General features: G+C 70.8%; 105 protein-coding genes (2 of these 105 only partly in view). 60 read left to right on the top strand and 45 right to left on the bottom strand.

The genetic code is table 11. The features are described from left to right. Together ACR3IO_RS10095 and ACR3IO_RS10090 are read right to left on the bottom strand one after the other, a co-directional pair. On the bottom strand, window positions 1–243 hold the beginning of the coding sequence (locus ACR3IO_RS10095; protein ID WP_434071061.1) for an alpha/beta hydrolase fold domain-containing protein. The gene continues 639 nt to the left of window position 1, outside the view; 243 of the gene's 882 nt are visible here — the first part of the coding sequence; it begins with the start codon at window positions 241–243; its stop codon lies off the left edge, out of view. A 40-nt stretch (window positions 244–283) separates the two neighbouring features. Next, window positions 284–1612, bottom strand: a complete 1329-nt coding sequence (locus ACR3IO_RS10090; RefSeq protein ID WP_434071060.1) for an Nramp family divalent metal transporter — start codon at window positions 1610–1612, stop codon at window positions 284–286. A gap of 202 nt (window positions 1613–1814) precedes the next feature. On the opposite strand from ACR3IO_RS10090, the gene ACR3IO_RS10085 reads away from it, so the two are divergent. From ACR3IO_RS10085 to corA, 3 genes are all read left to right on the top strand, one after another. Next, the gene (locus ACR3IO_RS10085; protein WP_434071059.1) at window positions 1815–2126 is read left to right on the top strand and encodes a hypothetical protein; all 312 of its coding nucleotides are present in this window, start codon (window positions 1815–1817) and stop codon (window positions 2124–2126) included. A gap of 96 nt (window positions 2127–2222) precedes the next feature. Continuing rightward, window positions 2223–2885, top strand: coding sequence for a TrmH family RNA methyltransferase (locus ACR3IO_RS10080; protein ID WP_434071058.1), 663 nt, complete (start codon window positions 2223–2225; stop codon window positions 2883–2885). Window positions 2886–2918: 33 nt separating this feature from the next. After that, a complete protein-coding gene (gene corA / locus ACR3IO_RS10075; protein WP_434071057.1) occupies window positions 2919–3935 on the top strand; it encodes a magnesium/cobalt transporter CorA in 1017 nt (338 codons plus the stop codon). On the opposite strand, the gene ACR3IO_RS10070 is transcribed toward corA, so the two are convergent. Continuing rightward, on the bottom strand, window positions 3902–4654 hold the full coding sequence (locus ACR3IO_RS10070; RefSeq protein ID WP_434071056.1) for a TetR/AcrR family transcriptional regulator: 753 nt from the start codon (window positions 4652–4654) through the stop codon (window positions 3902–3904). The two genes, corA and ACR3IO_RS10070, sit on opposite strands and share 34 nt — an antisense overlap. A gap of 134 nt (window positions 4655–4788) precedes the next feature. Here ACR3IO_RS10070 and ACR3IO_RS10065 point away from each other — a divergent pair, with 134 nt between their 5' ends. From ACR3IO_RS10065 to ACR3IO_RS10055, 3 genes are all read left to right on the top strand, one after another. Then, window positions 4789–6327 carry an MFS transporter gene (locus tag ACR3IO_RS10065; protein ID WP_434071055.1) on the top strand — a complete coding sequence of 513 codons (1539 nt, stop codon included), beginning with the start codon at window positions 4789–4791 and terminating at the stop codon, window positions 6325–6327. A 117-nt stretch (window positions 6328–6444) separates the two neighbouring features. Continuing rightward, window positions 6445–6813, top strand: coding sequence for a nuclear transport factor 2 family protein (locus tag ACR3IO_RS10060; RefSeq protein ID WP_434071054.1), 369 nt, complete (start codon window positions 6445–6447; stop codon window positions 6811–6813). Between the two features lie 43 nt (window positions 6814–6856). Next, window positions 6857–9178: an arylsulfatase gene (locus ACR3IO_RS10055; protein ID WP_434071053.1), complete on the top strand. Its 2322-nt coding sequence runs from the start codon at window positions 6857–6859 to the stop codon at window positions 9176–9178. 66 nt (window positions 9179–9244) lie between these two features. Here ACR3IO_RS10055 and ACR3IO_RS10050 read toward each other — a convergent pair whose 3' ends face one another. From ACR3IO_RS10050 to cls, 4 genes are all read right to left on the bottom strand, one after another. Next, window positions 9245–11188, bottom strand: a complete 1944-nt coding sequence (locus tag ACR3IO_RS10050; protein ID WP_434071052.1) for a YhgE/Pip family protein — start codon at window positions 11186–11188, stop codon at window positions 9245–9247. Beyond that, on the bottom strand, window positions 11185–11856 hold the full coding sequence (locus ACR3IO_RS10045; RefSeq protein WP_434071051.1) for a hypothetical protein: 672 nt from the start codon (window positions 11854–11856) through the stop codon (window positions 11185–11187). Before ACR3IO_RS10045 ends, ACR3IO_RS10050 begins: the two co-directional genes overlap by 4 nt. After that, window positions 11853–12557: a TetR/AcrR family transcriptional regulator gene (locus ACR3IO_RS10040; RefSeq protein ID WP_434071050.1), complete on the bottom strand. Its 705-nt coding sequence runs from the start codon at window positions 12555–12557 to the stop codon at window positions 11853–11855. The genes ACR3IO_RS10045 and ACR3IO_RS10040 overlap by 4 nt, the downstream gene beginning before the upstream one ends. A 73-nt stretch (window positions 12558–12630) precedes the next feature. Further along, window positions 12631–14133: a cardiolipin synthase gene (gene cls / locus ACR3IO_RS10035; protein WP_434071049.1), complete on the bottom strand. Its 1503-nt coding sequence runs from the start codon at window positions 14131–14133 to the stop codon at window positions 12631–12633. A 231-nt stretch (window positions 14134–14364) separates the two neighbouring features. Between cls and ACR3IO_RS10030 the strand changes: the two genes are divergently transcribed. Then, window positions 14365–14706, top strand: coding sequence for a hypothetical protein (locus tag ACR3IO_RS10030; protein WP_434071048.1), 342 nt, complete (start codon window positions 14365–14367; stop codon window positions 14704–14706). A 99-nt stretch (window positions 14707–14805) separates the two neighbouring features. On the opposite strand, the gene argG is transcribed toward ACR3IO_RS10030, so the two are convergent. Continuing rightward, window positions 14806–16233, bottom strand: a complete 1428-nt coding sequence (argG, locus tag ACR3IO_RS10025; protein WP_434071047.1) for an argininosuccinate synthase — start codon at window positions 16231–16233, stop codon at window positions 14806–14808. 94 nt (window positions 16234–16327) lie between these two features. On the opposite strand from argG, the gene ACR3IO_RS10020 reads away from it, so the two are divergent. From ACR3IO_RS10020 to ACR3IO_RS10010, 3 genes are all read left to right on the top strand, one after another. Then, window positions 16328–16870: a DUF3151 family protein gene (locus tag ACR3IO_RS10020; protein ID WP_434071046.1), complete on the top strand. Its 543-nt coding sequence runs from the start codon at window positions 16328–16330 to the stop codon at window positions 16868–16870. Window position 16871: 1 nt separating this feature from the next. Then, window positions 16872–18158: an adenylosuccinate synthase gene (locus tag ACR3IO_RS10015; protein WP_434071045.1), complete on the top strand. Its 1287-nt coding sequence runs from the start codon at window positions 16872–16874 to the stop codon at window positions 18156–18158. Between the two features lie 150 nt (window positions 18159–18308). Then, window positions 18309–29351 carry a DUF5979 domain-containing protein gene (locus ACR3IO_RS10010; protein WP_434071044.1) on the top strand — a complete coding sequence of 3681 codons (11043 nt, stop codon included), beginning with the start codon at window positions 18309–18311 and terminating at the stop codon, window positions 29349–29351. A 72-nt stretch (window positions 29352–29423) separates the two neighbouring features. Here the strand turns inward: ACR3IO_RS10010 and ACR3IO_RS10005 are convergent, their stop codons facing one another. Next, a complete protein-coding gene (locus ACR3IO_RS10005; RefSeq protein WP_434071043.1) occupies window positions 29424–29642 on the bottom strand; it encodes a hypothetical protein in 219 nt (72 codons plus the stop codon). A 127-nt stretch (window positions 29643–29769) separates the two neighbouring features. Here ACR3IO_RS10005 and ACR3IO_RS10000 point away from each other — a divergent pair, with 127 nt between their 5' ends. Next, a complete protein-coding gene (locus ACR3IO_RS10000; protein WP_434071042.1) occupies window positions 29770–30411 on the top strand; it encodes a GNAT family N-acetyltransferase in 642 nt (213 codons plus the stop codon). Window positions 30412–30423: 12 nt separating this feature from the next. On the opposite strand, the gene ACR3IO_RS09995 is transcribed toward ACR3IO_RS10000, so the two are convergent. The 8 genes from ACR3IO_RS09995 to ACR3IO_RS09960 all read right to left on the bottom strand — a co-directional run bounded on the left by ACR3IO_RS09995 (window position 30424) and on the right by ACR3IO_RS09960 (window position 39560). Next, entirely contained in the window at window positions 30424–31164 is a 741-nt protein-coding gene (locus tag ACR3IO_RS09995) for a TSUP family transporter (protein WP_434071041.1), read from the bottom strand. A 9-nt stretch (window positions 31165–31173) separates the two neighbouring features. Further along, window positions 31174–32685 (bottom strand): cation acetate symporter, encoded by a 1512-nt coding sequence (locus ACR3IO_RS09990; protein ID WP_434071040.1) that lies wholly within the window; start codon window positions 32683–32685, stop codon window positions 31174–31176. Then, a complete protein-coding gene (locus ACR3IO_RS09985) occupies window positions 32682–33188 on the bottom strand; it encodes a heavy metal transporter (RefSeq protein WP_434071039.1) in 507 nt (168 codons plus the stop codon). The genes ACR3IO_RS09990 and ACR3IO_RS09985 overlap by 4 nt, the downstream gene beginning before the upstream one ends. Continuing rightward, window positions 33185–33931 (bottom strand): LytR/AlgR family response regulator transcription factor, encoded by a 747-nt coding sequence (locus tag ACR3IO_RS09980; RefSeq protein ID WP_434071038.1) that lies wholly within the window; start codon window positions 33929–33931, stop codon window positions 33185–33187. Before ACR3IO_RS09980 ends, ACR3IO_RS09985 begins: the two co-directional genes overlap by 4 nt. After that, window positions 33928–35154 carry a sensor histidine kinase gene (locus ACR3IO_RS09975; RefSeq protein WP_434071037.1) on the bottom strand — a complete coding sequence of 409 codons (1227 nt, stop codon included), beginning with the start codon at window positions 35152–35154 and terminating at the stop codon, window positions 33928–33930. The genes ACR3IO_RS09980 and ACR3IO_RS09975 overlap by 4 nt, the downstream gene beginning before the upstream one ends. Window positions 35155–35221: 67 nt before the next feature. Beyond that, the gene (locus ACR3IO_RS09970; protein WP_434071036.1) at window positions 35222–36262 is read right to left on the bottom strand and encodes a LacI family DNA-binding transcriptional regulator; all 1041 of its coding nucleotides are present in this window, start codon (window positions 36260–36262) and stop codon (window positions 35222–35224) included. Between the two features lie 53 nt (window positions 36263–36315). Next, window positions 36316–38454 carry an alpha-galactosidase gene (locus ACR3IO_RS09965; protein ID WP_434071035.1) on the bottom strand — a complete coding sequence of 713 codons (2139 nt, stop codon included), beginning with the start codon at window positions 38452–38454 and terminating at the stop codon, window positions 36316–36318. 83 nt (window positions 38455–38537) lie between these two features. Further along, window positions 38538–39560 (bottom strand): LacI family DNA-binding transcriptional regulator, encoded by a 1023-nt coding sequence (locus tag ACR3IO_RS09960; protein WP_434071034.1) that lies wholly within the window; start codon window positions 39558–39560, stop codon window positions 38538–38540. A gap of 291 nt (window positions 39561–39851) precedes the next feature. Between ACR3IO_RS09960 and ACR3IO_RS09955 the strand changes: the two genes are divergently transcribed. The 8 genes from ACR3IO_RS09955 to ACR3IO_RS09920 all read left to right on the top strand — a co-directional run bounded on the left by ACR3IO_RS09955 (window position 39852) and on the right by ACR3IO_RS09920 (window position 49845). Next, window positions 39852–41165, top strand: coding sequence for an ABC transporter substrate-binding protein (locus ACR3IO_RS09955; protein ID WP_434071033.1), 1314 nt, complete (start codon window positions 39852–39854; stop codon window positions 41163–41165). Window positions 41166–41179: 14 nt separating this feature from the next. Next, window positions 41180–42148 (top strand): carbohydrate ABC transporter permease, encoded by a 969-nt coding sequence (locus tag ACR3IO_RS09950; RefSeq protein ID WP_434071032.1) that lies wholly within the window; start codon window positions 41180–41182, stop codon window positions 42146–42148. After that, window positions 42145–43074, top strand: coding sequence for a carbohydrate ABC transporter permease (locus ACR3IO_RS09945; RefSeq protein ID WP_434071031.1), 930 nt, complete (start codon window positions 42145–42147; stop codon window positions 43072–43074). The genes ACR3IO_RS09950 and ACR3IO_RS09945 overlap by 4 nt, the downstream gene beginning before the upstream one ends. Continuing rightward, window positions 43071–45623, top strand: a complete 2553-nt coding sequence (locus tag ACR3IO_RS09940; RefSeq protein ID WP_434071030.1) for a glycoside hydrolase family 2 protein — start codon at window positions 43071–43073, stop codon at window positions 45621–45623. The genes ACR3IO_RS09945 and ACR3IO_RS09940 overlap by 4 nt, the downstream gene beginning before the upstream one ends. Then, window positions 45620–46630: a glycoside hydrolase family 113 gene (locus tag ACR3IO_RS09935; RefSeq protein WP_434071029.1), complete on the top strand. Its 1011-nt coding sequence runs from the start codon at window positions 45620–45622 to the stop codon at window positions 46628–46630. Before ACR3IO_RS09940 ends, ACR3IO_RS09935 begins: the two co-directional genes overlap by 4 nt. A gap of 70 nt (window positions 46631–46700) precedes the next feature. After that, window positions 46701–47624 (top strand): N-acetylglucosamine kinase, encoded by a 924-nt coding sequence (locus ACR3IO_RS09930; protein ID WP_434071028.1) that lies wholly within the window; start codon window positions 46701–46703, stop codon window positions 47622–47624. Window positions 47625–47845: 221 nt separating this feature from the next. Continuing rightward, entirely contained in the window at window positions 47846–48217 is a 372-nt protein-coding gene (locus tag ACR3IO_RS09925) for a DUF485 domain-containing protein (RefSeq protein WP_434071027.1), read from the top strand. After that, window positions 48214–49845, top strand: coding sequence for a solute symporter family protein (locus ACR3IO_RS09920; RefSeq protein WP_434071026.1), 1632 nt, complete (start codon window positions 48214–48216; stop codon window positions 49843–49845). Before ACR3IO_RS09925 ends, ACR3IO_RS09920 begins: the two co-directional genes overlap by 4 nt. A gap of 193 nt (window positions 49846–50038) precedes the next feature. On the opposite strand, the gene lpdA is transcribed toward ACR3IO_RS09920, so the two are convergent. Genes lpdA through ACR3IO_RS09905 form a run of 3 tightly spaced genes read right to left on the bottom strand, consistent with a single transcriptional unit; the run spans window position 50039 to window position 52602 of the window. Continuing rightward, window positions 50039–51439 carry a dihydrolipoyl dehydrogenase gene (gene lpdA, locus ACR3IO_RS09915; protein WP_434071025.1) on the bottom strand — a complete coding sequence of 467 codons (1401 nt, stop codon included), beginning with the start codon at window positions 51437–51439 and terminating at the stop codon, window positions 50039–50041. Window positions 51440–51470: 31 nt separating this feature from the next. Continuing rightward, window positions 51471–52109, bottom strand: a complete 639-nt coding sequence (locus tag ACR3IO_RS09910; protein ID WP_434071024.1) for an isochorismatase family protein — start codon at window positions 52107–52109, stop codon at window positions 51471–51473. Window positions 52110–52161: 52 nt separating this feature from the next. Continuing rightward, a complete protein-coding gene (locus tag ACR3IO_RS09905) occupies window positions 52162–52602 on the bottom strand; it encodes a MarR family winged helix-turn-helix transcriptional regulator (protein ID WP_434071023.1) in 441 nt (146 codons plus the stop codon). Window positions 52603–52783: 181 nt separating this feature from the next. On the opposite strand from ACR3IO_RS09905, the gene ACR3IO_RS09900 reads away from it, so the two are divergent. Then, window positions 52784–52990 carry a dodecin family protein gene (locus ACR3IO_RS09900; RefSeq protein ID WP_434071022.1) on the top strand — a complete coding sequence of 69 codons (207 nt, stop codon included), beginning with the start codon at window positions 52784–52786 and terminating at the stop codon, window positions 52988–52990. A gap of 96 nt (window positions 52991–53086) precedes the next feature. Here ACR3IO_RS09900 and ACR3IO_RS09895 read toward each other — a convergent pair whose 3' ends face one another. After that, window positions 53087–53953 carry a carbohydrate kinase family protein gene (locus ACR3IO_RS09895; protein ID WP_434071021.1) on the bottom strand — a complete coding sequence of 289 codons (867 nt, stop codon included), beginning with the start codon at window positions 53951–53953 and terminating at the stop codon, window positions 53087–53089. 250 nt (window positions 53954–54203) lie between these two features. Here ACR3IO_RS09895 and ACR3IO_RS09890 point away from each other — a divergent pair, with 250 nt between their 5' ends. Next, window positions 54204–55118 carry a DMT family transporter gene (locus ACR3IO_RS09890; RefSeq protein WP_434071178.1) on the top strand — a complete coding sequence of 305 codons (915 nt, stop codon included), beginning with the start codon at window positions 54204–54206 and terminating at the stop codon, window positions 55116–55118. 104 nt (window positions 55119–55222) lie between these two features. Then, window positions 55223–55447 carry a hypothetical protein gene (locus ACR3IO_RS09885; RefSeq protein ID WP_434071020.1) on the top strand — a complete coding sequence of 75 codons (225 nt, stop codon included), beginning with the start codon at window positions 55223–55225 and terminating at the stop codon, window positions 55445–55447. Between the two features lie 25 nt (window positions 55448–55472). Here ACR3IO_RS09885 and ACR3IO_RS09880 read toward each other — a convergent pair whose 3' ends face one another. Both ACR3IO_RS09880 and ACR3IO_RS09875 read right to left on the bottom strand, forming a co-directional pair. After that, window positions 55473–55769, bottom strand: coding sequence for a Dabb family protein (locus tag ACR3IO_RS09880; RefSeq protein WP_434071019.1), 297 nt, complete (start codon window positions 55767–55769; stop codon window positions 55473–55475). A 38-nt stretch (window positions 55770–55807) separates the two neighbouring features. After that, entirely contained in the window at window positions 55808–57109 is a 1302-nt protein-coding gene (locus ACR3IO_RS09875; protein ID WP_434071018.1) for a cation:proton antiporter, read from the bottom strand. Window positions 57110–57301: 192 nt separating this feature from the next. On the opposite strand from ACR3IO_RS09875, the gene ACR3IO_RS09870 reads away from it, so the two are divergent. From ACR3IO_RS09870 to ACR3IO_RS09830, 9 genes are all read left to right on the top strand, one after another. Then, a complete protein-coding gene (locus ACR3IO_RS09870) occupies window positions 57302–57661 on the top strand; it encodes a GntR family transcriptional regulator (RefSeq protein WP_434071017.1) in 360 nt (119 codons plus the stop codon). Next, window positions 57658–58563, top strand: a complete 906-nt coding sequence (locus ACR3IO_RS09865) for an ABC transporter ATP-binding protein (protein WP_434071016.1) — start codon at window positions 57658–57660, stop codon at window positions 58561–58563. The genes ACR3IO_RS09870 and ACR3IO_RS09865 overlap by 4 nt, the downstream gene beginning before the upstream one ends. Next, a complete protein-coding gene (locus tag ACR3IO_RS09860; RefSeq protein ID WP_434071015.1) occupies window positions 58560–59330 on the top strand; it encodes a hypothetical protein in 771 nt (256 codons plus the stop codon). Before ACR3IO_RS09865 ends, ACR3IO_RS09860 begins: the two co-directional genes overlap by 4 nt. Before the next feature lie 216 nt (window positions 59331–59546). Beyond that, window positions 59547–60914: a lytic polysaccharide monooxygenase gene (locus ACR3IO_RS09855; RefSeq protein ID WP_434071014.1), complete on the top strand. Its 1368-nt coding sequence runs from the start codon at window positions 59547–59549 to the stop codon at window positions 60912–60914. A gap of 163 nt (window positions 60915–61077) precedes the next feature. Beyond that, a complete protein-coding gene (locus ACR3IO_RS09850) occupies window positions 61078–61794 on the top strand; it encodes an ABC transporter ATP-binding protein (protein ID WP_434071013.1) in 717 nt (238 codons plus the stop codon). After that, entirely contained in the window at window positions 61791–63116 is a 1326-nt protein-coding gene (locus ACR3IO_RS09845; protein WP_434071012.1) for an FtsX-like permease family protein, read from the top strand. The genes ACR3IO_RS09850 and ACR3IO_RS09845 overlap by 4 nt, the downstream gene beginning before the upstream one ends. Before the next feature lie 37 nt (window positions 63117–63153). Continuing rightward, window positions 63154–63492, top strand: coding sequence for a chorismate mutase (locus ACR3IO_RS09840; protein ID WP_434071011.1), 339 nt, complete (start codon window positions 63154–63156; stop codon window positions 63490–63492). Then, a complete protein-coding gene (locus tag ACR3IO_RS09835; RefSeq protein ID WP_434071010.1) occupies window positions 63489–64409 on the top strand; it encodes an SDR family NAD(P)-dependent oxidoreductase in 921 nt (306 codons plus the stop codon). The genes ACR3IO_RS09840 and ACR3IO_RS09835 overlap by 4 nt, the downstream gene beginning before the upstream one ends. Next, a complete protein-coding gene (locus ACR3IO_RS09830) occupies window positions 64406–64606 on the top strand; it encodes a hypothetical protein (RefSeq protein WP_434071009.1) in 201 nt (66 codons plus the stop codon). Before ACR3IO_RS09835 ends, ACR3IO_RS09830 begins: the two co-directional genes overlap by 4 nt. Here ACR3IO_RS09830 and ACR3IO_RS09825 read toward each other — a convergent pair. Further along, complete coding sequence (locus ACR3IO_RS09825) at window positions 64593–65873, bottom strand: alpha-D-ribose 1-methylphosphonate 5-triphosphate diphosphatase (RefSeq protein WP_434071008.1); 1281 nt, start codon at window positions 65871–65873, stop codon at window positions 64593–64595. The two genes, ACR3IO_RS09830 and ACR3IO_RS09825, sit on opposite strands and share 14 nt — an antisense overlap. Next, window positions 65870–66601, bottom strand: a complete 732-nt coding sequence (locus ACR3IO_RS09820) for a GntR family transcriptional regulator (RefSeq protein WP_434071007.1) — start codon at window positions 66599–66601, stop codon at window positions 65870–65872. The genes ACR3IO_RS09825 and ACR3IO_RS09820 overlap by 4 nt, the downstream gene beginning before the upstream one ends. A gap of 249 nt (window positions 66602–66850) precedes the next feature. On the opposite strand from ACR3IO_RS09820, the gene ACR3IO_RS09815 reads away from it, so the two are divergent. The 11 genes from ACR3IO_RS09815 (at window position 66851) to ACR3IO_RS09765 (ending at window position 78385) form a co-directional block, all read left to right on the top strand. Next, window positions 66851–67780: a phosphate/phosphite/phosphonate ABC transporter substrate-binding protein gene (locus ACR3IO_RS09815; protein ID WP_434071006.1), complete on the top strand. Its 930-nt coding sequence runs from the start codon at window positions 66851–66853 to the stop codon at window positions 67778–67780. A gap of 83 nt (window positions 67781–67863) precedes the next feature. Next, window positions 67864–68688: a phosphonate ABC transporter ATP-binding protein gene (phnC, locus tag ACR3IO_RS09810; protein WP_434071005.1), complete on the top strand. Its 825-nt coding sequence runs from the start codon at window positions 67864–67866 to the stop codon at window positions 68686–68688. Further along, window positions 68688–70481: a phosphonate ABC transporter, permease protein PhnE gene (phnE, locus tag ACR3IO_RS09805; RefSeq protein WP_434071004.1), complete on the top strand. Its 1794-nt coding sequence runs from the start codon at window positions 68688–68690 to the stop codon at window positions 70479–70481. Before phnC ends, phnE begins: the two co-directional genes overlap by 1 nt. Next, window positions 70478–71638 carry a TIGR03364 family FAD-dependent oxidoreductase gene (locus ACR3IO_RS09800; protein WP_434071003.1) on the top strand — a complete coding sequence of 387 codons (1161 nt, stop codon included), beginning with the start codon at window positions 70478–70480 and terminating at the stop codon, window positions 71636–71638. The genes phnE and ACR3IO_RS09800 overlap by 4 nt, the downstream gene beginning before the upstream one ends. Continuing rightward, complete coding sequence (locus tag ACR3IO_RS09795; protein ID WP_434071002.1) at window positions 71635–72546, top strand: phosphonatase-like hydrolase; 912 nt, start codon at window positions 71635–71637, stop codon at window positions 72544–72546. The genes ACR3IO_RS09800 and ACR3IO_RS09795 overlap by 4 nt, the downstream gene beginning before the upstream one ends. A 6-nt stretch (window positions 72547–72552) precedes the next feature. Then, entirely contained in the window at window positions 72553–73725 is a 1173-nt protein-coding gene (locus tag ACR3IO_RS09790; RefSeq protein WP_434071001.1) for an alcohol dehydrogenase catalytic domain-containing protein, read from the top strand. Window positions 73726–73765: 40 nt separating this feature from the next. Continuing rightward, a complete protein-coding gene (locus ACR3IO_RS09785) occupies window positions 73766–74398 on the top strand; it encodes a hypothetical protein (RefSeq protein ID WP_434071000.1) in 633 nt (210 codons plus the stop codon). Between the two features lie 75 nt (window positions 74399–74473). Continuing rightward, window positions 74474–74893: a pilus assembly protein CpaE gene (locus tag ACR3IO_RS09780; RefSeq protein ID WP_434070999.1), complete on the top strand. Its 420-nt coding sequence runs from the start codon at window positions 74474–74476 to the stop codon at window positions 74891–74893. A gap of 326 nt (window positions 74894–75219) precedes the next feature. Next, complete coding sequence (locus ACR3IO_RS09775; protein WP_434070998.1) at window positions 75220–75981, top strand: lysostaphin resistance A-like protein; 762 nt, start codon at window positions 75220–75222, stop codon at window positions 75979–75981. A 430-nt stretch (window positions 75982–76411) separates the two neighbouring features. Beyond that, entirely contained in the window at window positions 76412–77401 is a 990-nt protein-coding gene (locus tag ACR3IO_RS09770) for an NAD(P)-dependent alcohol dehydrogenase (protein WP_434070997.1), read from the top strand. 366 nt (window positions 77402–77767) lie between these two features. Further along, the gene (locus ACR3IO_RS09765) at window positions 77768–78385 is read left to right on the top strand and encodes a hypothetical protein (RefSeq protein WP_434070996.1); all 618 of its coding nucleotides are present in this window, start codon (window positions 77768–77770) and stop codon (window positions 78383–78385) included. Window positions 78386–78526: 141 nt separating this feature from the next. Here ACR3IO_RS09765 and ACR3IO_RS09760 read toward each other — a convergent pair whose 3' ends face one another. From ACR3IO_RS09760 to ACR3IO_RS09750, 3 genes are all read right to left on the bottom strand, one after another. Next, complete coding sequence (locus ACR3IO_RS09760) at window positions 78527–79006, bottom strand: hypothetical protein (RefSeq protein WP_434070995.1); 480 nt, start codon at window positions 79004–79006, stop codon at window positions 78527–78529. Between the two features lie 63 nt (window positions 79007–79069). Then, on the bottom strand, window positions 79070–79336 hold the full coding sequence (locus ACR3IO_RS09755; protein ID WP_434070994.1) for a Txe/YoeB family addiction module toxin: 267 nt from the start codon (window positions 79334–79336) through the stop codon (window positions 79070–79072). Further along, a complete protein-coding gene (locus ACR3IO_RS09750) occupies window positions 79333–79581 on the bottom strand; it encodes a type II toxin-antitoxin system Phd/YefM family antitoxin (protein WP_434070993.1) in 249 nt (82 codons plus the stop codon). The genes ACR3IO_RS09755 and ACR3IO_RS09750 overlap by 4 nt, the downstream gene beginning before the upstream one ends. Before the next feature lie 203 nt (window positions 79582–79784). On the opposite strand from ACR3IO_RS09750, the gene ACR3IO_RS09745 reads away from it, so the two are divergent. Together ACR3IO_RS09745 and ACR3IO_RS09740 are read left to right on the top strand one after the other, a co-directional pair. Further along, entirely contained in the window at window positions 79785–80012 is a 228-nt protein-coding gene (locus ACR3IO_RS09745; protein WP_434070992.1) for a YkvA family protein, read from the top strand. Between the two features lie 208 nt (window positions 80013–80220). Further along, on the top strand, window positions 80221–80484 hold the full coding sequence (locus ACR3IO_RS09740; protein ID WP_434070991.1) for a hypothetical protein: 264 nt from the start codon (window positions 80221–80223) through the stop codon (window positions 80482–80484). Window positions 80485–80535: 51 nt separating this feature from the next. Here ACR3IO_RS09740 and ACR3IO_RS09735 read toward each other — a convergent pair whose 3' ends face one another. Continuing rightward, window positions 80536–81081: an OsmC family protein gene (locus ACR3IO_RS09735; protein ID WP_434070990.1), complete on the bottom strand. Its 546-nt coding sequence runs from the start codon at window positions 81079–81081 to the stop codon at window positions 80536–80538. A gap of 110 nt (window positions 81082–81191) precedes the next feature. Then, window positions 81192–81449: a hypothetical protein gene (locus ACR3IO_RS09730; RefSeq protein WP_434070989.1), complete on the bottom strand. Its 258-nt coding sequence runs from the start codon at window positions 81447–81449 to the stop codon at window positions 81192–81194. Window positions 81450–81760: 311 nt separating this feature from the next. On the opposite strand from ACR3IO_RS09730, the gene erm reads away from it, so the two are divergent. Continuing rightward, window positions 81761–82546 (top strand): 23S ribosomal RNA methyltransferase Erm, encoded by a 786-nt coding sequence (erm, locus tag ACR3IO_RS09725; RefSeq protein WP_434071177.1) that lies wholly within the window; start codon window positions 81761–81763, stop codon window positions 82544–82546. Window positions 82547–82558: 12 nt separating this feature from the next. On the opposite strand, the gene ACR3IO_RS09720 is transcribed toward erm, so the two are convergent. From ACR3IO_RS09720 to ACR3IO_RS09710, 3 genes are all read right to left on the bottom strand, one after another. Further along, window positions 82559–83557: a GNAT family N-acetyltransferase gene (locus tag ACR3IO_RS09720; protein ID WP_434070988.1), complete on the bottom strand. Its 999-nt coding sequence runs from the start codon at window positions 83555–83557 to the stop codon at window positions 82559–82561. A gap of 86 nt (window positions 83558–83643) precedes the next feature. After that, window positions 83644–85974 carry a phosphoribosylformylglycinamidine synthase subunit PurL gene (purL, locus tag ACR3IO_RS09715; protein WP_434070987.1) on the bottom strand — a complete coding sequence of 777 codons (2331 nt, stop codon included), beginning with the start codon at window positions 85972–85974 and terminating at the stop codon, window positions 83644–83646. Between the two features lie 197 nt (window positions 85975–86171). Then, a complete protein-coding gene (locus ACR3IO_RS09710; RefSeq protein WP_434070986.1) occupies window positions 86172–87239 on the bottom strand; it encodes an extracellular catalytic domain type 1 short-chain-length polyhydroxyalkanoate depolymerase in 1068 nt (355 codons plus the stop codon). Between the two features lie 228 nt (window positions 87240–87467). On the opposite strand from ACR3IO_RS09710, the gene ACR3IO_RS09705 reads away from it, so the two are divergent. The 5 genes from ACR3IO_RS09705 (at window position 87468) to ACR3IO_RS09685 (ending at window position 92611) form a co-directional block, all read left to right on the top strand. Then, window positions 87468–88196, top strand: coding sequence for a DUF5058 family protein (locus ACR3IO_RS09705; protein ID WP_434070985.1), 729 nt, complete (start codon window positions 87468–87470; stop codon window positions 88194–88196). A gap of 38 nt (window positions 88197–88234) precedes the next feature. Then, window positions 88235–88849, top strand: coding sequence for a hypothetical protein (locus tag ACR3IO_RS09700; protein ID WP_434070984.1), 615 nt, complete (start codon window positions 88235–88237; stop codon window positions 88847–88849). 100 nt (window positions 88850–88949) lie between these two features. Beyond that, window positions 88950–90227, top strand: a complete 1278-nt coding sequence (locus ACR3IO_RS09695) for an amidohydrolase (RefSeq protein WP_434070983.1) — start codon at window positions 88950–88952, stop codon at window positions 90225–90227. A 37-nt stretch (window positions 90228–90264) separates the two neighbouring features. Continuing rightward, window positions 90265–91284: an AsnC family transcriptional regulator gene (locus ACR3IO_RS09690; protein WP_434070982.1), complete on the top strand. Its 1020-nt coding sequence runs from the start codon at window positions 90265–90267 to the stop codon at window positions 91282–91284. A gap of 127 nt (window positions 91285–91411) precedes the next feature. Continuing rightward, window positions 91412–92611: an MFS transporter gene (locus tag ACR3IO_RS09685; RefSeq protein ID WP_434070981.1), complete on the top strand. Its 1200-nt coding sequence runs from the start codon at window positions 91412–91414 to the stop codon at window positions 92609–92611. Window positions 92612–92756: 145 nt separating this feature from the next. Here the strand turns inward: ACR3IO_RS09685 and ACR3IO_RS09680 are convergent, their stop codons facing one another. Further along, a complete protein-coding gene (locus ACR3IO_RS09680; RefSeq protein WP_434070980.1) occupies window positions 92757–93218 on the bottom strand; it encodes a DUF3817 domain-containing protein in 462 nt (153 codons plus the stop codon). A gap of 95 nt (window positions 93219–93313) precedes the next feature. Here ACR3IO_RS09680 and ACR3IO_RS09675 point away from each other — a divergent pair, with 95 nt between their 5' ends. From ACR3IO_RS09675 to ACR3IO_RS09665, 3 genes are all read left to right on the top strand, one after another. After that, window positions 93314–93847 (top strand): adenine phosphoribosyltransferase, encoded by a 534-nt coding sequence (locus ACR3IO_RS09675; protein ID WP_434070979.1) that lies wholly within the window; start codon window positions 93314–93316, stop codon window positions 93845–93847. A gap of 65 nt (window positions 93848–93912) precedes the next feature. Further along, window positions 93913–94353, top strand: a complete 441-nt coding sequence (locus ACR3IO_RS09670) for a Fur family transcriptional regulator (RefSeq protein WP_434070978.1) — start codon at window positions 93913–93915, stop codon at window positions 94351–94353. Window positions 94354–94474: 121 nt separating this feature from the next. Then, window positions 94475–95935, top strand: coding sequence for a catalase (locus ACR3IO_RS09665; protein ID WP_434070977.1), 1461 nt, complete (start codon window positions 94475–94477; stop codon window positions 95933–95935). Window positions 95936–96015: 80 nt separating this feature from the next. Here ACR3IO_RS09665 and ACR3IO_RS09660 read toward each other — a convergent pair whose 3' ends face one another. After that, complete coding sequence (locus tag ACR3IO_RS09660; protein WP_434070976.1) at window positions 96016–97038, bottom strand: TIGR00341 family protein; 1023 nt, start codon at window positions 97036–97038, stop codon at window positions 96016–96018. Between the two features lie 74 nt (window positions 97039–97112). After that, window positions 97113–98708: an AMP-binding protein gene (locus ACR3IO_RS09655; RefSeq protein WP_434070975.1), complete on the bottom strand. Its 1596-nt coding sequence runs from the start codon at window positions 98706–98708 to the stop codon at window positions 97113–97115. A 128-nt stretch (window positions 98709–98836) separates the two neighbouring features. On the opposite strand from ACR3IO_RS09655, the gene ACR3IO_RS09650 reads away from it, so the two are divergent. Further along, window positions 98837–100063, top strand: a complete 1227-nt coding sequence (locus ACR3IO_RS09650) for a mechanosensitive ion channel family protein (RefSeq protein ID WP_434070974.1) — start codon at window positions 98837–98839, stop codon at window positions 100061–100063. A 79-nt stretch (window positions 100064–100142) separates the two neighbouring features. Further along, window positions 100143–100898 (top strand): maleylpyruvate isomerase N-terminal domain-containing protein, encoded by a 756-nt coding sequence (locus ACR3IO_RS09645; RefSeq protein WP_434070973.1) that lies wholly within the window; start codon window positions 100143–100145, stop codon window positions 100896–100898. Window positions 100899–101166: 268 nt separating this feature from the next. On the opposite strand, the gene ACR3IO_RS09640 is transcribed toward ACR3IO_RS09645, so the two are convergent. Further along, the gene (locus ACR3IO_RS09640) at window positions 101167–101448 is read right to left on the bottom strand and encodes an antibiotic biosynthesis monooxygenase (RefSeq protein ID WP_434070972.1); all 282 of its coding nucleotides are present in this window, start codon (window positions 101446–101448) and stop codon (window positions 101167–101169) included. Next, window positions 101445–102017, bottom strand: coding sequence for a TetR/AcrR family transcriptional regulator (locus ACR3IO_RS09635; protein ID WP_434070971.1), 573 nt, complete (start codon window positions 102015–102017; stop codon window positions 101445–101447). Before ACR3IO_RS09635 ends, ACR3IO_RS09640 begins: the two co-directional genes overlap by 4 nt. Before the next feature lie 123 nt (window positions 102018–102140). Between ACR3IO_RS09635 and ACR3IO_RS09630 the strand changes: the two genes are divergently transcribed. Together ACR3IO_RS09630 and ACR3IO_RS09625 are read left to right on the top strand one after the other, a co-directional pair. Next, window positions 102141–103412, top strand: a complete 1272-nt coding sequence (locus ACR3IO_RS09630; protein ID WP_434070970.1) for an amidohydrolase family protein — start codon at window positions 102141–102143, stop codon at window positions 103410–103412. A gap of 17 nt (window positions 103413–103429) precedes the next feature. After that, window positions 103430–103792 carry a hypothetical protein gene (locus ACR3IO_RS09625; RefSeq protein WP_434070969.1) on the top strand — a complete coding sequence of 121 codons (363 nt, stop codon included), beginning with the start codon at window positions 103430–103432 and terminating at the stop codon, window positions 103790–103792. 65 nt (window positions 103793–103857) lie between these two features. Here the strand turns inward: ACR3IO_RS09625 and ACR3IO_RS09620 are convergent, their stop codons facing one another. The 3 genes from ACR3IO_RS09620 to purS all read right to left on the bottom strand — a co-directional run bounded on the left by ACR3IO_RS09620 (window position 103858) and on the right by purS (window position 105375). Then, the gene (locus tag ACR3IO_RS09620; protein WP_434070968.1) at window positions 103858–104205 is read right to left on the bottom strand and encodes a hypothetical protein; all 348 of its coding nucleotides are present in this window, start codon (window positions 104203–104205) and stop codon (window positions 103858–103860) included. Between the two features lie 194 nt (window positions 104206–104399). Continuing rightward, window positions 104400–105098: a phosphoribosylformylglycinamidine synthase subunit PurQ gene (gene purQ / locus ACR3IO_RS09615; protein ID WP_434070967.1), complete on the bottom strand. Its 699-nt coding sequence runs from the start codon at window positions 105096–105098 to the stop codon at window positions 104400–104402. A 4-nt stretch (window positions 105099–105102) separates the two neighbouring features. After that, complete coding sequence (gene purS, locus ACR3IO_RS09610; protein ID WP_434070966.1) at window positions 105103–105375, bottom strand: phosphoribosylformylglycinamidine synthase subunit PurS; 273 nt, start codon at window positions 105373–105375, stop codon at window positions 105103–105105. 180 nt (window positions 105376–105555) lie between these two features. Here purS and ACR3IO_RS09605 point away from each other — a divergent pair, with 180 nt between their 5' ends. Continuing rightward, on the top strand, window positions 105556–106143 hold the full coding sequence (locus ACR3IO_RS09605) for a PadR family transcriptional regulator (protein ID WP_434070965.1): 588 nt from the start codon (window positions 105556–105558) through the stop codon (window positions 106141–106143). Between the two features lie 107 nt (window positions 106144–106250). Continuing rightward, window positions 106251–107810 carry an MFS transporter gene (locus tag ACR3IO_RS09600; RefSeq protein ID WP_434070964.1) on the top strand — a complete coding sequence of 520 codons (1560 nt, stop codon included), beginning with the start codon at window positions 106251–106253 and terminating at the stop codon, window positions 107808–107810. A gap of 114 nt (window positions 107811–107924) precedes the next feature. Here ACR3IO_RS09600 and ACR3IO_RS09595 read toward each other — a convergent pair whose 3' ends face one another. The 4 genes from ACR3IO_RS09595 to kynA all read right to left on the bottom strand — a co-directional run bounded on the left by ACR3IO_RS09595 (window position 107925) and on the right by kynA (window position 111727). Further along, window positions 107925–108410 (bottom strand): hypothetical protein, encoded by a 486-nt coding sequence (locus tag ACR3IO_RS09595; protein ID WP_434070963.1) that lies wholly within the window; start codon window positions 108408–108410, stop codon window positions 107925–107927. Window positions 108411–108587: 177 nt separating this feature from the next. Further along, window positions 108588–109811, bottom strand: coding sequence for a kynureninase (locus ACR3IO_RS09590; protein WP_434071176.1), 1224 nt, complete (start codon window positions 109809–109811; stop codon window positions 108588–108590). A 32-nt stretch (window positions 109812–109843) separates the two neighbouring features. Next, complete coding sequence (locus ACR3IO_RS09585; protein ID WP_434070962.1) at window positions 109844–110845, bottom strand: amidohydrolase family protein; 1002 nt, start codon at window positions 110843–110845, stop codon at window positions 109844–109846. A gap of 3 nt (window positions 110846–110848) precedes the next feature. Further along, window positions 110849–111727 (bottom strand): tryptophan 2,3-dioxygenase, encoded by an 879-nt coding sequence (gene kynA, locus ACR3IO_RS09580; protein ID WP_434070961.1) that lies wholly within the window; start codon window positions 111725–111727, stop codon window positions 110849–110851. Between the two features lie 190 nt (window positions 111728–111917). Here kynA and ACR3IO_RS09575 point away from each other — a divergent pair, with 190 nt between their 5' ends. Further along, window positions 111918–112411, top strand: the 5' portion of a protein-coding gene (locus ACR3IO_RS09575; protein ID WP_434070960.1) for a TetR/AcrR family transcriptional regulator. Its footprint extends 160 nt past the window's final position; the window shows 494 of its 654 coding nt (coding positions 1–494); it begins with the start codon at window positions 111918–111920; its stop codon lies beyond the right edge, outside the window.

Genomic DNA, 112411 nt, shown 5'->3' with positions numbered 1-112411 from the left:
CAGCACGACCGGCACCGGGCCGTCGCCGGGCGGCACGCGCAGGTCGAGCACCAGCGGGCGGAACCCGCCCAGCCGGGCGTAGGCGACGTCGGCGTAGACCCGGTCGCCGCGCTCGTCGATCGCGGGTCGCAGGGAGGATGCCGCGTCGGGCTCCTGCTGGGAGGCGAGCTCGCGCGGCAGGTCGTCGCCGGTCGCGAGCATGCCGACGAGGTCGGCGGCGGTGAGCGGTCGCGGGTCGGTCACCCGCTCACGGTAGCGGCCGCCACCGACGCCTGGGAAGCGATCACGCCCCCGTGAACACCAGCCAGAGCAGCACCCCGTTCAGGGTGATGAGGAACACGGATGCCGCGATGCCGGCCGCGGTCGTCGCCCAGTGGTTCGCGTACCGGCCGAGCACGCCGCGCTTCGCGGTGACCGAGATGAGCGGGATGAGCGCGAACGGGATGCCGAACGAGAGCACGACCTGGCTGAGCACGAGCGAGAGCGTCGGGTCGAACCCGAGCGCGAGGATCGCCAGGGCGGGGATGAGCGTGACGAGGCGGCGTGCGATGAGCGGCACCCGCACGTGCAGCAGGCCGTGCATGATCTCGGCTCCGGCGTACGCGCCCACCGACGTCGACGCGAGGCCGGAGGCCAGCAGGCCCACCGCGAAGAGCGTCGCGATGATCGGGCCGAGCGAGACCTGCAGCGCCGCGTAGGCGCCCTCGAGGCTGTCGGTGCCCTCGACTCCGGCGAGGTTCGCCGCCGCGAGCAGCAGGATGCAGAGGTTCACGGTGCCCGCGATGGCCATCGCGATCGTGACGTCCCAGCGGGTCGCCGTGAGCAGGCGCGCGGTCGGGATCGTGCGGGCCTCCGCCTGGTGACTGGGCGCGAACCGGTCGCGGGCGAGCGCCGAGTGCGCGTAGATCGCGTGCGGCATGATCGTCGCACCGAGAATGGATGCCGCGAGCAGCACCGAGTTGGCGTCCTCGAACCGGGGCACGAGTCCGCCGAGCACTCCGGCCGGGTCGGGCGGGGCCACGAGCACGCCGACGCTGAAGCCCACGGCGATGATCACGAGCAGTCCGATGATGACGAACTCGAACGGGCGGGCGCCGCGACGCGACTGGATGACGAGCAGCACGAGCGAGACCGTGCCCGTGATGAGGCCGCCCCACACGAGCGGCACGCCGAAGAGGAGGTTGAGGGCGACGGCCCCGCCGATGACCTCGGCGATGTCGGTCGCCATGGCCACGGCCTCGGCCTGCAGCCAGTACGCCCGGCGGCCCCAGCGGTTGCCGATGCGCTCGCCGAGCACCTCGGGCAGGCTCTTGCCGGTGACGACGCCGAGCTTGGCCGAGAGGTACTGGATGAGCCAGGCCATGACGTTGCCGATGACGACGACCCAGACGAGCAGGTAGCCGTATTGCGCGCCGGCGGTCATGTTGCTGGCGACGTTGCCCGGGTCGAGGTAGGCGACGCCGGCGACGAGCGCGGGGCCGATCAGCCACGCGAGGCGCGGGCCGGATGCCGCGGGCCGGCGCCCGCGGCGACGAGAGGTGTCGTTCGCGCGGGCGGTGCGCTCCGGGCGTGCGGCGACGGGAACGCTCTCGTCGTCGAGAAGTTTCGGCATACCGAAAGATTACACATATTTCGGTACACCGAAAAGTGCGACGGGTCGCGTGGCGCGATGGAGCCCGTGTCACCCCTTTTCGGGGTAAAGGGTCGCGCCCGCGGAGGAGTAGGTTGCACCTGATCGGTCGCCCGGCACCGCAGCGGGGCTCCAACCTGAGGGGTCAGCCCGGACGTCCGCCACATCACCGAAGGTGGACATCATGAAACGAATGATCATCGGATGCACGGTCGCACTCGGGCTCGTGCTGGGCGGCGGCGCCGGAGCGGCGTTCGCCGGCGAGACGAACGGCAACGGCGATCCCATTCCCGGTGCGCACAAGGCCAGCTCGGCGTGCGCGTTCTCCGGACAGGATCTGCCCGACGACATCGAGGGAAACCCGCCCGGCTTCGAGGACGACGCGATCACGGGCGGCCACGTGCAGAGCTACGGCCAGATCGTCCGTGCCGGTGGCAAGGCGTTCGCGCCGTCACCGGGCGTCGCCTGCAGGGGCAACGTCGATTTCGAGGAGTGACCTCGGCGATCCGCCACCCGAGCGACCCCGGCGCACTGCAGCGCCGGGGTCGCTCGCTCGTTCCACCCCCGCGGATGCCGCGGGTAGCGTTGAACCGTGACCCACCAACCCGAGCCAGAGCCGCCCGAGCCCGAGCACCCCGAGCCGACGCTCCCGCACGGGGTTCCGCCCTGGCCGGGCGGCGGCGCCGAGTGGCCGGCCGACCCGCACTACGATCCCGAGCTGCTCGCGAACGGCGACACCCGCAACGTCGTCGACCGCTACCGGTACTGGCGCATGGACGCCATCGTGGCCGACCTCGACCTGCACCGGCATCCGTTCCACGTGGCCATCGAGAACTGGCAGCACGACATGAACATCGGCTCGATCGTGCGCAGCGCCAACGCCTTCGCCGCCGAGACGGTGCACATCATCGGCCGTCGTCGCTGGAACCGGCGCGGGGCCATGGTCACCGACCGCTACCAGCACGTGCTGCACCATCCGGATGTCGCCGACTTCGTCGCCTGGGCCCGCGCCGAGGGGCTGCCCGTCATCGCCGTCGACAACGTCGAGGGCTCCGAGCCTGTCGATGCGGTCGAACTGCCCGAGCGGTGCGTGCTCCTCTTCGGGCAGGAGGGTCCAGGGCTCAGCGACGAGGCGATCGCGGCATCCGATCGCGTGGTGGAGATCACGCAGTACGGCTCGACCCGCTCGATCAACGCGAGTGCCGCGGCCGCGATCGTCATGCACGAGTGGGTGCGCCGGCACGCGCGCCGCTGACGGGCGCACCGCCGACGGTGAGAGACTGACGCGATGCCCGTCGTCGACAACGCGATCTACCAGGGCGGCCGCCGGGTCGCCACGCCCGCCTCGCTCGAGGAGACCTTCGAGACCCGTGAGACGCACGGCGGCTTCGCGTGGATCGGGCTCTACCGGCCGACCGACGACGAGCTCGCCGCGCTCGCCGCGGAGTTCGGCCTGCATCCGCTCGCCGTCGAGGACACCCGCAAGGGACACCAGCGCGCCAAGCTCGAGCGCTACGGCGACACGCTCTTCGTGGTGCTTCGCCCCGCCCGCTACCTCGACGCCGAGGAGGAGGTCGAGTTCGGCGAGCTGCACGTGTTCATCGGCCCCGACTTCGCGATCACCATCCGCCATGCGGAGTCGCCGAACCTCGCCCGCGTTCGGCACCGCCTCGAGGCCAGCCCCGAGCTGCTCGCCAAGGGCCCCGAGGCGGTGCTCTACGCCGTGCTCGACGAGGTCGTCGACGAGTACGCGCCCGTCGACTCCGGGCTCGAGAACGACATCGACGAGATCGAGGAGCAGCTCTTCTCCGGCGACCCCGAGGTCACCCGCCGCATCTACGACCTCGCGAGCGAGGTCATGGAGTTCCAGCGCGCGACGCGTCCGCTCGTCGGCATGTTCGACGCGCTCGAGCGCGGGTTCGAGAAGTACACGGTCGACCTCGAGCTGCAGCGCTACCTCCGCGACGTGAAGGACCACGTGCTGCGCATCGTCGAGCACGGCGACACGTTCCGTCAGCTGCTGCAGAACGCGCTGCAGGTGCACTCCACGCTCGTCGCGCAGCGGCAGAACGAGGAGACCAAGGTGCTCTCCGAAGCCGCCGTCGCCCAGAGCGAGCAGGCCAAGAAGGTCTCGAGCTGGGCGGCGATCATCTTCGCGCCGACCCTCGTGGCCGGCATCTACGGCATGAACTTCATCCACATGCCCGAGCTCGACGAGCCGTGGGGGTACCCGTTCGCGCTCGCCCTCATGCTCGGCTTCGCGGGCGTGCTCTACGGGCTCTTCAAGCGCAAGGGCTGGCTGTAGGGCGGATGCCGCGGTCGGGCGTCAGCCCTTCGGCCGCCGGCCCCGTCGGCCGCCTCGTCCTCGCCGGTCGTCGCGCCTTCGCCGGCCGGTAGGCCGAGCGCGGGCAGGATCACGCCGTCGATGATCGAGATCAGGAACTCGCGGTCGACCGGCTTGCGCAGCATCAGCAGGCGGTACGAGGCCATTGCGGAGCTGACCACGGCCAGGGTCTCGAGGTCGTGGTCGCCGGTGATCTCGCCCCGATCGACGGCGCGCTGGAAGAGCGTGCGGTTGATGCTCGCGCGAGGCTCGACGAGCGTGGCGTAGGCCGTGTCGGCGAGCTCGGGCGAGCGGGAGAGCATCGACGCGATGCCCGCCATCACTTGCAGCTTCTTCTCGGCCTCGGCGATCGAGCGCGGCTTGATCATCGCGATGAGGTCGCCCCGCAGCGTTCCGGTGTCGGGGAGCGGCGCCTCGAGGTCGCCGCGCTTCATGCAGGCGACGGCATCGAGCACGAGTTCGGCCTTCGAGGGCCAGCGCCGGTAGAGCGTGGCCTTTCCAGCCTTCGCCCGGTTGGCGACCATCTCGACGGTCATGCCCTCGTAGCCGGTCTCGGCGAGGATCTCGATCGCGGCGTCGAGGATCTCGGGGTCGCGGGAGTGGTCGCGCTTGCGTCCGAGGCGGGGCGCCGCAGAGGTCTCTGCGGCTCCCGTGTCGGCGGGGAGATCGAGCTGCGTCATCGCGGCCATCCCATCTCGAGCTTCGTGTGCGTGCGGGGGTCGACGCCCCGTACGAGAACAGCATAGTTCAGGAACTCGAAAGATCCGAAACGTTGGGGTTCCGAAACTGATGAGTTCCGTATATAGTCTCCGTCATGACCAACACCTCCTCGGCGCCGCCGCAGACGACCTCGTCGGCCGCAGCGTCCTCGTCCCGTCGCTGGTGGACGCTCTCCGTCGTCGGACTCGCCCAGCTCATGGTCGTCCTCGACTCCACCGTGGTGAACATCGCCCTCCCGGCGGCGCAGGCCGACCTCGGCTTCACCGACGGCCAGCGGCAGTGGATCATCACCGCCTACTCGCTCGCCTTCGGCAGCCTGCTGCTCCTCGGCGGCCGTCTCTCCGACCTCATGGGCCGCAAGCGGACGTTCATCATCGGGCTCATCGGCTTCGCCGGGGCATCCGCACTGGGCGGTGCCGCAGGCACGTTCGAACTGCTCGTCGGCGCCCGCGCACTGCAGGGTGCGTTCGGCGCGCTGCTCGCCCCGACCGCGCTCGCCGTGCTCACCACCACGTTCGTGATCCCCAAGGAGCGCGCCCGTGCGTTCGGCGTGTTCGGCGCGATCGCCGGCGCCGGCGGCGCGATCGGCCTCCTCCTCGGCGGCGTGCTGACCGAGTACTTCGACTGGCGCTGGAACCTCTACATCAACGTCGTCATCGCCGCCGTCGCGCTCGTCGGCGCCCTCGTGTTCGTGACGAACGCGAAGCGCGTGGGGCCGCGTCCGAAGCTCGACATCCCCGGCACGGTGCTCGTCTCCGGCGCGCTCTTCTCGCTGGTCTACGGCTTCTCGAACGCCGAGTCCGAGGGATGGGGCTCCCCGCTCACCTGGGGCTTCCTCGCGGCATCCGGCGTGCTCCTGATCGCCTTCGTGCTGTGGCAGCGTCGGGCGAGCCACCCGTTGCTGCCCCTGTCGATCGTGCTCGACCGCAATCGCGGCGCGGCCTTCGCCTCGGTGCTCATCGCGGGCGCCGGCATGTTCGGCATCTTCCTGTTCGTGACCTACTACCTGCAGGCCTCGCTCGGCTACTCGCCGATCCAGACGGGTCTGGCGTTCCTCCCGATGATCGGCATGCTCGTGCTCGCCGCGCAGCTGTCGACGAACCTCTTCGTGCCCCGGTTCGGTCCCAAGGTCATGGTGCCGCTCGGCATGGTGCTCGGCGCCATCGGCATGCTCGGCCTCACCCGGCTCGGCCTCGACAGCGTCTACGCGGCCGACGTGCTGCCGCCGCTGCTGGTCCTCGGCTTCGCGATGGGCTCGATCATGCCGGCGTCCATGCAGACGGCGACGCTCGGCGTCGACCGCCGGTTCGCGGGCGTGGCCTCGGCCACGGTCAACACGAGCCAGCAGGTCGGCGGCTCGATCGGCACGGCATTGCTCAACACCCTCGCGGCGACGGCCGCGGCCGACTACCTCGTCTCGCACGCGCCGGCGACACCGGCCATCGCGGCCGAGGCGGCCGTGCACAGCTACGCGGTGGCGTACTGGTGGGGCGCCGCGTTCTTCGCGTTCGGCGCGGTGCTCGCGGCTCTGCTGTTCCGCCGTCGGGGCCACGGCCTGTCGCTCTCGCACACGGCGGCGCCGGCGGATGCCGCGACCTCCGCCGAGGCCCCCGAGCCGGCCGTCATGCACTGATCGGACCTGACCGGCCGACCGCAGCCCACCGCGATCGGATGCCGCGCATCGGGGTTCGAACGACGACATCGCCGTTCGCCCTAGCCGCGGCATCCGATCGCGGTTAGCGTTGTCGCCATGACCGAGATCACCGACGATCTGCCCGCCCGTCTGCTGCATGAAGAGCACGCCGGATGGAAGGCGATCCTCGACGGTCGCGGCGGCGAGCACTACCAACGCGCGATGACGCGAGATGCGCTCATGGTCGTCGAGGGGGCGATGCTCGGCCGCGACGAGATCCTCGCGAGGTTCCGCGGCACGCCGCCGTGGGAGTCCTACGAGCTGCACGAGCCCGCCGTGATCCGCCTCGGCGACCGGGCCGGCATCGTCGTCTATCGTGCGGTCGCGCGCCGCGGTGACGACACCGCGAACCTGCGCATGTCGACCACGTACGTCTACGACGACGGCGCCTGGCACGTGGCGGCGCACCAGCAGACGCCCGCCTGACAAGGGGGTGGCCACGGGGAGCGCCCGCGGCTTGAATGGATCCATGACCGAACGCGCGAGCTGGCCAGATCGAACCCGTCTTCCCATCGAACCCTTCCAAGAGGTCGGCCGCGTCGAGCGCACGGTCGCGGGCTCCGACCCGATCGAGTGGCCGGTCGAGGTGTCGGCTCCGACCGGGGCACCCAACGTGCTCGTGGTCATGACCGACGACGTCGGCTTCGGCGCCAGCGAGGTGTTCGGCGGCCCGATCCCGACGCCGACGTACGCCCGGCTCGCCGAGCGCGGGCTGCGCTTCAACCGCTTCCACACGACCGCCCTGTGCTCGCCGTCGCGGGCGGCGCTGATCACCGGACGCAACCACCACGTCGCCTCGACGGGCATCATCATGGAGTTCTCGACGCCGTTCCCCGGGTACCACAGCATCGTCTCGCGGAGCGTCGGCACGATCGGTGAGATCCTCACGCAGAACGGCTACGGCACGGCCTGGTTCGGCAAGAACCACAACGTGCCCGACTGGCTCACGACGCCGGCCGGCCCCTTCACGCTCTGGCCGACCGGCCTGGGCTTCGAGTACTTCTACGGATTCCTCGGCGCCGACGCGCACCAGTTCCGCCCCGCGGTCTTCGAGGGCACCAAGCCGATCGATCCGTACCTCGGCCGCGAGGACGATTACCACCTCGACGCCGACCTCGCCGACCACGCGGTGACGTGGATCCGCACGCAGAAGGCGGTCGACCCCGAGAAGCCGTTCTTCGCGTACTACACGCCCGGCACGGCGCACGCCCCGCATCACGCACCGAAGGAGTGGATCGAGAAGTTCAGCGGGCAGTTCGACCACGGGTGGGACGAGCAGCGCGTGCGCACGTTCGAGCGGCAGAAGGAGCTCGGCGTGATCCCGCAGGACGCCGTGCTGAACCCGACCCCCGATCACTACCGTCGGTGGGACGACCTCTCCGAGGACATGCAGCGCGTGTGCGCCCGCCAGATGGAGTGCTACGCCGCGGCGCTGGCGCACTGCGACCACCAGATCGGCCGCGTCATCGACGCGATCGAGGAGCTCGGCGAGCTCGAGAACACGCTCATCATCTACATCCAGGGCGACAACGGGTCGAGTGCCGAGGATCCGACGGGCCACGGCCTGACGAGCGAGATCGGCGTCCTGGCGAACGGCCTGGTCGACGACGAGTCGTTCATGGTCGAGAACATCGAGGAGTTCGGCGGCCGCTGGTTCCAGAACCACTTCTCGCACGGCTGGGCCCACGCGATGAACTCGCCCTACCAGTGGGACAAGAAGATCGCCTCCCACCTCGGGGGCTCGCGCACATCGATGGTCGTGTCGTGGCCGGCGCACATCCGCGACGACGGCGGGCTGCGCAGCCAGTTCACCCACATCACCGACATCGTGCCGACGATCCTCGACGCCGCCGGCATCCCGATGCCCGAGGTGATCAACGGATTCGAGCAGGTGCCGCTGAACGGCGCCAGCCTCATGCCCGCGTTCGACGACCCGCAGTCGCCCGAGGCGCACACGACGCAGTACTTCGAGGTGATCGCCAACCAGGGCATCTACCACGAGGGGTGGATGGCGAACACGGCGCCCAAGCGCCTGCCGTGGGTGGGCATGGGCGAGACCACCCCCGACCCGTTCGACGAGTACGAGTGGGAGCTGTACCACCTCGACGAGGACTTCACCCAGTCGAGGAACCTCGCCGCCGAGCACCCCGACAAGCTCGAGGAGCTTCGCCGGGTCTTCCTCGACGAGGCGCGCAAGAACCAGGTGCTGCCGCTCGACGACCGCTACATCGAACGGCTGCGGCCCGAGAACCGACCGCAGCACGGCGGTGGTCGCACGGTCTACACGTACTATCCCGGCACGAGTCGCATCACCGAGGGGCTCGCGCCCAACATGAAGAACACCTCGTACCGCGTCAGCGCCTCGATCACGGTGCCCGACGGCGGCGCAGAGGGCATGCTGATGACGCAGGGCGGATGGTTCGGCGGCAACGCCCTCTACCTGCTCGACGGCCGGCCGACGTTCTCGTACGCGCGTTCGCACTACCCGAACCACAAGTTCACCGTGGCCGGCGACGAACCGCTGACCGCGGGCGAGCACGAGGTCGTGGTCGACTTCCACTACGACGGCGGTGCGCCCGGAAGCGGCGGCGAGGCCGTCGTGAAGGTCGACGGCGCGGTCGTGGCGCGCGGGCGCGTCGAGCAGACCGTGCCCGTGCGCATCTCGGCCGACGAGACGCTCGACATCGGCGAGGACTCCGGCACCCCGGTGGTGCGCGACTACGAGGTGCCGTTCCGGTTCACGGGCGGGCTCCGCAAGGTCGTCATCGACACGGCGCCCGTCTTCGACTAGCGCCACACGGTACGGAAGAGGGGCGGATGCCGCGGCATCCGCCCCTCCTCCGCGCGACGGCGCGGCTCAGCCGATGAGGCTCGGCTGCAGGTCGCGCAGCGTGCGGAAGTGCGTCATGCGGGTGACGCCGATCGCCGCGAGCACGAGGGCGCCCACCATCCAGACGAGCAGCACGATCGCGTCGGAGCCGGCGCGGCCGAGGTCGCCGCCGTACATGACCTGCCGCATCATGTCGACGACGTAGCCCATGGGCAGCACGTGGTGCAGGGCGGCGAGCGGTGCGGGCAGCGTCTGCCACGGGAACGTGCCGCCGGCCGTGACGAGCTGCAGCACCATGAGCACGAGCCCGAGGAACTGCCCGACCGAGCCGAGCCACACGTTCAACGCCAGGATGATCGCCGCATACGTCGCCGACGCGAGGATCATCACCCCCAGCGTGCCGAGCGGATGCGTCATCGGGAACCCGAGCGTCACGGCGAGCACCGTGAACAGGCCGATCATCTGCACGGCGCCGAGGATGCCCGGCGTCAGCCAGCCGGCCAGCGTCACCCGGATCGGCGAGTGCAGCGCCGTCACCGCGCGCCGCGAGATGGGCTTCACGATGAGGAACAGCGCGTAGATGCCGATCCAGCCGGCGAGGGCCGCGAAGAACGGGGCGAGGCCGGCGCCGTAGTTGCCGGCCTCGGTGAGGGCGTCGGTCTCGAGCGAGACCGGGTCGGCGATGGTCTTGGCCTGCGCGTCGCGCGTGGCCTGGTCGGAGTCGGGAATCGCATCGGCGCCGTCGGAGAGCCCCGACTGCAACGTCTGCGCGCCCGTCTCGAGTTCGCCGAGGCCCTCGCCGAGCGTGCCGATGCCGTCGCGCAGCGTCGAGGCGCCGGATGCCGCGGCGTCGGCGCCGTCCGCAGCCGCGCTCGCGCCGGTGGCGAGGGTCGCCGACCCGCTCGCGACCTCGGCGCTGCCCGCGGCGAGGGTCGCCGATCCGCTCGCGACCTGCGCGCTGCCCGCGGCGAGCTGGTCGATCTGCCCGACGACCTCCTGCACGCGATCGTTGCCGGCCGAGATGTCCTCGGCGATGGGGTCGAGCCGGGCGAGCACCTCGTCGATGGTCGCCTGGTCGACGCCTGCGGCCGCGAGTCGTGCCGAGATGTCGGCGCGGGCCTCGGGCACGGAGGCGGCGGCCTCGCCGACGGCGGACCCGACCCGGTCGGCGGATGCCGCGAGCTGCGCATTGCCGTCGGCGACCTGTTGCGCACCGTCGGCGAGCGTCGCGCTGCCGTCGGCGACCTGCTGCGCTCCCGCGGCGAGGCTGGCGCTGCCGTCGGCGACCTGCCGGGAGCCGGTCGCGAGCGCGGCCGTGCCGTCGGCGAGCTGCGATGCGCCGTCGCCGAGCTTCGACGTGCCGTCGATCGCGGTCGAGGTGCCGTCGGCGAGTTGCTGCGCGCCGTCGGCGGCCTCGACGATCTTGCCGCGGATCGTGGAGATCGAGTCGAGCAGCAGTGACGCGGCCTCTTGACCGACCTGTTCGGCGACCGTGGTGCGGATCGTCTTCACCGCCTGCTCGCCGATGGTGCCGGCGAGGTAGCTGTTCGCGTCGCTCGTCTCGAGGATGATCTCGGCCTGGCGCGGCGCATCCGTCTGGATCGAGGCGAGCGCCTCGCTGAAGTCGGCGGGCAGGGTGATGACGAAGTCGTACGTCGAGTCGGCCAGGCCGTCGGCGGCCTCGTCGGCCGAGACCTCGTGCCAGTCGAAGGCGCCGTCGGCGATGAGCTCGTCGGCGACCTCCTCGCCGACGTTGCGCGCCTCGGAGTCCTCCGTCGCGGCCGAGCCCTCATCGTCGACCACGAGTGCCACGGGCACCTCGGGGAGCTTGGCGTACGGGTCCTGGTTGGCCCAGAGGTAGAGGCCCCCGTAGAGCACGGGCACCGCGACGAGCGCGATGAGCGCGATCACGGACATGCGGGTGGAGAAGAGCCGCCGGAACTCGGCGGCGATCATCTGCGGAACCTTCACGCGAGGCCTCCTTCGGCGATGACATCGTGCTCGACGGCCTCGTCGGGGTCTTCGTCGCCCTGCATGCGGGCGAGCATCGTGGTCGCGGCGATGGCGGCGGCCGAGGCGTCGCCCGCGATGACGAGCACGCCGAAGCCGCGATCGGCGAGGGCTCGCGCGAGCTCCCACCACTCGACGGGGTCGCCGCCGTGGCGGTCGGGGGAGACGAGCACGAGCCCCTCGACGCCGTCGCGCAGGATCGCGAGCTCGGTGAGCAGTCGCAGCCGATCCTTCGGGTCGACGTTCGCGATCGGCACCCGGGCGGACGCCGCGAGCCCGAGGTCGCCGAGCCAGTTCGAGACCGAGACTGGGTTCGACGGGATGCCGGCGAACATGAGCTCCTCGGCCGCGACGCCGGCGACGGTGACGTCGGGTGCGGGGTCGCTCACGCCCGGCGCGTCGACGAGGGCGACGCGTCGGCGGATCGCGGAGGCATCCGCTCGCCCGTCGATCGTGACGGTGCCCGTGTCGGGGCGCATGCGTCCGGCCGCCATGAGGCCGAGCACGGTGGGCCGCTGCTCGGTCTCGGCGCGGGTGAGCGTGGCCCGGCCGGACTCGAAGCCGATCGTCGTGGGCGGCAGCGCCTGGCCCTTGCGGCCCTTCGAGACGTGGTGCAGGTCGATCCTCATGCGCGGGCCTCCTCGCCGGTCGCGTCGCTCGCGTCCCTCGCCTGGTCGGGCTCGGCGTCGGCCGCGGGCAGGTACGCGAGCTCGGGGGCGGCGTCGATGACGGCACCCGCCTCGCGCCAGCCGAGTCCGGCCGTGCCGAGCACCGAGAGCATCACGAGCCGGTGCCCCTCGGCGTCGTCGAGCCGGGCGACGGATGCCTCGAGCAGCACCGCGATCGCCGCGCGCTCGACGAGGCGGGCGAGGGTCTGCGGGTGAATGTCGCCGCGCAGGGTGCCCTCGTCGATGCCGCGTGAGACGAGCGCCCCGAGGCGTTCGCGCACGGGGGCGAGGGCGGCGGCGACCTGGTCGACGTGCGGTTCGCGGAGGGCCATCGCGGCGAGGAGCTGCACATGCTCGACCGCGTGCCAGAGGCGCGCGCCGAGCAGGGCGATCGCGGTGGGCGTGTGCGGGTGCTCGAGCGTGGCGGCGATGTCGTTCAGCCGGGTCGCGCCCGAGGCGATGAGTGCGGCGATGAGCTCGTCGCGTCCGGCGAAGTGGCCGTAGACCGCGCGGCGCGAGAGGCCCGCGGCCGAGGCGATGGCCTCGAGCCCGGCGTCGGGGTGCTCGTTGAGCGTCGCCGATGCGGCGGCGAGCAGGGCTTCGCGGTTCGCGGCGGCATCCCGACGAGGGGCGCGGCGAACCTCCTCGGTGATGGTCGGCATGCTTCCATCGTACAAACTTGCACACCGATGTGCAAGTTATCTCGGCGGACGCACAGCGACGCCCGACGCGCCGCTACTGCAGCGCCGAGGTGAGCCGCGCGACCCCGTCGAGGAAGGTCGCCGAGAGCGGCTCCTTCTTCCACTCCTCGAGCGTGAGCTCCCGGCCGATGTCCCGGTAGCCCTGCTCGACCGCGCGCATGTCGGCGACGAACGAGGCCCCGCGCACCATGAGCGAGATCTCAAAGTTGAGGTTGAACGAGCGGATGTCCATGTTGCTCGACCCGATCACCGCCACGTCGTCATCGATCGAGAGGTGCTTCGCGTGCAGGATGTACGGCGCCGGGTAGAGCCAGATGCGCACGCCGGCCTCCAGCAGCGTGCCGTAGTACGAGCGCTGCGCGTGCCAGACCGACCCCTGGTCGCCGAGCTCCGAGACGAACAGCTGCACGTCGAGCCCGCGCAGCTTCGCCGACGTGATCGCGTAGATCATCGCCTCGTCGGGCACGAAGTACGGGCTCGTGATGATGACGCGTTCCTGCGCCGACGCCACGAGCGAGAGGAACAGCCGCAGGTTGTTCTCGGTCGGGTACGCCGGTCCGCTCGGCACGACCTGGCACACCAGGGCGTCGGATGCCGCGACCGTGCCCGCGTCGGACGCGACAGCGGATGCCGCGACATCGTCGACCGGTTCCGCGATGGCGTGCTCGTCGTCGATCCGCTCGTCGACCTCGGCGTACCAGTCGGACTGGAACACGGCGTCGATCGTGCGCACGACCGGCCCGGTGGTGCGCACGACGAGCTCCTGCCACTTGAGCCCGCGCTTGAGGTTCTTGGGGGAGTCGTAGCTGCGGTCGATGAGGTTCTGCGATCCGGTGTACGCGACCCGTCCGTCGACGACGACGAGCTTGCGGTGGTTGCGCAGGTCGGGGCGCTCGTAGCGGTTCGAGAAGAACTTCAACGGCAGCAGGAAGTGCCACTGCACGCCGATGCGGTCGAGTTCGGCGAACGTCGCCTCGCTCACGGTCACCCGCTTGGACGCCACCTGGTCGAGCAGCACGCGCACGGTCACCCCGCGCTGCACGGCTCGCTCCATCGCCGCGAAGAACCCCTTCGTGGTGTCGTCGAGCCCGACGATGTAGAACTCCACGTGCACGTAGCGCCGGGCGGTGTCGATGTCGGCGGCCATGGCCTCGATGGAGGCCTCGTAGTCGCCGATGAGCCGCGCCGAGTCGCCCGCCACCGCCGGCAGGGCGCCGAGCCGGCGGTTCTGCTCGACCGCCGTCTGGAACCAGGTCGGCCAGCTCGCGGCATCCGCCGGCTGGAGTTCGTCGACGTGCTCGTCGAGGATGCGGTCGATCTCGACCTGCCGGTCGCGCCGCCGCTTCGACAGCTTCACGTTGCCGATCAGCAGGAACAGGATGATGCCGATGAACGGGATGAGGAAGATCGCGAGCAGCCAGGCCATCGCGGCGGTCGGCTTGCGGTCGCGCGGCACGATGATGAGCGCCGCGATGCGGATGCCGAGGTCGAGGAGGATCGCGAGGATGCCGAGGAGATTGGCGAGTTCGGCGCTCATCGGGCGGTGTCCGCGGCGATCGGCAGGTCGGGGCTCATCGGCACTCCTCGGATCGGAGCCGGTCCCACCGGCTGCGGACGATTCCTGAGTATCCCATCGACAGGGCCGGATGCGGCGGTGGACCTGCCCCGAATTGGGGGTCGGATCGAGCGGGACGAATGGCTCCCCGCTGCGGAGACACGATGGAGGCCGGGACTTGAATTGGGTCATCCGACCTGAAAGGGGCCAACCATGTCCGCAACGAAGCGGCGGCTCACCGCATCCCTCGCCGTCATCCCGTTCGTGGCGCTCAGCGTGCTCGGCGCATCCGCGGCCGCGAACGCGACGCAGCCCGGAGCCGAGGGCGAGCACAAGGTGGCGTTCTGCCACGCCACCCACAGCGAGACGAATCCCTACGTCTACATCGAGACCGACAACATCGCCGTGGTGCGGGCGCACTACACGCACCAGGACGACGAGGACGTCTGGCCCGCCTTCAGCTACACCTGGCACGGCGTGACCACGTCGTACGAGGGATCCGGCATGGACTGGTTCATCGAGGGCGGGTGCGCCTACGGGGGAGGCCTCGGCTGACCTGCGGCGACCCGCGCGTCGCCGACAGCACGAAGGGCGGATGCCGCGGCATCCGCCCTTCTGCGTGCCGGCGCCTCGGCGCCGTGACCTGCTTGCGTCTCAGTCGGTGCCGAGGTCGAACGCGGAGGCCTCGTTCGCGGCGTCGGTCGCGGCCTCGAGGTCGGTCTCGCCCGACCCGGCCAGGATCTGCGCGGCCTCGCCGCTCGCCAGGTCGCCCACGAGGGCCGCGGTCGCGCCGCCCACCAGGTTGAGGCGGGCGTACTGCTCGAGACGCGCGCGCGAGTCGGCGATGTCGAGGTTGCGCATGGTGAGCTGGCCGATGCGGTCCTCGGGTCCGAAGGCCTGGTCGCCGACGCGCTCCATCGAGAGCTTCTCGGGCTGGTAGCTGAGCGACGGGCCGGTGGTGTTCATGATCGTGTAGTCGTCGCCGCGGCGCAGGCGCACCGTGACCTCGCCCGTGACCGCCGAGGCGACCCAGCGCACGATCGACTCGCGCAGCATGAGCGACTGCGGGTCGAGCCAGCGGCCCTCGTACATGAGGCGACCGAGGCGGCGACCCTCGTTGTGGTAGTTCGCGATCGTGTCCTCGTTGTGGATCGCGTTGACGAGCCGCTCGTAGGCGAGGTGCAGCAGCGCCATGCCCGGCGCCTCGTAGATGCCGCGAGACTTCGCCTCGATGATGCGGTTCTCGATCTGGTCGCTCATGCCGAGGCCGTGGCGGCCGCCGATGGCGTTCGCCTCGAGCACGAGGGCCACGGCGTCGTCGAACCGGACGCCGTTCAGCGCGACCGGGCGGCCCTGCTCGAACGAGATCGTGACGTCTTCGGCCGGGATCTCGACCGACTCGTCCCAGAACTTCACACCCATGATCGGCTCGACCGTGGTGATGCCCTCGCTGAGCTCTTCGAGCACCTTGGCCTCGTGCGTCGCGCCCCAGATGTTCGCGTCGGTCGAGTACGCCTTCTCGGCGGAGGCGCGGTAGGGCAGGTCGCGCTGCTGCAGCCACTCGCTCATCTCGGCGCGGCCGCCGAGCTCGGTGACGAAGTCGGCGTCGAGCCACGGCTTGTAGATGCGCAGGCGCGGGTTGGCCATGAGGCCGTAGCGGTAGAACCGCTCGATGTCGTTGCCCTTGTAGGTCGAGCCGTCGCCCCAGATGTCGACCCCGTCTTCGAGCATCGCGCGCACGAGGAGCGTGCCGGTGACCGCGCGGCCGAGGGGGGTCGTGTTGAAGTAGGCCTTGCCGCCCGAGCGGATGTGGAAGGCGCCGCACTGCAGCGCGACGAGCCCCTCCTCGACGAGCGCGGCACGGCAGTCGACGAGCCGGGAGAGCTCGGCGCCGTACTCGATCGCGCGGCCGGGGACCGCCTCGACGTCGGGCTCGTCGGGCTGGCCGAGGTCGGCGGTGTAGGTGCAGGGGATCGCACCCTTCTCGCGCATCCACGCGACGGCCACCGAGGTGTCGAGGCCGCCGGAGAAGGCGATGCCGACGCGTTCGCCGACGGGCAGGCTGGAGAGGACTTTCGACATGCCCTCCAGCCTACTTCGCGCGGATGCCGCGTGACGCGCCGGCCTCCGGCCCTGCGGACCGGGGCGGCCGACGGGGGCCGCGATAAGGTTGAGTGTGACTGCAGACGAAACAGCACCCGAGCGCGAGACCGGTCTGGTCGACGAACCCGAGGTCAGGGAGGCGCTCGCCGCAGCCGATCGAGGGGCCGTCGCGGCCGTCGTCACCGAGCATCCCTCCTCGCCGCTGGCATGGGCGGAGCTCGCCGACCTCGCCGACTCCGAGGGCAACCCCATCGCCGCCTTCGCCTATGCGAGCGTCGCCGTCGACCTCGCGCAGGAGCAGCTCGCGGCATCCGGATGGGAGCCCGGCGCAGCCGTGCCCTGGTCCGACGAGCCGAACCGCGCCTACCTCAGGGCCCTCGACGCCAAGCGCCGGGCCGCGTCGGCACTCGGGCTCGACACGCAGGTCGCACGTCTCGCAGGCGAGCTCTCGAGCGCCGATGCCGAGGCCCCCGGCCGCATCGCGTCGGAGTTCACGCCCACCCAGGTCATCACCATCGTGAGCCAGGCCCAGCTCTTCGAGCAGGCCGAGGCCACGGCAACCACCGGCGACCCGGTCGCCGAACCCGCCGCGCTCGACGCGGCAGGAGAGGACTGACATGCCCGCAGCCGTCCTGATCGGTGCACAGTGGGGCGACGAAGGAAAGGGCAAGGCGACCGACCTGCTCGGTCCGCGCCTCGACTACGTCGTCAAGTTCAACGGCGGCAACAACGCCGGGCACACCGTCGTCGTCGGCAGCGAGAAGTACGCGCTGCACCTGCTGCCGTCCGGCATCCTGACGCCCGGGGTCACCCCGGTCATCGGCAACGGCGTGGTCGTCGACGTCGAGGTGCTCTTCGAGGAGCTCGAGGCGCTCTCCAGCCGCGGGGTGGATGTCTCGCGGCTGCGCATCTCGGCGAACGCGCACCTCATCACGCAGTACCACCGCACGCTCGACAAGGTCACCGAGCGCTTCCTCGGCAAGCGCCAGATCGGCACCACCGGTCGTGGCATCGGCCCCGCCTACGCCGACAAGATCAACCGCGTGGGCCTGCGCATGCAGGACATCTTCGACGAGAACATCCTGCGTCAGAAGGTCGAGGGCGCCCTCGACCAGAAGAACCACCTGCTGGTCAAGGTCTACAACCGACGCGCCATCGCCGTCGACGAGGTCGTCGACGACCTGCTCGGCTACGTCGAGCGCCTGCGCCCGATGGTCACCGACACCGCACTGCTGCTGCACCAGGCCCTCGACCGCGACGAGACCGTGCTCTTCGAGGGCGGCCAGGCGACCATGCTCGACGTCGATCACGGCACGTACCCGTTCGTGACCTCGTCGAACGCCACGAGCGGCGGCGCCGTCACCGGCTCCGGCATCGCCCCGAACCGCATCGACCGGGTCATCGCCGTGGTCAAGGCGTACACGACGCGCGTCGGTGCAGGCCCCTTCCCGACCGAGCTCTTCGACGAGTGGGGCGAGTTCCTCAGCGAGAAGGGTCACGAGTTCGGCACGACCACCGGCCGCCGCCGCCGTACGGGCTGGTACGACGCGCCCATCGCGCGCTACACCTCGCGCATCAACGGCGTCACCGACTTCGTGCTGACCAAGCTCGACGTGCTGACCGGCATCGAGCGCATCCCCGTCGCGGTCGCCTACGACGTCGACGGGCAGCGCTTCGACGAGGTGCCCGTCTCGCAGTCCGACTTCCACCATGCGACCCCGATCTACGAGGAGTTCCCGGGCTGGAGCGAAGACATCACCGGGGCGCGCGAGTTCTCCGACCTGCCCGCCAACGCGCAGGCCTATGTGCGCGAGCTCGAGGCCATGAGCGGCTCGCGCATCTCGGCGATCGGCGTCGGCCCCGGCCGCGACGAGATCGTGCAGCTGCACGACCTGCTCGCCTGACCTCAAGGTCTCGGCGCGCTCCTCCCGGTCGACCGCCTCCTCGACTGGCCCCTTCCATCCCGCCGACGTCCCCCGATAGGGTCGGATGGCGGGCGCTTCACCTACCGTGCGCCCACGGCAGCCTGACGGCTGCGGGGGCAGGGGGAAGTGATGTCGGTCGTTCGACGCGTGCTCGCCGGAATCGGCGCGATCATCCTGACGGCGTCGCTGACGACGCCGTCAGTGCTGTCAGCTGCAGCGGCACCGGATGACGCGGAGTTCACGACCTTCTCGAAGGTGGTGACGCCGCCCGACACCTCGCCGTTCGCCGCCGGGGAGCAGTTCAGCTACACGATCACGCTGACCTGCAACAGCCCGATCGTCGACATCTGCGTCGGCGCACAGGTTTCCGACACCCTGCCGCCGCCGCTCGTCTTCGACCCGTCCGTCCCGAACCCGGTCGTCGTCTCCTCGGGCAGCGACGCGACGGTCACGACCGGCGACAGCGACTTCACGGTCGCGTTCAACGAGACCGGCGCCGCCGGCACCGGCCTCGAGACCGGGCAGCAGGTGAGCATCACCGTGTTCGTCCAGGTGCCCGACGATGCGAGCGCCGACTACGACGGCACCATCACGAACACGGCGACCGCGTCGGCCGAGAACGCCCTGCCGAAGGATGCGTCGGTGCCGGTCGAGCTCGACATCCCGTCGCTGCTCGACTCGACGGTCGTGAAGTCGGTCGACGATCACGTCGCCGACGGACAGAGCGTGCCCTCGCTGCCCGACCAGCCCATCGACTACACGATCGGCGGCGGCAACGCGTCGAACCAGTCCGTCGACGCCGTCGTGGTGCAGGATCCCGCCGACGGCGTCGCCAGCCCGTTCGACAGTTACCTCGACTTCACCGGCATCACCTCGATCACGCCGCCGCCGGGCGCCGACCAGGTGCAGATCGAGTACCGCGACGCCGACGGCAACTGGACGAGCGTGTATGGGCCCGACGTGGTGCCGACCGACTTCACCGACATCCCGGGCGTCGACCCGCCCTCCGACGTGAAGGGGCTGCGCTTCACGTTCACGTCGAGCACGGGCGATCCGATCCCGCCCGGCGACAACGGCACGATCGGCATCTCCGCCGAGACGAACGACAGCGTGCTCGACATCCCGCTCGGCGAGTCGGTCGACGTGCCGAACACGGCATCCTCGAACGTGGTCGTCGACGACGTCCCGACCGACCCGAACACGGCCGACGGCGACGTCGTCATCAGCAACACCGGCCCGACGGTCGACATCGAGAAGTCGTTCGCCGACCCGACGCTGCTCGCCGGCGACTCGACCACGGCCACCATCGAGTCCGCGAACGGCCCCCGGCCGGTCACCTCGATGACCATCGACGAGCCCACCGCGGGGTCGCCGAACCTCGCCGACCAGGGCCTCACGTTCGACGGCTTCGGCGACATCACCTGGCCGCAGAACGCCACGGGCGCCTCGGTGACCTACACGTACGCCGACGGCAGCAGCGAGACGCTCACGACGACGACGCCCGACACGCTGCCCGACCCGACCGGCGACGTGGTCGGCTTCTCGGTGACGTTCACGGGCCCGATCCTGCCGAACGCGTCGGCCCAGATCCCGTTCGACGTCACCGCCCAGAGCGTGGAGGGCCAGGCCGACGTCGTCAGCACGAACGACACGACCTCGACCGTGACCGACTCCACAGGCCAGACGGGCACCGACGAGGACGCCGCCGACATCACCCGGCAGCCGGTGCGCGTGTCGACGGTCATCGACAAGAACATCGTGCGCGACGAGGTCTGGGACGTGCCGGGCAGTTCGACCGACGTGACCTTCCTCGCGTCCGTCAACAACCAGGGCGAGAACGCCTCGACCGTCGGAGCGGACTCGCTCGTGATCAGCGACCCGGCCGATCCGCAGCCGGGCGACCCGCCCTCGCTCTTCTGGAACGCGTTCAACCTGAGCCAGATCAGCGCCGGGGTGCCGGCGGACGCCAACCTCACCGTCGAGTACTGGGACGGCAGCGAGTGGGTCACCCTCCCCGGAGCCGAGCTCATCGAGGGGCCGACCACGTTCAACGCCACCGTCCCGGCCGACCTGCAGGACGACATCCAGGGCATCCGGTTCGTCTACACCCCGAAGCCCGGTGAGACGCTGCCGCCGGGCTTCCAGGTCGCCCCGCGCATCTCGGTCGCCACGCGCGACCAGTTCCGCGACGGCTCCGGCAGCGTGCATGACGCGGCCGAGGCCGCGGACCCGCTCGTGGTCGACAACACGGCGTCGTCGACGGTGACGAACCCCGACGACACGTCTCCCGAGGACAACACGGCGACCGACGGCGACCAGATCGACGTCAACCCGTTCGACCCCGACGCGGGCGTCGACCTGCTCGAGAAGCAGTGGCTCGACGACAACGTGAACGCCTTCAGCGGCGACCAGCGCACCGCGCGCATCTCGTGGGCGACCGAGGGGCTGCCGTTCGACTCGGTCGCGATCACCGACGACCCGAGCGCCGGCACGGACTTCGCGAACATCGCGGCATCCGCGTTCGACGCCTGGAACCTCGCGGTCATCGAGCCCATCGACGGCTCCCTCGACCCCGAGATGCAGTACGACCGCATCGCGACCGTCGAGCTCTTCGACGACACCGCCGACGCCTGGGTCGACATCACGGCCGCGGTCTGCGGCGCGGCGGACACCACCGGCACCGACTGCGACGGGGCGTTCCCCGGCTACACGCTCTCCGACGCGGAGCAGGAGTCCACGCTCGGCGTGCGCCTGACCTACGTCGAGGGGTCGAACCGCGGCGGAGACGGGCCGGCCGCAGGGTCGGGCGTCGCGGCATCCTACGACTTCGAGCGCAACCTCGACCTGACCTTCCAGCTCCGCGACGAGAAGCGGAGCGGCGGCCCGGTCGTCGGCACCCTGCACGACGACCCGTACAACTCGGGCCAGAACGGCGTCGTCACGAACACGGCACGGGCGGAGGGCGAAGGCCCGCAGCCGGTCACCCACGACGACTCCGACGACATCACGATCCTCGACACCGTGATCAACACGTCGGTCTCGAAGACGTTCGACCAGGACAGCCTGCCGATCCCGCCCGAAAGCGCGGACCAGGCCGACTACCCCCTCGTCACCGCGACGATGACGGCGGTCAACCAGACCGAGGCGAACGTCAGCGTGCTGCGACTCGACGACCCGGCCGCGACGCCGACGCCGCCGACGCCGCCGCCGGCCCCGACGACGACCTACAACACCCTGAACCTCTACAGCATCGACGTGATCACCGTGCCCGACGAGGCGACGGAGTCGACCGTGACGCTCACCCGCGAAGGCGGCGGAACCACGGACTACACGATCGACGAGGCGCTCGCGCTGAGCTCCGCCGACCTCGCCGACGTCATCGGATTCAGCGTCGTGCACACCGACCCCGACGGCGTCTCGATCGTGACCGAGGCCACGACGACCGTCTCCCTCACGTACCAGTTGCGGGAGTTCCTGCGCGACCAGCCGGGCGTGCGACCGACGACCACCGACACCGTGAACAACGTGGCGTCGGCGGGTGCCTCCCGTCCGGGAGGAGACCCCACGCTCGACGAGGCGTACGCCACGGACGACGACTCGCTCACGTTCGCCGACGCGACCTACGGCGTCAGCGCCGGCAAGGCGATCGACCCGTCGTCGCGCTACGAGGACGAGTCGCCCGACGGCTACACCGTGACGATCGGCGGACAGCCGACCGGCAATGTGCGCACGACCGTCCTGACGCTGACCGACGACGCGACCACCTTCTGGAACGCGTTCGAGTTCGCCTCGTTCCCGGCCGCCACGCTGCCCGCCGGTATCGGCCAGCTCCGCGTGTCGGCCCTCGTCGGGGTCGAGTACGCCTTCGACGAGGGCACGAACACGCTCAGCCAGACCTGCGACGGCGACACCGACCTCACCGGGTGCTGGGTCGTCGGCGACTGGCAGGACGCCGTCTCCGACTCCGTGACCCCGGTGCTTCCCGACGGTGTCGCTGCGGCAGACGTCCGGGGCCTGCGCTTCGACATCCGCAAGGACGCCGACGAGACGAACTGGGAGTCGCCGCGAAACCCGATCGTGTCGCTGAAGTTCATGGCCGACCGACTCGAGAACCTGCACCTCGGCCCGAACGGCGAGATCGACAGCTACCCCGTGCCCTCGACCCTTCCCGGACTCGAGACGGCACCCGGCGAGACCGTGCAGGGCACCACCACCGACGACGCCGACGTGCACGGAACCGGCTCCTGGGAGACGCCCGACGGCGTCACCTGGGAGGCCGACGCGACCGCGTCCGACACCACCGCCCTCCTGCACCGGGTCAACTCGATCAGCGTCGTGAAGTCGCCGGGCAACGGCTCCGGCGGTGCCGGCGCGCAGCAGTTCCCGCCCGCGTCGACCATCCCGTACTCGATGACCATCACGAACACCGGCGAGTGGCAGATGACCGGCCTCGAGCTGACCGACCAGGTCGCCACCGACGCATCCGGTTCGCTCCTCATCGCCGACCCCGACGCCGACGAGGAGTTCGAGTTCACCCTGACGGACTCCGACGGCAACGCCCTGCCCGTCGACGGGTTCACCGGCGAGCTCGACGAGACCACGGGCGTCGTCACGATCACCGTGCCCGACGGTTTCGTGTTCGCCCCGGGCGACGTGCTCGTCATCCAGGCGAACCTCATCTTCCGATCGGGTCTCACGCCGGGCACCCCGGTGGGCAACACGATCTCGGCCACCAGCGATCGGGACTTCGAGACCTGCGAGCACACGTCGAACAACGTCGCGGCACCGAACACCGAGGATGTCGCCGACTGCGCCGCCGACACGACCGTCACCCCGGCTGCGGCGGCGCCGATCAGCATCGTCAAGGCGGTCAAGGGCACGGCCGCCGGCGTGCCCGGCGTCGACCCCTCCGACCCCAACTACGACGACCTCGGCGTGCTGAACACGGCGGCGAACCCCACGGCCGCGGCCTGCGCGTCGCCGAACGCCAGCGGCGGCTTCTACGTGAACCAGTGCGTGCCGATCACCCGCCCCGGCGGCGTCGAGACCTGGCGCATCAGCTTCACCAACCGCGGCAACGTGCCGGCCGACCGCATCGCCGGCATCGACGTGCTGCCGGCCGTGGGCGACACCGGCGTGGTCGTCGGTTCGCCGCGCGGTTCGCAGTGGCAGCCGACGTTCCTCGGCAACCTCAGCGTTCCCGGTGCCGGCACCGGCACGTCGTACTACATGACCACCGTGCCGAACCAGGCGTGCAACGCGGTCGACATCCAGTACAGCACGCTCGGCCAGCCGGTCCCCGACAGCGATCCGTGCTTCGCCGACGTCTCGACGCGGCAATGGATCGTGTTCGACGCGACGACGCCGGCGGCGGAACTCGCGACGGCCCGGGCGATCAAGCTCGTCTACACCTTCCCCGCCGGAAGCGGCCTGCCCCCGGGCGTCACCGGTCAGGTGACCTACGACACGCAGACCCCCGCGATCGTGCCCGACGCCTACGCGAGCGGACTCCCGATCGCGTGGAACACGGTCGCGGCCGGTTCGCGTGCCACGTTCCAGGGCGACCAGATCTACCAGGGCCCGGTCGAGCCGGTGCGCGCCGGCGTCGCGGTTCCCACGGGCCAGGTGCAGCTCCAGAAGGAGCAGGTCGCTCCCGACACGTGGACCTTCCCGCTGCCCGACTCCTACGACTTCGACGTGCAGTGCGAGTCGCTCGACGAACCCGTCGACCTCGTCGACACCGGCGGGGCGGAGGTCTCGCCGCTCGACGTGCCCGCCGACGGCTCACTCGTCGAGGTCGGCACCGGCACCAACCTGCCGCTCTTCTCGAGCTGCACGGTCCAGGAGCTCTTCGCGCAGGGCTCGACGGTCACGTACGACCCCGAGGGCACCGCCGATCGCTCAGGCGAGGTCATCGCGACGCGCGACCTCACCGGACGCACGGACATCGCCCACCCGTTCCCGCCCGACCCCGTCGAGGACGTCACGCTGCAGGTGACGAACACGTACGAGATCGGCGGCTTCAGCGTCACCAAGGCGGTCGAGCGCAGCACCGCGGTCGACCAGGACGGCAACCCAGTCGAGTTCGATCCGCAGTTCACGTTCTCGGCGAGCTGCGTCTGGCTCGGCGCGGAGATCATCCCCGAGGATCAGCGCGAGTTCACGATCGGCGAGGGCGAGACGCAGGACTTCGGTCCGCTGCCGGTCGGCGCCGACTGCACGGTCGAGGAGACGGATGCCGCCGGCGCGACGACGACTGGCATCGTCGTCACCGAGGACGGCGTGCCGGGCGAGCCCGTCGACGGCGTGGCGTCCTTCACCCTGCTGCCCGACGAGGAGGATGGCACGCACCTGACCGCCCTCGCCGTGACCAACACCTACACGGTCGGCGGCCTCGAGATCACGAAGGACGTGACTGGTGCGGGCGCAGACGTCTGGGCACCCGACGACTTCACGCTCCAGGTGGTCTGCACGTGGGACCAGGCCACGACGAACCCGGTCTACGACGACACGTTCACGATCTCCGACGGCGAGACGTGGAGCGTCGAGAACCTGCCGACCGGCGCCGACTGCACCGTGACCGAGCCAGACGACGGCGGTGCGACCGAGGTCACGTTCACGCCGAACCCCGTCACGATCGGCGACACCGACGGCGGTGAGGAGCCCATCGCGATCGCGGTCGAGAACGACTTCCGCGTGGGCGGGTTCCAGATCGAGAAGACCGTCGTCGGCGCCGGCACCGGTTTCAGCGAGGATGTCCTGTTCGTCTTCGCATACACCTGCACCTACGACGGCGCGGAGGTCGGCGAGGGCAACCTGTCGATCACGGGCGACGGCACCGCGGGTCCGCTCGACTCGGATGCCGTGACCGGACTGCCGGTGGGCAGCGAATGCGTCGTCACCGAGACCAACGCCGGTGGGGCGGATGCCATGCCCGATCCGGTCACGGTCACGATCCCCGACGAGGCCGACGGGGTCGCCCAGATCGGCGTCGCCGCGTTCGAGAACCGGTTCACCGCCGGCACGATCGCGGTGACCAAGGTCGTCGACGGCGCGGCATCCGCGATTCCCGAGATCGCCGGCGCGACGTACACGGTGCACGTGACCTGTGCGCTCACCGACGGCGGCGACCTGCTCTTCGACGGCGACGTCGAGGTGGTCGGCGGCACGACCGTCACCGTGACGGACCCCGAGACGGGCGACCCGCTGCTGCTGCCGCTCGGCACCCACTGCTGGGGCGAGGAGACGGATGACGCGGGCGCGACGGAGTCGGGCGTCGACTTCGACTCCTTCGAGAACGCGGCGATCGTCGTCGCCTCCGACGAGGACGAGCCGCAGGCGCTGGTGATCACCGCGACGAACACGTTCGACGACGGCGAGCTCGTCGTCGAGAAGGCGCTCGACGGCAATCCCGACCATGCCGAGGGCGTCACGTTCACGATCCTCGTGACGTGCACGTTCGACCGCGGTGACGGCAACCCGCCGATCGTGATCTACGACCAGGAGCCGGTCGAGCTCCAGGGCGGCGCGTCCGAGACCCTCGACGGGATCCCGGTGGGCTCCGAGTGCTACGCGGAGGAGCCCGATGGGCAGGGCGCGTACGACATCACGATCAGCGCGACGGCGGACGACCCGGTCACCGTGACCGGCGACGACGAGGACCCCGTCGGCATCACCGTGACGAACGACTTCCCCGACGCGGGCTTCACCGTGCTGAAGGAGGTCGACAACGGCGGCGCGGTCGACCAGGACGGCGAGCCGATCGCGTACGAGACCGTGTACACGTTCACCGCGATCTGCACCTTCGAGGGCGCGACCGTGCTCGACGAGGAGTTCGAGCTCGCCGACGGCGGGTCGCAGTCCTTCGACACCCTGCCCGCGGGCAGCGACTGCACCGTCACCGAGACCGACCAGGGCGGTGCGACGACCTCGATCGTCCTCACGCAGGACGGCGTCGACGACGACCTCGGCGCGGTGTCCGAGGCATCCTTCACCCTGCTTCCCGACGCCGAGGGCACGGTCGTGACGAGCGTCACGGTGACGAACGCCTACACGGTCGGTGGCATCGCCATCACCAAGGCCGTCACGGGCTCGGGCGCGGAGACCTGGGCCCCCGACGAGTTCGACGTGCAGCTCACCTGCACGCTCGACGCGGCCGACCCCGACACGGTGTACGACGGCATCGTCACCATCGCCGCGGGCGAGACGGTCACGGTCGGCGACCTGCCGACCGGTGCCGACTGCACGGTGACCGAGCCCGACACGGCAGGCGCGACCGAGGTCACGATCTCGCCGGAGCAGCCCGTGACGATCGGCGTCGACGGCGAGACGGGAGACCCCGTCGCCGTGACCGTCACGAACGACTACCGCACCGGGGGCTTCGAGGTCGAGAAGTCGTTCGTCGGCCCGGGCATCGTCTTCGCCACGGGCGTCGACTTCGTCTTCGGCTACTCCTGCACCTACGACGACGAGACGGTCGGCGAGGGAACGCTCACGGTCGTCGGCGACGGCACCACGGGTCCGCTGACGTCGGACCCGGTCACGGGCCTGCCGGTCGGCAGTGAATGCGTCGTCACGGAGACCGAGGCCGGTGGGGCGGATGCCACGCCCGAGCCCGTGACGGTGACCATCACCGACGAGGTCGACGGCACCCCGCAGGTCGTGGTGGCGCCCTTCGAGAACCCGTTCAGCGCCGGCACCATCGCGGTGACGAAGGAGCTCGCCGGCACCGGCGCCGAGCTGCCCGAGGTCGTCGATGCGACGTACACCGTGCACCTGACCTGCTCGCTGACCGCCGATGGCGACCCGCTGTTCGACGGCGACGTCGAGGTCACCGGCGGCGAGACGGTCACCGTGCTCGACGAGGCGACCGGCGACCCGCTGCTGCTGCCGGTCGGCACGCACTGCTGGGGCGAGGAGACGGATGACGCGGGGGCGACCGACTCGTCGGTCGACTTCGACTCGTTCGACGACGCGGCCATCGTGGTCGCCGACGGCGGCGACGAGCCGCAGGCGCTCGCGGTGACCGCGACGAACACGTTCGAGTTGAGCAACGTCTCGATCGAGAAGGAGGTCATCGGCAATCCCGACCACGCCGAGGGCCGCACCTTCGAGATCCTCGTGACCTGCACGCTCGATCGCGGCGACGCCAACCCGCCGATCGTGGTCTACGACCAGGAGCCGGTCGAGCTCGAGGACGGCGAGCTCGTGACCCTCTTCGAGGTGCCGGTCGGTTCCGAGTGCTGGGCCGAGGAGCCCGACGGCCAGGGCGCGTACGACATCGTGATCAGCGCGACCGAGGACGACCCGATCGTGGTCGGACCCGAGGCCGGGACGCCCGCCACCATCACGGTGACGAACGACTTCCCCGACGCCGGATTCACGGTGACGAAGGAGGTCGACAACGGTGGCGCGGTCGACCAGGACGGCGAGCCGATCCGGTACGACACGGTCTTCTCCTTCACCGCGACGTGCGAGTTCCAGGGCGAGAACGTGCTCGACGAGTCGTTCGACCTGGGCGACGGCGAGGAGCAGACGTACGACACGCTGCCGGCCGGCAGCGAGTGCACCGTCGCCGAGACGGACCAGGGCGGCGCCACGACCTCCATCGTGCTCACGCAGGACGGCGTCGAGGACGACCTCGGTGGGGCATCCGAGGCCACGTTCACGCTCCTGCCCGACGCGGAGGGCGCCGTGGTGACCACGGTCGCGGTGACGAACGCCTTCACGACCGGCTCGGTCGAGATCACGAAGGCCGTGACGGGCACGGGAGCGGATGCCTGGGGCGGCACGTTCGGCGACTTCGAGGTGGAGCTCGTCTGCACCCTCGAGGGCGCAGACCCCGACGTCGTCTACAGCGCCACGCACACGTTGACGAAGGACGCGCCGGGCGACGTCTGGACGGTCGAGGACCTGCCGACCGGTGCCGACTGCACCGTGGCCGAGCTCGACGACGGCGAGGCGACGGAGTCGACCGTGACCCCCGACGAGTTCGTCGTCGGCGACGACGCGGTCGACGAGCCGGTCGAGGTCGGCGTCGAGAACGAGTTCCGCACGGGCGGCCTGAACGTGCTGAAGGCGGTCAGGGGCCCGGGCGTGCCCGAGTTCTCGAACGGGCCGTTCCTCTTCCAGGTCGAGTGCACGTACGAGGGGCAGAGCGTGGTCGACCGGGAGCTCGTGGTCGTCGGCGACGGCACCGAGGGGCCGTTCACGAGCGAGACCATCGGCGGCATCCCCGTCGGTTCGGTCTGCATCGTGACCGAGACCTTCGACGCGGATGCCGACACGACGCCGCCGCCCGTGACCGTGACGATCGCCGACCAGGAGGAGGACGGGGTCGAGACCGTGGTCACGGCGGGCTTCCTCAACGTCTTCTCGTTGGGCACGATCGACGTCACGAAGGTGGTCGACGGTCCTGCGGCCGACGAGTCGTACGTGCAGGACGCGACGTTCACCGTGCAGGTGACGTGCCAGCTCGACGTCTTCGGCACGATCGTCACGGTCTTCTCCGGGCCGGTCGAGGTCGGTGCCGACGAGACGGTCCCGGTGCTCCGGGAGGACGGCGACCCGCTGAAGCTGCCGTACCAGACGCACTGCTTCGGCGAGGAGACGGATGCCGCGGGCGCGACCGAGAGCACGATCGACTTCGACTCGTACGAGAACGCCGCGGTCGTCGACGTCGAGGACGAGCCGCAGACGCTGGAGCTCACGGCCACGAACACGTTCGAGGAGGGGTCGGTCGACCTCGTGAAGACCGTGAGCGGCGCGACGGACCAGGCCGACGGCAAGACGTTCATCGTGGCGGTGACGTGCACGTTCGACCAGGGCGAGGGCAACGACCCGTACGTGGCGTTCGATGCCGAGCCGGTGCCGATCACCGCGGGTGAGACGGTGACGCTCACCGACCTGCCGATCGGCACGGAGTGCTGGGCGGCCGAGACCGACACGGGCGGCGCCGTCGCCGTGACCATCGACGCCACGGAGGACACCCCGGTGGTGGTCGGCCTCGACGAGACGGCGACGATCACGGTCGACAACGAGTTCGCACCGGCACCGCCGGTCACCGGCGTCGACGGCGCGGCCATGTGGCTGGCGGCCGGCTCGGCGGCCGTGCTCGTCGGGATCGGCGCCGTGTTCCTGCTCGTCGCCCGCCGACGCCGCCGCCAGGCGTAGCGCCGCACCGGCGCGTCGCCGACACGACGAAGCCCCGCCCGGGATCGGGCGGGGCTTCGTCGTGCCCGGCGGCTACTCGTTGCCGACCGCCTTGTCGATGTTCGCCTTCACGTCGTCGATGGTGCCGTCGTGCTCGTCGGGTGCGACCTTCTTGACCGCTTCGCCGATGCCGTCGAGCAGCTTGTCGCTGATGTCCTCAGCCTGTTCGCTCTTCAGGACCTCTTGGATCTTGTCCTTGTTCTGCTCGATGAAGTCGCCTGCCTGCTTGGCGAGGTCGTCGATTCCAGCCATGGTCTTCCCCCCGTTCGGACGGCGTCGTCGCCGTCGGATCCAGCCTAGGCGGAGGCCCCGAGGAGCAGAAGGGCCCTCCTCCGCTCGCGCCGGCCGTCGAGGCGATGCCGTGTGCCAGACTCGTCGGGTGACCGCCGAGCTCCCTCCCGTCGTGCCGATCGTCGGCCGTCTCATCCGCCTCACGCCATTCGCGCCGACCGACGTGCCCGATCTCGCCGCGGCGTTGCGCAAGCCCGAGGTGTTCGCCGGCGGCTACGGCGGAGGACCGGCCGGCCTGCCCGTCGACGATGCCGCGTTCGAGCGGTTCGCGCTCGCGTACTACGAGGGCGGCCCCCTCGCGCTGCCGTGGACGGTGCGCCTGCAGGGCGGCGCCCAGGACGGGCGCATCGTGGGCGCCACGAAGTTCGCCGACCTCGACCTGGCCAACGAATCGGGTCACATCGGCTGGACGGCGTACGACCCGCGCGTGTGGGCCACGGGCGTCAATGTCGAGGCCAAGCTGCTGCTGCTCGGGCTCGCCTTCGATCACGGCTTCGGTCGTGTGAAGCTGCAGGCCGACAGCCGCAACGAGCGTTCGCGCGCGGCGATCCTGAGGCTCGGGGCGACGTTCGAGGGCATCGCGCGCCGGCACAAGCGCCGTGCCGACGGCACCTGGCGCGACAGCGCGGTCTACTCGGTCGTCGTCGACGAGTGGCCCGAGGTGCGGACCGGCCTCGAGGCGCGCCTCGCCGCACGCGGCGACGAGCCCGTGCGGCTCGCAACGGACTGACGCGCGTCCCGATCAGAACCAGAGCTCGAGCGCGCCGTCGATGAGGGCCGCCGCGCCGCCGAGGTAGGCGATCGCGATGACCGCGACGCGCGCGGCGTGGTGCGGGATGCGGCGGTGCAGGAGCTCGCCGCAGACGAGGCCGGCGAGCAGCGAGCCGAGCACGATGGGCCATGCGCCGGGCTGCAGCTCGGGGATCGTCCAGCCGGTCTGCGCGAGCTTCAGCACGAGCGAGGCGGACCCGATCACCACGAAGTACGGCTGCGCGGTCGCGGCGAATCCCGCCTGCGACCATCTCGTCGCGACGGCGTAGACGCTGAGCGCGGGCCCGCCGACGCCGGCGGCCGCGTTCATGATCCCGGAGGCGCCGCCGGCGATGAGGGCCGGCGGCCAGCCGTGCGCGACGTGCTCGGCGCGGGTGACGAGCAGGGTCGTCGTGAGGGCCGCGATCACGAGGATGCCGATCACGACCTGCAGGGGCGCGCCGGGCACGTTGGCGGCGATGACGGCGCCGACGGCCGTGCCGACGATCGCAGGGACGACGAGCATGGTGAACCGAGGCCACTCCACGAAGCGCCAGACCCGCGGCAGGATGATGAGCGAGGAGACCACCGCGCACAGGTTCACGACCACGACGCCGTCGAACGGACCGAGCAGGATCACGAGCGCCGGGGAGGCGACGAGGGCGAACCCCATGCCCGTGACGCGTTGCGCGAAGGCCCCGACGAGCACGGAGAGGGCGACGGCGACGAGCACCGGGGAAGTCTAGCCGCGGGTGGGATCCGTCGGCGCCGGGCCGGCCGTCGCGGATGACCGGCTCGTCGGCTCGGGCACGTGCAGGCGGGTGAAGAACGCATCGGCCCCGCGGGGGCGGCGACGGCGGTCGATGCGCGAGGCGAGCACCGTGACGAGCAGCGCGGCGGGCACGGTCCAGGCGGCCGGCTGCTCGAGGAACGGGCGGATGCCGGGGGCCACCGCCGAGATCGCGCCGACGCCGAGGATCGCGACGCCCGACAGCACGGCCCCGGTGAGCATGCCGGCGACCGCGCCGCGCGCGGTGAGGCCCCGCCACCAGATGCCGAGCAGGAGCATCGGGCAGAGCGTCGACGCGGTGAAGGCGAACACGAGCCCGACGCTGCCGGCGAGCCCGGTCGACTCGGTCGCGAGGGCCACGATGAGTGGCACGAACGAGGACGCGACCGCGGCGATGCGGAACCCGCGCACGCTGCCGCCCAGCAGGTCCTGGCTGATGACGCCCGCGAGCGAGACGACGAGGCCCGACGAGGTCGACAGGAACGCCGCGAACGCGCCCGCGATGACGAGCGCGGTGAGCAGGTCGCCCGCCCACCCGGGCACGAGCCGGTCGGGCAGCACGAGCACGAGGGCGTCGGCGTCGCCCGTGCCCACGAGGTCGGGTGCGAAGGCCCGGCCGAGCAGGCCGAGGATCGTCGGGAAGAGGTAGAACACCGAGAGCAGCACGAGCACGAGCACGGTCGTGCGTCGCGCGGCGCCGCCGTCGGGGTTCGTGTAGAACCGCACGAGCACGTGCGGCAGGCCGAGCGTGCCGAAGAGCAGCGCCACCATGAGCGACACCGTGCGGTACGGGTCGTTGGCGCCCGGGCCCGCGGCGACGGGGAACGCCTCGGCGGGCGGCAGGGCCGGCTCGACGCCGCCCACGAAGATGAGCAGCACGACCGCCGGCACGGCGATCGCCGTGAGCTTCAGCCAGAACTGGAACGCCTGCACGAACGTGATCGACCGCATGCCGCCCGCGGCGACGACCACCGCGACGATGACGGCGACGGCCAGGGATCCGGCCCACGACGGCAGGCCGGTCGTGATGCGCACCGCGAGGGCGGCGCCCTGCAGCTGCGGCACGATGTAGAACCAGCCGATGACGATCACGAGGGTGCTGGTCACGAGGCGGGCCGCCCTCGACTCGAGGCGCGCCTCGGTGAAGTCGGGGATCGTGTACGCGCCCGAGCGTCGCAGCGGCGCCGCGACGAAGAGCAGGAGCATGAGGTATCCGGCCGTGTAGCCGATCGGGAACCAGAGCCCCGACGACCCGGTGGTGAGGATGAGGCCGGCGATGCCGAGGAAGCTCGCCGCCGACAGGTATTCGCCGCCGATCGCGGAGGCGTTCCACCACGGCCGCACGGTGCGCGAGGCCACGTAGAAGTCGCTCGTCGTGCGCGAGACGCGCAGCCCGTAGAACCCGATGAGGGCGGATGCCAGCGCGACCGCGGCGATCGCGGCGTAGCTGATCGCGGCGTTCACTCGACCTCCGTGAGCGCGCGGTACCTGGCCTCGTTGCGGGCGGCGGCGCGGGCGTAGAGCACGGCCACGGTGATGGCGAGCGGGTAGACGCCGACCGCGAGCAGCAGCCACGAGAGCGGCACGCCCCAGACGAACGTCTCGTCGAGCACCGGGGTCATGGCGACCGCGAGCACGAAGACCGCGGTCGCGCCGGCGAATCCGAGCGCGTACGTGACGCCGAGCCGCAGCTGCGAGCGGATGAGCGAGCGCACGTACACGCTCGCCGGCTCGCTCGAGGACCCGTCGCGGACGGGCAGCGGTCGAGCGGATGCCGCGGTCGATCCCGTGCGCGGCGCCGTGACGCGCACCCGGGCCGGCGGGGGAGCCGGTCGAGGAGCGCGCTCCGCGTCCGTCTCGAGATCCGCTCGACCCGCGGTGGAACCCGGTTCGTCGGTCTCGAGTGGCTCCGCGCCTCGATCGGCGGCAGGATCGGGCCCGCCCGCGGCATCCGCTGGCTCGGTCATGGCCGGGGTCGCAGGGTCGCCGACTCGAGTCGTTCGCGGAGGCCGGGCAGCAGGCGTCGGCTGACCGGGAGCTCGGCGCCGGCCACCGTCACGCTCGGGCGGTCGGCGCCGAGGCGGACGCGCGTGAGGTGGGCGAGCGAGACGAGGTACGAGCGGTGCACGCGCACGAAGCCGGCATCCGCCCACTGCCGCTCGAGGTCGGCCATCGGCATGCGCACGAGGTAGCTCGCCTCCTCGGTATGGAGCCGCGCGTAGTCGCCCTGCGCCTGCACGTAGCGCACCTCGTCGCGGCGGATCATGCGGGTCGTGGAGCCGAGCGTGACGGCGATCATCTCGGGTGCGGTCACCGTCGGCACCGGCCCGGTGCGGGTGGCCGGCGCCTTCATCGCCTCGACGATGCGGCTCACCGACCGCTGCAGGCGCTCGGTGCGCACGGGCTTCAACAGGTAGTCGACGGCGGCGAGGTCGAACGCCTCGAGCGCGCCCTCCTCATCGGCAGTCACGAACACGAGCGCCGGGCGGTGCTCGAACCGCTGGAGGGCGCGGGCCAGGTCGAAGCCGTTCAGGCCCGGCATGTGGATGTCGAGGAACGCCGCGTCGACGGGCTCACGGGTCAGCAGCCGGATCGCCTCAGACCCCGAGGAGGCCTGGTGCACGGTGCCGATGCGCGGGTCCTGCGAGAGCAGGAACGCGAGCTCATCGATCGCGGGCTGTTCGTCGTCGGCGATGAGGACGGAGATCATCGAGCTCGGCTCCCGTCTCTGGTGGCCGGGCCCGAGGCCGGGCCGGCATTCGGGTTCGGGCCCGGGTGGGCCTTCGGCACCCGCATGCGCACGAGCGTACCGGCGCCGAGGTTCGTCTCGACGACCAGGCCGTGTTCCTCGCCGTACACCTGGCGCAGGCGGGCGTCGACGTTGCGGAGGCCGACATGCTCGCCCGGCGAACCGCCCGCGAGCACCTCCTCGAGCACGATGGGATCGATGCCGACGCCGTCGTCCTCGACGCTGATCTCGGCGAATGCCCCGGAGTCGGCCGCGGTGATCGTGATCCTCCCGCCCCCCTCCTTCGACTCGAGGCCGTGCCGCACCGCGTTCTCGACGAGCGGTTGGATCGACAGGAACGGCACGACCGTCGAGAGCACTTCCGGCGCGACCTGCAGCGTCACCCGCAGGCGATCGCCGAACCGCGCCCGCTCGAGCTCGAGGTAGCTGTCGATCGAGCGCAGTTCCTCGGCGACGGTCGTGAAGTCGCCGTGCCGGCGGAACGAGTACCGGGTGAAGTCCGCGAACTCGAGCACGAGTTCGCGCGCCTTCGCGGGATCGGTGTTGATGAACGAGGCGATCGCGTTCAAGGCGTTGTAGATGAAGTGCGGGCTGATCTGCGCGCGGAGCGCCCGCACCTCGGCCTCGGCCAGCGCCGCGCGCGACGCGTCGAGCTCTCCGAGCTCGACCTGCGACGCCACCCAGCCCGCGACCTCGCCCGTCGCGCGCACGAGGCCGGCCCGCACGGGCGAGGCGAACGCCACGATGGCCCCGGCCGAACGGTCGCCGATGAGGATCGGCGCGGCCACGGCATCCGTCTCCTTCGCGCCGATCGCGGCGCGCCGCTGCACGTGCGGCTTGCCGGCCGCCTGCGCCGCCTGCGCCAGCTCGCCTGCGACCGCCCGCACGTCGTCGTCGCCCTCGACCGTGACGAGCCCGGCAGGGTCGACGAGCGCGAGGCTCTCGCAGCCGAGCATCATGCGGAGGGAACGGCCCGCCCGCGCGGCATCCGCCCCGTCGAAGCCGCCGCGCACCTGCTTGGCGGCGCGGCTCGCGAGGTGCAGCGTCTGGTACGTCGCCTGCTCGGCGTCGGTGCCGAGCTCGCGCTGCGCGAGCACCAGGCGGCGCAGCAGCAGCACGACGCCGACCGCCAGGGCGCCGGCGACGACACCGGCGCTGGCGGCGAGCAGCATCGACTCGGGCATGCTACGCAAGCGTAGTAGCCGACGCGCGATCGCGTGCGTCGGATCGTGGCGAACGTGCCGGGGTTGCTCAGGCCGCGGGCGCGGGCCCCGTCGATTCGCGCACGGCGAGCTGCGGGGTCGAGTCGAGGTGCGACCGCGGGGCGGCGCCGGCGGCCACCTCGAACAACCGCCTGGCCGCGTGCGCTCCGAAGGCGACGACGTCGTGGCTGAGTGCGGTCAGGCTGGGCACCGAGTGCCGGCAGAGCAGGGAGTCGTCCCACGCGATGATCGACACGTCGTCAGGCGAGCGGAGTCCGGCGCGCGCCAGCACGCCGAGCGCCGCGATGGCCATGATGTCGTTGTCGTAGACGAAGGCCGTCGGAGGGTGTTCCGATGCGAGCGCGTGTCCGGTCGCCGCTGCACCCTGCTCGGGCGAGTAGTCGGTTCGCAGCACGACGCCGTCGAGTCCGAGCGCGGCGATCTCGTCGACGAACGCCGCATCGCGGATCTGCGTGTGGGCGAGGTCGGCGAGGCCCGCGACACGGGCGATGCGACGGTGTCCGAGCGAGGCCAGGTAGCGCACCGCCTCGCGCATCGCCGTGGCGTCGTCGGTCCACACGGTCGTCAGGTCGCTGACGAACGCCGGGTCGACGACGGCGACCGTCGGAAGCTCGGGATGTCCGGCGAGGTACGCCGCGCGCGGGTCGTCGGCGCGCAGGTCGACGAGGAGCACCCCGTCGACGCGGCGGGTGGTGCGCCAGCGGCGCAGCGTCATCAGCTCGCTCGGGGCGTCGGGCACGACCTGCAGGAGCACCCCGTAGCCGCGCGGTGACAGCTCGGTCTCCATGCCCGCGAGGAACTGCATGTAGAACGACTCGACGCCGAGGTTCTTGGGGTCGCGCGCGAGCACGAGGCCGAAGATGTTCGACTTCGCCTCGGCGAGCGCCTTGGCCGCGCTGCCCGGGGCCCACCCGAGCTCGTCGGCGACGAGCAGGATGTGGGCGCGAGTGCGCTCCGAGACGCCCTTGCGACCGTTGAGGGCGAACGACACCGCGCCGGGAGAGACCCCGGCGCGCTCGGCGATCTGGGCGATCGTCACGGTCTGACGTGCGGTCGGCTTGTTCCCCACAGCTGCACCCTACCCCGGGCTCCGCGAGGGGCGCGGCGCCCGCCGCACCGCGTTCAGAGGGCCTCGATGTGCAGCACGAACGCCTGCACGGGCCAGAGCGTCGGCAGTTGGAGCCCGACCGCGCCGAGCACCGAACCCGGAAGCTCGATCTCGCCGCGGGTGAACCACTCGGGTGCGATCCACCCGTGCGCGGCCTCGCCGATCTCGCGGCGGACCCGCACCCGGAACCGGCGCGCCGGGTCGAGACCGGGGATGCGCAGCCGTTCGGCGCGCGCGTCCTCGACGCTCGCGATCGTCGCGACGACGTAGACGGCCGCATCGCGCGCCTCCGTCACGAACCCCGTCACCCGCCACGCGGGGTCGCGGAGATCGGGGTGGACGACCCGGCCGCGATGGGTGATCGGCCGCAGTTCCCGGTAGAGGGTGGCGAAGCGTGAGATCGCGGCCGTCTCCTCGTCGTCGCAGCCGAGCACGTTCCACTCGAGGCCCGCCGAACCCATGAGGCTCGTCGCCATGCGGTACGAGAGCGGCGTCACCCTGCCGGAGCTGTGCGATTCGGATGGGCCGACGTGCGCGCCGACGAGTTCGGGCGGCAGCAGCAGGCCCGTCCAGCGCTGGATGTCCTGGCGTTCGACCGGATCGTTCGAGTCGCTGGCCCAGACCCGATCGGCGTGCTCGAGCATGCCGAGGTCGGTGCGCGCGCCGCCGGAGGAGCACGATTCGATCTCGAGCCCCGGGTGCGCGGCCTCGAGCTCGTCGAACATGCGGTAGACGGCGCGGGTCTGGGCATGGACGCCCGGCCGGCCGTCGTGCACGCTCTCGACGAGGTCCCGGTTGTGGTCCCACTTGATGAAGTCGATGCCGAGCTCGCCGACCAGCGCGTCGATCTGGCCGAAGACGTGCGCGTAGGCGTCGTCGTTCGCGAGGTCGAGCACGTACTGGGTTCGCCACGACAGCGAGGGGTCGTGCTCGAGGTGACGCGGGTCGTGGAGCAGCCAGTCGGGATGCGCCCGGGCGACGTCGGAGTCGAGGCTCACCATCTCGGGCTCGAACCACAGCCCGAACTGCATGCCGAGCTCGTGCACCCGCTCCGCGAGCGGGCCGAGGCCGTCGGGCCACACCGTGCGGTCGACGATCCAGTCGCCGAGGCTCGTGGTGTCGTCGCGCCGGCCCTGGAACCAGCCGTCGTCGAGCACGAAGCGCTCGACGCCGAGCGCCGCGGCGCGCTCTGCGAGCGCCGTCACCCTCGCGGGGTCGTGGTCGAAGTACACCGCTTCCCAGGTGTTGAGCACGAACGGCCGTGCCGACTCCGGATGTCTCGGGCGGGCCCGCAGCATCGTGTGGAACGCCGCGGCGATGCCGTCGAGCCCGGCGTCGGAGAACGCGAACAGCACGGGCGGCGCCACGAGCTCATCGCCCGGCGCGAGCACGAGTTCGCCCGGCCGCAGCAGCTCGCCGCCGCCGAACTGCGTGATCGAGTCGGTGACCCGGTCGACCCGGTACGTCACGTCGGACGACCAGGCGACATGCGCGGCCCACACCCGGCCGGAGCCCCACCGAGGTGCCCCCTCGGCGAGGGCGAGCAGTGCAGGGGAATCGTGGCCGGGACGTCCTCGGCGCGACTGCCGCACCGTTGAGCCCGCGGGCAGGCCCGTGACGACCGGTCGCTTCTCACGGGTCCAGCGGCCGTCGAAGCTCAGCTGGTGATCGGCCGTCGTCGGCACCGGCAGGATGCCTTCGAGCCAGTCGACCTCGACCGGCGGCGCGTCGGGTGAGCCGGCGTGGCGCATCCGCTGTTCGAGACGGACGACGCCGCCGGCCTGGATTGCGACGGCGATCGTCAGTCGCAGGCCGGATGCCACGTCGACGGCCGTGCACTCGAAGCGGTCGGTCGTCGACTGCGACGTCGTCACCCGCCAGCGCGGGCGCAGCAGCACGCCGCCGCGGCGGAGCTCCAGGCCGGGTCGGCCGCTCCAGCCGTCGCCCTCCTGCGGTGAGAGCGTGACCTGCCAGGCGGCGTCGAGGGTGCCCGGTGGGGCCTGCCGGCTGAGGGCGGACCGAAGGGCGTCGTCGTCACCGGGATCCGCGCCGAGCGGGGCACCCCAGTGCAGGACGTGCGGCAGCGCGCCGCCGGCGGGGTCGATCACGACGGCGACCCCCTGGGCCTCGAGGTGCACGAGGGGCTCGGTCATGCGGGTGGCTCCCATCTGGCGTTCGGTCGGAGTTCGGGCGTGCTCGGGGCTCTGGTCGGGGCTCTGCTCGGCGGCGATGGACGTCAGCGACGGAGCTCGCCCGGCGGCCGTTCACCGGTGCCACGCGCGACGATCCAGGTCGGCAGCTCGATCTGGCGGGTGAATCCGCCGGGGTCGCCGATGCGCTCGAGCGCGAGACGGGCGGCCTGCCGGCCGAGTTCCACGGGGTCGTAGGAGACCACGGTCACGCCGAGCACGTCGGCGGTGTCGAAGTCGTCGAAGCCGATCAATGCGGGGGCGGTCGTCTCCGGGCGGTCCCGCAGCGCGCGGAGCGCGCCGATGGTCATGCGGTTGTTGCCGGTGATGACCGCGGTCGGCGCATCGCGTGCGTCGAGCAGGTCGCCGATGATCGCCTCGGCGCGGATCGTGCGGTCGTCGGTCAACCGCTCGAGGTCTGCGGTGTCGTGCACCCCGTATGCGGCCATCGCATCGCGGTAGCCGCGCACTCGCTCGGCTTGCGTGTAGACGTCGGCGGGGTTGCACGCATAGGCGATGCGACGGTGGCCGAGCTCGAGCAGCCTCGTGGTGGCGTCGAACGTGCCTCGATGGTTCTCGAGCACGATCGAGTCGGCGATGAGGTTTCGCGCAGGCCGGTCGATGGCGATGACCGGCGTGCCGAGTTGCCGCTCGCCCTCGAGGTACGACTGGTCGTCCGCCGCCGGAATGAGCAGCAGGGCATCGATGCGCTGGGCGAGCAGGGCGTCGGCGACTCGCTCTTCGCCGTCGGGGGTGTCATCGGTCGTGGCGACGACGAGGGCATGGCCGTTGCGTCGGAGCTCCTCTTCGATGCCCCCGGCCACCTTGTAGTAGAAGGGGTTGCCCAGGTCGCCCATGACGAAGCCGATGGTGTTGGTGGCTCCGCCGCGGCGGAGCCTGCGAGCGAGCGTGTTCGGCCGGAATCGCAGGCGCTTCGCCGCAGAAAGCACGCGATCGACCGTTTCGGGCGCGACGACGTCACGGTCGGAATACACGCGCGAGACGGTCTTCGAGCTGACTCCTGCGAGACGCGCCACGTCGTCGAGCGTCGCCCTGGGTTGCACCGCCATCTCTGCCCCTTCCGAACCGGTGGATCGGCAGGGTGAGCCTAACAACGTGGTGCGGGTTTGTCCATCGAAGGACATTTACGCGACATTAGCGATTTCCTATAGTTCTGTATGGCCGAAGAAATACCTGATCAACAGCATTACCGTGCGCTCAGCACAATCATCGATAGCATGCGACAGCGCTGACATTTAGTTGCGAATCACGCGATCGGATGCCTATTCTTACCGCAGCCGACCGGAGCACACTCGGGCGGCGCCCCAAGTTCAAGGGTGAACCTGACAAGGAGTCGACACATGGCAAAGAAGGCAGTGGCGGGGCTCGCGGTGCTCGCAGCGGCCGCGATCGCCCTGACCGGATGTTCAGCCGGCGGAGCAGCCGATCCTGACAACACGATCGACGGAGAGGTGAAGGGCGACCTCAAGGTCGTCACCTGGCGCACCGACCTCGTCGAAGACGGCACGTTCGACGAGTACGCCGCCGAGTTCAACAAGCTCTATCCAGACGTGAACGTCACGTTCGAGGGCATCACCGACTACGAGGGCGAGATGAAGACGCGCCTCTCGACGAAGAACTACGGTGACGTCATCGGCATCCCGACGATGCAGCCCAGCCAGTTCGAGCAGTTCCTCGAACCGCTCGGCAAGACGAGCGACTTCGAGGACACGTACCGCTTCCTCACCACGCACACCTACGACGGCACGCAGTACGGACTCGCCATCGGGGGCAACGCCCAGGGCGTGCTGTACAACAAGAACGTCTTCGACGAGGCCGGCATCACCGAGCCCGCGACGAGCGAAGACGAGTTCATCGCCGACCTGCAGAAGGTCAAGGACAACACCGACGCGATCCCGCTGTACACGAACTACAAGGACGGCTGGCCGCTCTCGCAGTCCTTCTCGAACCTCGGCTCGATCACGAACGACCCCGACGCCAGCATCCACATGGCGAAGGACGACGCTCCCTGGACCGAGGGCAGCGACATCTACGCCATCGACTCGCTCCTGTACGACGCCGTGCACGCGGGCCTCACCGAGGCCGACCCGCTCACCACCAACTGGGAGCAGTCGAAGGTCGACATCGGCACCGGCAAGATCGCGGCGATGACGCTGGGCTCGTGGGCGATCTCGCAGATGCAGGGCGCCGCCGAGGAGAACGGCGGTTCGGCCGACGACATCGGATACATGGCCTTCCCCTCCAACCTCGACGGCACGCAGTACGCGGTCATCGGCGGCGACTACAACCTGGGCGTCAGCAAGTACTCGAAGTCGAAGGCCGCCGCATGGGCGTGGATCACCTGGCTCATCGAGGACTCGGGCTTCACCGAGACCCAGGGCATGATCTCGACCGTCTCCGCGAAGGACCTGCCCGACAACCTCGGCGGCTTCACCGCGGCGAATGTCGAGCTCATGGAGACCAACCCGGCTCCGGCAGGCGAGGAGAGCCTGCTGAGCGACGTCTCGAACGACTCGCAGATCGACCTCTGGGGCCCGATCTACCGCCAGAAGCTCGTCGACATCGCCCGTGGTGCTGCCGACGGCGACAAGGACAGCTACTTCGCCGAGCTCAACGAGCGCTGGGCTGCCTCTGTCGACAAGCTCGCACAGTAGGGAAGAAGAGAACCATGGCGATCGCGGCACCGGGCCCCGCAACGACGGACGCCCCGGCCGCCCGCACCACGCCGGAGGGACGCCCTGACGGGCGCCCCTCCGGCGTCACCACGCGACAGCGCGTGCTGCGGCGGCTGACTCCCTACCTGTTCCTCGCGGCGGCCGTCGGGCTGATGCTGTTGCTGACCTACTGGCCGGCGGTCAACCTGGTCTGGTACAGCTTCACCGACTGGGACGGGCTCGACCTGACGAAGAACTTCATCGGGCTCGACAACTACGTGCAGGTGTTCACCGACCCGCGCATCTTCCAGGTCTTCGGCGTGAGCCTCTACTACTTCGCGGCCTCGTTCCTCCAGATGGGCCTCGCGCTCTACTTCGCGGCGGTCCTGAGCTTCAGCACCCGGTTCCAGAACCTGTTCCGCGGCATCCTGTTCTTCCCCTACCTGCTGAACGGCGTCGCCATCGGCTTCGTCTTCCTCTACCTCTTCCAGCCGGGGGGCACGCTCGACACCGTGGTCTCGTGGTTCGGCGTGACCGACCCGCCGCAGTGGCTGGGCAACCCCGACATCGCCAACTGGTCGCTGGCCGGCACGAGTGTCTGGCGCTACATGGGCATGAACTTCGTGCTCTTCCTCGGTGCGATCCAGTCGCTGCCCAACGACACGTACGAGGCGGCCGAGCTCGACGGCGCGAACAAGTGGCAGCAGTTCTGGGCGATCGTGTTCCCCGGCATCCGCCGGGTGATCGGCCTCTCGTTCATCCTCGCGATCTCGGGCTCGTTGTCGGTCTTCGAGATCCCCTTCATCATGACCGGCGGCGCGAACGGCACCTCGACCTTCGTCATCCAGACGATCCAGACGGCCTTCAACTTCCGTCAGGTGGGGCTCGCGAGCGCCATGGCGGTCGTGCTGCTCATCATCGTGCTGCTCGTGACCTGGATCCAGCGCAAGCTCTTCCCCGACGAGAAGGTCGACCTGACATGACCGCCACCACGGCGAACCCCGCCATCAACCCGCGTGGCGCGCGCGGCGCAGGAGGTCCGGGCGGCGCACGCCCGTCCCGAGCAGGCCGGGGGGTGTTCGCGAACGGCGGGCGCGCCATCCCGGCCAAGACCGCGAAGTACGTGAGCCTCGTCATCGCCGCGCTGTGCACGCTGCTGCCGCTCGTCTCGGTGCTCTTCGCGAGTCTCAAGACCAAGCAGGAGTACGGCGCCACCGGGGCGCTCGAGCCGCCCGAGAACTGGCTGAACTTCGACAACTTCGTCACCGCCTTCACGAGCGGCGACATGCTCGCGGGCTTCGTGAACACGCTGATCGTGCTCGCCGTCTCGCTCGTCGGCACCATCCTCATCGGCACGATGGCCGCCTACGCACTCGACCGGTTCGAGTTCCGCGGCAGGAGGCTCGTCATGGCGTTGTTCCTCATCGCGACGCTGATCCCGAGCGTGACCAGCCAGGTCGCCACCTTCCAGGTCGTCAACGGCCTCGGACTGTACGACACGAAGGCCGCGCTGATCCTGCTCTTCATGGGCACCGACATCATCGCGATCTACCTGTTCATCCAGTTCATGGCGTCCATCCCCGTCTCGCTCGACGAGGCGGCGATGATCGACGGCGCCAGCCGCTGGACGATCTACTGGCGCATCGTGCTGCCGCTCCTGAAGCCCGCGATCGCCACGGTCGTGATCATCAAGGGCATCGCGATCTACAACGAGTTCTACTCGCCGTTCCTCTACCTGCCGAGCGAAGACCTGATCTCGACCTCGCTGTTCCGTTTCAAGGGCCCGTTCGGCTCGGAATGGGAGATCATCTCTGCAGGCACGCTCATCGTCATCATCCCCACCCTCGTCGCCTTCCTGCTGCTGCAGCGTTGGATCTACAAGGGCCTCACCTCCGGAGCCGTGAAGTGACCGTCATCCACACCCGAATCACCCCCGCACCCGTCGCCCGCGCGCTGCATGCGGGGTGGACGCTCCGTGCCGCCGCCGGCCCGGCATCCGACTCGATCGTCGAGGCAGGCGCGGTGCCGGCGACCGTGCCGGGGTGCGTGCACACGGACCTGCTCGCCGCCGGCCTGATCCCCGATCCGTACCTCGATGACAACGAGGCACTCCTCGCCTGGATCGGTCTCGTCGACTGGACCTACGAGACGAGCTTCGACTGGGCGCCCGACGGACACGAGCGCCACGACCTCGTCTTCGACGGCCTCGACACCGTCGCGGTCGTGCGGCTGAACGGGAACGTCGTGCTCGAATCGGCCAACCAGCACCGCTCGTTCCGCGTCGACGTTCGCGAGACGCTCGTCGAGGGGGCGAACACGCTCGAGGTCGCCTTCCGATCGCCGATCCGGTACGCCAACGCGCAGAGCCTCGAGCTCGGTGCCCGCCCTCGGCCCTACCCGCTGCCCTACGAGGCGATCCGCAAGTCGGCCAGCAACTTCGGCTGGGACTGGGGCATCGCGACGTACACCAGCGGCATCTGGCGGCCGGTACGGCTCGAGTCGTGGTCGACCGCACGCATCGCCGAGGCCCGTTTCGCCGCCACGCCGGTGGGCGAGGGCGGTCGACTCGAGGTCGACGTCGCGATCGAGCGAGCGGATGCCTCGGGCGCGACGCTCTCGCTCGCGGCCGAGGTCGCCGGACACCGGGTGGAGCTCACCCTCGACGACGGGGCCGACACGGCGCACCTCGCGGTCGAGGTGGCGGAGGCCCTGCGCTGGTGGCCGATCGGCCACGGCGAGCAGCCGCTGTACGAGGCGTCGGTCTCGCTGCTGGCCGGCGACGCGGGTGCCGGCGACGCAGGTGCCGGTGACGCAGGCGACGCGACCGTGCTCGACTCGGTGCGCCGCCGCGTCGGCTTCCGCACGGTGCGCTGGGATGTCGCGCCCGACGAGGCCGGCACCCCGTTCACGCTCGTCGTGAACGAGCGGCCGGTGTTCGTGAAGGGCGTGAACTGGATCCCCGACGATGCACTGCCGGTGCGGGTCGATCGCGCCCGGTACGAGCGACGGCTGCGGCAGGCGGTCGCGGCGAACCTGAACCTCGTGCGGGTGTGGGGCGGCGGCATCTACGAGTCCGACGACTTCTACGAGCTCTGCGATGAGCTCGGCCTGCTGACGTGGCAGGACTTCCTGTTCGCCTGTGCCGCCTATCCCGAAGAGGAGCCGCTCCGCGGCCAGATCGAGGCGGAGGCCCGCGAGCAGATCGCCCGCCTCGCCTCGCACGCCTCGCTCGTGCTGCTGACCGGCAACAACGAGAACCTCTGGGGGCACGAGGACTGGGGCTGGAAGCAGGTCCTCGACGGCAAGACCTGGGGCGCGTACTACTACCACGAGCTCTTCCCGAGCCTCGTGTCCGAGCTCGCACCGCATGTGCCGTACAGCCCGGGCAGTCCGTTCAGCCCGGTGCAGCCCGACGGCAGCGCCCCGCACCCCAACGCCGAGCCGCACGGCACCATGCACCTGTGGGAGCAGTGGAACCGGCGGGACTACCTGACGTATCGCGACCACCGGCCGCGCTTCGTCGCGGAGTTCGGCTGGCAGGGCCCACCCGCCTGGTCGACGCTCGTGCGCTCCGTCTCCGACGACCCGCTGAGCCCCGAGTCACCGGGCATGATCGTGCACCAGAAGGCGGCCGAGGGCAACGCCAAGCTCACGAACGGCCTGCTGCCGCACTTCCGCGTGCCCGCCGACATGGAGACCTGGCACTGGGCGATGCAGCTGAACCAGGCGAACGCGGTGCGCTTGGCTCTGGAGCACTTCCGCTCGTCGGCGCCGCACACCATGGGCGCCGTGGTCTGGCAGCTGAACGACTGCTGGCCGGTCACCTCGTGGGCGGCGATCGATGGAGACGAGCGGCTGAAGCCGCTCTGGCATGCGCTGAAGCTCGCCTTCGCGCCGCGCATCGTCAGCGTCCAGCCGCGCGGAGACGGCCTCGCCGTGGTGCTCTCCAACGACACCGACGCCGCCTGGACCGGTGAGCTCGTCGTCGCGCGCCGCTCGTTCGACGGCACCGAGCTCGCCACCCGGTCTGCGCCCTTCGAGGTCGCCGCCCGCGGCACCGCGACGGTCCAGGTCGACCCCGAGCTCAGCGAGGCGGGTGACGACGCGGCCGAGTTCCTCGTCGCGACCGCGGGAGCGACCCCCGGTGAGGCAGGCGAACGTGGATTCTGGTTCTACGCCGAGCCTCGTGATTCGCGGCTGCCCGCCGCCGGGCTCTCGTTCGAGTCCGCGGCCGTCGACGGAGGCACGGAGGTGCGCATAACGGCCTCCACCCTCGTCCGCGATCTCTCGCTCCTCGTCGACAAGGCCGACCCCGACGCCTCGACCGAAGACGGGCTGGTCACCCTGCTGCCGGGTGAGACGACGACCTTCCGCGTGCGCCACGAGCGTCCGATCGACGAGGCGGTGCTCACCTCGGCGCGCGTCGTGCGCACCGCGAACGAGCTGGTCGCCCGGTGAGCGGCGATGTCGCCGGGGTGGCCTCCCCGTCGAACCTCGCCGTGCTCGAGCCCTACGTCGCGGGCATGACCTGGGGCTGGACGGGGGTGCGCGGCACCTGGGCCTCGCCCGAGGCGGCGGAGTCGATGCGGCTCATGGTCGAGCACAACGTGAACTGGACGGCGCTCGCCTATGCGGCCGAGCAGACCACCGCGCACTCGACCGAGATCCCTTTCCGCGATGCGCCGACCGTCACCGAAGACGAGGTCGTCGGAGCGATCCGGGCGGCGAAGGCGCACGGCCTGCGCGTGTGCCTGAAACCCGTCGTGAACGTGGCGGACGGCACCTGGCGCGCCTACATCGGCTTCTTCGACCAGGACGTCCCGGGCGAGCCGAGCTGGGGCGAGTGGTTCGAGGCGTACCGCGAGTTCATCGTGCACGCGGCCCGCGTCGCCGAGGCCGAGGGCTGCGAGATGCTCTGCATCGGCTGCGAGATGGTGCGCGCCGACTCGCGCGAGGCGGACTGGCGGGAGCTCGTCGCCGCGGTGCGCGAGGTGTACTCGGGTCTCGTCGCCTACAACTGCGACAAGTACCAGGAGGATCGCCTCACCTGGTGGGATGCCGTCGACGTGATCACGTCGAGCGGCTACTACCCGATCGACCGGTGGGAGGACGAACTCGACCGCATCGAACACGTCGTCGAGGCATCGGGCAAGCCGTTCCTCTTCATGGAGGCCGGGTGCCCCTCGCGCGTCGGCTCGGCCCAGAGGCCGAACGACTGGAACCTCGTCGGCGCACCATCGGGCGACGAGCAGGTGCGGTACTACCGGGCCATGTTCGCCGCCTGCGACGCTCGGACGTGGATGCGCGGCTTCATGCTCTGGGACTGGCCGCCGCGCCTGGTCGCCGCGGCCGACGCCGGCGGCGACGACGACTACTGTCCCTTCGGCAAGCCGGCGGGGGAGTTCCTGCGCGAGGCCTATCTCGCGCGCGCCGGCGGCGCCGGCAGCGCCATCGGCGTGCGATGACCCCGCGAAGGCGGTCGTCGCGTCCGGCCGGCCGCCTCCAGCACCACGAACGAAAGGGCGCACCCAGCGCATGAGCAGTGTGCTCGCCATCGACGCCGGCCAGACCGGTACCAAGCTCCGCCACCTCGACGGCGAGGCCGCCCGCGAATGGGAGGCGCCCGGCATCCGGACCGACCTTCCGCTCGTACCGCAGCTGACGCGCGTGCTCGGCGACGCGGCGAATCGGGGCGGTCGCGTCGAGTTCGTCGGCATCGGCGTCTCGGGGCTGACCGACGACGCCGCCGACGCGCGCTCACTGCTCGGCACCGCCGCACTGCTCGGCGCCCGGTCCCTCACCCTGGCGCACGACTCGATCACCGCCTACCTCGGCGCGCTCGGCGATTCGCGCGGCGCGGTCGTCGCCTCGGGCACCGGCGTCGTCACCCTCGCGGTCGGTGAACGCGCGGTCGCGCGGGTCGACGGCTGGGGCAACATCATGGGCGACGCGGGCAGCGGGTACTGGATCGGCCGGGCCGCGCTCGACGCGGTCATGCGCTCGCACGACGGACGCGGTCCCGCGACCGCGCTCACCGAGTTCGTCGTCGCCGACTTCCCCCGGCTCGAGGATGCGTACATGGAGCTGCAGGGCGACGACGAACGGGTGCCTCGCGTGGCTCGCTATGCGCGCACGGTCGCCGAGCTCGCCTCGAGCGACGGGGTCGCCGCACGCATCATCGCGTCGGCCGCCGAGGAGCTCGCGCACTCCGTCGTGACGGGGCTCGGCAGGGTCGGCGAAGACTCGGTGGAAACCCCGCAGGTGCGTGCGATCGGGGGCGTGTACCGCTCCCGGCGACTCGCCGACGCCTTCGAGGACGTCCTTCGCGTTCGGCTGCCGAGGGCCCGTGTGCTGATCGGCACCGCCGATCCGCTCGACGGCGCGGCGCGGCTGCCCGGGGTCGGCGAGCACAGCGCACTTCGCGCGCGCCTCGTGCGGGCGGGGGCTGCGGCCTCCTGATCCCGGCGGCACCGGGCGGCACGTGCGGACGCATCGCCGTCGTCCGTCGACGCCCGCCAACCGTTCGTCGCATCAGGGCCGCCGTTCAGCGACGACGAACGGCGGAGTGCACACGCCGCAGTGGCGACGCGGCAGCATGGGGCCACTGTCGGCGGCGGCCCTCGCCACGGCAGCGGGCACGGAGGATCCCCCGTGCCGGACCCCCTCGAAGGAGAGACGCCATGGGCAACGAGGCCCTGAGCGCGGAGACGACGCAACCCGACGTCGATTTCACCGCGGTGCAAGCATCACCCCGATTCCAGGAGCTGCGCGGTCGCCACCGCCGGTTCGTCTTCCCCGTGCTCGCGGCGTGCCTCGTCTGGTACTTCGCGTACGTGCTGCTCGCGATCTACGCGCACGACTTCATGTCGACGCGCGTCTGGGGCAGCGTCAACCTCGCGATGGTGCTGGGCCTCGCCCAGGTCGTCACGACGTTCGCCGTGACCATGTGGTACGTCAGCTACGCCAACCGCAGGCTCGACCCGATCGCCGCGGAGATCCGCGACGGGATCGAGTCCGGCGCCGGCGTCGACACCGAGGCGGTGGCCCGATGAGCGCCGTGCACACCGCGGTCGTCGCCGAGGCGGCAGCCACGCAGGTCGGCGAGCCCTGGCTGAACATCGCCATCTTCGGCGCGTTCGTCGCGATCACGATGGTCATCGTGTTCCGCGCGAGCCGCAACAACAAGACCGCGGCCGACTACTACGCGGCCGGACGATCGTTCACCGGCGGCCAGAACGGCTCGGCCATCGCGGGCGACTACCTCTCGGCGGCCTCCTTCCTCGGCATCGTCGGGGCGATCGCGATCACCGGCTACGACGGGTTCATGTACTCGATCGGATTCCTCGTGGCCTGGCTCGTGGCACTGCTGCTCGTGGCCGAACTGCTGCGCAACACGGGCCGCTACACGATGGCCGACGTGCTCTCGTTCCGCCTCAAGCAGCGCCCCGTGCGCATCGCCGCGGCGATCACGACGCTCGTGGTCTGCTTCTTCTACCTGCTCGCGCAGATGGCGGGCGCCGGCGGACTCGTGTCGCTGCTGCTCGGCATCGGCGACACGCTCGGCCAGTCGCTCGTCATCACGGTCGTCGGCGCGCTCATGATCCTCTACGTGCTCATCGGCGGCATGAAGGGCACGACCTGGGTGCAGATCATCAAGGCGATCCTGCTCATCGCGGGCGCCGGCGTCATGACGGTCTGGGTCCTCGCGATGTACGGCTTCAACTTCTCGAGCCTGCTCGACAACGCGGTCGAGGTGGCCGGCAACCCGGCGATCCTCGATCCCGGCCTCAAGTACGGCATCTCCGACATCTCGAAGATCGACTTCGTCTCGCTCGGACTCGCGCTCGTGCTCGGCACCGCGGCCCTGCCGCACGTGCTCATGCGCTTCTACACGGTGCCCACCGCGAAGGAGGCGCGCAAGTCGGTCGTCTGGGCGATCTGGCTCATCGGCATCTTCTACGTGTTCACGCTCGTGCTCGGCTACGGCGCTGCGGCGCTCGTCGGTCCCGAGGTCATCGCGGCCGCTCCCGGCGCAGCGAACTCGGCGGCTCCGCTGCTCGCGTTCGAGCTCGGCGGGCCGCTGCTGCTCGGCCTGATCTCGGCGATCGCGTTCGCGACGATCCTCGCGGTCGTCGCCGGCCTCACCATCACGGCGGCGGCGTCGTTCGCGCATGACATCTACGCGAGCGTCATCAAGAAGGGCAAGACCGAGCCGGGTGCCGAGGTCAAGGTCGCACGTCGCACCGTGGTCGTGATCGGCATCGTGGCGATCGTCGGCGGCATCGGGGCGAACGGGCAGAACGTGGCGTTCCTCGTCGCGCTCGCCTTCGCGATCGCGGCATCCGCGAACCTGCCGACGATCGTGTACTCGCTCTTCTGGAAGCGCTTCACCACGAAGGGCGCCCTCTGGAGCATGTATGGCGGGCTCATCTCGGCGATCGTGCTCATCATCTTCTCGCCGGTCGTCTCGGGCTCCGAGACGTCGATGCTGAAGACGGCCGACATCAACTTCGCGTTCTTCCCGCTCTCGAACCCCGGCATCGTCTCGATCCCGCTGGCGTTCCTGCTCGGCTGGATCGTGACGATCTTCGACAAGACCGTCGAGGACGCGAAGAAGCAGTCCGAGATGGAGGTGCGTTCGCTGACCGGCGTGGGAGCCGAGAAGGCGACGCAGCACTGAGAACCGGGCCGGCGGCGGGGGGCCGCCGGCCGATCAGGGTTCCGGTGGCGGGCTGACGAACGCCCGCCATCGGAACAAGGCTTCGGCGCGGTGGGAATGCCTGCCCGTACCGCGCCGAACGAACAAGCGGGGCGGATGTCACGACCGACCGGTCGCGGCATCCGCCCCGTTTTCGCGCGCTCGGCGGGGCGCGCTACATGTTGATCATGTGGCCCGTGAGGCCGTGGAACGCCTCCTGCAGCGCCTCGGAGAGCGTCGGGTGCGTGTGCACGTTGCGGGCGAGCTCGTGTGCGCCGAGGTCCCACTTCTGGGCGAGCGTGAGCTCGGGCAGCAGCTCCGAGACGTCGGGCCCGACCATGTGCCCGCCGAGGAGCTCGAGGTACTTCGCGTCGGCGACGAGCTTGACGAAGCCGACGGGCTCGCCGAGGCCGTTGGCCTTGCCGTTCGCGCTGAACGGGAACTTCGAGACGACGACGTCGTAGCCCTCGTCGCGCGCCTGCTGCTCGGTGAGGCCGAAGCTCGCGACCTGCGGCGAGCAGAACGTGGCGCGCGGCATCATGCGGTAGTCGCCGAGTTCCATGGTCTCGGCGTCGCCGATGGTCTCGGCCGCCACGACGCCCTGCGCCTCGGCCACGTGCGCGAGCATGAGCTTCGCGGTGACGTCGCCGATGGCGTAGATGTGCGGCACGTTCGTGCGCATGCGCTCGTCGATCGCGATGGCGCCGCGCTGGCTGAGCAGGACGCCCGTGTTCTCGAGCCCGAAGTTCTCGACGTTGGGTGCGAAGCCCACCGAGATGAGGGCGCGGTCGACCTCGAGCGAACCGGGCTGGCCGTCGGCGGCCGTGTACGAGACGGTGACGGATGTCCCGTTGTCGACGACCGACTCCACCTTCGTGGAGGTGAGGATCGGCACGCCGATGTTGCGGTACTGACGGGTGATCTCCTTGGAGACCTCGACGTCTTCGTTGGGCAGCGCCCGGTCGAGGAACTCGATGACCGTGACCTCGACGCCGTAGTTGCGCAACACGTACGCGAACTCCATGCCGATGGCGCCGGCGCCGACGATGGCGATCGAGCGGGGCAGGTCGCGTGTGAGGATCTGCGTCTCGTAGGTGACGACGTTCTGCGACAGCTGCACGCCGGGCAGCAGGCGCACGCGGGAGCCGGTCGCGATGATCGCGTTGGCGAACGTCAGCGTCTCGGTCGTGCCGTCGGCCTTCGCGACGTCGATCGTGTTCGCGTCGCGGAACGTGCCGCGTCCGTCGAACTCGACGATGCCGTTCTTCTTCATGAGGAAGTGCACGCCCTTGACGTGCTTGTCGGAGACCTGGCGGCTGCGGTCGAATGCGGCGCCGAAGTCGAAGTGCGCGTCGCCCGTGATGCCGAACGTCTTCGCCTGGTCGTGGAAGATGTGCGCGAGCTCGGCGTTGCGGAGCAGGGCCTTGGAGGGGATGCAGCCGACGTTGAGGCAGACACCGCCCCAGTACTTCTCCTCGATCACGGCGACCGTGAGGCCGAGCTGGGCGGCGCGGATGGCGGCGACGTAGCCGCCGGGGCCGGCGCCGAGGACGATGACATCGAAGTTCGTGCTCATGGAACCAGCCTAGGCGCGCACTCCCTCATGGTCACTCGCGAGTGCGGACGTCTTCGCGGGCTGCCGCGGGGAGCAGGGCGATGACCTCCGCGGTCGTCCCGGTCTCGCCGAGGCCCGGGAAGACCACGTCGATCCCGTGCTCGTGCGCGGCGAGGTCGTCGTCGGTCATGGCGTCGGTCGCGAACGTCACGTGGTAGCCGTGCTCGTGGGCCGCGCGGGCGGTCGACTCGACGCCCTTCGTCGTGGCGATGCCGGCGAGCACGATCTGCGTCACGCCGGCCGCCTGCAGTTGCTCGTGCAGGTCGGTCTCGTGGAACGCGCCCCAGGTGCGCTTCGTGATGCGGATGCCGGGGCCCTCGAGTTCGGACACGATCTCCATCGCCTCGGGCGGCAGGGCGGTGGCGGCAGCGGCCGTGCCCGAGGCGGCGCCGGAAGCGGATGCCGCGGCTGCGGCAGCGGCGCGCGCGACGCTCTGCTCGGTGCGGCCGGGGGCCTGGCCGACGGCCCGGACGAGCGCGACCGGGAGCCCCCGCTCGCGGAAGGCGGCGGCGAGCTCGGCGGCCTTCGCCACGGCGGCCGCCGAGCCGTGCTCGGCATAGCGCGCGACGATGAGGTGCTGCAGGTCGATGACGACGAGCGCGGCGGTGGGGTCGATGGTGCTGAGGGTCACGGGTGGTTCCTTCGAGGTTCGCGGGCCGGATCATGTCGAACCGGCCGGGGGATCAGGGTGCGAGCAGGCGGTCGAACAGCTCGGCGGCCTCGGCGAGCGTGCGCTGCTCGTCGGAGGTGAGCCGATCGCGCATGGCGTTCACGAGCCAGCCGGTCTTGTTGGCGCGGGCTCGCGTAATCGCCGCCTGCGCCGCGTCGGTGAGGAAGACCAGCTGCGCGCGACCGTCGTCGGGGTCGGGCCGGCGGTCGACGATGCCCGCGTCGCGGAGCTCGGCCACGGTCGCGCTCATCGACTGCGGGCGAACGTTCTCGAGCCTCGCGAGCTCGGCGATCGTGGCCCCGGCGTCGAGCTCGCTGAGCATGCGCACGACCGCGGTCTGGCTGGGCGTGAACTCCTGCATGCCGCCCTCGTTGCGCACCCTGCGGACGAGGCGCGCGATCGTCACGCGCAAGGCTGCCGCGGTGGCTTCGAGGTCGGGCGGGTCGGCGTGCATGCCTCGACGATAGCAGATAGACAGGCTGCCTGCGCAGTTCACCTGTCGAATCGACCCCGCGTCGGTGGATGCCTCGATGTGTGGGCCCTCGCTGCTCGGCTGCGTCAAGCCCTCGATTTCGCGCGCGACCGGGCGGAGGATGGGGCTGTACGCACGTCCGCATCGTTCGAGGAGGAATTCGATGACTTCCGTTGCACGTGTCACAACCATCACGGTCCGCTCGGAGACGAGCTTCGAAGACGCCGTCGCCGGGGGCGTCGCCCGCGCGTCGGAGACCCTGCGCAACGTGAGCGGCGCATGGGTCAAGGAGCAGAAGGTCGAAGCCGTCGACGGCAGGATCGTCGCATGGTCGGTCACCCTCGAGGTGACGTTCGTGCTCGACGACTGAGCACATGGTGACGACTCACGGGTGACGGTCCGCGTCGCCCGTGGTTCGTCGCGCGCGACCAGCGTCGGGCGGCAGGCCGCCCCGCGGAGAGCTCGCCTACTCGACCGCGAGCAGCGCGTCGAGCGACGGATGCAGGTGCGTCGTCGTGAGCACGGTCGCGGCGTGCCTGGCGCCGGCCGCGAGCGCCGCGTCGAGGTCGGCCCCCGCGAGGTGCGCGTCGAGCACGCCCGACATGAACGCGTCGCCCGCGCCGTTCGTGTCGACGACCTCGACCGGCACCGCGACCACGTCGTGCCGGCGCAGGTCGGCATCGACGGCGACGGCGCCCCGGGCCCCGAGCGTGCACACGACGACGGATGCCCCGCGGAGCACGCACGCCTCCATGAAGGGGATCGGATCCTCGCCGATGCGGTCGGCGTTCATGAAGATCCAGTCGGCCGCCTCGATGAAGGGTCGGTGGAACTCCGCGGTGCCGTCGTGGTCGTGGATGTCGGTCCAGATCGGCCTCCCGGCTGCGCGCGCGGTGGGGATCAGCGCCCGCGAACGTTCCGAGAGGTCGAGCACGATCGCCGGGGCATCCGCCATCGCCTGCACCAGGTCGGGCGACGCGGGCGTGCCCGGATCGCCCGGCGTCGAGAGGTAGAGCGACACGCGCTCGCCGGCGGCGGTCATGAGGTTGAGGTGGCGCTCGGTGGCGTCGGCGGGCAGTGCGTCGACGTCGATTCCGGATGCCGCGAGCAGTCGCCGCACGCGCTCGCCGTCGGGGTCCGCGCCGATGAGGGTGTGCAGGCGCACCGCGCGCCCGAGGCCCGTGAGTCCGAGTGCCTTGCCCGCCGATGTGCCCCCGATGGTCTCGTGCTCGGCCAGGGCGAACTGCATGTGCGGCACGGGCTCGGGCAGCCGGTCGAGCAGCACGATGCGGTTCCACGAGGCGGCGCCGGAGATCACGATGGGAGCGGTCATCGCGCCAGCATAGGGCCGCGACCCCCGGTGAGTGCAAGCGCTTGCAGCGGTGAGATGCGCGCACGCCTGCCGACCTTCGGCGGATTCCGGACATCGAGTCGCCGTCGGCTTCAGGCGTGCCCGGTGCCCGCGTACGCTCGGCGATGTGAGTTCGAGCGCCACCCCGGCAACCCCCGCAACCCGTCCCGCCTCCGCAGCCGCCGGGCCCGCGGCATCCGCCCCTCGTCAGGGGAGCAGGCTCTCGACCCTGCTGCAGTTCATCGCGATGGGCCTCGTCTGGGGCTCGAGCTTCCTCTTCATGAAGGTCGCGCTCGGCGGGGTGTCGTTCGGGCAGGTCGCCTGGTCGCGCACGGTGCTCGGGGCGCTGGCGCTGGGCGTCATCGTGCTGATCATGCGGCCGAGGGTGCCGGCCGCCGACGGCACGCCCGGGCCGCTGCTGCCGCGCGAGGGCATCGTCTGGGTGCACTTCCTCGTGGTCTCGCTCACCACGTGCGTGATCCCGTACCTCTGCTTCGCGTGGGCCGAGCAGTACGTGTCGTCGAGCCTCGCGTCGATCTACAACGCCACGACGCCCATCATGACGGCGCTCATGGCGACGCTCGTGTTCCGGGTCGAGCGTCTGGGGCTCAGCCGCTGGGCCGGCGTCGGCGTCGGCATCCTCGGCGTCATCGTGGTGATCGGGCCGTGGCAGTACTCGGCGCTCACCGGGTCGCTCGCGGGGCAGCTCGCGTGCCTCGTCGCGACCCTCTGCTACGGCTTCACCTTCGGCTACCAGCGCAAGTTCCTCAGCCAGCGGCCGATCGCCCCGGCGACCTTCGCGTTCCTCTCGATCGGCGTCTCGGCGGTCGTGATGCTCGCGCTCACGCCGTGGCTCGCCCTCGAGCCGGTGGAGCTCGACCTGCCCGTCGTCGCGTCGCTGCTCGCCCTCGGCATCCTCGGCACGGGGCTCGCCTACATCTGGAACATCAACGTCCTGCGGGCCTGGGGCCCCACGGCCACCTCGACGGTCACGTACGTCACGCCGCTCGTCGGCGTCGCCCTCGGGTTCATCCTGCTCGGCGAGCGCTTCTCGTGGCACGAGCCCATCGGCGCCCTGCTCGTGCTGCTCGGCATCCTGCTGGCGCAGGGACGGCTCCGGATGCCGCGGCGTCGCGATCGCGCGTGAACCGGGTCGTCCGTGGCTGCCCTCGCGGGCGGCATTCGGGCGGGTGATCGTGCGCCCGGCCCGAGGTTGTGAACGCGCACAGGTCGACGGCGTACCGTCCGATCATGGACGCGCAATGGATCGATCCGCCCCCGCACCCGGTTCTCGACGGGCAGCTGCACCTCTACGACGCGGCCAATGCCGAACACCGCAACGTCTCGGCCTTCTGGGCCCAGTTCGACCAGGCTCCCGAGAGCCCCAGCCGATGGTCCGACGCCTCGGCGGCGTACTGGCGTTCGGCCGGCATGATGCCGGCCCGCGTGACCCGGCGCGTCTCGATGTACCGCTGAGGCCGTCACCGGGATCGGGCACGGCTCAGCCCTCGAGCGGCACCACGTCGATCTCGAGGAAGTCGACGACCTCGGGCACCCAGCGGCCCTGCACGAAGGCGACGTGGTCGGGGTGCACGTTGTACGCGTCGTAGGCCGCCTGGTCGGCGAACTCCATCGAGACGAAGAACGTGAAGTCGTTCTTGGGGCTCACCTGCCGCAGCAGTTCGAAGCGCTCGACGCCCGGGATGCCCCCGAGTGCGGCGTTGGCGGCGAGGAACGCGCGCTCCTCGTCGGAACCGGCGGGATGACGCAGGCGGAAGGCGACCGTGTGGCGGATCATCGCCTCAGCCTACGGCCGGACGTCCCGCTCCGCCCCGGTCAATCCGCCTCGGGGGCGTCGGTGCCCGGCCACGACTGGCCGGAGAACTGGCGTCGGCGCCGGGGCAGCGTCGTGGGCCGTGCCTCGCCCGCGGCCGGGTGACCGCTCGCGTGCGCCGTGTACCAGCGGTGGTAGGCGGCGACGAGCGGCACGGAGGTCAGGCCGTGCAGCAGCACGCTGAGCGCGACGGTCACGACGACGGTGGACAGCACGACCTCGCCCTCGGGGACGCCCTCTTCGACCGCGAGCAGCACGAAGACGAGCGAGGCCAGCCCACGTGGCCCGAACCAGCCCATGAAGGCGATGGTCGGGAGCCGCGCTCCGCGCCCGGCGAGGGCGATCGCCACGGGGACCATTCGCACGATCGTGAGGCTGAGCGCGGCGTAGAGCACGACCTGCCAGGTGATGTGGGGGATCGCGCGCGTCAGGGCGAGGGCGCCGAAGCCGATCCAGGTGATCGCCGCGAACACCTCGCCGGCCTGCTCGGCGAAGATGCTCACGGTCGACCTCGCCGGACCCGCGAGGCGCCCGAACACGACCCCGCCCACGAACGCCGCGATGAACCCGCTTCCACCCAGGCCGTCCGCGATCACGAACGACAGCAGCGCCGCGGCCAGGGGCAGGATCTGGCGCCACTCCCGACCGACCCACTGGCGCCGATCGCCCATGCGGAACAGCAGCCCGCCGAGGATCCCGGCACCGGCCCCGCCGACGAGGCCCCAGCCGATCTGCGCGGCCATGCTGGCCACGACCGCGCTGGTGATGCCCGTCTCGAGCTCGGCGTTGGCGATCGACAGCGCGACGAGGAAGAACGGCACGGCCAGGCCGTCGTTGAGGCCGCTCTCGACGTCGAGGGCCTGTCGGACGCGCCCGGGGACCTTCTCGTCGGAGACGACCTTCTGCCCGAGGGCGGCATCCGTTGAGGCGAGCATCGTCGCCAGCAGTACCACCGACGCGAGGGCCATGTCGGGGAACACGAGCACGCCGAGGCCGATGCCGGCGAGCATCGTCAGCGGAAGGCCGATCAGCAGGAGCCGGCCCGGCCACGACATCTGGTGGCGCAGGGCCGGAAGGTTCAGTCGGGTGGCGTCGCTGAACAGCAGCAGCGCGAGCGCGATCTCGGCCACGCGCTCCGCGACGACGGTCTCCATCGAGATGTCGAGGGTGCCGGGCACGACGAGGCTGACGGCGAAACCGGCCGTCGCGAGGAACAGCGCCGACGTGATCCCGCGCCGATCGAGCGGACGGGAGAAGGTGCTCCACACGATGATGAGCACCAGGATCGTCGCCACCGCCGCCATGCGGACCCCCTCTCGGACCCCGTGCGCCGCCGAGCGCTGATGACCTCCAACCTAGGCCCCGCGGTGCGCACGGCGACAGAGCGGGGTCGAGGAGACGGTGCGCGGATGTGCGCGGGAGGGTTGACAGCCGCCGTTCGACGTGGTTGGTTAGTTGGTGAAGTAACTAACCAATGAACCAAGCAGGGCGGCGGCATGGACGAATCGCGACCGATCTTCATCCAGATCACCGAGCAGGTCGAGAACGACATCATCGAGGGCACGCTCCCCGAAGGGGCGCAGATCCCGTCGATCAACGAGTTCGCGACCTTCCACCGCATCAACCCGGCCACCGCGCTCCGCGGCGTGAACCGGCTCGTCGACGACGGCATCGTCGAGAAAAGAAGGGGCATCGGCATGTTCGTCACCATCGGCGCGAGATCGCGCCTCATCGATCGGCGGCGGGCCGAGTTCGCCGACACGTACATCAGACCGCTCATCGTCGAAGCCGAGAAGCTCGGCCTCGACATCGACCAGCTCGCGGCACTCATCCGCGCAGAAAGGATCGAATCATGACCGCCACCGTCGTGCGCGCGCAGGGCCTCACCAAGCGCTACGGCTCGTTCACCGCCATCGACGGCGTCGACTTCGCGCTCGAGGAGAACCGCATCTACGGCCTCCTCGGCCGCAACGGCGCCGGCAAGACGACCATCATGCAGCTGCTCACCGGCCAGCTCTTCGCGAACGCCGGCGAGCTCGAGGTGTTCGGCCGGGCGCCGGCCGAGCACGCCGACGTGCTGCGCCGCCTCTGCTTCATCGCCGAGGCGCAGCGCTACCCCGAGGACTTCACGCCGGCGCACGTCTTCAAGGCCGCGCCCTGGTTCTTCGAGAACTGGGATGCCGCGTTCGCCGAGCGCCTCGTCGCCGACTTCCGGCTGCCGGTCAAGCGCCGCATCAAGAAGCTCTCGCGCGGGCAGCTCTCGGCCGTCGGCGTCATCGTCGGCCTCGCGAGCCGCGCCCCGCTGACGTTCTTCGACGAGCCGTACCTCGGCCTCGACGCCGTCGCCCGGCACATCTTCTACGACCGCCTGCTCGAGGACTACGCCGAGCATCCGCGCACGATCGTGCTCTCGACCCACCTGATCGACGAGGTCGCGAACCTGCTCGAACACGTGATCCTCATCGACCAGGGCCGCATCCTCCTCGACCGCGACGCCGAGGAGGTGCGCGGGTCGGCGACCACCATCGCCGGGGCCCGCGCCGCGGTCGACGCGTTCACGGCCGACCGGCCGGTCATCGGCCGCGAGGGCATCGGCGGACTGGCATCCGTCACCGTCGACGGTCGGCTCGACCAGGCCGAACGCATCAGGGCGGCCGAGCTCGGGCTCGAACTCGCACCCGTCTCGCTCCAGCAGCTCATCATCCACCTCACCGGCACCGACCTCACCGGATCGACCGAACAGGAGAAGGCAGCATGACCACCGTGACCGCGACTCCGATCGTGCGCACCGAGGGCCGATCGCGATTCAACGAGATCTGGCGCATCGTCCGCCTGCACTGCGTGAACCCGTCGATCTTCTTCGGCATCCCGTGGATCATCCTCGGCGGCGCCTGGGCGGTCACGATGCTGATCGCGCTCATCATCTCGGGCGTCGGCGGGCTGCCGCAGGAGGACGTGCTCGAGGGCTTCCGCTACAGCTGGGCCGTGCTCTCGCCGCAGTGGTACCTCGTCGCCGTCGGCGTGCAGGCGATCGCGTTCACGTTCTCGTTCGCGCTCGGCTTCGGCACCACCCGCCGCGACTACTGGCTCGGCACGAGCGCGATGTTCGTGTTCGTCGCCGTCGAGATGGCCGCCGCCATCGCGACGCTCGTGCAGATCGAGAAGGCCACGAACGGCTGGGGCATCGGCGCCGGAATGTTCGATGCGCTCTGGTACGGGCAGAACGGCTGGCTGGTCGACTTCTACACGTCGTTCGCCCTGCAGATGTTCGTGCTCTTCGTGGGAGCGGGCGTCACGACCATCTACATGCGGTGGCGCATGAAGGGCATGCTCACGCTCGTCGGGTCGGTCATCGTGCTCGTGCTCGGCGCGATCGCGATCGTCACGGCCCTGGGTGCATGGCTCGACGTCTGGACCTGGTTCGGCGCGATCGGCGTCGTCGGCGGGTTCTCGATCGTGCTCGGCCTCGCCGTGGTCTGCGCCATCGGCGGCTACCTCGTGATCCGGCGGGCGACACCCCGCTGATCCCGGGCCCGGTCACGGGCGTGCACAGGCCGCGGCGCGGCATCCGGTGGGGGTCGGATGCCGCGCCGCGGTCGCGCGTGTACGTGGAACGGCCTAGGCCGGGTGCGGGAACTACGGATGCCGCCGCAGCCGCCCGTGCGTAGCGTGCCGGTGTCGGGCAGGGCGACCGCGCCGTGCCTCGCAGAGGCGGCGCACGCGCCGCGGAGAGGATGAGAGATGCGAACCACTTCCCGGCGGCGGAGGCCGACCGTGCTCGTCGTGCTCGCGACCGCGACCGCGATGGCGATGCTCGGGGTCGCCGCACCCGCATTCGCGCACGGATGGATCGGCGGCTCCGGCTCCGACCTGACCGCCCGGCAGGTGATGCCGGGCAACACCGGACTGGGCGCGGTGGCATACGAGCCGCAGAGCCTCGAGGCGCCGGGCGGATTCCCCGAGACCGGGCCGGCCGACGGCAGGATCGCCTCCGCGGGCATCGCCCAGTTCTCCGAGCTCGATGCGCAGACCGCGACCAGGTGGGTGAAGAACGAGATCGCGCCGGGCCCGCACCGGTTCGGGTGGACGTACACCGCGCCGCACAACACCGACCAGTGGCGGTACTACATCACGAAGAACGGCTGGAACCCGAACGAGCCGCTGAAGCGCTCGTCGTTCGAGCTGCTCCAGGTGGTCGCGCACGACCACACGGCCGCGAACACGAACCCCGTGCACACCATCACCATCCCGAGCGACCACACGGGCTACCACGTCGTGCTCGCCGTCTGGGAGGTCTGGGACACGACCAACGCGTTCTACAACGTGGTCGACGTGAACATCTCGGGCTCGGGCGGCCCCGCCGACACGTCGGCCCCGACCGCGCCGACGGCACTCGCGAGCACGTCGACCTCGTCGTCGAGCGTCGGCCTGGGCTGGACCGCCTCGACCGACGACCGCGGCGTCACGGGGTACCGGGTGGAGCGCGCCACGGCGACGGGCGCGTTCGCGCAGGTCGCCCAGGTGACCGGCACGAGCCACCTCGACACGGGGCTCGCCGCCTCGACGGCGTACCGCTACCGCGTGGCCGCGGTGGATGCCGCGGGCAACGTCTCGGCCTGGAGCTCGGTGCTCTCCACGAGCACGGGCGCCGCCTCGCAGCCCGACACGCAGGCGCCGACCGCGCCGACGGGCGTGCACAGCATGGCGACGACCGCGTCGAGCGTCGACCTCATGTGGACGGCATCGGCCGACGACCGCGGCGTCACGGCCTACCGCGTCGAGCGGGCGACCGCGACGGGCGCGTTCGCGCAGGTCGCGCAGGTGGCCGGCACGAGCCGCCTCGACCAGGGCCTGACGGCCTCGACGGCGTATCGCTACCGCGTCGCGGCCGTCGACGCGGCGGGCAACGTGTCGGCGTACAGCGCCGTGTTCTCGGTGACGACCGCCGCCGGCTCGGGCGCCGCGCCCGCCTGGAATCCGAGCGGCGCCTACGTCAAGGGCGATCGGGTGAGCTCCGGCGGCGTGGTCTACGAGGCCGTGCAGACGCACCAGGGCGTGGGCGATCCGAGCTGGATCACCGCGCAGTCGCTCTGGAAGCCCGTGGCCTGACCCGCGCGGAGCGCGAACCCCACGGGCACCGACCGCGGCGCGGCATCCGACCAGACCGGATGCCGCGCCGCATCCGCGCGTACATCCCGAGGCTGACCCGACGACCGCGCCGATCATCCCCCAGCCCGACGCGCGCGCCGGCCGGAACGGCGAGGCTCGAAGCATGAGTTCGTACGTGATCGAGGCATCCGGCCTCAGCAAGTCCTTCGGATCGACCATCGCGCTGGCGGGGGTCGACCTCTCGGTGCGCACCGGCGAGTCGCTCGCCATCATGGGCGCGTCGGGGTCCGGCAAGACGACGCTGCTGCACTGCCTCGCCGGCATCACCGCGCCCGACACCGGAACGGTCGGCTTCCGTTCCGGCGCCGGGGCGGTGATGGTCACCGGGCTCGGCGAGCGCGAACGTTCCCGGCTGCGCCGGGAGGCGTTCGGGTTCGTCTTCCAGCAGGGACTCCTCATCCCGGAGCTCACGGCGATCGAGAACGTCGCGCTCGCCCTCATGCTGAACGGGATGCCGCGGGCCGCCGCCGAGGGGTACGCGCGGGGCTGGCTCGCCGCGCTCGGCCTCGCCGGCATGGAGGACCGCCGCATCGGCCAGCTCTCGGGCGGGCAGGCGCAGCGCGTGGCGATCGCCCGCGCACAGGTCACCGGCGCGATCGTGGTCTTCGCCGACGAGCCGACCGGCGCCCTCGACTCGCAGACGAGCGCAGAGGTCATGACGGCCCTGCTCGACTCCACCACCGGACAGGGGCGCACGCTCGTGGTCGTGACGCACGACGCGGAGGTCGCGGCCCGCTGCTCCCGCATCGTCGACATGCGCGACGGCCGCATCGTGGGCGAGCGGCGGCGCCAGTCTCCCGAGGCCGAGGTGGCGGCATGATCGCCCGCGTCGCCTGGCTGCTCGCCCGGCCCGGCACCGGCGGCGCCGCCGCCACCGTGCTGCCCGTCGTCGCGTTCGGCGTGGTCACCGCCCTGCTCGCCACGGTCGCCGGCGGTGCGCAGACGTTCTTCACGTGGACCGACGACAGTGCGGTGCTGTACCAGATCCTCGCGGTCATCGCCCTCGTGCTGCTCGTGGTCCCGCTGGTCTCGCTGGGCGGGGCCGCAGCCCGGCTCTCCGCGCGCCGCCGCGACGACCGGCTCGCGACCCTGCGGCTGCTCGGCGCCACCCCGTCGACCGTGCGCACGCTGGCCGTGCTCGAGGCATCCGCCCTCGCCTTCGCCGGTGCCGTGGCCGGTGTGCTCGGCTCGCTCCTGCTCGCCCCGGCGATCGGGCTCATCCACTTCCGCGGCGAGGCGCTCGGCACGGCCGAGGTCGTGCTGCCCTGGTTCGTGCTCGTCGCCGCGCCGTTCGCGATCGCCGCGCTCGCCGCGGTCAGCGCCGTGCTGGGCCTGCGCCAGGTGGTCATCTCGCCGCTCGGCGTGCGCACCCGGCAGGACGCGCCGCGCCTGCACTGGGTGCGCGTGGTCGTCGGCGTCGCGGTCGTCGCACTCGGGTACGCCATCACGAGCGCGATCGGCGTGGCGCAGGCCGCGCTCGTACTCATGGCGATGCTCGCGATCGCCTTCGGCGGCACGCTCGCCGTGCTGAACCTCGTGGGGCCGTGGGTGCTCCGCCTCGTGGCGACGGGGCAGGCCAGGCGCGCCAAGACCCCGGCGCGCCTGCTCTCGGCACGATCGGTGCTCGAGTCGCCCAAGGTCGCCTGGCGTCAGGTCGGCGGCGTCGCGATGACGAGCTTCATGGCCGTGTTCGCGGGGGTCGGCGTCGGACTCCTCGACGCGGCCGGCACGGGCGGCGACGCCGCGTCGCGGATGCTGCTCGAGGACATCCGCACCGGCATCGTCATCACCGTCGTGGGCTCGTTCCTCATGGTCGCCTGCTCGGTCGGGGTGAACCAGGCCGCGGCCACGCTCGACCGCGCCGACCTCTACCGCAGCCTCGACATGCTGGGCATGCCGATCACGACGATGGATGCCGCCCGCCGGCGCTCGGTCATGTCGCCGCTGCTCATCACCACGATCGGCTCGGCCGTCATCGCGGCCGTCGTGCTGCTGCCGCTCACGGGCATCTCGCTCATCATCGCCCCGCTCTCGCTGCTCACGGTCGTCGCCGTGCTCGCCGCCGGCGTCGGCATCGTCTGGATCGGCCTCGCCGTGACGAAGCCGGTGCTCGAGCGAGCTGCGAGCCCGGCGGCCGGATAGGGCTTTCAGGGAGTCCGAGCGCGGGTAGGGTCGAGGCATGACTGATGGGCCCATCGACGAACGGGATGCCGCGATGTCCGAGCTGCTCGGCATCCGATCGAGCATCGACAACATCGACGCGGCCCTCATCCACCTGCTCGCCGAACGGTTCAAGTTCACGCAGAAGGTCGGCCGCCTGAAGGCGACGCACGGGCTGCCGCCCACCGATCCCGACCGGGAGAAGCGCCAGATCGCGCGCCTGCGCGACCTCGCGATCGACGCCCACCTCGACCCGGCGTTCGCCGAGAAGTGGTTCAACTTCGTCGTGGCCGAGGTGATCCAGCACCACGAGGAGATCGCGGGCACGAAGGACACGGCAGGTCCCGCCGGCTCATGAGCTGGTACCCGCTCGCGCTGCCGCCGCAGGCGGGTCATCGATTCCTCGTCACGGGCGCCAACGCCGGGCTGGGGTTCTTCACCGCTGCGAGGCTCGCGGCCGCCGGCGCGCACGTCGTGCTCGTCGGGCGCAGCGCCGAGCGACTCGATGCTGCGACGTCGGCGATCCGCAGTGTGCGGCCCGCGGCATCCGTCGCCTCGCTCGTCATCGACCTCTCGTCGCAGCGCTCGGTGCTGGCCGGGGCCGAGACCCTGCTCGCCGAGGCGCCGCTCGACGGCATCGTCGCGAATGCGGGCATGGTGCACACGCCGAAGTCGCGCGAGGTCTCGGTCGACGGCGACGAGCTCGTGCTCGCCACGAACGTGCTCGGGCACTTCACCCTGCTGGGCCGGCTGCTGCCGCACCTCACGCTCGGCGCCCGCATCGTCTCGCTCGGGTCGCTGTCGACCCGGCTCTCGACGTTCCGCCTCGACGACCTGCAGCTCACGCGCTCGTACGACTCGTGGCGGGCGTACGCGCAGTCGAAGATCGCGACGCAGGCGTTCGCGTTCGAGCTCGACCGGCGCCTGCGGGCGGCCGGCGTCGCCGTCTCGAGCGTCGTGGCGCACCCCGGCTACTCCATCAGGGGCCGAACCCCCACCGTGCCGGGCGTGAACGAGCCCGGTCGCGGCGACCGCTTCGCCGACGCGCTTCAGGGGGCCTGGGCGCAGGGCAAGCACCGCGGCGCCGAGGTGAGCCTGCACGCGCTCACCGCACCGGATGTCACGGGCGGGCAGTTCTGGGGCCCCCGATACCTGACGCGCGGCGAGCCGAGGCTGCAGACGCCCGCGCGCGTGACCACGAAGCCCGCGGTCGGCGAGCGGTTCTGGGCCTTCGCCGAGGGGGCGACGGGGCGCGCATTCCCCATCGGCGGATGAGCGGGTCCGACCCGGCCCGGGCGCCGTTCCTCAAGCGTCCCCGGGTGCGCCGGCTCCTGTCGCGCATCGTCGTGGTCGTCGGGGCCGCGCTCGCCCTCCTCGGCGTGCTCACGGCCCGCTACGGGTACCTCGTCGTGGGCATCATCGTGATCGGGCTCGGCGCCGCGCTCGGCCCCGGGCGCATCAGGCGCGGCTAGCCGCGTCGGCGTCCGGCGCTCGATCCGCGTTGCCGGCCGCGGCATCCGGTCGCCGCAGGCTCGCGAGCACGCGCGGCCAGGCCCCGGTGGTGTCGACGAGGACCAGGTCGGCGCGCAGCCCCGGCCGCAGCGCGCCCCGGTCGGCAAGGCCGACCGCCCTCGCCGGGCCGCTCGTGACGAGGCCGATCGCGCGGGGGAGCGTGCACCGGCCGTCGCGCGCGAGCAGGAAGGCGGCCGCGAGCTGGGCCGAGGGCAGGTAGTCCGAGGCCAGCGCGTCGACGAGGCCGGCGGCGATGAGCTCGCCGGCCGAGACGTTGCCGGCGTGCGAGCCGCCCCGCACCACGTTCGGCGCCCCCGCGACGACGAGCAGCCCGAGCTCGCGCGCCCGCGCCGCCGCCGCGAGGGTCGTCGGGAACTCCGCGACCGCGGCCCCGCGCGCGGCGAGCCCGTCGGCGTCGGCGGGCGTCTCGGGGTCGTGGCCGAACAGGCGGATGCGGCCCGCACGGGCGAGCTCGCCGAGCCGGTCGAGCGTGCGATCGCGGAGCCCGATCCGCTCGTCGCGCGAGTCGCGCCACCACTCGACGTGGGCCGACGCCTGCGCCTCGTCGAGCCGCTCGCCCTCGACGAGCCAGCGCCGCATCGACGCCGGATCGGCGTACTGCCCCTGCCCCGGCGTGTGGTCCTCGTGCGAGACGACCAGCACCTCGTCGGGGCGGCTCGCGAGTCGGGCCTCGAACGCGGCGATGCCGGAGGGGCAGCGAACGTCGAGTCGGTGCAGGATGCGCGGCGCCTGCGCGCGTGTCGGAGCCTGGGCCTCGAGGTCGGCCACGAGCTCCGCCGCGCCGGGGGATCCGATCGGCAGGCCGACGGCGCTGCGCGCCTGGAAGGCGATCCCGTGGAACGCCGTCGTGATGCCGGCGGCGTCCAGGCGCCCCTCGAGCGCGGCGAGCGCGAACCCGACGGGAACGGAGGCCCCCGGCCGGGGCCGGAGTTCGCGCGCGAGGGCGTCGCTGTGCACGTCGACGAGGCCCGGCACGCAGAACGCGCCGCGTCCGTCGACGTCGGGCCGGAACCCGGGCGGATGCCGCGACACCTCGGCGATGCGGCCCGAGCGCACGACGATCCGCGCGTCCTCGAGCACCGCGTCGGGGAGCACGGCCGTGACATGGCCGAGCGTGAAGTCCTCGGGAGGGGCCCCGAGCGGCCACGCCGCGGCATCCGCCCGCTGCTGCGAGGCGGGCTCTGCCGTCGGCGTCGTCGTGGTCATCGGCGGTCGCCTGGGGCCGGCGCGACGAGCTCGAAGCGCACCCGCATTGCGTCGGAGCGGATCCAGCGCTGCGTGAAGCACAGCAGGCGCCCCGAGATCGCATCCCGGTTGACGCTCTCGACGAGCCAGACCGGGTCGCCCGGCGTGCACTCCAGTTCCTCGGCGACCTCGTCGGTGGCCACCTCGATGCTCGCCCTGGACGAGGCCCGCTCGGGTTCGGCGCCGGCCATCTGGCGGAGGATCTCGTGCAGCGACGACTCGTGGCGGATCGCCGTAGCAAGCTGCGGCAGCACGTCGACCGGCACCCACTCGTCGCCCCACGACGCGGGCAGCCCGTCGGTGAACGAGCGCCGGCGGAGCCGGAAGCAGGGCTCGCCGGTGGCCCGGCCCAGCCGCTCGGCGACGTCGGCCGGCATGTCGACCGCCTCGCACGAGCGCACCACGCTCCGGGGCACCGATCCGGCCTCCCGCACGGTGCGGCTCCACGAGGGTGCGCGCCCGGAGGAGATCACGTAGTCGATGCGCTTCGCCGTGTAGGTGCCGCCGCCCTTGACCCGGCGCACGAGCATCCGCCGCGCCAGCTCCTGGAGCGCCGCGCGAGCGGCCGCCCGGCCGACGCCGAACCGCTCGGCGATCTCGTGCTCGCCGGCGACCTTCGTACCGGGAGGGAGGTCGCCGAACTCGGTCGCCAGGAGGTCGGCGATGTCGCGGAACTTCGTCTCCGGCACGAGGGGAAGTCTCGCCTCCGCGAGTGAACGACGGGTGAAGTCCGAGGGAAGCGAGCGGGAGGACCCGGCGGAACGAGGCCCGCCCGTGCCCCCGCCGGCGGACCTGACCGAACAGGCGCGCAGGTCCGCCGTCAGCGGTTCACCTGCCGGTTACCACCGTGCCCCTCGGTGTTGGCGCCCCCTGCTTAACGTGAACCACCGGAACACACAGCATGCGTCGCACCAGGCGCACTCCACGAAAGGTTTCCGATGCGATTCACCCCCAAGGGCATGGCCGCGATCGCCGCTGCCGCGCTCCTCACCGTCGGCCTCGCGGCCTGCTCCTCGGCGAGCGCCAACTCCGACGAGCCGACGTCCGGCGCCGCCGAAGGCACCTTCGCGGTCGACGAGAACACCATCGTGTTCGGCGTCGTGCCCGACTCGGTCGACACCGAGACCAACTACCAGCCGCTCATGGACTACATCGCCCAGGAGACCGGCAAGACCGTCGAGTACCACGAGTCGACCGACTACGCGGCGCTCATCGAGGCCGCCGTCGCGGGCAAGATCGACGTCGCCTCGTTCTCGGGCTTCACCTACGTCACGGCGAAGAACAACGGCGCCGCGATCACGCCCGTCTCCTCGATCATCACGGCCGAGGGCCAGGAGCCCGGCTACTACTCGCAGGCGATCGTGCCGACGGGCAGCGACATCACCGACCTCGCCGGCTTCGAGGGCAAGAAGGTCTGCTTCGTCGACCCGTCCTCGACGTCGGGCTACCTGTTCCCGTCGTACAACCTGCTCGAAGAGGGCATCGACCCCGAGACCGACGTCACGCCGGTCTTCGCGGGCAAGCACGACGTCTCGGTGACCAAGGTCGGCGAGGGCGTCGAGTGCGACGCCGGCTTCGCCGAGGACAGCGAGGTCGCCAAGAGCGACAAGGTGAAGGTCATCGCCGAGACCATGGTCCCCGGTGCCCCGATCGTCGTCTCCGACACGCTCCCCGAGGAGCTGAAGACGCAGCTCACCGGCATCCTCGGCGAGGTCAGCATCGACGACATCATCGCCTCGGGCATCGACTCGGCCGACTCCGACGGATTCCGCAGCGTGTTCTACGCGACGTCGCCCGTCGACGACGCCTACTACGACACCATCCGCGACATCTGCGAGAAGACGAACGCGGAGCAGTGCCAGGGCTGACGCCCGGCCGGGGCTGACGTCCTGAACGGCCCGACCCGGCGGATCCCGCCGGGTCGGGCGCACGGAATCCACAGGAGAGAGACATGAGCGAGACATCCGTCATCGAGGTCGAGGGCCTCACGAAGCGGTTCGGCGACACGGTGGCGTTGGGGGATGCCGCCCTGAGGGTCGACCGCGGCGAGATCGTCGTGCTGCTCGGTCGCTCGGGCTCCGGCAAGTCGACGCTGCTCCGGCACCTCGACGGCCTCGAGACGCCCACGTCCGGTTCCGTGCGCGTGCTCGGCCTGGAGGTGCCGTCCCTCGCCGGGCGGCGCCTCCGGGCCCTGCGCGGCCGCGTGGGGTTCGTGTTCCAGCAGTTCGAGCTCGTGCCGTCGCTGACGGTGCTCGAGAACGTGCTGACCGGCGCGCTCGCCGAACTCCGCGGGCCCCGCCTCGGACTCTGGTCCTACCCAAGGCGGCTGAAGCTCGCCGCCCTCGGGCACCTCGACCGCGTCGGGCTGCTCGACCGCGCCTACCAGCGCGCCGACACGCTCTCGGGCGGGCAGCAGCAGCGCGTCGCGATCGCGCGGGCGCTCATGCAGGAGCCCGAGATCCTGCTCGCCGACGAGCCCGTCGCCTCCCTCGACCCCGAGTCGAGCGCGCAGGTCATGGCCCTCATCCGCGAGATCGCCCTCGACGCCGGCCTCACGGTCGTCTGCAGCCTGCACCAGGTCGACCTCGCACTCTCGTGGGGCGACCGCATCGTCGGCCTCCGCCACGGCGAGGTCGTGCTCGACACGCCCGCCTCGGGCCTGACCAAGGCCGAGGTCATGGAGATCTACGGCAAGGTCGTCACCTCCACCTCGGAGCTCTCCGCCATCGAGACCGAGTTGGCGGATGCCGCATCCGTCGCGGAACCGGTGCACTGATGCCCGCCGTGCTCGCCGAGCCGCAGCCCCGAGGGGATGCGCCGCCTCGCTCGGACGCCGACTCCCTGCTGGAGCGCGCGCCGAAGCGCGCCGTCTCGCCGGAGCGCGTCGCCGCCACGCTGACCCTGCTCGCGATCGTCGGCGTCGCCGTGTACGCGATCGCCGAGTCGGGCATCTCGATCCCCGCGCTCCTCGAGAGCTGGGGCAACGCCGAGCGCTTCTTCGAACGCGTCGGCGGCATCGAGTTCCCGCCGGCCGCCGAGCTCGTGGAGCTCACGGCGCTCACGCTCGGCATCGTCATCAGCGGAACCCTCCTCGCCGCCGTCATCTCCGTGCCGGTCGCGTACCTCGCCGCCTCCAACACGACTCCGGGTCGCGGCTGGCAGGCGTTCGGCCGGTTCATCACCGTGCTCACCCGGGCCATCCCCGACGTCGTGCTCGCGATGGTGTTCGTGCTCATGTTCACGATCGGCGCGCTGCCCGGCATCCTCGCCATCGGGATCCACTCGATCGGCATGATCTCCAAGCTCTTCGCCGACGCCATCGAGCAGGTCGACGAGGGACCGCGCCTCGCGATCCGTGCCGCGGGCGGCTCCAAGCTGCAGGAGTTCACGAGCGGCATCCTGCCCCAGGTGCTCCCGTCGTGGGTGGCCACGGTGCTGCACCGCAACGACATCAACCTGCGCGGCTCGGTCGTGCTCGGCTACGTCGGCATCGTCGGCCTCGGCATGGAGATGTCGTTCGCGTTCAAGTCGCTGAACTACTCCGAGGGCCTCGGCATCGCGGTCGTCATGTTCGTGCTCTGCGTGGTCATGGAGATCGTCTCGAGCGTGATCCGAAAGGCGATGCTCGGAACCGCGCCCACCGGGCGCGGACTCGGCGACCGGGTCGTCCGCGGCGTCGCGAACGCCCGGGCCCGCCGTACACCGTCCGATGCTTCGAGCCGAGCGGATGCCGCGGCGCAGCGCCCCTCGCCGATCGAACCCTCGTCGACGGCCGAGCTCGAGGCCGCCCTCCGCCGCCCGTGGACCGCCACCCGCATCCGCAACACCGCGTGGGGCTGGATCGCCGTCGCGGTGATCGTCGCGAGCGTCGCCGTGTGCGACATCCAGTGGGGCGACCTCGTCACCTTCTGGGCCAAGGTCCCCGCGATCGCCGTGCAATTCTGGCCGCCGAACTTCGGCAACTACGACGCCGAGACCATGTTCACGGCGATGGGCGAGACGGTCATGATCGCGCTCGCCGCGACCCTGCTCGCGGTCATCGTGTCGGTCGTCGTCGGCTCACTCGCGGCTCGCAACGTGGCCCCGAACGGCACGGTGCGGGGCTCGTTCCGGCTGCTGCTGCTCGTGGTCCGCGGCATCCCCGAGCTGATCCTCGCGATCGTGCTCATCGTCATCACCGGCCTCGGCGCCCAGGCAGGCACGCTCGCCCTCGCGTTCGGCGGCATCGGGCTGCTCGGCAAGCTCATCGCCGACTCGCTCGAGGAGGTCTCGGCCGGCCCCGAGCGCGCCGTGCGGGCGACCGGGGCGAGCCGCTCGCAGGTCTACGCGTCCGCGACCGTGCCGCAGGGCACGCGGGCGCTCATCGGCCACAGCTTCTACCTGCTCGACACCAACATCCGCGCGGCGACGATCCTCGGCATCGTCGGCGGCGGCGGCATCGGCTACTACCTGCTGAACGCCGGGCAGGGGTCGAACTACCAGGTCGTCACGTCGATCGTGTTCATGATCCTCGTGACCGTGCTCATCGTCGAGGGCATCGCGGTGTGGATGCGGCGGGTGTTCCGATGAGCGGGGCACGGCGCGGATCGTTCGACGTGGTGGTCGTCGGCGGCGGCATCGTCGGCCTGGGCACCGCCCTCGCCGCGCGTCGCCGCGGCCTCAGCGTCGTCGTCGTCGAGCGGGGCAGCGAGGCGTCCGGCGCCTCCATCCGCAACTTCGGGCACCTCTGCATCACGCCGCAGTCGGGCCTCGCCCGCGCCTTCGCGAACGTCGCCCGGGAGCGATGGATCGAGCTGGCCCGCGACGCGGGCGTGTGGCTGCGCGAATCGGGCACGCTCGTCGCCGCCCGCCACGAGGACGAGCTCGCGCTGCTCGAGGAATTCGCGATCGGACGCGCCGGCGAGGTCGAGCTCCTCGACGCCGACGAGGCCGAGGCGCGGATGCCGCTGGCCCGCGGTGTCGCGGTCGGCGGGGCGTTCCTCCCGCGCGACCTGCAGGCCGACCCGCGGCAGGCCGTCGGCGCGATCACCGCGCACCTGGCGCGCGCGGGCGTCGAGTTCCGCCTGCGCACGAGCGCGACCGGCGTGCGACCCGGTCGCGTCGAGACGAGTCGCGGCCCGATCGACGCGGGCGCCATCGTCGTGGCGGCCAACCACGACCTCGACCAGATCTACCCCGAACTCGCGGAGCAGCGCGGCATCGTGCGCTGCGGTCTCGACATGATGCGGGTCGCGGCCCCCGACCTGCGGATGCCGCTGGCGGCGCCGCTGCTCACCGGCTGGTCGCTCGTGCGCTACAGCGGGTTCGCCGGCACCGGCGCGGCATCCGCCCTCCGGGACCGGCTCCATGCCGAGTACCCCGCGCTCGCCGCCCTCGACCTCAACCAGATGTACACGCAGCTCCCCGACGGCTCGCTCATCGTGGGCGACACGCACTACCGGGGCGCGACCGTGGCGCCGTTCCAGTCCGAGATCGCCTTCGAGGCGCTCGTCGAGGTCGCGCGCGACCTCTTCGGCATCGAGCAGCCGCGCGTGCTCGAGCGCTGGCAGGGCGTCTACGCGAGCGGGCCCGACGACTTCCTCATCGAGGAGGTCGAGCCGGGCGTCCACCTCGCCGCCGCGACCACCGGCATCGGCATGACCACCGGACTCGGCCTCGCCGAGCATGTGCTCTCCACCATCACCGATGCCACCACCACGACCACCCTGCAGAGAGGCGCATCATGAGCACCGACCACCCGAACACCGCATCCGGAGTCCTCGCCGACGTCGACGGGCTCGACGCCCTCGACGTGATCGAGCGACGGGACGAGGACCTCGAATCCGCGCGCGGCGAGGCGTGGGACCTCGACGACGACCTCGAGGAGGACTTCCTCGACGAGGACGACGACGAGGAGGACGGCGAGGTGCTCATCGAGCTCATCGTGCTCGACATGGCCGGCACCACCGTCTCCGACGACGGGCTCGTCGAGCGGGCGTTCGCGCTCGCGGCCGAGCGCAGCGGCATCGCGACCGGCGACGAGTTCGACGAGGCCCTGCAGTACGTGCGCGACACCATGGGCCAGTCCAAGATCGAGGTCTTCACCGCCCTCGCCGACGGCGACGTCGCTGCCGCCGAGCGTGCGAACGCCGAGTTCGAGGGCGCCTACGCCGAACTGGTCGGCGTGGTCGGCGTGGCCGAGATCCCCGGCGCGCGCACCGTCATCGAGCAACTGCGCGCCGCCGGCGCATCCGTCGCCCTCACGACGGGCTTCGCCCCCGTGACGCGCGACGCGATCATCGACGCGCTCGGATGGCACGACGTCGCCGACGTGCTGCTCTCGCCCGCCGACGCCGGTCGCGGCCGCCCCGCGCCCGACATGGCCCTCACCGCGCTGCTGCGCACCCGGACCGACTCGGTCGAGGCGATGGTCGTCGTCGGCGACACCGTGAGCGACATCGAGTCGGGCGTGAACGCGGGCGCCGGACTCGTGGTCGGCGTGCTCACCGGCGCCCACGACCGCGAGGCGCTCGAAGCTGCCGGCGCTGACGAGGTCATCGACCACATCGGCCAGCTCCCGATGCTGCTCGGCCTCGCGCGCGTCGCGAGCGTCGGCCTCGACCGTGCCGACTCCGGCACCGACGGCTCCGAGTAGGCGCGCATGTCGATGCACACCGTCGCCAGGCTGACCGACACCGACGTCCTCGTTCGGCCCTCGCCCGTCGCCATGGTCTGGAACGAGCCCGGACGACCCCTCGAGGCGCTCGCCGTGCCCGGGGTGCACCTCGCCGACGGCGAGGCCCTCGTCGAGGTCGAACTCGCCACCGTCTGCGGCTCCGACGTGCACACCGTGCTCGGGCATCGTCCCGCGCCGACCCCGCTCGTGCTCGGGCACGAGCAGGTGGGTCGCGTCGTCGCCCTCGGCCCCGGGGCCGTGCGTTCCGACGGTAGCCCGCTCGAACTCGGCGACCGAGTCGTCTGGTCGGTCACCGTCAGCTGCGGCGAGTGCGACCGCTGCGCACGCGGCCTCACGCAGAAGTGCCGCGCGCTCGCCAAGTACGGCCACGAGCGCGTGCACCGCGGGTGGGAGCTCTCCGGCGGGTTCGCGACCCACGTCCAGCTCCGCGCCGGAACCGCGACCGTCCGCATCGACGACGCCGTGCCCGCCGCGGTCGCGGCGCCGGCCTCGTGCGCGACCGCGACGGCCGTCGCGGCCCTCGACGCGGCATCCGCTCGTGTCGACCTCGAGGACGCCGTCGTGCTCATCACCGGCGGCGGCATGATCGGGCTGTCCGCCGCCGTCATCGCGGCCGAGGCCGGCGCGATCGTGATCGTGTCCGAGCCCGACGCCGCGCGCCGGGCGTTCGCCCGACGCCTGGGCGCGCACACCGTCGACCCGCGCGCCCGCGCCGGAGCACCCGACCGGCTCGACGCCGTGCTCGCCGGACTCGCCGGCGACGACGAGGCGCCCCGCGAGGTGCTCGTCGCGATCGAGGCGTCCGGGTCCGCCGCGGGCGTGCGCACGGCCGTCGCGACCGTGGCCACCGGCGGCGTCGTCGTGCTCGTCGGCAGCGTCTCGGGCGGCACCGAGCTGACGGTCGACCCGGAGTCGATCGTGCGGCGCCTGCTCACGATCACGGGCGTGCACAACTACACGGCCCGCCACCTCGAGATGGCGACCGCGTTCCTCGAGCGGTCGTGGCGGATCCTGCCGCTCGACGAGATGGTCGGCCCGACGCACGCGCTGGCGATGCTCGACCAGGCGCTCGTCGAGGCCGCGAGCGGCAAGCACATCCGCGTCGGCGTCGCGCCCGGACGGCGCGTCGCCCCCTGAGCCGCTTCCGTCGGGGCCGCCTTCGGGAGAGCATTGGGGGATGACCCCGAATCCCGGCCCCGACGGAGGCGTCGATCCGAGCCGGGCGGATGCCGCGGGCGCAGCGGATGCCGCAGCGCCGGCGCCCGATCCGTCGGAGACGGCCGCCGAGGCCCCGTACGAACCGGCCGCGGCGGTCGTGCGGCACCTCGTCGCTGCTGCGGCGGCCGAGCTCGCGGCGGCGGGTGCTCGTCAGGAGGCGCTCGCGGAGTACGTGGCCGAGCGGCGCGTGCTCGGTATTCCCCGCGCCGCCCGCATGACCCCCGTCGCGAGCGTCTGGCGTCTCGGCGTGCTCCTCATCGACGACGGCGGCGGCCTGCACGGCACCGGCCGGGTCGTGCGCGCCGAGCGTGCGGCACGCCGCAGCATTACCGCCGAGGCGGTCGCCGAGCAGCGCGCCCTCCGGGCCGCGGCCGTGAAGGGCGGCTTCGCCGAGGGCGAGACCGTGAACTTCGATACGCAACCGGTCGACCTGGGCGAGCTCGCCCGCGACGCGGCATCCGGCCCGCTCGTGGTGCGCGACGGCGAGGTGCACGTGCGCTGGAGCCCGACCCAGCCCGACGCGCTCGCGCCGTTCGAGCGGTACCTGGCCGAGCGCGTCGACCTGCTCGCCCATCCGCCCGAGCGGGCGTGAACCCGTGAGCCGGCATCGCGCGGCGCGCGAGGCTCGTGGCGTGTCGCGGCGCCGGATTCACGGCACCATGGGGGGATGATCAGCCGGGAGCTCGCGCTCGCCCTCCGTGAAGCCGGACTCGTGTGGCATCCCGAGTCCGGTGACCGCTTCCAACTCGATCTTCCCTCCGATGTCGAGGCCGAGGTGGAGGCCGATGTCTTCACCGTGAGCGAGATGACGATCGAGGCGCGCCGCCACCCGACCGGCACGATCCTCGCCTTCAACGGCACGACGGAATGGGCGCTCGACTCCGTCGAACTCGCCGACGCGGTGTGGCTGCCGCGGGAGGACCAGCTGCGCGAGTTGCTGCGCGCGACGTTCCGCTCGCTCACACGGCTCGACGACGCCTTCGAGGTCGAGACCGAACTCGACGGCGCGCGGATGCGGTTCGAGCATCCCGATGTCGCCGAGGCCTACGGCCTGGCACTGCTCGAGCTGGTGGGCCGGTCGCGCTGACGTTCAGGAGTCGCGTGAAGATGGCTGATTCCGCGAGGGAGGGCGTGGGCGCTCGGCCAATTGGCTCAAATTGAGCCGACGGATCCTCGGCAGCCGTCTGGTCCCATCGAAGACCTGATCGTGCCGTTGCAGTAAGCGCACCCGCGCGGGCGTTTTCACCGGGCCGGGTAAACGGGCACCTCGTTCACTGGGCCCGGCGAGTTCAATCGACGAGCGACTCGCGAGTCGCGCCCCGCTGCCCGACCGGCTTCGGACCGGGTTGCCGCCATTCGACTTGCCGCTCGAGAAACGGCGAAACGGAAACTCTGCCCGGGTACTGTTCGGCCATGACCGCTGATCGCTCGCTTCGCATCGCGCCCCGTGTCTGGCTCGGCATCCTCGCCTACCTGCTGTACCTCGCCGTGTTCTACGGCGTCTGGATCTTCAACGGCATCGACTACAACCACATCGGCGACAGCGAGGACACCCTCTGGAAGTGGTACGTCGCGCCGCTGGCCGCGGGCTCGGTCGTGATCATCGTCATCGTCTCGATCTACGGATGGTGGCGGCCCGCGCTCTTCGAGACGAAGAAGCGACTTCCTGCCTGGGTCTGGGTCTTCCCCGGCATCCTCGCCCTGCTCGCCGTGATCGGCCTGTTCGGCGATACCTCCCGCGTCACCCCGCTGATGTGGGTGTTCCTCGTGGTCGGCAGCCTCCTGGTCGGCTTCAACGAGGAGCTCGTCACCCGAGGGCAGCTGATCGTCGCGTTGCGGAGCCGGTTCGGGGAGCTCGGGGTGTGGTTCTTCAGCACGCTGCTCTTCGGGCTCCTGCACCTGCCGAACACGCTCTTCGGCACCGGGCTGCCCGGCATCTCGCAGGTCTTCATCACGTTCCTGATCGGCACCGTCCTGTACCTGCTCCGCCGTGTCAGCGGCACGTTGATCTTCGTGATGGCACTGCACGCGCTCTGGGACTTCTCCTCCTTCGCAGCCCCCGGGGGCTTGTCCGGCATCGTGGGAATCCTCGTGGGCATCGTCGCCGTGATCTTCGCGATCATCCTCACCCGCCGGGAGAGCCGAGCAGAGAAGACCGTAGCCGCACCGGCGTGATCGAACCACCACCGCACGCTCCGCGCAACTCGAGCGTTCGGTCGTGCGCAAGCGGACCGGCATCCGGACGGCGGGTGGGGTAGTGGAGCATTGCTGACCGTGCGCGGCGCGTGCTTATAGGGCTTGCCCTCGTCGACATGCCGTGCGTTCCCCGGCGAGTTGACTTCACGCTGAGCGAACGGAATTCATCTACGGCATTAGGGCCACGATCCCCCTCAAGGAGTCGGGCGCCGGTTCGTCCTCAACAGCGGGACTCCATGGCTACGAAGCGCTTCCCGGCCACACCGCCGCGAAGCGCACTCTTCGGCGCAGCCGTCCGCGGCGCATTCCGCTCTGTGCGGAGGAAGCGCATGCGTGGGGCCACGCTGATGCCCGAGGTGGTGGCTGGCCGTTTGCTAGGCGCTGACAGCCCAGCCGTTGAATGTCGCCCATGGATGCAGCGCCTGCCGTCACTGAGTACGTTGGACTCGTGCGTGCTGTCGTGTGCTCGCGTTATGGTCACGATCTCGAGATCCGCGACCTCGATTCGCCACGTCCCGGCCATGACGAGGTGCTCGTGCGTGTCGAGGCCACGACGGTCAATCGAACGGATCACGCGACCGCCGCCGGAATACCGCGTTTCGCGCGGGTGATCACCGGATTGACGCGACCCCGCCAGAAGATCATGGGCACCGAGTTCGCAGGGTACGTCGTGTCCGTGGGGCCGAAGGTCACCGAGTTCGCGGTCGGCGACGCCGTCTTCGGCTTCGACAGTGGCACCCAGGCCCAGTTCCTCGCGCTCCCCGAATCTGGGGCATTGGCAAAGATCCCGCGCGGCATGAGCCCCGCGGACGCCGCCCCCACGACCGAAGGCGCCCACTACGCGTTGAGCATCCTCGAGAAACTCGACGTCGGCGCCACCAGCCGCATCCTCGTCTACGGAGCGAGCGGGGCGATCGGTTCCGCGGCGGTGCAGCTTCTTCGGCACCGGGGCGCCGCCGTAACCGCGGTGTGCGACTCTCGCGGTGTGGACCTCGTTTCGTCGCTCGGTGCGAACTCGGTCATCGACTACACCGCTACGGACTTCACTCAGACCGACGAGTGTTTCGATGCCGTCATCGACGCCGTCGGTAAGTGTCGATTCTCATTGTGCAAGCCACTCCTCAAGCCAGGCGCGCCGTTCCTGACGACGGACTTCGGCCATCGAAGCGAGAACCTCCGGTTGATCCTCTCCACTCGCTGGTTCGGCAACAACCGCGTCCGGTTGCCGATCCCCACGGACGCGCGCGCCCACGTTCGAATCGTGCGCGACTTGCTCGCGGCAGGCGACCTGCGCCCGGTCGTCGATAAGACGTTCGCGATGGATGACATCAATCAGGCGTACCGCTACGTCGCTTCGGCCCAGAAGCTGGGCAATGTGGTGGTCACGGTGCCCGCGTGATGGCCCAGTCGCAACACTGATACGGGCAGATTCTCTGGAGCGCAGTGTCCCCTCGCGACTATGGGGTCATGCAATCACGTACTGGTCTCGTCGCCGCCAGCGCAGCCTTCGCTGCCGAATGCTTGGTTGCGGACCGGCTCGCACACCCGTCCGGGGAGTTCTGATCGCCGACCACCAGCGCTCGCGTCAGTTCCAACGCGGCCGCGTCGGCGGCAGCCAGATTCAGCACGCTGAGGGACCGGCTATCGGGCGGAACCGCTTCGAAGCCTGTCTTGCGAGCACCTATATGATCGCGTCGTGCCTGGTGCGACTCTCTCTCCGCCGCGAAGTCGCCCATTCTGGTGGGCTTGGACGGCCCAACTCTGCGTGATCCTCGCCGTAAGCGCCTACCTAGTTTCAAGCGCGGTCGTACTTGTCCGAGCACCGCAGGCACCGTCGTGGACGGAGGCCGTTGCGACGCTGATCGGGGCTGCCGGCGTCGCCGGCGTTCTCTTGGCCGCCGTTGGCGGTGGGTCTCGGCTGATCGGCGCCACCCGAGATCGTAGGGTCGCTGATCGGGAAGGCTCAGGAGGCGGGCGCGTCTTTGGAGCGAACCTGCTTGACGACGCCCGTCTGATTCTCGGAACCTTCCCGGTCCAGGGTTCCCAAACGCGTCGTCTTCCGATGACTGGGACGTTCATAGCCGACGCCGACGGCCTTTCAATCTGGGAAGGGCCGGTAGCTGATCCCTTCAAGATCGCGTTCGTACCCTGGTCCGCGATTGTGGAAGTTCAAGCGAGCCGCGCTCGTATCGGCGCTCTCTCCAGCCGCTCACTCCACATAACGCTGCACGACTCCCGAGTGATGAGTCTTCAGCCGCTCGGGAGTGGTCTTCTCAACATGTTCGCGATCGCCCCAGCGGATCTGACACGGCTGGTGCAAATGCTCGAGGAGATCCGCGCGCATGAAGTCGCCCAAGGCCACCGCTCCGCGGATCTCGCGTAGTTCGCTCCTTGGCCATCTTTCACGCGAGGTAGGCCCGCAGAGCTACGCCTGAGCAGCGCAAACCGATGCGTTGAGCGATCCACTTGCGGGACTTGAGCGCCGTGTTGACCGACCGGAAACGGTTCAGGAGCCTGAACGCGATCAGCCCCTCCTCCCGTCCGGATCAAGCGGTACGGACTCCGTCGCAGTAGTCGTCGCCGTCACCACGAGCTCGCCTCCGTATGCTTCGGCCCGGATTCCCAACGAGCCAAAGGAAAGACCGACACCGATTATTTGGTCGACCTCATCTCCTATCCGACGAAGGGCTGTCAGTTCAGACCCGACGACCAGGTTGATTGGATCCGAAGCCGCCACGGCCTCACGGACGAAGACACCGTTTTCGTGGCGTATTCGCGCTCGTTCGCCGTCGGAGAGCGACTCATACGGGTCTTGCCAATCAGCTTGCTTCAAGCGGAGTGTCCAGTCGGCGCCCACATCGATGGTCAGAAATGTTCCGTCGGACCAACCGATGATGATCGGACCGACATCCTCAATCGGTTCGTCAGCAAATGCGAAGCGCACTCGTTCAAGGGACGAGCATTCACGCCCAACGAGATTTCTCGTGTCCACCCTCGTGGTCATTTCGCGACCTCAGAGTTTCGGAAGAAGTTGTTCGCCTTGGCGATTCCGATCGGGACAGCGCGGTCAATAGTGATAGCGGGCTTGGAGGATCGTGACAAACCGTTCATCGGCTATGTAGACGAGACGGTTGGCCTCGTCGATTCGCCGTGACCACGCTCCGGCAAGGGCGTGCTTGAGGGGCTCCGGTTTTCCGATGCCCTCGAAGGGGTCGTCTCGGAGGGTGTCGGCGATGATCGTGTTGATTCGCTTGAGCGTTCGACGATCCTGGGTCTGCCAGTAGAGATAGTCCTCCCAGCCCTCGGCAGTCCAGGCCAGCTTCCGGTCGCTCAAGGTTCGAGGAGATGGTGCTCGACGACGTCGCCTGCTCGGGCCTGCTCCATGGCGCTGAGGAGCCGCCGCGCGTTCTCAGGGGAGCGCAGGAGGTAACTCGTCTCGATGAGGGCGTCGTACTCATCCTTGGACATGAGCACCGCCGAGCCTCGCTTCGACGTGATCTCGACTTCGGTTTGGTCGAGGTTCACGCGCTCGATCAGGCCGAAGAGATCGCGCCGCGCTTCGCTTGTCGTGATAGCCATCTTTCCTCCAAAGTCGTACCAGATATGGTACCACTGGTCCGTGCGGCATCGCTGGGCTTCGCTGATTCAATCGATCATCATCTGGAACTGGAGGAGCCAACCGATCTCCGGCCGCCGCCCGCACGCGGATCCCGTTCTGCACGCGCAGCGAAGAGTTGGACTCACTTGCCGCAGCCGCCGCCGTTGTGCCGCACACTGGAAGCATGTGGAGGTTCCTCAAGGCGATCAAGGATCGCGAGCACCGCGTCGCGCTGTCGACATGGGTCGGTGCGATCGCCGCGGTGATCTACACGGTCGCGCCGATCGATCTGATCCCCGAACTCGTGCTCGGCCCTTTGGGATTCGTGGACGACATCGGCATTTGGACGATATTCGCCGTGCTCTTCACACGCGAACACCGCCGGTGGCAAGCCAGCCTCGTTTCGCGGTAAGCGCCAGGCGTTCCTCTTACAGGGCGGGGACCCGGCCACTCACCGATGCTGGCCTTGTGGTGAACCTGCCATCCACCGTGGAATTCCATCCGCTCCGCCCGGATGCCGTGGATGCGGCGCCATAGCGACGTCTCGCGCTGAACCTACAAGGCATCCGTCGAGGTTGCCATCGTCGAGTCGACCGGCGGCGCGCCGGTAGGCTTCCCCGGTGAGCCTCAAGACCTCGACCCTGCCCCCGCGCCTGTCCGCCCGCACGATGTTCTGGTCGGGCCTCATCCTGCTCGGCGTCTGGCTCGCGGTGCAGCTGCTCATCGCCCTGATCGGCTTCGTCGTCTCGGCCATGCCCGTCCTCGCCTACGGACCGTCGGGCGTCCCGTTCCTCGGCGCCGTCGCCGAGCTCTCGCTCGTGCTCGGCGCGGTGCTCGTCGGCGCCTCGCTCGTGACGCGCGCGCTCGAGCCGCAGCAGGGCTGAGCCTGCCGGGCCCCGCAGTGCGCGGGAGCGCCCGCGGGCACCCGCCGAGGCTCAGCCGAGCGCGACCGTGGTGGGCACCGGATTCGCGAAGAGGTCGAGCACGGGGCAGTGCGCGTCGACGACCTGTCGCAGCTCGTCGTACCGCTCGGCGCTCTCAGGCCCGGTGAGCTTCACGGTGAGGCGCACCGCGTTGAAGCCCGCGCGCACCGTCTCGTCGATGCCGAAGAGCTTGCGAGCGTCGAGGTCGCCCTCGGCGTCGATCGCGATGTCGTCGACGACGATGCCGAGCGCGTTCGCGTAGAGCCGGTAGACCACGATCTGGCAGGAGATGAGCGCACCGAGTGCGAACTCGACGGGACTCGCGGCGAGGTCGTCGCCGGCGAGTGCGGCCGGTTCGTCGACGAGGAAACGGTGCCGGCCCGCGGTGATCTCGCTCGCCACGGCGCCGGATCCGGTGCCGGAGACCCGGTAGGTGAGGTGCGCGTTCGAGGCGTCGGCGGCGATGCGTTCCTGCCACGCGGCGCCGGCTGCGGCGAGCCGTTCGGCGCGTTCGGCGGCGGAGGTCTCGGGCACGGCGGGGGATTCGATGAGTGTCATGCGCGCACGCTACCGAGGCGGGCGGCACGAGTCATCCGGTGGTGTCACGGGGCGACCAGATCGTCACGCGGGGTCATGCGGGCGGCCGCACCGCCGAAACGCGGATGTGTTCAGCGGCCCTCGGGGTCGCGATCGGTGCGCGACGGATGCGTCGACTGCTCCTGGATCGTCTGGATGACGGTCTCCTGCAGGCCCTTCTGCCCCGTGTGCAGCTCCTGGTGCACCTCGAACGAGCTCATGAGCGGGCTGAACGCCGCGCGCAGGCGCTGACCGCGCTCGGCGCGCACCGCGCGCACGGTCATGCCGACGACCAGCGCGAGCGCGAAGGCGCCCGCGGCGATCGCGATGCCGGTCGAGAGCAGTTCCATGTGGGAGATCCTACGTGCCGCGGATGCCGCATGGCCGTGCGCACCCCCGGACGACGCCGCCGGCCATGACCGGCGCACTCGACTCCGCGCGATCCGTTCGGTATCGTCGACGACCGTGACGTGCAACCACACCGCGATGATCATTCGGCCCCGCACCGCCTGAGGCGGAGCGCCGGCCCTTCTTCCGCGATTCTCCGCCTCGGCCCTGACCATGGCCGGTGCACGTTCGGCGTGCCCGGCTGCAGGATTCCCTCAGCAGCGGAGCAGCAGTGCGCACCCCACGAACCCCAAGACCCTCATCGTCCGACCCCATCCGTCGACCCTCCGGCCCGCCCGTCGGAGGCCGGCATGAACTCGGCCAGAACTTCCTCGTCGATCGCCGGGTGATCGGGCGCATCCTCGCGCTCGTCGAGTCCGAACCCGGCCCGGTCGTCGAACTCGGCGCCGGCGGTGGGGCGCTCACGCGTCCACTCGCCGGCCTCGGCCGCTCGCTCACGGCGATCGAGCTCGACCCGCGGCGGGCCGACGTGCTGCGCCGCGACCTCGCCGGGTCGGTGCAGGTCGTGCGGGCCGACATCCTGTCGTGGCGGCATCCGTCGCACCAGCACGTCGTGGTCGGCAACGTCCCGTTCCACCTGACGACCGCGATCCTCCGCAAGCTCCTCGCCGAACCGACGTGGAGCTCCGCCGTGCTGCTCACGCAGTGGGAGGCCGCTCGTCGCAGGTGCGGCGTCGGCGGCACCAGCCAGCTCACGGTCCAGTCGATGCCGTGGTACGAGTTCCGCCTCGACCGGCGCGTTCCGGCGCGGGCGTTCCGTCCGGTGCCGTCGGTCGACGGCGGGCTGTTCACGATCCATCGGCGGCCGGTGCCGCTCGTGCCGAGCGTCGAGCAGCGGGCGTACCAGGCCTGGGTGGCGGAGGTGTTCCGGGGCCGCGGGCGCGGGCTCGCGCAGGTGCTCGCGCGGACGCGGCATCCGCTGCCCTCCGCGCCGGCGCGGCGGTGGCTCGCCCAGCGCGGGCTGGCGGCCGATGCGCTGCCGGGCCGGCTCGACGCCGACGACTGGGCCGAGCTCTGGCGGGAGGTGCGGTGTCGGTGACGTCGCGTTCGGTCAGGTCGCGGCCGGGCGCACCCATCGTCGCCACTCGTGCTGCTCGGCGTAGCCGAGTGACGACCAGAGGCTGCGGCCGAGGTCGTTGTGTGCGAGCACCATCGCGTCGAAGCGCGTGACGCCGAACGCGGCCAGCCTGGCCTCCGCCCGTCGCATGAGCTCGCGGCCGATGCCGCGCCGTCGCTGGTCGGGCGCGACGGCGAGTCGGTACAGGTGGGCGCGCCAGCCGTCGTACCCTGCGATGACGGTGCCCACGATGCGTCCGTCGAGGCGGGCGACGATGAGCGCGTGGGCGTCGCGCGCCAGGAGCCGTTCGACGGCCTCGGGCGTGTCCGTCGGCCGCGAGTCGTTCTCGCCGGCGCCGGCCCAGAAGTCGATGAGCTCGCGGATGTCGCGTGCCGACGCGGCCCCGTACGACACCTCGTGCGGGGCCGCCGCGCCGGGCACCTCGGCGCGTGCCGCGTCGGCCGTCGTGGGCGGTGTCGGTGCGGCGTCGGCATCCGCCGCGAAACCGAACGCCGAGACGGGCGAGAGCGTGCCGTCGCGCCAGCCGTCGAGCACGAAGCGCTCGTGGTGCACGACCTGCTCGGGCAGCGCGTCGAGGTCGAACCAGGCGAGGTCGGTCGCCTTGTCCTCCTGCAGGGCGGGTTCGCCCTTCCAGCGGCGGCAGGCGAAGAACACGTCGAGGCGCTGGTCGACCGGCAGCCCGGTGGGCGCCGTGCGGTGCATGGCGGTCAGCGGCTCGAGGTCGGCGGCGGCGACCACCACCCCCAGCTCCTCGAGGACCTCGCGAGCGGATGCCGCGTGCACGGACTCGCCCGCCTCGACGTGCCCGGCCGCGCCGGCGGCCCACCAGCCGTCGTAGTAGTCGGTGTTCGCCCGGCGCTGCAGCAGCACCCGGCCGCGGTCGTCGACGAGGAAGACGTAGGCGGCGGGCACGAGGCTGAATCCGCCGTGTGCGGCGCCATAGGCCTCTGGATAGACGTGCGGCTCGGTCACGGGGTCACGATACCGCCGGTCGAGCCGGTCGAACGCGCCGCTGCTCGACCGGCGGACGGGGTCACCGCTCGCCGGTCGAGCACGGCTCAGTAGCCGACGACGGGCCCGAACGCGTCGGCGAGCGGTGCGCGGTTGACGCCGCGCAGCTCGTCGATCGAGACGGTGAAGGCGTCCTGCACCTCGAGCGAGCCGGATGCGGCATCCGTGACGCCGATGCGGCGCACCGGGTAGCCGCGGCCGTCGCAGAGCCCGCGGAACTTGACGTCGTCTTCGCGGGGGACCGTGACGATGACGCGGCCGGCGGACTCCGAGAAGAGCGCGGTCGCGACGTCGATGCCGGCGTCGCCGGTGACCTCGCCGAGGAACACGCGGGCGCCGACGCCGAAGCGGCTGACCGCCTCGGCCAGGGCGATCGCGAGGCCGCCGTCGCTGAGGTCGTGCGCGGAGTCGATGAGGCCCTCGAGCGCCGCCGCGGCGAGCAGCTCGGCGAGCACCTTCTCGCCCTCGAGCGACACGGCCGGCGGGCGACCGCCCAGGTGGCCGTGCACGGTGCCGGCCCACGCAGAGCCGTCGAGCTCGAGCGCGGTGTCGCCGAGGAGGTAGATGTTGTGGCCGTCGTCCTGCCATCCCGACGGGATGCGGCGGGCGACGTCGTCGATCACGCCGAGCACGGCGATGACCGGCGTCGGGTGGATCGGCACGTCGCCGGTCTGGTTGTAGAAGCTGACGTTGCCGCCGGTGACGGGGATGCCGAGCTCGAGGCACGCGTCGGAGAGGCCCTCGACGGTCTCGGAGAACTGCCACATGACCTCGGGGTTCTCGGGGGAGCCGAAGTTCAGGCAGTCGCTGACGCCCATGGGCTTCGCGCCGGTGACGGCGACGTTGCGGAACGCCTCGGCCAGCGCGAGCCTGGCGCCCTGGCGGGGGTCGAGGTAGGAGTAGCGGCCGTTGGCGTCGGTCGCGACCGAGACGCCGAGGCCCGACTCCTCGTCGACGCGGATCATGCCCGCGTCGTCGGGCGCTCCGAGCGCGGTGTTGCCGAGCACGTACGAGTCGTACTGGTTCGTGACCCACGCGGCATCCGCCTGGTTGGCCGAGCCCACGAGCTTCAGGAACTGCTCGCGGATCTCGTCGGGCGTGGCCGGGCGGTCGAGCTTCGCAGCCGTGTCGGCCTGCAGGGCGTCGATCCAGGTGGGGTAGGCGACGGGGCGCTCGTAGACCGGGCCGTCGATCGCGACGGTGCGCGGGTCGACGTTCACGATCTCCTGGCCGTGCCACATGATGCTGAGGCGGCCGCTGTCGGTGACCTCGCCGAGCACGCTGGTCTCGACATCCCACTTCTTCACGACCTCGAGGAAGCCGTCGAGCTTCTCGGGGCGCACGATGGCCATCATGCGCTCCTGGCTCTCGCTCATCAGGATCTCTTCGGGCGTGAGCGTGGGGTCGCGCAGCAGCACGTCGTCGAGCACGATCGCCATGCCGCCGTCGCCGTTGGACGCGAGCTCAGAGGTGGCGCAGGAGATGCCGGCCGCACCCAGGTCTTGGATGCCCTCGACGAGGTCGCCCGCGAAGAGCTCGAGGCAGCACTCGATGAGCACCTTCTCGGCGAAGGGGTCGCCGACCTGCACCGCGGGGCGCTTGGTGGGGCCGCCCTCGGCGAACGTGTCGGACGCGAGGATCGAGGCGCCGCCGATGCCGTCGCCGCCCGTGCGGGCGCCGAACAGCACGACCTTGTTGCCCGCGCCCTTGGCGTTGGCCAGGTGCAGGTCTTCGTGGCGGAGCACGCCGACGGCGAGCGCGTTCACGAGCGGGTTGGCCTGGTAGACCGAGTCGAACCAGGTCTCGCCGCCGATGTTCGGCAGGCCGAGGCAGTTGCCGTAGAAGCTGATGCCCGAGACCACGCCGTGCACGACGCGGGCCGTGTCGGGGTGGTTGATGTCGCCGAAGCGCAGGGCGTCCATGACCGCGACGGGGCGGGCGCCCATCGAGATGATGTCGCGCACGATGCCGCCGACGCCGGTCGCGGCGCCCTGGAACGGCTCGATGTAGCTCGGGTGGTTGTGCGACTCGATCTTGAAGGTGACGGCCCAGCCCTCGCCGATGTCGAGCACGCCGGCGTTCTCGCCCATGCCCACCATCAGGTGCTGCTTCATCTCGGGCGTGACCTTCTTGCCGAACTGCTTCAGGTAGATCTTGCTCGACTTGTAGGAGCAGTGCTCGCTCCACATGACCGAGTACATCGCGAGCTCCGCGCTCGTGGGGCGGCGGCCGAGGATGTTGCGGATGCGCTCGTACTCGTCGGGCTTCAGGCCCAGGGCGGCGTACGGCTGCTCCTTCTCGGGAGTGGCGGCGGCGACCTCGACGGTGTCGAGCACCGGCGTGGTGGCAGCGGTCGTGGAGGTGGTTTCGATGGTCACGAGTGGCGAGCTCCAAGATGGGCGGCGAGCGGATGCCGCGGGCGGATGCCTGACCCGACCAGTCTACGTGCCGTCGCGGCTCGTGCCGACGGGCGCCGGCGTCGCATGTGCGCCGCGCGCCGAACGGCCGCCGACCATGGGTGGACCCGGTGTCAGCGGCCGTTGATCGAGGTGCGCTCCGCGCACTCGGATGTGCGTCAGGAACGGTGCTCGGCGGCGAGCGCGTGCTGCTCGAAGAAGTCCCACATGAGCTGCGACGCGCTGATGTCGGTGGTCATCGAGCCCATGCCGAATGCGTTCATGTCGATCGGGCTCCCGGGCCAGGTGTGCCCGCCGCCGGCGACCTGGTAGAGCACGACGTCGGCGCCGTTCTCGCACTTCGACCAGGCGATCTTCGTCACCTCGTCGGAGACGGTCGTGGAGACGGGGCCGCGGCGGCATCCGTTGATGTCTGCCCACGCCGCGGTCGCCACGTCGACGGAGTAGCCCCACCGCGGGTCGGCGTTGCCGTCGTAGGGGTTCACGGGGTCGGCGGTGCCGTGGAACGCGATGACCGGTACGGGGTTCTCGGGGTCGCAGGTTCCGGCTTCGATCGTGGCGAGGTCCGTGGCATCCGCTCGGCCCGCACGCAGGCCGTCGACCGGGGCGATCGCGGCGAAGACGTCGGACTCCGCGCAGGCCAGCGCGGAGGCCATGCGACCGCCGCCCGAGTAGCCGGTCGCGTAGACGCGGGCGTCGTCGACGCATCCGGCAGCGTCGACGGCGTCGACGACCGTGGTCAGGTACACGAGGTCGTCGCGAGCGTCGGCGCCGGGGACGTCGCCGGAGGTCAGCGGGACTCCGGGTACGTTCCATGCCCAGTTGCCGCCGGGGAGGGTGGCCGGGAACGCGAGGTCGCCGGTGGGTTCGACGACGATGAAGCCCTCGGCGTCAGCGACGGCGTCGAGTCCCGAGACGGATGCCTGCAGGCCGCCGTTGTTGTTCGAGCCGTGCAGGTCGAGCACGAGCGGAAGGCTCCGGTGCGCCTTCGTCTCGGGCACGTGCACGCGCACCTGGAACGTCTCGCCGTCGAATGCGACGGCGAGGTTCGACGTGCCGGCCGGCAGGGTGCGCGAACAGGACACGCCGCGGTCGTCCGAGCCGCCCGGTGCGGTGTCGGCCGCCGGTACTGCGGACGCGGGGAGGGCGGTCAGGGTCGCGGCGGTGACCGCTGCGAACGTCACGGCTGCGCCGACGCCCCAGCGCAGGGATGAGCGGAACGACATGGAAACTCCTTCGTTTCGGGTGGATGCCAGGCCGAAGACCAAAACCAAGCGGCATTCGGGAAGGTCAGTGTCACACGGGAATTCGTCACGCGCAATTCACATTCGGCGTCACTCCCCGAAACACACAAAGTCTTGACTAATGGCCACGCAACTCTTGCGATATGTACTTTTCGGCCGTATCGTCCCGTTTCATCCGAAACAACGGCCACTCAACGAAGCGGAGGCCTCATGGCTCTGACGGCAGTGTCAACCGGCGGCGAACTCACGGCGATCGCCTTCCATCCCGTCCTCTGGGCGTTGGCGGTCGCGGTCTTCGCGGTCATCGTGCTCCAGTCGGTGATCTACCTGCGCGCGATCCGTCACTCGGCCACGGCGGCCGAACTCAGCCAGGCCGAGGTGACGCAGGCGGTGCGCACCGGCGCCGTCGCCGCGATCGGGCCGTCGCTCGCCGTCGCGCTCGTCGCGCTCTCGCTGCTGCCGCTGTTCGGCACCCCGGCCGTGCTCACGCGCATCGGCCTCGTCGGCTCGGCGCCCTACGACGTCGCCGCAGCCGGAATCGGCGCCTCGACGGTGGGGGCGTCCCTCGGCGGCGACGACTACACCGCGAAGGTGTTCGCCATCTCGTTCGCCGCGATGTGCGTGCTCGGCGTGCTGTGGATGGTGGCGGCACTCATCATCACGCCGCTGTTCAACCAGACCGGCAAGGCGCTGCGCAAGGTCAACCCCAAGGTCATGGCGATCGCACCGCTCGTCGTGCTCCCGCTCGCCTTCGCCTTCCTCATCTTCAGTGAGATCGGCAAGTCGCCCGTCAACGGCATCGTGCTCGTGGCCAGCGCCGTCATCGGCGGCGTCTGCCTCCTGGTCGCGATGAAGTGGCGGGTGCACTGGCTGCGCGAGTGGGGCCTCGGCATCGCCATCTTCGGCTCCCTCCTCGTCGGCGCCGCCGTCGCGGCGTGACCCGACCGCATCGAACTCGACTCACGGAAGGCATCCCCATGGCACTCGGCATCTCGACTCCTCGTTCCGGAAGCATCGCGGACTTCGACCGCACGACCTCGATCTGGGGGCCCATCACGCTCGGGCTCGGGCTCCTCATCACCATGACGGCCGCGGTCTACGTCGCGTTCGGCACCGGCCTCGGCATCACGGCCGGCGAGTTCTGGACGGCGGCCGGCGCCGTCGCGCTGCTGCTCGGCGTCGGGGCGATCATCGAGCCGATCATGTACTACCCGATCCTCGGCAAGTCGGCGATGTACCAGGCCTTCATGATCGGCAACATCGGCAACAAGCTGCTGCCGGCGAGCATCGTCGCTCAGAACAAACTCGGTGCCAAGGCCGGCACGAAGCGCGCCGAGTTCGTCTCGGGCGCCGCCATCATCGGCGCGGTGATCGTGCACCTGATCACCCTCATCGTGATCGTCGGCCTGCTCGGCACCTGGCTGCTGAGCCTCATCCCGGCCGAGTTCATCGAGACCGTGCAGGCCTTCATCCTCCCGGCGGTGTTCGGCGCGATGATCCCCCAGCTCCTCGCGTTCCTCATCAAGCCCAAGTCGAAGGCCCCGGCCGATGAGGAGGCCGAGGCGTACGCCGACGCCGGAATCAGCGACTGAGCGCCCGCCGGCGGCATCCGCTCGCCCGCGGCATCCGCCCCTGAGACGGAACCCGGCACCACCGCTTTCCAGCACCACGCACCGACAGGAAGATGGAACCATGACCGACACGATCGCCGGCGCCCTCGCCGGACTCGCCGACGCCCCGGCGGCGGCGAACCCGACCGAGCTCTCCGAGGAGTTCATCGCATCGCATATCGCGATCTACCGGCACCTGCACGCGCACCCCGAGCTCTCCTCGAACGAGACGAACACCGCCGCGTTCATCCAGGCCCGGCTGCGGGAGCTCGGCGTGGACTCGTTCGTCTCCGGGGGGACCGGCGTGGTCGCCGTGCTCGAGAACGGCGAGGGCCCGGTGGTCGCGTTCCGCGCCGACACCGACGGCCTGCCGATCCTCGAGCAGACCGGCCTCGACTACGCGAGCACCGACACCGGCACGCTGCCGAACGGCGACACGGCCCCGGTCATGCACGGCTGCGGGCACGACACGCACATCACCGCCGCCCTCGGCGCGGTGCAACTGCTGCTCGAGCGCCGCGACAGCTGGGCCGGCACGGTCGTCTTCGTCTTCCAGCCCGCCGAGGAGACGGCCGCGGGCGCGAAGGCCATGATCGACGACGGCCTGTGGGAGAAGGCGCCCAGGCCGAGCGTCGTGCTCGCCCAGCACGTCGGCCCGCTGCCCGAGGACGTCGTGTTCATCTCCGAGGGGTCGATGGCCATGCTGGCCGACTCGTGGCGCGTCACGGTGCACGGGCGGCAGGCGCACGGCTCCTCGCCCGAGCAGTCGATCGACCCCATCGTGCAGGCCTCCTCGATGGTGCTCCGACTCCAGACGATCGTCTCGCGCGAGCTCTCGCCGCGCACGCCGGCCGTCGTCACGGTCGGCACCTTCCACGCGGGCCTGAAGGAGAACATCATCCCCGCGTCGGCCGAGTTCACGCTCAACGTGCGCACGCCCGACGAGACGACCCGCGAGCAGGTGCTCTCGGCGATCCGCCGCATCGTCTCCGCCGAGGCGGCGGCATCCGGAGCACCCGAGCCCACGATCGAGCCGATCAACAGCTTCCCTCGCCTGTACAACGACCCCGAGCACACGCTGGCCGTGTCGGCCGCGCTCGAGGCCGAGTTCGGCGCGGGCCGGGTCCTGAACGAGAAGATGGGCATGGGCTCCGAGGACGCCGGCTGGCTCGGCGACGCGATCGGCGTGCCCGTCGTGTTCTGGGGCTTCGGATGCCTCCCGCTCGCCGAGCTCGCGAGCGGCGAGATGCCCGCCGCGAACCACTCGCCGTTCTTCAGGCCGAACGCGCGCAGCGCCGTCGTCACGGGCGCCCGCGCCGCGATGGCCGGCCTCCTGCACTACGTGGGAACCGGCCGCTGACTCGCATCCGGATGCGGGCTCGGGGGAGACTCACTGCATGACCATCGCACTCGACGACGTCGACCGCCGGGTCGCCGCGGCGCTCGTCCAGGACGGACGGGCGCCGTGGCGCCGCATCGCCACCGCGATCGGCGAACCCGAGCGCAGCGTCGCCCGCCGGGGCCGACGCCTCATCGACGAGGGCGTGGTGCGCGTCCTGGCGCTCCCCAACCCGCGCGCGAGCCTCGGGCTCGACCCGTACTCGCTGCGCGTGTCGGCCGTGCCCGGGGCCCTGCACGACCTGGCCGCGGCACTCGCCGAGCGCGCCGACGTGCCGTCGCTCTCGGTGCTCGCATCCTCGAACGCGTGCATCGGCGAGGTCTACCTGCGCAGTGACGAGGTCGGGGCGTTCCTCGCCGACGCGATCGGCGCCCTCCCCGGGGTGACGGCGTACGCGCTCGACCCGATCACGAGGTACCACCGCACGAGCTCGGGCTGGCGCCCCGACGTCCTGACGCCCGAGCAGCAGGCCGCGCTCGACGAGCCCGACGAGATGGCGAGGCTCTTCACCGCGGCCGCCGAGCTCGATCCGACGTCCGAGGCGCTGCTCGAGGCGATGGCGCTCGACGGTCGCGCCACGGCCGAGTCGCTGGCCGAACGGCTGGGCGTGTCCAAGGCGACGGTCGCGAACTGGATGGAGCGGGCACGCTCGAGCGGGCAGATCTTCATCCGCGGGCTCGTGAGCCCGGCCCTGCTCGGCTACCCGACGGAGGCGCACCTCCGGCTCACCCCGCGGATCTCGGAACTCGACGCGGTCGCGCAGCGGCTCTCGGCACTGCCGATGACCCGGATCTGCGCGATCGCCGGAACCACGGTGGTTGCGAACGTCGCCACCACCGGCCCGATCGCGATCGAGGCGTCGCTCCGCGGCCTCGCCGACGAGTTCCCGTCGATCGAGCCGATCCGGGTCGACTTCGTCGCCGAGGGGCTGAAGCGATCCGCGATCCGGTTCGCCGACGACCTCCCGGTGTCCGACCTCAACGGGCCGGCCAGCCTGCGCGCAGCATCCGCTCGGTAGACTGGCTGCGGTCGTCGGATCCCGTCGGCCCTGGGCGCGCACAACGGCGCGCAGTCACCGTGGCAAGGTGCGCACTCGCGGAGCCCCGCTCGCGCCCGCACGGTCGACGCTCGTTCGGGCACTTCACATGACTTCCTCCATTCCCACGGTGCATCCTGCGCCTCCCTTCCCGTGGCTCGGGCTCACCGTGCTCGCCGCCGCCGTCTTCCTCTCGGTCACGATCGAGATGCTCCCGACCGGCCTGCTGCCCGACATGAGCCGCGAGCTCGGCGTGGGCGAGCCCCTCGTGGGCCTGCTCGTCACGGTGTTCGCCGGCACCGTCGTGGTCCTGACCGTGCCGCTCGCGGCGTTGACGAAGCGGATGCCACGCCGTCGCCTCATCGTCATCGCGCTGGCGGTGCTCGCCCTCAGCTGCGTGCTCACGGCGCTCGCGCCGAACTACCCGACCGTGCTCGCCACGCGCGTGCTCGGCGGCGCCGCGCACGGCGTGTTCTGGTCGGTCGTCGGCGCGTACGCCGGGCACCTCGTGCCGAAGGAGCAGCTCGCGAGGGCCGTCTCGATCAGCGTCGCCGGCGGGTCGGCCGCGTTCGTGCTCGGCGTCCCGCTCGGCACGGCGCTCGGACAGGCGTTGGGCTGGCGCTTCGCGTTCGCCGCGATGGGCGTGCTGACCCTGCTCGGGGCCGCCCTCGTCTGGCGGTTCCTGCCGTCGGTGCGCCACCACGCCGGTGAGGCGGATGCCGCGCCGCTGCGCCTGCGCAGCGACCGCACGTTCGTGCCGGTGCTCGTCGTGTGCCTCATCACCGCGGTGACGATGATCGGCATGTACACGTTCTACACGTACATCGCGCCGTACATCACGGATGTCATGAGGCTCGCGTCGAGCGCGATCAGTCCGATGCTCCTCGCCTACGGCATCGCCGGCGCCGTCGGGCTCGTGCTCGCGGGCGCGGTGCTCGGGCGGCGTCCGACCGTCGGACTCGTCGTCGCGCTGGTCGCCACCGGCCTCGGCGTCGCCGGCCTCGCGGCCTTCCCGGCCGTGCCCGTCGTGGGCATCGGCAGCTTCCTGCTGTTCGGCACCGCGTTCGGCGCGCTCCCGACGATGCTCAACACCCGCCTGCTGCACACGGCGTCGGCCCGCATCCGCGATGCGGCGGCATCCTTCTACACGACCGCGTTCAACACCGGCATCGGCGGCGGGGCGCTGCTCGGCGCCGTGCTCTACGCCGTGATCGGGCTCACCGCGCTGCCGTGGGTGTTCGTCGCGCTGCTCGTGTGCTCGACGACGGCGCTCGTCTGGACGGCGCTCGTCAACCGCGTCGGGCGCTAGCCGCCGCTCTGCCCGTGCCTGGTGCAGGAGATCAGGCGCCATCCCCGCTGACGGAGGGGATGCCGCCCATTCTCCTGCAGGACCGAGAGCGGATGCCGCGGGTCCTGCAGGACCGAGCGGATGCCGCGGGCAGGCGTGGGAGGGCCTACGCCGGCGGCGGCACCGGCGGGCCGATGACGAGCAGCACCGTGAACGCCGCGGCGACCGCGAGCACGCCGACGGCGATCGAGAGGATCGGGCGCGCGAGCACGAGGCGCAGCACGCGGTTCGGGAACGAGCCGTCGGCCGGGTCGTCGCCCGCCTCGCGGCGCCATCCGCCCTCGAGGTGGCCGCGGCGCACGAGCCAGAGCTCGAACGGGATCGTCGCGTAGGGCACGATCGCCGTGAGCAGCGCGAACGCGATGCGTCCGAGGTTCCAGCGCTGGTTGACGCCGACGACGACGGCGACCACGGCGTACGACAGGAACACGAACCCGTGGATCCCGCCGCCGATGGTGACGGCGATGTCGATGCCGAAGCCGTACTTCAGCACCATGCCCGCGATCAGCAGGGTCCAGGTGATCGCCTCGAGGACGGCGAAGGTTCGGTACAGACGTTTCGGTGACACGGATGCTCCAGAGGTCGGGGTGCTTCCATGGTCGCAAACAGGCCTGTGCCGGAGCCTCCGACGAACGATTGAACTCCGGAGAGTACCCTTGACCGGTGACCGAGCAGGATGTGCGCGACCTTGTCGAATCGAACCTCGCGACGATTCCCGACTTCCCCGAGCCGGGGGTGCTCTTCCGCGACCTCACGCCGGTCTTCGCCGATCCGTCCGCGTTCCACGCGCTCTCCGAGGCGCTGACGGCGCCCTTCGCCGGCACGTTCGACGTGCTGGCCGGCGTCGAGGCGCGCGGGTTCCTGCTCGCCGGTGCCGCGTCGGCGCTGTGCGGGGCGGGCCTGCTGCCGATCCGCAAGGCGGGCAAGCTGCCGCGCAAGGTGCTCCGCGAGGAGTACGCGCTCGAGTACGGCACGGCCGCGCTCGAGGTGCACGAGGGCGAGCTGGCGCCGGGCACGCGCGTGCTGATCGTCGACGACGTGCTCGCCACGGGCGGCACGGTCGCCGCGGCGGCCCGCCTCGTCGAGCGCGCGGGCTGGCAGGTCGCGGGCATCTCGGTCGCGATCGAGCTCGTCGACCTCGGCGGACGTGCCGCGCTCGGCGACCGCTACGAGACCTTCTCGCTGCTGCAGTACTGAGTCCTCGTCTCCCGAGGCGGCCTCAGTTGTTTTGAATGACTCAAAACAAGCGCTACGTTGGAGGCATGACCACCGACGAGATCCGCGACGCGGCCGTCGAGCACCTCCGCTCTGCGGGGTTGCGCGTGACGTCGCCGCGACTCGCGGTCCTCGAGGCGGTCACCGGCAACGGGCACCTCGACGCCGACGCGGTTCACGCGCGTGTGGGCGTCGGGCATCCCGGCATCCCGCTGCAGACCGTGTACAACGTGCTCGGCGACCTGAGCGCGGCCGGCCTCCTCCGCCGCATCGAGCCGGCGGGGTCGGCGGCGCGCTACGAGAGCCGCATCGGCGACAACCACCACCACATCGTGTGCACGCGGTGCGGCGCGGTGGCCGACGTCGACTGCGTCGTGGGGCAGGCGCCGTGCCTCGCCCCCTCCGACGTGAGCGGGTTCGTCGCGCACACCGCGGAGGTCACCTTCTGGGGCCTCTGCGCGAGTTGCCAGCAGGAGGCCGCGGCCTAGCAGCGCCGCCTCAGTCCGGGCACGCCCGTGCCTCCGCCGTCTCGGCGCCCTTCGCCGTACCCGCCAGCGGGTGCGTTCGGCGCGCCGTCGCGGCATCCGTCACCCTACAGAGAAGGAACAGATGTCAGAGAACACGACCACCCAGACCGGAACGCCCGTCGCGAGCGACGCGCACTCCCTCACCGTCGGCGCCGACGGGGCCACGGTGCTCCACGACCGCTACCTCGTCGAGAAGCTCGCGCAGTTCAACCGCGAGCGCATCCCCGAGCGCATCGTGCACGCCAAGGGCGGCGGCGCGTTCGGCCGCTTCGAGGTGACGGCGGATGTCTCCGCGTACACGCGGGCCGCGGTCTTCCAGCCGGGCGCCGACTCCGAGACCCTGATGCGCTTCTCGTCTGTCGCCGGTGAGCAGGGCTCGCCCGACACGTGGCGCGACGTGCGCGGCTTCTCGGTGAAGTTCTACACGACCGAGGGCAACTACGACATCGTCGGCAACAACACCCCGGTGTTCTTCATCCGCGACGCCATCAAGTTCCCCGACTTCATCCACTCGCAGAAGCGACTGCCGGGCTCGGGCCTGCGCGACGCCGACATGCAGTGGGACTTCTGGACGCTCTCGCCCGAGTCGGCGCACCAGGTCACCTATCTGATGGGCGACCGCGGCCTGCCGAAGTCGTGGCGCGAGATGCACGGCTTCGGGTCGCACACCTACCAGTGGATCAACGCCGCAGGCGAGAAGTTCTGGGTCAAGTACCACTTCCGTTCGCAGCAGGGCGACCTGCACCTCGACGCCGAGACCGCCGAGGCGATCGCCGGCGCGGACGCCGATTTCTACCGTCGTGACCTCCACGAGGCGATCGAGGCCGGCAACCACCCCAAGTGGGACCTGCACGTGCAGGTCATGCCGTACGAGGACGCGAAGACGTACCGGTTCAACCCGTTCGACCTCACGAAGGTCTGGCCGCACGCCGACTACCCGCTGATCCCGGTCGGCACGCTGACGCTCGACCGCAACCCGCAGAACTTCTTCGCCGAGATCGAGCAGGCGGCGTTCTCGCCGGCGAACACCGTGCCGGGCATCGCGATCAGCCCCGACAAGATGCTCATGGCCCGCGTGTTCAGCTACCCCGACGCGCAGCGCTACCGCGTCGGCACGAACTACAACCAGATCCCCGTGAACGCGCCGCACGCGGCCCCCGTGCACAACTACTCGCAGGACGGCGCCCAGCGTCACGGGTTCAACGCGCCGTCGGCGCCCGTCTACGCGCCGAACTCGTTCGGCGGCCCGGTCGCGTCGGCTGAGGCCGCCGCCGAGGGCGGCTGGGAGAGCGACGGCGAGCTCGTGCGCTCGGCGTACACGTTGCGCGCCGACGACAGCGACTTCGGCCAGCCGGGCACGCTCTACCGCGACGTGTACTCGGCCGAGGCGAAGCAGCGCCTGCTCGAGACCCTGACCGGCCAGGGCGAGGCCATCACGATCGACGCGATCCGGGAGCGGTTCTTCCAGTACTGGACGAACGTCGACGCCGAGCTCGGCACCGCCCTGCGCGCCGCCGTCGGCAGCGAGGACGCCGCCGCGTAGTCGCAGCCGACCAACCGGAGGGTCGGGGTGCGAACGATTCGCGCCCCGGCCCTTCGCCTTCCGGCCCTTCGCGGTCCGGCCTAGCCGTTGCCCGAGTCCGCCGCCGGGCCGAGCTTGACCGTGTACGTCGGGATCAGCTCGACCTGCACGTCGCTCGGGTCGATGCCGGCGTCGCGGAGGGCGCTCTCGAGGGCCGCGGTGTCGGGTTCGCCGCCGTCGCCCTCGAACTTGGCGACGACGATGCCGTTCGAGGTCGTCACTGTGGTCAGGGTCCAGCCGACATCCGACCCCCACGTGTCGGCCACGCCGTGCACGGTCGCCTCGCGGGTGACGTTCTCCGCGGTCTGCACGCTCGTGATCGTGAGGGGCACGATGACCACGATGCCCATGAGCGTCAGTGCGATGGCCGTGTTCCGGCGCTTGTGCGCGATCTGACGCGCGTCGGATGGGGGCGCCGCCAACCGGCTCGCGCCGTACACGGCCATGACCACGATGCCCGTGCCGATGATCGCCGCCACGTTCGTGAGGAAGAGGAGCAGGGCGCCCAGTGACTGGTCGGGAGCCCCCGACTGCAGGGTCAGCCCCACGACCGAGAGCGGCGGCACGAGCGAGATCGCGATCGCGACGCCCGGCAGCGTGTCGGAGATGTCGCGCCGCACGAGCGCGATCGAGCCGACCACGCCCGTCGCGAGCGCGGCGAGCAGGTCGATGAGCCCCGGCGAGACCCGGCTCGCGACCTGCGAGTTGTTCGAGGCGACCACCTCGTTCACCACCATGAGGCCCACGGCGAAGCCGATGCCCACGGCCGTCGCCGCGCCCGCGACGAGCAGCAGCAGCGAGCGGATGAGCGCATCCCGATCACCGAGCACCGTTGCGAGCATCGTGCCCTGGATGGGCAGCATGAGCGGCGCGACGATCATCGCGCCGATGACGGTGGCGGTCGAATCGGCGACCACGCCGGCGGCGGCGATGATCGACGAGAGGATCAGCAGCATCCAGAAGCGGCTCAGCTTGTGCGGCGCTTGCGGGCCGTCGAACAGCACGGCGTCGCGCATGTGCGCGAGGTCGTTCAGCTGCGGTCCCGGTCGCGCGGTCTCGCTCATATCGGCCCCCTCGATACTGCGCCGGCAGGTGTGCGCGCGCCGATCCTATCGACGCGGCACCCCCGCCGATCGGCTCACGCGCCCTGCGTCGCCACCTGCCGTGCGCGCAGGTCCTTGCGCAGGATCTTGCCCGCGCTCGACTTGGGCACGACGTCGATGAACTCGACGGCACGCACCTTCTCGTGCGGGGCGACGTGCTCGGCGACGTACGCCATGACGTCGTCGGCGCCCAGCTCGGCACCGCCCTGCACGACCACGAACGCCTTCGGGATCTCCTGGCCGTCGGCGTCGGGCACGCCGATCACCGCGGCATCCGCGATCTTCGGATGACCGAGCAGCACGGCCTCGAGCACCGCAGGGGCGACCTGGTATCCCTTGTACTTGATGAGCTCCTTCAGCCGGTCGACGATGCGGTAGACGCCGTCGGCCGTGACGGTCGCGATGTCGCCCGTGTGCAGCCATCCGTCGGCGTCGAGCATGGCGGCCGTGGCCTCCGCGTTGCCGAGGTAGCCCTTCATGACCTGCGGACCGCGGATCCACAGCTCGCCGGGCTCGCTCGCGCCCTCGGCCGGGACGTCGACGTCGGTGCCGGTCTCGACCCCCACGACCCGCGCCTCGGTGTTGGGCAGCAGGTTGCCGATGCTCGAGCGGTCGAGGTCGGGCCGGTCGACGGCGATGACGTGCGTCACGGGGCTCGTCTCGGTCATGCCGTACCCCTGGCAGACGATGCAGTCGAGGCGCTCGGCCACGGCCTCGGCGAGGGCGCCGTCGAGCGGCGCGGCCCCCGAGAAGACCACCTTGACGCTCGAGAGGTCGGCCTGGCCGACGAGCGGATGCTTCGCGAGCGCGACGGCGATCGGGGGAGCGATGAACAGCCAGGTGGCCCGGTGCTCGCCGATGGCCCTGAGGAACTCGGCGAGGTCGAACTTCGGCATGGTCACGAGGCTGGCGCTGCACTTGAGCGCGTAGTTCAGCAGTACGGTCATGCCGTAGATGTGGAAGAACGGCAGCACCGCGAGCACGCGGTCCTCGCGCTCGAGCCCGATCGCGGCGATGTTCTGCGCGACGTTCGCGACGAGGTTGCGGTGCGTGAGCATGACGCCCTTCGGCCGGCCCGTCGTGCCCGAGGAGTACGGCAGCACGGCGAGGTGCTCGGCCGGGTCGAACGAGACGTCGGGAGCCGGATGCCCCTCGCCGAGCAGGTCCCGCAGCGAGGGATGCCCCTCGGCGCCGTCGAGCACGACGAGGTGGTCGTCGGCGATGCCGACCTGCTCCGCCGCGGCCTTCGCCCCGGGCAGCAGCGGCGACACCGTGAAGAACCAGGTGGCGCCCGCATCCGACAGCTGGCTCGCGATCTCGCCGGGCGTGTAGAGCGAGTTCACGGTCGTCGCCGTGGCGCCCGACCGGAGGATGCCGTGGAACACGGTCGCGAATGCGGGCACGTTCGGGCAGAGCACCGCGACGACGTCGCCGACGCCCACGCCTCGCGCGGCGAGCGCTCCGGCCAGCAGCGAGACCTGCCCGACGAGCTGCCGATAGGTCGTCTCGGCGCCGCTCGAGCCGTCGACGATCGCGACGGTGTCGAGGTCGCCCTCGCCCAGGTCGCCGAACAGGAAGTCGAACACGGACTGGTCGGGAATGGTCGCGTCGGGGCGCGGGCTGCGGGCCATCGGATCTCCTTCGATCAACGGATGCAGCCCATCATCCGCCATCCCCATCGTCGACGGAAGGGCGGATGCCGCGTCCAGCCGGCACGGAAGGTGCCTGCCTAGGCTGGGGCGAATCCGAAGGGAGACTCATGCAGACCCTGCTCGACACCCACCCGTGGATCCGATTCCTCGCCGCCATCCTGATCGTCGTCGTGGCGGTGCTCGCCGTCTCGGCCGTCGCCTCGCTCATCGTGCGGGCGATCGCACGCCGTCGCGACTGGGCGGCGATCCTCATCGAACGCGCCCGATGGCCGTTCCGGAGCCTGCTGCTCGTCGTCGGGCTCTGGATCGCCGTGCGCATCGCGTTCCCCGAGCAGGACTGGCTGCCGGCGCTCGAGCACCTCGCGCTCATCCTCGTCATCGCGCTGGGCGCGTGGCTCGTGTGCCAGGTCTTCCTGTTCCTGGCCGACATCAGCGTCTCGCGGTACGACGTCGATGTCGCCGACAACCAGGTCGCCAGGCGCGTCCGCACGCAGATGCAGATCGTGCGACGCCTCGTGGTGGTCGTGATCGTCGTCGTGGCGATCGGGTCGATCCTGCTCACGTTCGACCAGGTGCGTGCGGTGGGCGCGAGCGTGCTCGCGTCGGCGGGCATCGCCTCGATCGTGGCCGGCCTCGCGGCGCAGACCATGCTCGCCAATGTCTTCGCCGGCGTGCAGATCGCGTTCAGCGAGGCGATCCGCGTCGACGACGTGGTCGTGGTCGACGGCGAATGGGGCCGCATCCGCGAGATCACGCTCACCTACGTCGTCGTGGTCACGTGGGACGAGCGCACGGTCGTGCTGCCCTGCACGTACTTCACGACGACGCCGTTCGAGAACTGGACGAAGTACGGCAGCGCGCTCATCGGGTCGGTCGAGTTCGACGTCGACTGGCGCGTCTCGACCGACGCCATGCGCGAGGAGCTCGATCGCGTCCTCGCGGGCACGGAGCTGTGGGACGGGCGCACGTCCGTGCTGCAGGTCACCGAGGCGACGGGCGGCTTCGTGCGGGTGCGCGTGCTCGTGAGCGCGAACGACTCGGCCGCGCTCTGGGACCTCCGCTGCGTGGTCCGCGAGCAGCTCGTCGAGTGGGTGCGCGAGACGGATGCCGCGGCGCTTCCGCGCCAACGGGTGCTCATCGGCGACCCGGCCGAGGAGATCGCCGAGGCGACGCCGTCCGCGGCGACCCACGCGGAACCGGAACGCGAGCGGCCGGGGCTCTTCTCCGGCACCGCCGACGGCGAGGAGCGGGCCGAGTCGTTCACCGCGGCGATCCCGGTGCAGCGCATCGAGAGCCCGGATGCCGGGAGCCCAGCAGACGTGATCGGTCGCTGACCACGATGGCGCCATGCGCGCCATCCGACGGGCGTGGTAGAACGGCGGGATGCACGAGATTCTCGCGTTCCCCGATCAGTTGCGGCTGATCGACGAACGGTCGGCCGCCTTCCGTGCTGCGGTCGCCGCGGCACCGAGTCTCGACGTTCAGATGCCGACCCACCCCACGCGGACGCTGTTCGATCACGTGCAACACGTTGGCGTGGGTCGCCGCAAGGCAGCCGCCATCGTCGCCGCCGGGCCCGCGGACGGTCCGCCGGAGGAGTCCGCCTGGGGAGGGGGCGCGGGTGCGCCTCGGGAGCGCGAGGCGCTCCTGGCCTGGTGGGTCGAGTCCGTCGAGCACCTGGAGGGCGTGCTGCGCGAGGCGGGCCCGCATCGCCGTTGCTGGACATGGTGGGCGGATTCGCCCTCGCCGCAGACCTCCGGGGCCTGGGCGCGGCGCCAGCTCCACGAGATCGCGGTGCACTCCTACGACGTCCAGCTGGCCGGGGGTCCACCGCAGCCGATTCCGGAGAAGATCGCCCTCGACGGTTTCGACGACTGCCAGTTCACCCTCTGCGCGACGACGGTCGCCTGGCCGCACGACCCCGCCGTCGTCGAGTACCACGCCACCGAGGGCCGCTCCTGGCGCCTCCGGCTGTCCCTCGACGGCGCACAGGTCACCCACCTCGCACCCGCTGCCGGCGAGGGTCACCAGGCGCCCGACGCCTCCGCCCGGGGCACGGCCAGTGACCTGGTCCTGTTCTTCTACGGCCGCATACCGCTGGAGTCGCTCGAGTTCGAAGGCGACCGGCGGATCTTCGATCAGCTCGCAGCCTGGGACCCGTCCGTCTGACAGCCGACGAGCGGCCTCCCGCGAATTGCGCCCTCCCAATGGATGGATGGCCCGGAACGGCGCTGACCCGAATTACATGATCGTGAGCGAACCCGTCGCCGGCACTGCGCGGCTGCACCCGATCCCCAGGGTGCCATGGCCGCCCAGAGAGTCGACCGCCCGATGTTCCGTAGACCGGTCCCTCAGCGGATCCTTCGTCGACACGGCTGAGACTGGTGGCGGTCCCACTCGGTAGTAGAGGTGTGGATCGAGTCGTGTTCCCGGTTGGTCAGCGAACGTCGCCGCGCAGCCCGTCGATCGGGCGCTCATCCCAGGTCGCGAAAGGGTCGTTGCCGACCTCCGCCATCAGTGCGGGTCGTGCGGCTGCCGCGGCGTCTTCAGACTCCCAGAGCGCGATGCCCACAAGACGGCCGCTCCCATCGTCCACGACGCCGGTCCATTCCAACCCCGGCTGTTCCCGGGCGACTCGGCCGTACCGCTGCATCGAGTCGAGCACCGCTTCCCGGTGCTCGGGCTTCGGCGAGTGCACAGAGACGACGGCGTACGTCATGTCGAGACGGACCATCCGCGACGAAGGTTCGTGAAGATCACCTGAAGTGCGGTGTCGGGCGAGGCTTCTCGCGCCGCGATGTCCGGGCTTTCCAGGATGAAGCGTGCCAACGCTCGCGCGGCCGGCGCACCCAGAACGTCGTGCCTGCTCAGTTCTGCGGTCAACGCATCCTCGCAGTCGGTCCATTTCTGGCGGACATGCGCGCGGAGTTGCGGGGTGGAGAAAATGAGCTCGAGTATCTCATCACGTTTACCGTCGTTGGACGTGAATGGCAGCCGACTGATCATGAACGCCTCGATGGCGCTCAGCGGGTCGGTTCCCGCGGGCCGCTGCTCGATCGCACGGACGAGTTCGGCTTCTCGATCTTCTTCGCGGTCGAAGATCAGAGCGACTTTGCCTTCCGGGTAGTAGGTGAAGAGCGTCGTCAGCGCGACATCCGCCTCGTCAGCGATCTCAGCAACCGTGACCTGATCGAATCCACGCTCGAGGAAGAGTCGGGTCGCCGCCGTGCGGAGCGCCACCCGCGTTTGTGCGCGTTTGCGCTCGCGCAAGCCTCCGGTAACTGCCATGGATCAATGTTAGCCACATCGCGGACCAAGTCCTAAATCGGTATGACTCCAATTATGAAACGACTACGGTTTTGCGTATGCTTGGCGCACCACGTATTGCCGAGAGAGATGAAGGAACCCACCGTGACGAGGACCGCAATCATCAACGCCAGAATTTTCGACGGCGAAAGGGTGCTTGATGACACCACTGTCGTGATCGAAGGAACCGACATCACCGCCGTCGGCGGTGAGGTTCCCCGGGATGCACTGATCGTCGAAGCAACTGGTGCGACGCTGCTTCCGGGGCTGATCGATTCGCACGTGCACACCTCGGTCGAGGCGCTTGAACTCGCCTTGACGTTCGGTGTGACCACTGAACTCGAGATGCAGGGCATGTTCACGAAGAGCAAGCGTGGCCACGTCGCCGACAACGACCGCCTGGCCGACGTGCGCTCCGCCGGATTCGGCATCACACCTCCGGGCGGGCATCCCAGCGAGCTCATGGGCGGCGAACACGACGGCGGCGATGACGAAGCCCCGTGGGAAGACGCCGACGACGCCGAAGGTGCGAGTTTCTGGAAAGACGTCGTGATGCCGTTCTCGACCACGCCCGAAGAGGCGGTCGCGTTCATTCCCCGACTCGCCGAGGCGGGGTCGGACTACATCAAGTTCATGATCGACGACGGAACCGTCGAGGGCGCACCGGGCCTCCCCCTCCTCAGCGACGACATCGTGATGGCCGGTGTTGCCGAGGCGCACCGACTCCACCTCCTGACCGTCGCGCACACCCTGACCATCGATGCGACGCTCACGGCGGTGAATGCGGGAATCGATGGGCTGGTTCACCTGTTCATGGACCGGCCCCACACCGCTGCGATCATCGATCGGATCGCGGCCTCCGCCGCGTTCGTCGTTCCCTGCCTCACTCTGAACGCCTCGATGATGGGCATCACCGCGACCGAATTCGCCGCAGACCCGCGCGTGCGATCCAAGCTCGACGAGGCCTGGATCGCGACCCTGAACAGCAGCTACGACAGATACCCGCAAGGTGACCTCGACGACGTGTTCGCGTCCGTCAGAGCACTCCACCAAGCCGGAGTCGACATCCTCGTCGGAACGGACGTCTCCTTTCCGCTGCCCGTTCTCGGAGGAATGGCGCACGGCGCGAGCGTGCACCACGAACTGCAACTGCTCGTGCGAGCCGGACTCACCCCCGCGGAGGCCCTCCGCGCCGCCACCGCAACGCCTGCCCGCCGCTTCGGACTCTCCGATCGCGGACGCATCCAGAAAGGCCTGCGAGCCGACCTGCTGCTCGTCGACGGCGACCCGACGACGAACATCACCGACACGCTCAACACCCGCCAAGTGTGGCGCCGCGGTACGGCGCTCGACGCACAGTTCGGAGCGACGCGCTGAGCGGATCCATACGGGCGGTGAGCCCGACGATGCCCCCGGTGATCGAGGGTGCTGCAGAGGCGGCGAACACCGAAGTGACCGTCGGCGACGGCGATCCGCTGGGACCGTTCGGATCACAGACGGTGCTTGCCCCAGTCCAGACCACCGGAGGCGAAGGAACGCGACACTGGCTCCCCGCCGCCGTCAGCTGGGCGCCCGACAGCGCCGCCCTGCGCTTCGTCGGCTGGGAGTTGCCGGCGTCCGATGATGGTGCAGTGAGCGCGGCACTCCTCATCGTGCCCGTGGAGAGCACGACAGCCCCTTCGATCCTGTGGGAGGGTCCCGCCGCCGGGCCGGCGACGAGCGTCCCGCAGAACGACTTCCAGAGTTGGAGCCGATAGGGGAGCCGACTCCCTGATCCTCGCCGCCGGCCGGATGCCGTGGCGCGGCGCGGCATCCGCTCGATTCAGGAGTTCGTGCCGTCGTCCGTGCCGGACTGCTGGTCCTGCGGCACGCCGGGTCCGCCTTGGCCGGGACCGCCCTGCGGGGGCTGGCCGTCGCCGGGGAACTGGCCGGCGCCGCCCTCGAAGGAGCCCTGGGTGCCGGAGGGCACGCCGAGCAAGCCGTTCAGGATCGAGCTTGCCGAGCCGACGGCGAAGCCGCCCGTGAACGAGAGCAGCACGAGCAGCGCGCCGCCGGTGATGAGCACCCAGAGCCGGCGGTACCACGGCGTCTTCGGCCCGGTCGCGGGCGCTGCGGGTGGCCCGCTCGTCGCGTCGACGAGTGGTTCGGTGCTGGGGTGCGTGGCGGTCATGAGCTCCTCCGAGGCCGGCGGCGGGGCGCGTCCCCGCGAGTCGGACCCAGCCAAGTCGACGTCGCTATGCCGGCGCCCTCAGCGGTCGATGAATCCGCCCAGAGGGGGAGCATCGCCTGTACCCGGGGTGCCCCCGAACGTGCTCATTCGCGGCATTCGCTCATGCACTGAGCGGATGCTGCGGACCGGTGCGGCTACGCCTCGACGAGGGCCGTGCGGATGACGCTCGTGAAGAAGCCGAGTCCGTCGACGCCGGACCGCATGGCGGCCGCGGTGTCGGGGCCGAAGCCGGGCTCGACCGCGTGCTCGGGGTGCGGCATGAGGCCGACGACGTTGCCGCGGGCGTTCGTGATGCCCGCGATGTCGCGCATCGAGCCGTTGGGGTTCACGTCGACGTAGCGGAACACCACGCGACCCTCGCCCTCGAGCCGGTCGAGCGTGTCGGCGTCGGCGATGAATCCGCCCTCGCCGTTCTTCAGCGGGATGGTGATCTGCTGGCCGGCTTCAAAGCCTGCGGTCCAGGCGGTGTCGGCGTTCTCGACCGTGAGCACCTGGTCGCGGCAGATGAACGAGCCGTGGTCGTTGCGGATCAGGCCGCCCTCGAGCAGGTGCGCCTCGGTGAGCATCTGGAAGCCGTTGCAGATGCCGAGCACGGGCAGGCCGGCGTTCGCGGCGTCGACGACCTCGGTCATGATCGGACTGAGCGAGGCGATCGCGCCGCAGCGCAGGTAGTCGCCGTAGCTGAAGCCGCCGGGCAGGATCAGCGCGTCGACGCCCTCGAGGTCGTGCGAGCCGTGCCAGAGGGCGACGGGCTCGGCGCCGGCGAGGCGAACCGCGCGCTGCGCGTCGCGGTCGTCGAGCGATCCGGGGAAGGTGATGACGCCGATGCGCATGGGCTCAGTCCTCGGTCGGCTCGGCGGCCTCGTCGCCGAAGTCGATGTTGACGACGTCTTCGATGACCGAGTTGGAGAGGATCTCCTCGGCGATCTGCTGCACGCTCGCGCGCAGCTCGTCGTCGACCGGACCGTCGACGGTGAGTTCGAATCGCTTGCCGATGCGCACGGAGCTGAAGCCCGTGCGTCCGGTGCGGGAGAGGGCGCCGGCGACGGCCTTCCCCTGGGGGTCGAGCAGTTCGGCCTTGGGCATCACGTCGACGACGATGGTGGGCACCGCGGTTCTCCGTCCGGTGTCGAGGGTGTGGATGCCTCGATTCTACCGGGGCGGGCGGCGGCGCGCGGCCACCCCCTCGTCGACGTCGGCGGCCGCGTTCGGCCGCGCGTTGCGGCATCCGAATTCCGGATGTATTATTCCGGTTGGAATAAACGCACCGGAACATGATTGGAGCAGCGGATGCCGCAGCTGAACCCGCTCGCGTTCTCGGCGCTCGCCATCCTGATCGACGCCCCGATGCATCCGTACGAGATGTACCAGCTGATGCTGGCGCGCAAGGAGGACCGCGTCGTCAAGGTGAGCGCCGGGTCGCTCTACCGCGCGGTCGAACGGCTCGCACGCGACGGGCTGATCGCCCCGACGTCGACCGAGCGCATGGGCAATCGGCCGGAGCGCACGGTCTACACCGTGACCGAGGCGGGCCGTGTCGCGTTCGACGAGAGCCTCGAGGAGATGCTCGCCCGGCACGTCAACGAGTTCCCCGAGTTCCCGCTCGCCGTCGGCGAAGCCCACAACCTGCCGGTCGAGCGCGTCGTCGAGCTGCTCGGCGCCCGGCTCGACGCCGTCCGCGACGGCATCGCCTGGCACGACGCCGCCACGGTGCGCATCGCCTCGAAGGGCAAGCCCAAGAGCGTCGTGCTGAACGTCTACTACACCCGCGCGATGCTCGCCGCCGAGGCCGACTGGCTCGCGCAGACCATCGACGAACTCCGCTCGGGCGAGCTCGAGTGGCCGTCGGGCGCCCCGCGCGCCGCTCCGCCGACCTGACCGCGCAGCGGCCCACCTGACCCGACCGCATCGCGGCGCACCTGACCCGACCACATCGCGGTCCACCCGACCCGACCGCCCAGCGGTCCCCCGTTCTGGAGGAACACATGCCAACCGAACACCGCCAGCCCGGAAGGCTGCAGACCGAGTACAAGCCCTGGCCGGCGCTCTGGGCGCTCGTCATCGGCTTCTTCATGATCCTGGTCGACTCGACCATCGTCTCGATCGCCAACCCCGCCATCATGCGCGACCTCGACACCGACCTCACGGCGGTGCTCTGGGTGACGAGCGCGTACCTGCTCGCCTACGCCGTACCGCTGCTCATCACCGGTCGCCTCGGCGATCGCTTCGGCCCGAAGAACGTCTACCTCGTCGGCCTCGCGGTCTTCACGCTCTCCTCGCTCTGGTGCGGACTCTCCGACGACATCACCATGCTGATCGTCGCGCGCGTCGTGCAGGGGCTCGGCGCCGCACTGATGACGCCGCAGACGATGGCGGTCATCACGCGCATCTTCCCGCCGCAGCAGCGCGGGGCGGCGATGGGCCTCTGGGGCGCCGTCGCCGGCGTCGCGACGCTCGTCGGCCCGATCCTCGGCGGCGTGCTCGTCGACTCGCTCGGCTGGGAGTGGATCTTCATCGTCAACGTGCCCGTCGGCGTCGTCGCGTTCATCCTCGCGGTGCGGCTCGTGCCGAAGCTCGAGACCCACCAGCACTCCTTCGACTGGCTCGGCGTGGTGCTGAGCGCGGTCGGCATGTTCCTCGTGATCTTCGGCATCCAGGAGGGCTCGACCTACGACTGGGGCACCATCACCGGGCCGATCACCGTGTGGGGCCTGATCATCACGGGCCTCGTGGTGCTCGTGGCCTTCGTCGTCTGGCAGCGCTTCAACCGCAAGGAGCCGCTGCTGCCCCTCGACCTCTTCACGGACCGCAACTTCGCCCTGTCGAACGCCGCGATCACCTTCGTCGGCTTCGCCATCGTCGCCATGCCGCTGCCGCTCGCGTTCTACTACCAGGTGGCCCGCGGCCTCGAGCCCACGCAGGCCGCGCTCATGCTCGTGCCGATGGCCGTCGTCTCGGGCGTGATGGCGCCCTTCATCGGGCGGATGACCGACCGCGTCGACCCGAAGTGGATCGCATTCGGCGGCTTCACCATCACCGCGGGTGCGCTCGCCGCGATGTCCCTGCTCATCACGCCCGACGTCGAGCTCTGGGTGCTGCTCATCCCGGCCGCGTTCCTCGGCCTCGGCCTGTCGGGCATCTGGGCGCCGCTCGCGTCGACCGCGACGCGCAACCTGCCGCCCCAGCAGGCGGGTGCCGGCTCGGGCGTCTACAACATGACGCGCCAGTTCGGCTCGGTCTTCGGCGCCGCCGCCATCACCGCGCTCATGAACGCCCGGCTCGAGGTGAACCTCCCCGGGTTCGCCGAGGCCGGTGGCGAGCAGTCGAGCACGCCCGGCCAGGCGCTGCCGCCGCAGATCCTCGGTGGGTTCACCGATGCCATGTCGCAGTCGCTGTGGCTGCCCGTCATCGGGTTCGCGATCGGTGCCGTGCTGGTGCTGTTCTTCGCCAAGCCGAAGGTGACGGTCGACTGGGCGCGCACGGGCGCCGCTGCGCAGACGGATGCCGCGGCTCCCACGACCGGCTCGCTCTCGTCGGTCGACTGAGCGACGTCGCACGCCCCGACGAGAACGGAGCGCATCAGGACCCGATGAGGGTCCCGATGCGCTCCGTTCCTCGTGCGGCGTGTTCCCCTTCGCCGAGCTCGAATCGTGCGGCCGTCAGCCTCGTCGGCGGCCGATCGAACGGACGACGAAGGTGAGGGCGAGCACGGCCGCCGCGCCGACGGCGATCACGAGGCCAGGGTTCTCCCGGTACCGCGCCTGCACGTAGCCGACGCCGTCGTCGACGAGTCCGCGGCCGGTCTCGTACGCCTGCTGCGCCTGCGCCTGGGTGGCGTCGAGCGCCTCCGCGCCGGCATCCTTCGCCTGGGCCGCGGCCGACTTGAGGCCGCCGACCACGTCGTCGACGGTGGCCTTCGCGTCGTCGATGGCGCCGGAGACGGCGCTCGCAGCGGCACCGGCGGCGTCGCCGGCGTTCTTCACGGCGTCGCCGGCGTGCTTCGCCGCATCGTCGGCGTGCTTCGCCGCGTCCGCGGCGGCCCCTCGCACCTCGTCCGTGGCGCGGGCCGCGGCATCCGTGACCTTCTCTGCTGCCTCGCGTGCCGCCGCCGTGGCATCCGAGCTCGTGCGGTCCGTGTCCGTCATGCTGCCCTCCTGGCGTTCGGGAACGGGCATGCGGCCGGTCGTGGCCGCTCACCCGTCTGGTGGTGCGGCCATGCTACGTCGCGGCGCAGGGGATCGCCCGATCCCGGTGGAGGGGTTGTCAGGGCGCTCCGCGGGTGGTAGCGGGCGCGGAGTGCGGGCGGGTGTACGCCGTCGGCGTCAGGCCAGCCCGGCGCGTTCGAGCAGCACCTGCTTGAGCACGTCGCGCGTGGCGGCCATGCCCCGGTGCACCTCCTCGAAGCTCGTCGACAACGGCGAGAGCCCGATGCGGATGCCGCCGGGGTCGCGGTAGTCGGGAATGACGTCCTGCTGCCAGAGCCGGGCGACGACCTCGCGCATCTCGGGGTGGAGGAAGGTCACGTGCCCGCCGCGGCGGTCGGTCTCGTCGGGCGACGCGAGGGTCACGCCGAGCGGCGCGAGCCACTCGGCCGCGAGCGAGATGGCGAACTCGGTGAGCGCGATCGACTTCGCGCGGATGGCGGGCATGCCGGCATCCTCGATCATGCCGAGGGTCTCCTGCATCGCGAGCATGCCGACGACCGGGGCGGTGCCGCTGACGAAGCGCTGCATGCCGGGCGCGGGATGGTACTCGGGCCCCATGAGGAACATGTCGGTCGTGCCCCACCAGCCCTGGATCGGCTGTTCGAGCACGGCCTGCAGGTCTTCGCGGACGTACGCGAACGCGGGGGAGCCGGGTCCGCCGTTGAGGTACTTGTACGTGCAGCCGACGGCCAGGTCGAAGCCCCAGCGGTCGGCCTCGACGGGCACGGACCCCGCCGAGTGGCAGAGGTCCCAGAGGATGAGCGCGCCGGCGTCGTGCGCGATGCGCGTGAGCAGCGGGGCGTCGGCCAGGTACGCCGACCGGTACGCCACGTGCGAGACCACCACGAGCGCGGTCTGCGGGCCGACCGCCGCCGCGAGCTGCTCGGGGGTGACGCCGGCCGCGGTGTCGACGTCGATCCAGCGCAGGGTCAGTCCGCGCTCCTTCGCGATGCCGTCGAGCACGTAGCGGTCGGTCGGGAAGTTGTCGGTGTCGACCACGATCTCGGTGCGGGCGGGGTCGCGGGCGACCTGCGCGTCGACGGCCGCGCGGGCGAGCTTGTAGAGCAGCACCGTCGTCGAGTCGCCGATGATCGTCTGCCCTGCCTTCGCCTCGATGACGGCGCGGCCGATGCGATCGCCGATCTCGTTCGGCAGGCGGAGCCAGGACTCGTCCCAGCCTCGGATGAGGCGGCCGCCCCAGCTCTCGCGGAGGAACTCCTCGACGCGCGAGATCGCCGACTTCGGCGGGCGGCCGAGCGAATTGCCGTCGAAGTAGACGAGGTCGGTCTCGGCGCCCTCGAAGCGAGCCCGGTGGTGCGCGAGGCCGTCGGAGCGGTCCATGCGCCGGGCGAACGCCAGGTGCTGGTCGAGGGTCACAGGGCCTCCAGTTCTTCGGCGGGGACGACGACGGCCGAGGCGAGCCAGCCCGGCACGGCGTCGAGGTCGGCGGGCGGGGGACCCGGCACGAAGGTCGCGATGCCGGTGGCGCCCGCCGGTCGCGGCCATGGGTCGGTGATCGCCTCGAGCAGGTCGGATGCCGCGAGCCCCGCCTCCGCGAGCAGCGCGAGCTCGGCGGGGTTCACCCCGAGCGGCTGGTCGCCGTTGCCGAGGTCGGTGCCGTAGAGCACGCGCCCCCCCGCGGCGCGGAAGCGGCGGAGGTTGTCGATGGCGCACGCCGACTCGGGCGTGCGCTCGCCGTAGCCGGCGACGAAGAGCGTGGAGATCCAGCGCTGCCCGAGCGCGACGGCCTGCGCGATGAGCTCGTCGTCGACGCGCTCCGAGAACGGCGTGTGGGCGAGGGCGTCGACCCCGGCCTCGACGGCGCGGCGCGTCATCCGCTCGCCCTCGACGTGGGCGACCACGGGAAGGCCGCGATCGTGCGCCGCTCGCACGATCTCGTCGAGGGTCGCCGCGTCGAGCACAGGGCCGGCGGCCGCGTTCAGCGCCACCTTGATGACGGATGCCCCGAACGCGTGCTGCTCGGCGACCGCCGTCTCGGCCGGCCCGGGCAGGGACCCCCGCTCGTCGCGGTCGCTCGGACGGATCTCGTGTGCGCAGCCCTCGGGCGCCCACGGCCGGCCGATCGGGTACCCGCCCGGAACGGTGAGGAAGGCGCCGGCGAAGTCGGCCCGCGGGAATCCGTTGCGCGAGCGCAGCGCGGCGACGAGGTCGAGCGGGGCGCCGAGGTCGACGATGCCCGCGAGCGAGGAGTCGGCGAGCGCGTCGACGCCCACGATCATGAGGTGCACGTGGTGGTCGACGAGGGGCGGCAGCCGCGTGCCGACGTCGCCGGGGTGGTCGCCGTTCAGCGAGCGGCGCGCGGGCTGCGCGGTCGCGCCGAGGTCGACGGGGCGGGGGTCATCGGTCTGCGTCATGGGTCACCCGGGGATCTCGGTTCGCACCGCGTAGAGCTCGGGGAAGAACGTGAGTTCGAGCGCCCGCTGCAGGAAGGTCGCGCCGCTCGAGCCGCCGGTGCCGCGCTTGTTGCCGATGATGCGCTCGACCGTCTTGAGGTGCCGGAACCGCCAGAGCTGGAAGTTGTCCTCGAGGTCGACGAGCTCCTCGCAGGTCTCGTACGCGGCCCAGTGCTCGTCGGTGTGCGCGTAGATCTGGGCGAACACGGGCACGAGCTCGGGCACGAACGTCCAGGCCTGCGTCACGTCGCGTTCGAGCACGGACTGCGGGATCGGATAGCCGGCGCGGGAGAGCAACCGGAGGAACTCGTCGTAGAGACTCGGCGTCTCGAGTGCCGCGGTGAGGACGGCGCTGGCTTCGGGGTCGGATTCGAAGACCTGCAGCATGCGCGCGTTCTTGTTGCCCAGTACGAACTCGACGGCGCGGTACTGGAACGACTGGAACCCGCTCGCGTTGCCGAGCACGCCGCGGAACTGCGCGTACTCGGCCGGGGTCAGCGTCGCGAGCACGGACCACTGCTCGGTGAGCGTCTTCTGGATGTGCTTCACCCGTGCGACGCACTTGAGCGCCCTCGCGAGCTCGTCGGCCCGCAGCAGGTCGCGCGCGGTCTCGAGCTCGTGCAGCACGAGCTTGAGCCAGAGCTCGGTGGTCTGGTGCTGGATGATGAACAGCAGTTCGTCGTGGTGCTCGGGGCGGGAGATCGGCCGCTGCGCGCTGAGCAGGGTGGGCAGGTCGAGGTAGCCGCCGTAGCTCATGCGATCGCTGAAATCCGTGACGACGGATGCCTCGATGTGCCGTGTGTTCGCCTCGACGCCGTCGACCGCATCCTCGTGTTCGCTCACGGCCTCAGCCTAGCCGCGGGCCTCGAGGGTCGACGGTTCGGGCGCGGCGGGCATTTCCCCCCGACCGGAATCCCGGTCGTCTGCCCGCCGCACCGCATCCTTCTCCCCCAAGAAGGCCGTTCGCCTCGAACGTCAGAAACGGAGGCGACCCTCCGAATCATATCGGATTCGCGGCGTACAGTTGAATCCCGTGACCCAGAGCGCATCGCAGCGTCGCGACGCGCGACGCAACCACGAACGGCTCCTCGCCGAGGCGAGGGCGCTCTTCACGGAGCGCGGCATCGAGGCGCCGCTCGACGAACTGGCCACGCGTGCCGGCGTGGGCGCGGGCACCGTCTACCGGCACTTCGCGAACCGCGACGCGCTCATCCGGGAGCTCTACGACACGGGCGTCGCCGAGTTGGCCGACCACGCCGCCGAGATCCTCGGCGCCGAGACGGGCTGGCGCTCGATCGAGCTCTACCTCGACCGCCTCGCCGGGTGGGTCGCCGCGTCGCCGTTCCTGCCGGCCATCATGCGTCGCGTCGCCGAACTCGATCCGTCGTACCGCCCCGGGGCGGAGTTCGCCGACGCGATCAACGGCATGGTCGCCCGCGCCCAGGCCGAGGGCAGTCTCCGACCCGACGTGACCTCCGTCGACCTCAGCGTGCTCGTCGACATGCTCGGCAGCATCGGGCAGTACGG

Source organism: Agromyces sp. Marseille-Q5079 (assembly GCF_051016555.1).
Taxonomy (GTDB): Bacteria; Actinomycetota; Actinomycetes; order Actinomycetales; family Microbacteriaceae; genus Agromyces.
Note: the sequence above shows the minus strand (reverse complement) of the source record. Positions and strands in the feature narration are given on the sequence as shown.

Bases quoted from the DNA above. Each gene is read 5' to 3' on its own strand.
- ACR3IO_RS10090 (WP_434071060.1), bottom strand. From the start codon at position 1,612: ATGCCGAAACTTCTCGACGACGAGAGCGTTCCCGTCGCCGCACGCCCG.
- ACR3IO_RS10085 (WP_434071059.1), top strand. From the start codon at position 1,815: ATGAAACGAATGATCATCGGATGCACGGTCGCACTCGGGCTCGTGCTG.
- corA (WP_434071057.1), top strand. From the start codon at position 2,919: ATGCCCGTCGTCGACAACGCGATCTACCAGGGCGGCCGCCGGGTCGCC.
- ACR3IO_RS10070 (WP_434071056.1), bottom strand. From the start codon at position 4,654: ATGACGCAGCTCGATCTCCCCGCCGACACGGGAGCCGCAGAGACCTCT.
- ACR3IO_RS10065 (WP_434071055.1), top strand. From the start codon at position 4,789: ATGACCAACACCTCCTCGGCGCCGCCGCAGACGACCTCGTCGGCCGCA.
- ACR3IO_RS10060 (WP_434071054.1), top strand. From the start codon at position 6,445: ATGACCGAGATCACCGACGATCTGCCCGCCCGTCTGCTGCATGAAGAG.
- ACR3IO_RS10055 (WP_434071053.1), top strand. From the start codon at position 6,857: ATGACCGAACGCGCGAGCTGGCCAGATCGAACCCGTCTTCCCATCGAA.
- ACR3IO_RS10045 (WP_434071051.1), bottom strand. From the start codon at position 11,856: ATGAGGATCGACCTGCACCACGTCTCGAAGGGCCGCAAGGGCCAGGCG.
- ACR3IO_RS10040 (WP_434071050.1), bottom strand. From the start codon at position 12,557: ATGCCGACCATCACCGAGGAGGTTCGCCGCGCCCCTCGTCGGGATGCC.
- cls (WP_434071049.1), bottom strand. From the start codon at position 14,133: ATGAGCGCCGAACTCGCCAATCTCCTCGGCATCCTCGCGATCCTCCTC.
- ACR3IO_RS10030 (WP_434071048.1), top strand. From the start codon at position 14,365: ATGTCCGCAACGAAGCGGCGGCTCACCGCATCCCTCGCCGTCATCCCG.
- argG (WP_434071047.1), bottom strand. From the start codon at position 16,233: ATGTCGAAAGTCCTCTCCAGCCTGCCCGTCGGCGAACGCGTCGGCATC.
- ACR3IO_RS10015 (WP_434071045.1), top strand. From the start codon at position 16,872: ATGCCCGCAGCCGTCCTGATCGGTGCACAGTGGGGCGACGAAGGAAAG.
- ACR3IO_RS10010 (WP_434071044.1), top strand. From the start codon at position 18,309: ATGTCGGTCGTTCGACGCGTGCTCGCCGGAATCGGCGCGATCATCCTG.
- ACR3IO_RS10005 (WP_434071043.1), bottom strand. From the start codon at position 29,642: ATGGCTGGAATCGACGACCTCGCCAAGCAGGCAGGCGACTTCATCGAG.
- ACR3IO_RS09985 (WP_434071039.1), bottom strand. From the start codon at position 33,188: ATGACCGAGCCAGCGGATGCCGCGGGCGGGCCCGATCCTGCCGCCGAT.
- ACR3IO_RS09980 (WP_434071038.1), bottom strand. From the start codon at position 33,931: ATGATCTCCGTCCTCATCGCCGACGACGAACAGCCCGCGATCGATGAG.
- ACR3IO_RS09975 (WP_434071037.1), bottom strand. From the start codon at position 35,154: ATGCCCGAGTCGATGCTGCTCGCCGCCAGCGCCGGTGTCGTCGCCGGC.
- ACR3IO_RS09965 (WP_434071035.1), bottom strand. From the start codon at position 38,454: ATGACCGAGCCCCTCGTGCACCTCGAGGCCCAGGGGGTCGCCGTCGTG.
- ACR3IO_RS09960 (WP_434071034.1), bottom strand. From the start codon at position 39,560: ATGGCGGTGCAACCCAGGGCGACGCTCGACGACGTGGCGCGTCTCGCA.
- ACR3IO_RS09955 (WP_434071033.1), top strand. From the start codon at position 39,852: ATGGCAAAGAAGGCAGTGGCGGGGCTCGCGGTGCTCGCAGCGGCCGCG.
- ACR3IO_RS09950 (WP_434071032.1), top strand. From the start codon at position 41,180: ATGGCGATCGCGGCACCGGGCCCCGCAACGACGGACGCCCCGGCCGCC.
- ACR3IO_RS09945 (WP_434071031.1), top strand. From the start codon at position 42,145: ATGACCGCCACCACGGCGAACCCCGCCATCAACCCGCGTGGCGCGCGC.
- ACR3IO_RS09930 (WP_434071028.1), top strand. From the start codon at position 46,701: ATGAGCAGTGTGCTCGCCATCGACGCCGGCCAGACCGGTACCAAGCTC.
- ACR3IO_RS09925 (WP_434071027.1), top strand. From the start codon at position 47,846: ATGGGCAACGAGGCCCTGAGCGCGGAGACGACGCAACCCGACGTCGAT.
- ACR3IO_RS09920 (WP_434071026.1), top strand. From the start codon at position 48,214: ATGAGCGCCGTGCACACCGCGGTCGTCGCCGAGGCGGCAGCCACGCAG.
- lpdA (WP_434071025.1), bottom strand. From the start codon at position 51,439: ATGAGCACGAACTTCGATGTCATCGTCCTCGGCGCCGGCCCCGGCGGC.
- ACR3IO_RS09905 (WP_434071023.1), bottom strand. From the start codon at position 52,602: ATGCACGCCGACCCGCCCGACCTCGAAGCCACCGCGGCAGCCTTGCGC.
- ACR3IO_RS09900 (WP_434071022.1), top strand. From the start codon at position 52,784: ATGACTTCCGTTGCACGTGTCACAACCATCACGGTCCGCTCGGAGACG.
- ACR3IO_RS09895 (WP_434071021.1), bottom strand. From the start codon at position 53,953: ATGACCGCTCCCATCGTGATCTCCGGCGCCGCCTCGTGGAACCGCATC.
- ACR3IO_RS09885 (WP_434071020.1), top strand. From the start codon at position 55,223: ATGGACGCGCAATGGATCGATCCGCCCCCGCACCCGGTTCTCGACGGG.
- ACR3IO_RS09880 (WP_434071019.1), bottom strand. From the start codon at position 55,769: ATGATCCGCCACACGGTCGCCTTCCGCCTGCGTCATCCCGCCGGTTCC.
- ACR3IO_RS09875 (WP_434071018.1), bottom strand. From the start codon at position 57,109: ATGGCGGCGGTGGCGACGATCCTGGTGCTCATCATCGTGTGGAGCACC.
- ACR3IO_RS09870 (WP_434071017.1), top strand. From the start codon at position 57,302: ATGGACGAATCGCGACCGATCTTCATCCAGATCACCGAGCAGGTCGAG.
- ACR3IO_RS09865 (WP_434071016.1), top strand. From the start codon at position 57,658: ATGACCGCCACCGTCGTGCGCGCGCAGGGCCTCACCAAGCGCTACGGC.
- ACR3IO_RS09860 (WP_434071015.1), top strand. From the start codon at position 58,560: ATGACCACCGTGACCGCGACTCCGATCGTGCGCACCGAGGGCCGATCG.
- ACR3IO_RS09855 (WP_434071014.1), top strand. From the start codon at position 59,547: ATGCGAACCACTTCCCGGCGGCGGAGGCCGACCGTGCTCGTCGTGCTC.
- ACR3IO_RS09850 (WP_434071013.1), top strand. From the start codon at position 61,078: ATGAGTTCGTACGTGATCGAGGCATCCGGCCTCAGCAAGTCCTTCGGA.
- ACR3IO_RS09845 (WP_434071012.1), top strand. From the start codon at position 61,791: ATGATCGCCCGCGTCGCCTGGCTGCTCGCCCGGCCCGGCACCGGCGGC.
- ACR3IO_RS09840 (WP_434071011.1), top strand. From the start codon at position 63,154: ATGACTGATGGGCCCATCGACGAACGGGATGCCGCGATGTCCGAGCTG.
- ACR3IO_RS09835 (WP_434071010.1), top strand. From the start codon at position 63,489: ATGAGCTGGTACCCGCTCGCGCTGCCGCCGCAGGCGGGTCATCGATTC.
- ACR3IO_RS09830 (WP_434071009.1), top strand. From the start codon at position 64,406: ATGAGCGGGTCCGACCCGGCCCGGGCGCCGTTCCTCAAGCGTCCCCGG.
- ACR3IO_RS09825 (WP_434071008.1), bottom strand. From the start codon at position 65,873: ATGACCACGACGACGCCGACGGCAGAGCCCGCCTCGCAGCAGCGGGCG.
- ACR3IO_RS09815 (WP_434071006.1), top strand. From the start codon at position 66,851: ATGCGATTCACCCCCAAGGGCATGGCCGCGATCGCCGCTGCCGCGCTC.
- phnC (WP_434071005.1), top strand. From the start codon at position 67,864: ATGAGCGAGACATCCGTCATCGAGGTCGAGGGCCTCACGAAGCGGTTC.
- phnE (WP_434071004.1), top strand. From the start codon at position 68,688: ATGCCCGCCGTGCTCGCCGAGCCGCAGCCCCGAGGGGATGCGCCGCCT.
- ACR3IO_RS09800 (WP_434071003.1), top strand. From the start codon at position 70,478: ATGAGCGGGGCACGGCGCGGATCGTTCGACGTGGTGGTCGTCGGCGGC.
- ACR3IO_RS09795 (WP_434071002.1), top strand. From the start codon at position 71,635: ATGAGCACCGACCACCCGAACACCGCATCCGGAGTCCTCGCCGACGTC.
- ACR3IO_RS09790 (WP_434071001.1), top strand. From the start codon at position 72,553: ATGTCGATGCACACCGTCGCCAGGCTGACCGACACCGACGTCCTCGTT.
- ACR3IO_RS09785 (WP_434071000.1), top strand. From the start codon at position 73,766: ATGACCCCGAATCCCGGCCCCGACGGAGGCGTCGATCCGAGCCGGGCG.
- ACR3IO_RS09780 (WP_434070999.1), top strand. From the start codon at position 74,474: ATGATCAGCCGGGAGCTCGCGCTCGCCCTCCGTGAAGCCGGACTCGTG.
- ACR3IO_RS09775 (WP_434070998.1), top strand. From the start codon at position 75,220: ATGACCGCTGATCGCTCGCTTCGCATCGCGCCCCGTGTCTGGCTCGGC.
- ACR3IO_RS09770 (WP_434070997.1), top strand. From the start codon at position 76,412: ATGGATGCAGCGCCTGCCGTCACTGAGTACGTTGGACTCGTGCGTGCT.
- ACR3IO_RS09760 (WP_434070995.1), bottom strand. From the start codon at position 79,006: ATGACCACGAGGGTGGACACGAGAAATCTCGTTGGGCGTGAATGCTCG.
- ACR3IO_RS09750 (WP_434070993.1), bottom strand. From the start codon at position 79,581: ATGGCTATCACGACAAGCGAAGCGCGGCGCGATCTCTTCGGCCTGATC.
- ACR3IO_RS09745 (WP_434070992.1), top strand. From the start codon at position 79,785: ATGTGGAGGTTCCTCAAGGCGATCAAGGATCGCGAGCACCGCGTCGCG.
- ACR3IO_RS09735 (WP_434070990.1), bottom strand. From the start codon at position 81,081: ATGACACTCATCGAATCCCCCGCCGTGCCCGAGACCTCCGCCGCCGAA.
- ACR3IO_RS09730 (WP_434070989.1), bottom strand. From the start codon at position 81,449: ATGGAACTGCTCTCGACCGGCATCGCGATCGCCGCGGGCGCCTTCGCG.
- ACR3IO_RS09710 (WP_434070986.1), bottom strand. From the start codon at position 87,239: ATGTCGTTCCGCTCATCCCTGCGCTGGGGCGTCGGCGCAGCCGTGACG.
- ACR3IO_RS09705 (WP_434070985.1), top strand. From the start codon at position 87,468: ATGGCTCTGACGGCAGTGTCAACCGGCGGCGAACTCACGGCGATCGCC.
- ACR3IO_RS09700 (WP_434070984.1), top strand. From the start codon at position 88,235: ATGGCACTCGGCATCTCGACTCCTCGTTCCGGAAGCATCGCGGACTTC.
- ACR3IO_RS09695 (WP_434070983.1), top strand. From the start codon at position 88,950: ATGACCGACACGATCGCCGGCGCCCTCGCCGGACTCGCCGACGCCCCG.
- ACR3IO_RS09690 (WP_434070982.1), top strand. From the start codon at position 90,265: ATGACCATCGCACTCGACGACGTCGACCGCCGGGTCGCCGCGGCGCTC.
- ACR3IO_RS09685 (WP_434070981.1), top strand. From the start codon at position 91,412: ATGACTTCCTCCATTCCCACGGTGCATCCTGCGCCTCCCTTCCCGTGG.
- ACR3IO_RS09670 (WP_434070978.1), top strand. From the start codon at position 93,913: ATGACCACCGACGAGATCCGCGACGCGGCCGTCGAGCACCTCCGCTCT.
- ACR3IO_RS09665 (WP_434070977.1), top strand. From the start codon at position 94,475: ATGTCAGAGAACACGACCACCCAGACCGGAACGCCCGTCGCGAGCGAC.
- ACR3IO_RS09660 (WP_434070976.1), bottom strand. From the start codon at position 97,038: ATGAGCGAGACCGCGCGACCGGGACCGCAGCTGAACGACCTCGCGCAC.
- ACR3IO_RS09655 (WP_434070975.1), bottom strand. From the start codon at position 98,708: ATGGCCCGCAGCCCGCGCCCCGACGCGACCATTCCCGACCAGTCCGTG.
- ACR3IO_RS09650 (WP_434070974.1), top strand. From the start codon at position 98,837: ATGCAGACCCTGCTCGACACCCACCCGTGGATCCGATTCCTCGCCGCC.
- ACR3IO_RS09640 (WP_434070972.1), bottom strand. From the start codon at position 101,448: ATGACGTACGCCGTCGTCTCTGTGCACTCGCCGAAGCCCGAGCACCGG.
- ACR3IO_RS09635 (WP_434070971.1), bottom strand. From the start codon at position 102,017: ATGGCAGTTACCGGAGGCTTGCGCGAGCGCAAACGCGCACAAACGCGG.
- ACR3IO_RS09620 (WP_434070968.1), bottom strand. From the start codon at position 104,205: ATGACCGCCACGCACCCCAGCACCGAACCACTCGTCGACGCGACGAGC.
- purQ (WP_434070967.1), bottom strand. From the start codon at position 105,098: ATGCGCATCGGCGTCATCACCTTCCCCGGATCGCTCGACGACCGCGAC.
- ACR3IO_RS09605 (WP_434070965.1), top strand. From the start codon at position 105,556: ATGCCGCAGCTGAACCCGCTCGCGTTCTCGGCGCTCGCCATCCTGATC.
- ACR3IO_RS09600 (WP_434070964.1), top strand. From the start codon at position 106,251: ATGCCAACCGAACACCGCCAGCCCGGAAGGCTGCAGACCGAGTACAAG.
- ACR3IO_RS09595 (WP_434070963.1), bottom strand. From the start codon at position 108,410: ATGACGGACACGGACCGCACGAGCTCGGATGCCACGGCGGCGGCACGC.
- ACR3IO_RS09590 (WP_434071176.1), bottom strand. From the start codon at position 109,811: ATGGACCGCTCCGACGGCCTCGCGCACCACCGGGCTCGCTTCGAGGGC.
- ACR3IO_RS09585 (WP_434070962.1), bottom strand. From the start codon at position 110,845: ATGACGCAGACCGATGACCCCCGCCCCGTCGACCTCGGCGCGACCGCG.